89 protein-coding genes and 6 pseudogenes are annotated in these 83045 nt (G+C 71.2%); 55 read left to right on the top strand and 40 right to left on the bottom strand.

All coding sequences use genetic code 11. The features are described from left to right. Together ACNFOC_RS02720 and ACNFOC_RS02715 are read right to left on the bottom strand one after the other, a co-directional pair. Positions 1-279 (bottom strand): PEP/pyruvate-binding domain-containing protein (locus tag ACNFOC_RS02720; protein ID WP_416956181.1); only part of this gene is annotated, 279 nt, incomplete at its 3' end. Between the two features lie 15 nt (positions 280-294). Further along, positions 295-1227 carry a universal stress protein gene (locus ACNFOC_RS02715; protein WP_416956179.1) on the bottom strand — a complete coding sequence of 311 codons (933 nt, stop codon included), beginning with the start codon at positions 1225-1227 and terminating at the stop codon, positions 295-297. A 166-nt stretch (positions 1228-1393) separates the two neighbouring features. Here ACNFOC_RS02715 and ACNFOC_RS02710 point away from each other — a divergent pair, with 166 nt between their 5' ends. Together ACNFOC_RS02710 and ACNFOC_RS02705 are read left to right on the top strand one after the other, a co-directional pair. Next, a complete protein-coding gene (locus ACNFOC_RS02710; protein ID WP_416956177.1) occupies positions 1394-2224 on the top strand; it encodes a universal stress protein in 831 nt (276 codons plus the stop codon). A gap of 63 nt (positions 2225-2287) precedes the next feature. Continuing rightward, positions 2288-2446 carry a hypothetical protein gene (locus tag ACNFOC_RS02705; protein WP_416956175.1) on the top strand — a complete coding sequence of 53 codons (159 nt, stop codon included), beginning with the start codon at positions 2288-2290 and terminating at the stop codon, positions 2444-2446. Between the two features lie 247 nt (positions 2447-2693). Here ACNFOC_RS02705 and ACNFOC_RS02700 read toward each other — a convergent pair whose 3' ends face one another. The 9 genes from ACNFOC_RS02700 to ACNFOC_RS02660 form a co-directional block, all read right to left on the bottom strand. After that, positions 2694-3203, bottom strand: a complete 510-nt coding sequence (locus ACNFOC_RS02700) for a flavodoxin domain-containing protein (protein WP_416956173.1) — start codon at positions 3201-3203, stop codon at positions 2694-2696. A 21-nt stretch (positions 3204-3224) separates the two neighbouring features. Beyond that, positions 3225-3956, bottom strand: a complete 732-nt coding sequence (locus ACNFOC_RS02695; protein ID WP_416956171.1) for a CBS domain-containing protein — start codon at positions 3954-3956, stop codon at positions 3225-3227. Between the two features lie 12 nt (positions 3957-3968). Further along, positions 3969-6659 (bottom strand): bifunctional acetate--CoA ligase family protein/GNAT family N-acetyltransferase, encoded by a 2691-nt coding sequence (locus ACNFOC_RS02690; RefSeq protein WP_416956169.1) that lies wholly within the window; start codon positions 6657-6659, stop codon positions 3969-3971. A gap of 150 nt (positions 6660-6809) precedes the next feature. Then, entirely contained in the window at positions 6810-7823 is a 1014-nt protein-coding gene (gene gap, locus ACNFOC_RS02685) for a type I glyceraldehyde-3-phosphate dehydrogenase (RefSeq protein ID WP_416956167.1), read from the bottom strand. 43 nt (positions 7824-7866) lie between these two features. After that, the gene (locus ACNFOC_RS02680) at positions 7867-10275 is read right to left on the bottom strand and encodes a phosphoketolase family protein (protein WP_416956165.1); all 2409 of its coding nucleotides are present in this window, start codon (positions 10273-10275) and stop codon (positions 7867-7869) included. Between the two features lie 87 nt (positions 10276-10362). Then, positions 10363-11235: a universal stress protein gene (locus ACNFOC_RS02675; RefSeq protein WP_416956163.1), complete on the bottom strand. Its 873-nt coding sequence runs from the start codon at positions 11233-11235 to the stop codon at positions 10363-10365. Positions 11236-11240: 5 nt separating this feature from the next. Continuing rightward, a complete protein-coding gene (gene adhP, locus ACNFOC_RS02670; RefSeq protein ID WP_416956161.1) occupies positions 11241-12263 on the bottom strand; it encodes an alcohol dehydrogenase AdhP in 1023 nt (340 codons plus the stop codon). Between the two features lie 31 nt (positions 12264-12294). After that, positions 12295-13200 (bottom strand): universal stress protein, encoded by a 906-nt coding sequence (locus tag ACNFOC_RS02665; RefSeq protein WP_416956159.1) that lies wholly within the window; start codon positions 13198-13200, stop codon positions 12295-12297. Positions 13201-13349: 149 nt separating this feature from the next. Beyond that, on the bottom strand, positions 13350-13970 hold the full coding sequence (locus ACNFOC_RS02660; RefSeq protein WP_416956157.1) for a DoxX family protein: 621 nt from the start codon (positions 13968-13970) through the stop codon (positions 13350-13352). Positions 13971-14147: 177 nt separating this feature from the next. Here ACNFOC_RS02660 and ACNFOC_RS02655 point away from each other — a divergent pair, with 177 nt between their 5' ends. Together ACNFOC_RS02655 and ACNFOC_RS02650 are read left to right on the top strand one after the other, a co-directional pair. Then, positions 14148-14321 (top strand): hypothetical protein, encoded by a 174-nt coding sequence (locus ACNFOC_RS02655; protein ID WP_416956156.1) that lies wholly within the window; start codon positions 14148-14150, stop codon positions 14319-14321. Then, positions 14318-15073, top strand: a complete 756-nt coding sequence (locus ACNFOC_RS02650; RefSeq protein ID WP_416956154.1) for a hypothetical protein — start codon at positions 14318-14320, stop codon at positions 15071-15073. The genes ACNFOC_RS02655 and ACNFOC_RS02650 overlap by 4 nt, the downstream gene beginning before the upstream one ends. Positions 15074-15106: 33 nt before the next feature. On the opposite strand, the gene ACNFOC_RS02645 is transcribed toward ACNFOC_RS02650, so the two are convergent. Continuing rightward, positions 15107-15610, bottom strand: a complete 504-nt coding sequence (locus ACNFOC_RS02645; RefSeq protein WP_416956152.1) for a hypothetical protein — start codon at positions 15608-15610, stop codon at positions 15107-15109. A gap of 123 nt (positions 15611-15733) precedes the next feature. Further along, positions 15734-15925 carry a hypothetical protein gene (locus ACNFOC_RS02640; RefSeq protein WP_416956150.1) on the bottom strand — a complete coding sequence of 64 codons (192 nt, stop codon included), beginning with the start codon at positions 15923-15925 and terminating at the stop codon, positions 15734-15736. A gap of 203 nt (positions 15926-16128) precedes the next feature. Between ACNFOC_RS02640 and ACNFOC_RS02635 the strand changes: the two genes are divergently transcribed. Both ACNFOC_RS02635 and ACNFOC_RS02630 read left to right on the top strand, forming a co-directional pair. Next, complete coding sequence (locus ACNFOC_RS02635; protein ID WP_416956148.1) at positions 16129-16593, top strand: cyclic nucleotide-binding domain-containing protein; 465 nt, start codon at positions 16129-16131, stop codon at positions 16591-16593. 35 nt (positions 16594-16628) lie between these two features. Then, a complete protein-coding gene (locus ACNFOC_RS02630; protein WP_416956146.1) occupies positions 16629-17288 on the top strand; it encodes a CBS domain-containing protein in 660 nt (219 codons plus the stop codon). Between the two features lie 68 nt (positions 17289-17356). Here ACNFOC_RS02630 and ACNFOC_RS02625 read toward each other — a convergent pair whose 3' ends face one another. After that, complete coding sequence (locus ACNFOC_RS02625; RefSeq protein ID WP_416956144.1) at positions 17357-17935, bottom strand: Rv1733c family protein; 579 nt, start codon at positions 17933-17935, stop codon at positions 17357-17359. 225 nt (positions 17936-18160) lie between these two features. On the opposite strand from ACNFOC_RS02625, the gene ACNFOC_RS02620 reads away from it, so the two are divergent. Continuing rightward, positions 18161-18862, top strand: a complete 702-nt coding sequence (locus ACNFOC_RS02620) for a response regulator (RefSeq protein WP_416956141.1) — start codon at positions 18161-18163, stop codon at positions 18860-18862. Between the two features lie 133 nt (positions 18863-18995). After that, a complete protein-coding gene (locus tag ACNFOC_RS02615) occupies positions 18996-20018 on the top strand; it encodes an Acg family FMN-binding oxidoreductase (RefSeq protein ID WP_416956139.1) in 1023 nt (340 codons plus the stop codon). Positions 20019-20117: 99 nt separating this feature from the next. Here ACNFOC_RS02615 and ACNFOC_RS02610 read toward each other — a convergent pair whose 3' ends face one another. Further along, complete coding sequence (locus ACNFOC_RS02610) at positions 20118-20966, bottom strand: universal stress protein (protein WP_416956137.1); 849 nt, start codon at positions 20964-20966, stop codon at positions 20118-20120. Positions 20967-21193: 227 nt separating this feature from the next. Here ACNFOC_RS02610 and ACNFOC_RS02605 point away from each other — a divergent pair, with 227 nt between their 5' ends. Beyond that, positions 21194-21706: a universal stress protein gene (locus tag ACNFOC_RS02605; RefSeq protein WP_416956135.1), complete on the top strand. Its 513-nt coding sequence runs from the start codon at positions 21194-21196 to the stop codon at positions 21704-21706. 268 nt (positions 21707-21974) lie between these two features. Here the strand turns inward: ACNFOC_RS02605 and ACNFOC_RS02600 are convergent, their stop codons facing one another. Then, positions 21975-23702 carry a GAF domain-containing sensor histidine kinase gene (locus ACNFOC_RS02600; protein WP_416956133.1) on the bottom strand — a complete coding sequence of 576 codons (1728 nt, stop codon included), beginning with the start codon at positions 23700-23702 and terminating at the stop codon, positions 21975-21977. 294 nt (positions 23703-23996) lie between these two features. Between ACNFOC_RS02600 and ACNFOC_RS02595 the strand changes: the two genes are divergently transcribed. The 3 genes from ACNFOC_RS02595 (at position 23997) to ACNFOC_RS02585 (ending at position 25829) form a co-directional block, all read left to right on the top strand. Then, positions 23997-24398 (top strand): hypothetical protein, encoded by a 402-nt coding sequence (locus tag ACNFOC_RS02595; RefSeq protein WP_416956131.1) that lies wholly within the window; start codon positions 23997-23999, stop codon positions 24396-24398. 109 nt (positions 24399-24507) lie between these two features. Then, positions 24508-25146: a CBS domain-containing protein gene (locus ACNFOC_RS02590; RefSeq protein ID WP_416956129.1), complete on the top strand. Its 639-nt coding sequence runs from the start codon at positions 24508-24510 to the stop codon at positions 25144-25146. 185 nt (positions 25147-25331) lie between these two features. After that, entirely contained in the window at positions 25332-25829 is a 498-nt protein-coding gene (locus ACNFOC_RS02585; RefSeq protein ID WP_416956126.1) for a pyridoxamine 5'-phosphate oxidase family protein, read from the top strand. A gap of 272 nt (positions 25830-26101) precedes the next feature. On the opposite strand, the gene ACNFOC_RS02580 is transcribed toward ACNFOC_RS02585, so the two are convergent. Together ACNFOC_RS02580 and ACNFOC_RS02575 are read right to left on the bottom strand one after the other, a co-directional pair. Next, on the bottom strand, positions 26102-26722 hold the full coding sequence (locus tag ACNFOC_RS02580; RefSeq protein WP_416956123.1) for a DoxX family protein: 621 nt from the start codon (positions 26720-26722) through the stop codon (positions 26102-26104). A gap of 136 nt (positions 26723-26858) precedes the next feature. Then, on the bottom strand, positions 26859-27692 hold the full coding sequence (locus tag ACNFOC_RS02575; protein WP_416956121.1) for a universal stress protein: 834 nt from the start codon (positions 27690-27692) through the stop codon (positions 26859-26861). Positions 27693-27935: 243 nt separating this feature from the next. Here ACNFOC_RS02575 and ACNFOC_RS02570 point away from each other — a divergent pair, with 243 nt between their 5' ends. The 3 genes and pseudogenes from ACNFOC_RS02570 (at position 27936) to ACNFOC_RS02560 (ending at position 29483) form a co-directional block, all read left to right on the top strand. Beyond that, entirely contained in the window at positions 27936-28517 is a 582-nt protein-coding gene (locus ACNFOC_RS02570) for an Rv1733c family protein (RefSeq protein WP_416956119.1), read from the top strand. A 181-nt stretch (positions 28518-28698) separates the two neighbouring features. Then, a pseudogene (locus tag ACNFOC_RS02565) lies at positions 28699-29214 on the top strand (amino acid permease); the annotation flags it as partial. 2 nt (positions 29215-29216) lie between these two features. Then, a complete protein-coding gene (locus tag ACNFOC_RS02560; protein ID WP_416956117.1) occupies positions 29217-29483 on the top strand; it encodes a hypothetical protein in 267 nt (88 codons plus the stop codon). A gap of 93 nt (positions 29484-29576) precedes the next feature. Here ACNFOC_RS02560 and ACNFOC_RS02555 read toward each other — a convergent pair whose 3' ends face one another. Beyond that, positions 29577-30257 carry a DUF2202 domain-containing protein gene (locus tag ACNFOC_RS02555; protein WP_416956115.1) on the bottom strand — a complete coding sequence of 227 codons (681 nt, stop codon included), beginning with the start codon at positions 30255-30257 and terminating at the stop codon, positions 29577-29579. 173 nt (positions 30258-30430) lie between these two features. On the opposite strand from ACNFOC_RS02555, the gene ACNFOC_RS02550 reads away from it, so the two are divergent. The 10 genes from ACNFOC_RS02550 (at position 30431) to ACNFOC_RS02505 (ending at position 38928) form a co-directional block, all read left to right on the top strand. Further along, positions 30431-31126, top strand: a complete 696-nt coding sequence (locus ACNFOC_RS02550) for a response regulator transcription factor (RefSeq protein ID WP_416956113.1) — start codon at positions 30431-30433, stop codon at positions 31124-31126. Beyond that, entirely contained in the window at positions 31116-32603 is a 1488-nt protein-coding gene (locus ACNFOC_RS02545) for a HAMP domain-containing sensor histidine kinase (RefSeq protein ID WP_416956111.1), read from the top strand. Before ACNFOC_RS02550 ends, ACNFOC_RS02545 begins: the two co-directional genes overlap by 11 nt. Before the next feature lie 68 nt (positions 32604-32671). After that, on the top strand, positions 32672-32998 hold the full coding sequence (locus ACNFOC_RS02540) for a rhodanese-like domain-containing protein (RefSeq protein ID WP_416956108.1): 327 nt from the start codon (positions 32672-32674) through the stop codon (positions 32996-32998). 55 nt (positions 32999-33053) lie between these two features. Continuing rightward, positions 33054-34283, top strand: coding sequence for an NAD(P)/FAD-dependent oxidoreductase (locus ACNFOC_RS02535; RefSeq protein ID WP_416956106.1), 1230 nt, complete (start codon positions 33054-33056; stop codon positions 34281-34283). A gap of 126 nt (positions 34284-34409) precedes the next feature. Continuing rightward, positions 34410-35795 (top strand): rhodanese-like domain-containing protein, encoded by a 1386-nt coding sequence (locus ACNFOC_RS02530; RefSeq protein ID WP_416956104.1) that lies wholly within the window; start codon positions 34410-34412, stop codon positions 35793-35795. Between the two features lie 94 nt (positions 35796-35889). Continuing rightward, entirely contained in the window at positions 35890-36471 is a 582-nt protein-coding gene (locus tag ACNFOC_RS02525; protein WP_416956102.1) for a rhodanese-like domain-containing protein, read from the top strand. Then, positions 36468-37463, top strand: a complete 996-nt coding sequence (locus tag ACNFOC_RS02520) for a sulfite exporter TauE/SafE family protein (protein ID WP_416956100.1) — start codon at positions 36468-36470, stop codon at positions 37461-37463. The genes ACNFOC_RS02525 and ACNFOC_RS02520 overlap by 4 nt, the downstream gene beginning before the upstream one ends. Before the next feature lie 67 nt (positions 37464-37530). Next, complete coding sequence (locus ACNFOC_RS02515; RefSeq protein WP_361904703.1) at positions 37531-37800, top strand: metal-sensitive transcriptional regulator; 270 nt, start codon at positions 37531-37533, stop codon at positions 37798-37800. Between the two features lie 27 nt (positions 37801-37827). Further along, complete coding sequence (locus ACNFOC_RS02510; RefSeq protein ID WP_416956098.1) at positions 37828-38139, top strand: three-helix bundle dimerization domain-containing protein; 312 nt, start codon at positions 37828-37830, stop codon at positions 38137-38139. Positions 38140-38322: 183 nt separating this feature from the next. Continuing rightward, positions 38323-38928 (top strand): class I SAM-dependent methyltransferase, encoded by a 606-nt coding sequence (locus ACNFOC_RS02505; protein ID WP_416956096.1) that lies wholly within the window; start codon positions 38323-38325, stop codon positions 38926-38928. Between the two features lie 22 nt (positions 38929-38950). Here the strand turns inward: ACNFOC_RS02505 and ACNFOC_RS02500 are convergent, their stop codons facing one another. Next, positions 38951-39628 carry a peroxiredoxin gene (locus tag ACNFOC_RS02500; RefSeq protein WP_416956095.1) on the bottom strand — a complete coding sequence of 226 codons (678 nt, stop codon included), beginning with the start codon at positions 39626-39628 and terminating at the stop codon, positions 38951-38953. Between the two features lie 330 nt (positions 39629-39958). On the opposite strand from ACNFOC_RS02500, the gene ACNFOC_RS02495 reads away from it, so the two are divergent. After that, entirely contained in the window at positions 39959-40198 is a 240-nt protein-coding gene (locus ACNFOC_RS02495; protein WP_416956093.1) for a hypothetical protein, read from the top strand. A gap of 17 nt (positions 40199-40215) precedes the next feature. On the opposite strand, the gene ACNFOC_RS02490 is transcribed toward ACNFOC_RS02495, so the two are convergent. From ACNFOC_RS02490 to sqr, 4 genes are all read right to left on the bottom strand, one after another. After that, positions 40216-40893, bottom strand: a complete 678-nt coding sequence (locus tag ACNFOC_RS02490) for a PIG-L deacetylase family protein (protein WP_416956091.1) — start codon at positions 40891-40893, stop codon at positions 40216-40218. A 1-nt stretch (position 40894) separates the two neighbouring features. Continuing rightward, entirely contained in the window at positions 40895-41368 is a 474-nt protein-coding gene (locus ACNFOC_RS02485) for a DsrE/DsrF/DrsH-like family protein (RefSeq protein WP_416956089.1), read from the bottom strand. A 64-nt stretch (positions 41369-41432) separates the two neighbouring features. Then, positions 41433-41750 carry a TusE/DsrC/DsvC family sulfur relay protein gene (locus ACNFOC_RS02480; RefSeq protein WP_416956087.1) on the bottom strand — a complete coding sequence of 106 codons (318 nt, stop codon included), beginning with the start codon at positions 41748-41750 and terminating at the stop codon, positions 41433-41435. A gap of 35 nt (positions 41751-41785) precedes the next feature. Beyond that, entirely contained in the window at positions 41786-43027 is a 1242-nt protein-coding gene (gene sqr / locus ACNFOC_RS02475) for a type III sulfide quinone reductase, selenoprotein subtype (protein ID WP_416956085.1), read from the bottom strand. Positions 43028-43302: 275 nt separating this feature from the next. Between sqr and ACNFOC_RS02470 the strand changes: the two genes are divergently transcribed. The 3 genes from ACNFOC_RS02470 to ACNFOC_RS02460 are packed head-to-tail and all read left to right on the top strand — an operon-like array spanning position 43303 to position 45869. After that, on the top strand, positions 43303-43755 hold the full coding sequence (locus ACNFOC_RS02470) for an OsmC family protein (RefSeq protein WP_416956083.1): 453 nt from the start codon (positions 43303-43305) through the stop codon (positions 43753-43755). Continuing rightward, positions 43752-45446 (top strand): aminotransferase class V-fold PLP-dependent enzyme, encoded by a 1695-nt coding sequence (locus ACNFOC_RS02465; protein WP_416956081.1) that lies wholly within the window; start codon positions 43752-43754, stop codon positions 45444-45446. Before ACNFOC_RS02470 ends, ACNFOC_RS02465 begins: the two co-directional genes overlap by 4 nt. Before the next feature lie 51 nt (positions 45447-45497). Beyond that, complete coding sequence (locus tag ACNFOC_RS02460; protein ID WP_416956079.1) at positions 45498-45869, top strand: thioredoxin family protein; 372 nt, start codon at positions 45498-45500, stop codon at positions 45867-45869. A 47-nt stretch (positions 45870-45916) separates the two neighbouring features. Here the strand turns inward: ACNFOC_RS02460 and ACNFOC_RS02455 are convergent, their stop codons facing one another. Next, a complete protein-coding gene (locus tag ACNFOC_RS02455) occupies positions 45917-46504 on the bottom strand; it encodes a rhodanese-like domain-containing protein (RefSeq protein WP_416956077.1) in 588 nt (195 codons plus the stop codon). Positions 46505-46587: 83 nt separating this feature from the next. On the opposite strand from ACNFOC_RS02455, the gene ACNFOC_RS02450 reads away from it, so the two are divergent. Further along, positions 46588-46875, top strand: coding sequence for a metal-sensitive transcriptional regulator (locus tag ACNFOC_RS02450; protein WP_101403955.1), 288 nt, complete (start codon positions 46588-46590; stop codon positions 46873-46875). 21 nt (positions 46876-46896) lie between these two features. Here the strand turns inward: ACNFOC_RS02450 and ACNFOC_RS02445 are convergent, their stop codons facing one another. The 3 genes from ACNFOC_RS02445 to ACNFOC_RS02435 form a co-directional block, all read right to left on the bottom strand. Next, positions 46897-47643 (bottom strand): sulfite exporter TauE/SafE family protein, encoded by a 747-nt coding sequence (locus tag ACNFOC_RS02445; RefSeq protein WP_416956075.1) that lies wholly within the window; start codon positions 47641-47643, stop codon positions 46897-46899. Beyond that, positions 47640-48035: a rhodanese-like domain-containing protein gene (locus ACNFOC_RS02440; RefSeq protein WP_416956073.1), complete on the bottom strand. Its 396-nt coding sequence runs from the start codon at positions 48033-48035 to the stop codon at positions 47640-47642. The genes ACNFOC_RS02445 and ACNFOC_RS02440 overlap by 4 nt, the downstream gene beginning before the upstream one ends. A 69-nt stretch (positions 48036-48104) precedes the next feature. After that, a complete protein-coding gene (locus ACNFOC_RS02435) occupies positions 48105-49472 on the bottom strand; it encodes a rhodanese-like domain-containing protein (RefSeq protein WP_416956071.1) in 1368 nt (455 codons plus the stop codon). A gap of 175 nt (positions 49473-49647) precedes the next feature. On the opposite strand from ACNFOC_RS02435, the gene ACNFOC_RS02430 reads away from it, so the two are divergent. After that, positions 49648-50043 carry a DUF302 domain-containing protein gene (locus ACNFOC_RS02430; RefSeq protein ID WP_416956069.1) on the top strand — a complete coding sequence of 132 codons (396 nt, stop codon included), beginning with the start codon at positions 49648-49650 and terminating at the stop codon, positions 50041-50043. A 176-nt stretch (positions 50044-50219) separates the two neighbouring features. Here ACNFOC_RS02430 and ACNFOC_RS02425 read toward each other — a convergent pair whose 3' ends face one another. Then, a complete protein-coding gene (locus tag ACNFOC_RS02425) occupies positions 50220-50726 on the bottom strand; it encodes a hypothetical protein (protein ID WP_416956068.1) in 507 nt (168 codons plus the stop codon). A 189-nt stretch (positions 50727-50915) separates the two neighbouring features. On the opposite strand from ACNFOC_RS02425, the pseudogene ACNFOC_RS02420 reads away from it, so the two are divergent. Further along, positions 50916-51158 (top strand): annotated as a pseudogene (locus tag ACNFOC_RS02420) (Na+/H+ antiporter NhaA); the annotation flags it as partial. Positions 51159-51272: 114 nt separating this feature from the next. Here the strand turns inward: ACNFOC_RS02420 and ACNFOC_RS02415 are convergent. Genes ACNFOC_RS02415 through ACNFOC_RS02400 form a run of 4 tightly spaced genes read right to left on the bottom strand, consistent with a single transcriptional unit; the run spans position 51273 to position 56040 of the window. After that, positions 51273-51983 (bottom strand): LmeA family phospholipid-binding protein, encoded by a 711-nt coding sequence (locus ACNFOC_RS02415; RefSeq protein WP_416956066.1) that lies wholly within the window; start codon positions 51981-51983, stop codon positions 51273-51275. Beyond that, positions 51980-54247 (bottom strand): MMPL family transporter, encoded by a 2268-nt coding sequence (locus ACNFOC_RS02410; RefSeq protein ID WP_416956064.1) that lies wholly within the window; start codon positions 54245-54247, stop codon positions 51980-51982. The genes ACNFOC_RS02415 and ACNFOC_RS02410 overlap by 4 nt, the downstream gene beginning before the upstream one ends. Before the next feature lie 42 nt (positions 54248-54289). Beyond that, the gene (locus tag ACNFOC_RS02405; RefSeq protein WP_416956062.1) at positions 54290-55507 is read right to left on the bottom strand and encodes a S8 family serine peptidase; all 1218 of its coding nucleotides are present in this window, start codon (positions 55505-55507) and stop codon (positions 54290-54292) included. Positions 55508-55509: 2 nt separating this feature from the next. Continuing rightward, positions 55510-56040: a hypothetical protein gene (locus tag ACNFOC_RS02400; protein WP_416956060.1), complete on the bottom strand. Its 531-nt coding sequence runs from the start codon at positions 56038-56040 to the stop codon at positions 55510-55512. A 195-nt stretch (positions 56041-56235) separates the two neighbouring features. Between ACNFOC_RS02400 and ACNFOC_RS02395 the strand changes: the two genes are divergently transcribed. The 4 genes and pseudogenes from ACNFOC_RS02395 to ACNFOC_RS02380 form a co-directional block, all read left to right on the top strand. Next, complete coding sequence (locus ACNFOC_RS02395; RefSeq protein ID WP_416956058.1) at positions 56236-56922, top strand: response regulator transcription factor; 687 nt, start codon at positions 56236-56238, stop codon at positions 56920-56922. Then, complete coding sequence (locus tag ACNFOC_RS02390) at positions 56919-58340, top strand: sensor histidine kinase (protein ID WP_416956056.1); 1422 nt, start codon at positions 56919-56921, stop codon at positions 58338-58340. Before ACNFOC_RS02395 ends, ACNFOC_RS02390 begins: the two co-directional genes overlap by 4 nt. Positions 58341-58403: 63 nt before the next feature. After that, positions 58404-58640 (top strand): hypothetical protein, encoded by a 237-nt coding sequence (locus ACNFOC_RS02385; RefSeq protein WP_416956054.1) that lies wholly within the window; start codon positions 58404-58406, stop codon positions 58638-58640. A 476-nt stretch (positions 58641-59116) separates the two neighbouring features. Beyond that, a pseudogene (locus ACNFOC_RS02380) lies at positions 59117-59515 on the top strand (transposase); the annotation flags it as partial. Between the two features lie 386 nt (positions 59516-59901). Here ACNFOC_RS02380 and ACNFOC_RS02375 read toward each other — a convergent pair. Together ACNFOC_RS02375 and ACNFOC_RS02370 are read right to left on the bottom strand one after the other, a co-directional pair. Beyond that, a complete protein-coding gene (locus tag ACNFOC_RS02375; protein WP_416956052.1) occupies positions 59902-60807 on the bottom strand; it encodes a ClpX C4-type zinc finger protein in 906 nt (301 codons plus the stop codon). A 46-nt stretch (positions 60808-60853) separates the two neighbouring features. Further along, complete coding sequence (locus ACNFOC_RS02370; protein WP_416956050.1) at positions 60854-61261, bottom strand: heavy metal-responsive transcriptional regulator; 408 nt, start codon at positions 61259-61261, stop codon at positions 60854-60856. A gap of 84 nt (positions 61262-61345) precedes the next feature. On the opposite strand from ACNFOC_RS02370, the gene ACNFOC_RS02365 reads away from it, so the two are divergent. Genes ACNFOC_RS02365 through ACNFOC_RS02355 form a run of 3 tightly spaced genes read left to right on the top strand, consistent with a single transcriptional unit; the run spans position 61346 to position 63075 of the window. Continuing rightward, positions 61346-61744, top strand: a complete 399-nt coding sequence (locus ACNFOC_RS02365) for an alkylmercury lyase (protein ID WP_416956048.1) — start codon at positions 61346-61348, stop codon at positions 61742-61744. A gap of 60 nt (positions 61745-61804) precedes the next feature. After that, positions 61805-62416, top strand: coding sequence for an alkylmercury lyase family protein (locus ACNFOC_RS02360; RefSeq protein ID WP_416956047.1), 612 nt, complete (start codon positions 61805-61807; stop codon positions 62414-62416). Between the two features lie 41 nt (positions 62417-62457). Beyond that, complete coding sequence (locus ACNFOC_RS02355; RefSeq protein ID WP_416956045.1) at positions 62458-63075, top strand: uracil-DNA glycosylase family protein; 618 nt, start codon at positions 62458-62460, stop codon at positions 63073-63075. 313 nt (positions 63076-63388) lie between these two features. Here ACNFOC_RS02355 and ACNFOC_RS02350 read toward each other — a convergent pair whose 3' ends face one another. Both ACNFOC_RS02350 and ACNFOC_RS02345 read right to left on the bottom strand, forming a co-directional pair. After that, positions 63389-64066 (bottom strand): DUF429 domain-containing protein, encoded by a 678-nt coding sequence (locus ACNFOC_RS02350; RefSeq protein WP_416956043.1) that lies wholly within the window; start codon positions 64064-64066, stop codon positions 63389-63391. Between the two features lie 158 nt (positions 64067-64224). Further along, positions 64225-64920: a hypothetical protein gene (locus ACNFOC_RS02345; RefSeq protein WP_416956041.1), complete on the bottom strand. Its 696-nt coding sequence runs from the start codon at positions 64918-64920 to the stop codon at positions 64225-64227. Positions 64921-64966: 46 nt separating this feature from the next. Here ACNFOC_RS02345 and ACNFOC_RS02340 point away from each other — a divergent pair, with 46 nt between their 5' ends. The 9 genes and pseudogenes from ACNFOC_RS02340 to ACNFOC_RS02300 all read left to right on the top strand — a co-directional run bounded on the left by ACNFOC_RS02340 (position 64967) and on the right by ACNFOC_RS02300 (position 72607). After that, positions 64967-65329, top strand: coding sequence for a hypothetical protein (locus tag ACNFOC_RS02340; RefSeq protein WP_416956039.1), 363 nt, complete (start codon positions 64967-64969; stop codon positions 65327-65329). A 113-nt stretch (positions 65330-65442) separates the two neighbouring features. After that, on the top strand, positions 65443-67236 hold the full coding sequence (locus ACNFOC_RS02335) for a copper resistance CopC/CopD family protein (RefSeq protein ID WP_416956037.1): 1794 nt from the start codon (positions 65443-65445) through the stop codon (positions 67234-67236). Positions 67237-67352: 116 nt separating this feature from the next. After that, entirely contained in the window at positions 67353-68135 is a 783-nt protein-coding gene (locus ACNFOC_RS02330) for a hypothetical protein (RefSeq protein ID WP_416956035.1), read from the top strand. A gap of 161 nt (positions 68136-68296) precedes the next feature. Then, positions 68297-68911: a superoxide dismutase family protein gene (locus ACNFOC_RS02325; protein ID WP_416956033.1), complete on the top strand. Its 615-nt coding sequence runs from the start codon at positions 68297-68299 to the stop codon at positions 68909-68911. Continuing rightward, entirely contained in the window at positions 68890-69492 is a 603-nt protein-coding gene (locus ACNFOC_RS02320; protein WP_416956032.1) for a copper resistance protein CopC, read from the top strand. The genes ACNFOC_RS02325 and ACNFOC_RS02320 overlap by 22 nt, the downstream gene beginning before the upstream one ends. A gap of 106 nt (positions 69493-69598) precedes the next feature. Beyond that, complete coding sequence (locus tag ACNFOC_RS02315) at positions 69599-70402, top strand: hypothetical protein (RefSeq protein WP_416956030.1); 804 nt, start codon at positions 69599-69601, stop codon at positions 70400-70402. Positions 70403-70669: 267 nt separating this feature from the next. Beyond that, positions 70670-70927: pseudogene (locus ACNFOC_RS02310) on the top strand (iron uptake transporter deferrochelatase/peroxidase subunit); the annotation flags it as partial. Between the two features lie 10 nt (positions 70928-70937). Beyond that, positions 70938-71904, top strand: a pseudogene (locus ACNFOC_RS02305) (cytochrome c oxidase assembly protein). Between the two features lie 70 nt (positions 71905-71974). Next, the gene (locus ACNFOC_RS02300) at positions 71975-72607 is read left to right on the top strand and encodes a hypothetical protein (protein WP_416956028.1); all 633 of its coding nucleotides are present in this window, start codon (positions 71975-71977) and stop codon (positions 72605-72607) included. A gap of 25 nt (positions 72608-72632) precedes the next feature. Here the strand turns inward: ACNFOC_RS02300 and ACNFOC_RS02295 are convergent, their stop codons facing one another. Beyond that, positions 72633-73103 (bottom strand): nuclear transport factor 2-like protein, encoded by a 471-nt coding sequence (locus tag ACNFOC_RS02295; RefSeq protein WP_416956026.1) that lies wholly within the window; start codon positions 73101-73103, stop codon positions 72633-72635. A 30-nt stretch (positions 73104-73133) separates the two neighbouring features. Further along, positions 73134-74321, bottom strand: a complete 1188-nt coding sequence (locus ACNFOC_RS02290; RefSeq protein ID WP_416956024.1) for an FAD-dependent monooxygenase — start codon at positions 74319-74321, stop codon at positions 73134-73136. A gap of 224 nt (positions 74322-74545) precedes the next feature. Here ACNFOC_RS02290 and ACNFOC_RS02285 point away from each other — a divergent pair, with 224 nt between their 5' ends. Beyond that, positions 74546-75946, top strand: coding sequence for an APC family permease (locus tag ACNFOC_RS02285; protein WP_416956022.1), 1401 nt, complete (start codon positions 74546-74548; stop codon positions 75944-75946). A 41-nt stretch (positions 75947-75987) separates the two neighbouring features. Here ACNFOC_RS02285 and ACNFOC_RS02280 read toward each other — a convergent pair. Next, positions 75988-76344: pseudogene (locus ACNFOC_RS02280) on the bottom strand (hypothetical protein); the annotation flags it as partial. A gap of 134 nt (positions 76345-76478) precedes the next feature. Between ACNFOC_RS02280 and ACNFOC_RS02275 the strand changes: the two are divergent. The 6 genes from ACNFOC_RS02275 to ACNFOC_RS02250 form a co-directional block, all read left to right on the top strand. Continuing rightward, positions 76479-78158, top strand: coding sequence for a chloride channel protein (locus tag ACNFOC_RS02275; protein ID WP_416956183.1), 1680 nt, complete (start codon positions 76479-76481; stop codon positions 78156-78158). 104 nt (positions 78159-78262) lie between these two features. After that, positions 78263-78508 carry a hypothetical protein gene (locus ACNFOC_RS02270; RefSeq protein ID WP_416956020.1) on the top strand — a complete coding sequence of 82 codons (246 nt, stop codon included), beginning with the start codon at positions 78263-78265 and terminating at the stop codon, positions 78506-78508. Next, positions 78505-79215 carry a DUF4396 domain-containing protein gene (locus ACNFOC_RS02265; protein WP_416956018.1) on the top strand — a complete coding sequence of 237 codons (711 nt, stop codon included), beginning with the start codon at positions 78505-78507 and terminating at the stop codon, positions 79213-79215. Before ACNFOC_RS02270 ends, ACNFOC_RS02265 begins: the two co-directional genes overlap by 4 nt. A gap of 163 nt (positions 79216-79378) precedes the next feature. Then, positions 79379-81313 carry a radical copper oxidase GlxA gene (glxA, locus tag ACNFOC_RS02260; protein ID WP_416956016.1) on the top strand — a complete coding sequence of 645 codons (1935 nt, stop codon included), beginning with the start codon at positions 79379-79381 and terminating at the stop codon, positions 81311-81313. A 118-nt stretch (positions 81314-81431) separates the two neighbouring features. Further along, complete coding sequence (locus tag ACNFOC_RS02255) at positions 81432-82205, top strand: DUF4142 domain-containing protein (protein WP_416956014.1); 774 nt, start codon at positions 81432-81434, stop codon at positions 82203-82205. A 117-nt stretch (positions 82206-82322) separates the two neighbouring features. Then, the coding region (locus tag ACNFOC_RS02250) for a DUF4142 domain-containing protein (protein WP_416956013.1) at positions 82323-83045 on the top strand (723 nt) is incomplete at its 3' end.

Here is an 83045-nt window from a genome sequence, read left to right as displayed (position 1 = left end):
CACGGACACCAGCAGCGGATCGTCGGGCGCGCCGAGGGTGCGGCCCATGGCCCGCTCCAGCGCGGCCAGTGCGCGGGCCGCCTCGACGGCCAGCTCAGGCGGTTCCTCGCCCGTCTTCAGGTAGGCCGTGCAGGCCTCGGTGGTGACGGTGAATCCGGGCGGCACGGGCAGCCCGAGCCGGGTCATCTCGGCCAGGCCCGCTCCCTTGCCGCCCAGCAGGGCCGCCATCTCGCGGCTGCCTTCGGCGAACTCGTACACGTACTTGGTCGGTGCGGTCATCAGGACTCGGGCCTCTCACTCGTGGGGTACGACGGCCACGGGACAGCCGACGTGATGGATGGCGGCGTGGGTGACAGGGCCGATGCGCGGACCCGTCGGACGGTCGGTGAGGTGCCGGCCGACCACGAGGAGGCCCGCCCCGGAGGCGGCCCGGAGCAGCGCGGACTGCGCCCGGCCCTCCGAGACGGTCTCGGTGACCTCGACGCCTGGGTACTTGTCGCGCCAGATCCGGAGTACGGCGGACAGGAAGCCGAGCCATTCCTCGGCCCGCTGCGCTCCGCTCACCAGGCCGATCTCGCCAGGGCCAAGCCCCAGGGGCGGAGACTGCCAGGCGTGGACCACGCGGAGCCGGGCACCGCGCAGCCAGGCCGCCTCGAAGGCGAACTCGATCACCGCGTCGCAGGGCTCGCCCAGGTCGACGCCCAGGACCACGTCCCGGTAGCCGGTCAGGACGGAGGGGCGGCCGCCGCGCGCCGGAAGGTGTTCGCCGGCGGCTTCCTCGTCCACCCGGACGAGGACCACGGGACGGGTGGCGCGGGCCAGCACACCCTGGGCGACCGAGCCCACCAGGAACCCGGTGAACCCGCTCAGCCCACGTGAACCCAGCACCAGCAGCTCGGACTCCTCGGCCGCCTTCAGCAGGGCGGCGGTCGCGGGACCCTCCACCTGCTCGTCGTACGGGAGGACGTTCGGGGCGACGGCACGGACCCTCGCCCTGGCCTGCCGCAGGACACGGCGCGCCTGATGCCTCCCCCACTGCCTTAAGGGCGTGGGAGGTACCCCCATGGCGGCCGTGACGGGCTCGCCGTCCTCCTGGCGCGGGTGCCAGTTCCAGACGTGCACGAGCCGCAACGGCAGGTCGCGGCGTGCCGCCTCGCGGGCGGCCCAGTCGGCGGCGGCGAGGCTCTCGGCGGAACCGTCGACTCCGGCGATGACGGGCGGCAGCATGATCCGCACCTCCTGCGCTCGGTCTGCTCCTCCCCTCCAGCGTCGTCCCGCGGCCTACGGGCAGGTAGGGGCCGCCAGGTCTCCGACCGGGGTCCGTTCGGCCCCTGCCCGGGCCCGCCCCGCACGGTCAGGGTGGAAGGGCCACGGACCTGGAGGGCGGCACACCATGGAACGAGTGATCATCGCCGGAGTCGACCGGTCGGCACGCAGCCGTGTCGCCGCGGACTGGGCGGCGCGCGAGGCGCTGCGGCGCGGGCTGCCCCTGCGGGTGGTGCATGTGGCACCGCCGGAGAACCTGGACCCGGTGGAGCGGTGGCCCTACCGCCCGGACACCGTGGCGGACCACGTGGTCGCCGAACTCACCGCCCGCCACCCGTCGTTGACGGTCCGGGCGGTGAGCCTCACCGGGCCGCCGGTCCCCGAGCTGCGGGCGGCGGGCGCGCACGCGGAACTGGTCGTGCTCGGCCTGCGCGGCGAGGGCCGGCACGCCGGGGTCGCCCTGGGGTCGACCGCGGCGGCTCTGGCCACCGGGTGCGCCGGCCCTCTGGTGCTGGTGCCCGGAACCCTCGCGGGGACGGACGCCCCGGACCACACCGACGCCGTGACCGTGGGTGTCGATGCCCGTGACCCGGCGGGCGGCGCGCTCGGCTTCGCCTTCGAGGCCGCCCGGCTGCACCGCGTCCGGTTGCACGCGGTGCACGCGTGGGCGCTCCCGGCGGGCGCCGCCGCGTCGCCCGTACCGGTGTCGGAGACGGATCGTGCCACCTGGGAGGACCACGAGGAGGACCTGCTGTCGGACGCGCTGCGTCCGTGGCGCGGGAAGTACCCGGACGTCGGCGTCCGGGAGGACGTGCTGCTGTTCCCGCCGTCCGGGGCACTGGCCCACGCCTCCGAGACGTCCGGGCTGGTGGTGGTCGGACGGCACACCGCCCCGGGCTCCACCGCCCTGGCCCTCCTGGAGCACGCGCGCTGCCCTGTCGCCGTCGTGCCGTCGTAGGCGGGAGCGGGGAGGTTCGGCCCCGGCCCATGGGTCCTTCGGCATCTGTGGGACGGGGCCGTCGTGGCGCACGGTGCAGGTACGAGGTCACGTACGCGCAACACCGCCATAGGCACGACCACCGAGGCGGACCCGCTCGCCGAAGAGGAGTTCCATGGCATCGAGGACGGGCCGGGCGAAGGTGACTCCCCGCTCAACTCCCGCGCATCCGCAGACCGTTGACGCAGGAACTCGCCACCCGGTCCTGTGACCCCACCGCGGACCGACGCGTGCCCACTCGGCGTCCCACTGGTCCAGGCGCCACTGTTCCCGCCGCCAGGACATCCCCCGGCGCATGGGCCTTCCGTCCCCGTGTCAGGCCTGGGTGGCCCTCTCCGGAACGCCGTGCTGGCCTCGACCGGCCGTGGGACGGCCCCGGCGATGCGCCGGGGCCGTTCCTCATCGCATGTCGCTGGGGAGGTTCAACAGGTCAGTCCTCCTCTCGCGCCGTCAGCAGCTCGTCCGCGATCCGTGCCGCCCAGTCCTCGATCGCGCCGAAGTCGCGGAAGTCTCCGCCCTTCCCGTTGCGCACGATCGACTGGGCGATGTACCCCTTGGCCCCTTCCTCCAGGCAACCGCCGAAGGTGACGTGGCCCCTGACGTCGAGCCGGATCATGGCCCGCCGTACGCCGTGCACGGGCGGGATGTCCCGCTCGGAGGCGGAGGCGTCGAGCGGTCCGCTGCTGAAGAACCACAGCGGGCGCTTGGCCAGTTGGCGGCCGTGCCGGCTCAGGAACCGGCGGGCGTCGCGGTGCCAGCGGCCGGCGTACAGCCCGCTGCCGAGCACCACGGCGCCGTACGGCCGCACGTCCACGACGGACCTGGCGGGCAGCAGGTCGGCGGTGAGTCCCGCCTTGCGCAATACCTCGGCGACGGCCTCGGCGATCTGCGCGGTCGATCCGTTCGTCGTCCCGTAGGCGACCAGCACGCTGGTGGGCATGGCGGTTCGCCTCCTCTCAGTTCACAGGTGGCGCACCCAGGTCTCGGTGACACCGCGGTAGGTCTGCTCTTCGGGCTGGATGTGCGAGTCGTCCGTCCGGTAGGAGAGCTGGTCGACGACCGCGACGACACCGTCGATCTGCCGGACCATGGAGACGGCGATCTCCGTCTCGCTCTTGCGTTCCATGTGGCCGGCGAGCGTGACGACGCCCTCCACCACGGAGACGTCGACGCTGCTGGGCGCCAGCCACAGAGCGCGCACCAGGATCTCGGCGACGACCTCGTCGCGGATCTCCGCGTCGGGACGCAGGAAGACCTGGAGCACGTCGCGGCGGGTGACGATGCCGACGAGCCGGTTCTCCTCGTCGAGGACGGGCAGCCGCTCCACGCGGTGCTGGGCCATGGTCCGGGCGGCCTCGACGATGGTGTCGTCGGCGTGCACGGTGACGGGCGGCGCGGTCATCAGCCGGCCGGCGGTGCGGGCCGTGGACTTCGCGGCCCGCTGTTTGCCGCCGCGCGTCAGGTCCGTGAACCGGAACCGCTTCTTCGGCTCGTACGGGTCGGGCGCTTCGGCCTGGTGGGCCATCAGGTCCGTCTCGGAGACGACTCCGATGACCTGGTCGTCCTCGTCGACCACGGGCAGGCCGCTGATGCGGTGTTCGCCGAGCAGGCGTGCCACCTCTTTGAACGGCGTGCCGTACGTGGCGCGAACGACCTCCGCGGTCATCACGGAGCCGACCTTGTTGTGCTTCATGGTGTTCCCTCCTCAGCGAAGTCGGCGCAGATACGGGTCCTGCGGCCTGGTGGGCAGCAGGCGCACGCGGGCATCGAGGACGGAGACTCCGCCCGGTGCCGCGAGTACGGGGTTGAAGTCGGCCTCGGCCAGCTGCGGCAGGTCGCTCGCCATCCGGGAGAGCCGCAGCAGGAGTTGTTCGAGGCCTTCGAGGTCGACGGGCGGGCTGCCGTGCGCGCCGAACAGGAGCGGGGCGCAGCGCGGGGCCGTGATCAGGTCGTGCACGTCGTGGTCGGTGAGCGGGGCGAGCCGGGCGGTGTGATCGGCGAGAAGCTCGGTCGCGGTGCCGCCGAGGCCGAACAGGACGAGCGGTCCGAAGACCTGGTCCTGGACGACGCCGGCGAACAGCTCGGTGCCGCGCTCGGCGAGCGGCTGCACGACCACGCCGGTCAGCAGTCCGGCGAACCGCGTCTCCAAGTCCCGGAAGGCTGCGCGTACTTGGGAGTCGCCGCGCAGGTCGAGGTGGACGGCGTGCTGTTCGCTCTTGTGCAGCAGGCCCGGCCAGTGGCCCTTCATGACCACCCGGCCGTCGGCGCCGCGCAGCCGGTCGGCGGCGAGGACGGCGTCGTCCTCGGTCTCCGCCCAGGCCCAGGCGAGTTGGGGAATGCCGTAGCAGCCGAGGAGTTCGGCGCACTCGCGCGGGCCGAGCCAGCCGCCGTCCGGGTTCGCGTCGAGGTAGGTCTCGACGACGGTGTGGGCGCGCGCGGTCTCGACTCCGTCGAGGTCGGGGATGGTTCCGGCGGGCCGGGCGAGCCAGGCCGAGCGGTGGGCGGCGTGGGCCAACGCCCGTGCCGCCGCCTGGGGTTCGGCGTAGGCGGGGAGGGTACGCAGGTCGGTGGTGGGCAACAGCTGGACGGGCAGGGCCTGTTCGAGCCGCACCACGGCAACCGGCTTGGGCCTGCGGCCCGTTGCCCGGGTCAGAGCCCGGACGAGGTCGTCGCCGGTCGCCTCGGCCACCGCGGTGGGGACCAGGGCCACGAGGACGGCGTCGACGCCGGGGTGCCGCATGACGCGGTCCACGCAGTCCTTGAGCTGCTCCTCCGAGACGGCGGCGGTGGCGTCCACGGGGTTGCCCACGGCGGCGCCTTCGGGGAGTACGGCGAGCAGGTCGTCGACGAGTTCGGGGGTGGGCGTCGGCAGGCTGAGCCCGGCCTCGGCGCAGGCGTCGGCCGCGAGGACCCCGGCTCCCCCGGCGTTGGTGACGATCAGGACGCGGGATCCGGCCGGCAGCGGCTGGGAGTGCAACAGGGCGGCGGCTTCCAGGAGTTCGCCGACGGACCGGGTGGCGGTGATGCCGGCCTGGGTGAACAGCGCCCCGCGCGTCATGGTGCGGGTGGCGGCTGCCGCGCTGTGCGAGGCGGCGGCGCGGCGGCCCGCGTCGGTGCGGCCCGCGTCGACGGTCAGGACGGGCATCCGGCGGGTCACGCGGCGCGCGGTGCGGGAGAACGCCCGCGGGTTGCCGAAGGACTCCAGGTGCAGCAGGGCGAGGTCGGTGGTGCCGTCGCTCTCCCACCACTGGAGCATGTCGTTGCCGCTGACGTCGAACTTGTCGCCCAGGGAGGCGAAGGTGGAGACGCCGATGCCGAGCCGGGACAGCCCGTCGAGCAGGGCGATGCCGACGCCGCCGGACTGCACGGCGATGCCCGCGGTGCCGGGGCGGGGGTGGCCGGCGGCGAAGGTCGCGTCGAGGTTCAGTTCCGGGTCGGTGTTGGAGACACCGAGGCAGTTGGGACCGACGAGCCGCATGCCGTACGTCCGGCAGGTCGCCGTGAGCGCCTCGGCCTGGGCCGGGTCGAGTCCCGTGGTGACGACGAGGAGGGCGCGTGCGCCCGCCTTGCCGCACTCCTCGGCGGTGGCCGGGACGGCGGCCGCGGGTACGGCGACGACCACGAGGTCGGGCGTCCTGGGCAGGGCGCTCACGGACGGGTGGCTCGGCACGCCGAGGATCGAGGTCGCGGCGGGGTTCACCGCGAAGAGGCGGCGGGTGAAGCCGCCTGCCTTCAGATGGTGCAGGATCGCCCGGCCCACGGAGCCGGCGGTGCGGCCCGCGCCGACGACGGCGACCGCGTCCGGGCGCAGCAGCGGGACGAGACTGGCGACGTCGGCGGAACGGCCGCGCGCGTCGGTGGCCGACAAGTAGTGCTCGTCCTCGACGAGTTCGATGGTGCAGCGCATCTCGGGGCCCTCGAAGCGGCGGGCGGTGCGCAGGCCGAGGTCGGCGAAGAGCCGCAGGATCTCGTGGTTCTCGCTGAGCGCGTCGGCCGTGAACGCGGTGATGCCCTCGGCGCGGGCGGCGGAGACCAGGTGCTCGACGAGGAGGGTGCCGACGCCCCGGTGGTGCAGTCCGTCGGCGACCGCGATGGAGATGTCGGCCGCTGTCCCGGTGCCGCCGTTGTCGTACTCGGCGAGCCCGATCACCTGGCCCTTGGCCTCGGCGAGCAGGGCACGGTATCCGGGGTGCGGCCGGCAGGCCCGGTCGGCCGCCCTCTCGGCGGACCGGCGGCTCACTCCGAAGAACCGCAGCCGCAGGTTCTCCGGGGACATCTCCTCGTAGAGTCCCCGCAGTTGGTCATGGTCGCCCGCCACGACGGGACGGACGCACACGGTGGTGCCGTCCGCGAGCAGGGCATGGACGGTGGGTCGGCTGAGCACGTCGTCCGTCATCACGGGTCTCCTTCGGACTTCTTCGACACTTCGAGCGTCCCGCGGAACGGAGAGAGGCCCCATGGGCTGCCTGGGGGCGGACCATGGGGCCTTTCGGCCCTCAGGAACCCGCCGCACAGGCCCACCGCACGGGGCCTCTCCCGGTCGTGCTCAGTCGTCGGCGACCAGCGCCGTCAGGTCGAGGAGTCGGTTGGTGTAGCCCCACTCGTTGTCGTACCAGCCGAAGACCTTGGCCAGGGTGCCGTGCGCCTGGGTCAGGGCCGGGTCGAAGACGCACGAGGAGGGGTCGCCGATGACGTCACGGGAGACGATCGGGGCCTTCGAGACGCGGAGGATGCCGTTGAGCGGGCCCTCGGCTGCCTCGTCGAAGACCGCGTTGATCTCCTCGGACGTCACCTCGCGGCGCAGCACGACCGCGAGGTCGGTCAGCGAGCCGTCCTCGACGGGCACGCGCACCGCGATGCCGTCCAGGGCACCCGCCAGCTCCGGCAGCACCAGGCCCACGGCGCGGGCGGCGCCGGTGCTGGTGGGGATGATGCTCAGGGCCGCCGACCGGGCCCGGCGCAGGTCCTTGTGCGGGCCGTCGAGGAGGGACTGGTCGTTGGTGTAGCCGTGGATGGTGGTCATCATGCCGCGCTCGATGCCGAAGGCGTCGTGCAGCACCTTGACCATCGGGGCGACGCAGTTGGTGGTGCAGGAGGCGGCCGAGACGATCCGGTCCTGCCTGCGGTCGTACGTCGCGTCGTTGACGCCCATCACGATGGTGGCGTCCGCGTTCTTGCCGGGCGCGGACAGCAGGACGGTGTGGGCGCCGGCCTTCAGGTGCAGGGCCGCGGAGTCGCGGTCGCGGAAGCGGCCGGTGGACTCCACGACGACGCTCGCGCCGTAGTCGGACCAGTGCAGGGCGGCCGGGTCGCGTTCGGCGCTGACGTCGATCCGCCGGCCGTCGACGGTGATCGAGCTGTCGTCGTGGCTCACCTCGCGTCCGATGCGCCCGAACGTCGAGTCGTACTCCAGGAGATGGGCGAGGGTGGCGGGCGAGGTGATGTCGTTGATCGCGACCACCTCGACGTCCTGGGTGCCCGCCTCGGCGCGGTCGAGTGCCGCGCGCAGATAGGTGCGGCCTATCCGGCCGAAGCCGTTGATGCCGACACGTACGGTCATGGCGGTGAACTCCTTTGCGGCGCGGGGGATTTACGGGAGCGGGTCAGGCGTTCCAGGTCCAGTCGGCGACCTCCGGCAGGTCGGTGCCGTGCTCGCGGATCCAGGCGTGGTGGCGGGTGCGGGCGTCGGCCATGGTCTGGCGTACGGCTGCGGCGCGTACGGCGAGGCCGGGGACGCGGTCGATGACGTCCATGACGAGGCGGTAGCGGTCGAGGTCGTTGCGGACGACCATGTCGAAGGGTGTGGTCGTGGTGCCGGACTCCTTGTAGCCGCGTACGTGCAGGTTGGCGTGGCCGGTGCGGCGGTAGGCGAGGCGGTGGATGAGCCACGGGTAGCCGTGGTAGGCGAAGATGACCGGCTTGTCGGTGGTGAACAGGCCGTCGTACTCGAAGTCGCTCATCCCGTGCGGGTGTTCGTCGCGGGGCATGAGCCTCGTCATGTCGACGACGTTGACGACGCGGACGGCGAGGTCGGGCAGGTGCCGGCGCAGCAACTGCGCGGCGGCCAGCACTTCCAGGGTCGGAACGTCACCGGCGCAGCCGAGGACGACGTCGGGTTCGCCGCCGTTCTCGGTGCCCGCCCACTCCCAGATCCCGGCGCCGCGCGCGCAGTGGGCGCGGGCCTGGTCCATGGAGAGCCAGTCGAAGCAGGGCTGCTTGCCGGCGACGATCACGTTGACGTAGTCGCGGCTGCGCAGGACGTGATCGGCCACGGAGAGAAGGGTGTTGGCGTCCGGCGGGAGGTAGACGCGGACGACCTCGGGGCTCTTGTTGAGGACGTGGTCGACGAAACCGGGGTCCTGGTGCGAGAAGCCGTTGTGGTCCTGGCGCCAGACATGCGACGTCAACAGGTAGTTGAGGGAGGCGATCGGCGCCCGCCATGCCAACTCCCTCGACGTCTTCAGCCACTTGATGTGCTGGTTGACCATCGAGTCGACGATGTGCACGAACGCCTCGTAGCAGGAGAACAGTCCGTGCCGGCCGGTCAGCAGATAGCCCTCCAGCCAGCCCTGGCAGGTGTGTTCGGAGAGGATCTCCATCACGCGGCCGTGCCGGTCCAGGTGTTCGTCGACCGGTAGGAACCCGGCCTGCCAGGCCTTGCCGCTGGCGTTGAAGACGGCCTGGAGGCGGTTGGAGGCGGTCTCGTCCGGGCCTACGACGCGGAAGTCGCGGCTCGCCGAGGTGTCGTGCATGACCTGTTCGAGGAGGTCGCCGAGGACGCGGGTGGGCTCGTGCAGGGTGGTGCCCGGCTTCTCGACCGGTACCGCGAACCGGTCCAGGGACGGGACCGGCAGATCCCGCACGAGGAGACCGCCGTTGGCGTACGGGCTGGAGCCGAGGCGCTTGGTGCCCTCGGGTACGCAGGAGAGGACGTCCGCGACGGGCCGGCCCTCCGCGCCGAACAGCTTCTCCGGGTGGTAGGAGCGCAGCCAGGCCTCCAACTGCCGTAGGTGCTCAGGGTTTTCGCGCACTTCGGACAGCGGGACCTGGTGTGCGCGCCAGGTGCCCTCGACCGGGACGCCGTCCACCTCGGCGGGACCGGTCCAGCCCTTCGGGGTGCGCAGCACGATCATGGGCCAGTGCACCCGCTCGGTGACGCCGTCCTCGCGGGCGGTCCGCTGCATCACGGCGATACGGTCCAGCGCGTCGTCGAACGCGGCGGCCATGGCGCGGTGCACCGTGAGCGGGTCGTCTCCGGTGACGTGGATCGGCTCGTGGCCGTAGCCGCGCAGCAGTTCGTCGAGTTCGGACTCGGGCAGGCGGGACAGCACGGTCGGGTTGGCGATCTTGTAGCCGTTGAGGTGCAGGATCGGCAGGACGGCGCCGTCGTGGACCGGGTCGAGGAACTTGTTGGAGTGCCAGGCGGCGGCCAGGGGGCCGGTCTCCGCCTCGCCGTCGCCGATCACACAGGCGACCAGCAGGTCCGGGTTGTCGAAGGCGGCGCCGTAGGCGTGGGCGAGCGAGTAGCCGAGCTCACCGCCCTCGTGGATCGAGCCGGGCGTCTCGGGTGCCACATGGCTGGGCACGCCGCCGGGGAAGGAGAACTGCTTGAACAGCCGCTCCATGCCGGTCCCGTCGCGGCTCACGTCCGGGTAGGTGTCGCTGTAGCTGCCCTCCAGCCAGGAGTTGGCGAGTACGGACGGCCCGCCGTGTCCCGGTCCCCACACGCACAGCGCGTCCAGGTCGCGTTCCTTGATCACCCGGTTGAGGTGGGTGTAGACGAGGTTGAGCCCGGGCGAGGTGCCCCAGTGCCCGAGCAGCCGCGGCTTGATGTGCTCCGGCTTCAGGGGCTCGGTGAGCAGCGCGTTCGCCATCAGGTAGATCTGGCCTGCGGCAAGGTAGTTGGCGGCCCGCCAGTGAGCGTCCAGCGTGCGCAGTTCGTCGTCGGAGAGTGCGGAGGGTGCGGAGGGTGCGGACAGAGCGGTGGCGTCCTGGCGTTCGGCCTTGGGCATCGGAGGCTCCGGAAGTCATCGGCATCGGTCAACGGGCGGTGGAGGCGGAACTGCCGCGTCAGCGGGTGGAGTCGGGGACGATCGCGCTCATGCCTGTTCGGGCACGATGACGACCGGGCAGGCGGAGTGGTGCAGCACTCCGTGGGCCACGCGGCCCAGTTGGAGTCCGTAGTGCCCGGGGCGGCGCCTGGCTCCGACGATCAGGAGGTCGGCGTCGCGCGAGGCGTCCACGAGCACGGTCCGGGTGTGGCCCTCGACGACACGGCGGTGCGATTCGACGTCGGCTGGTACGTCCTGGAGCGCCGATTCCAGCGCCTCGACCGCCTGTTGCTCGTGCAGCCGGGCCGGTTCTCCGGACATCAACGGATGGTCGGTGGTCTCGTGCGCGGGGCAGCGCCAGGCCCGTACGACATCCACCGGCACTCCGCGCCGCCGCGCCTCGTCGAAGGCGAAGCGCACCGCCGCCGAGCCCGCCGGCTTCTCTCCGACGCCCACGACGACGCGGCCGTGCGTGCCGGTGCGGACCTGGTTGTCGTGGCTGCCGCGGACGACGATCATCGGACACTGCGCGTGCCCGGCCACGATCAGGCTCACGGAACCCAGCAGCGCCTCGGCGAGACCGCTGCGGCCACGGGTGCCCGTCACCAGCACCGAGGCGCTGCGGCTCTCCCGCACCAGCGCGTACTCGGGCTCCTCCGCCAACACCTCGACGCTCACGTCAAGGTCCGGATGGCGACGACGTGCCCGGCGGGCCGCGTTGTCGACGACGTCCTCGGCCATCACCTGCTCGTCGGGCTTGGCGAGATCCTCGGCGATCGAGGTGCCTTCGTAGCGTTCCCACAGCGAGGCGTACACCAGCCGCAGCGGTGCCCCGCGCAGGGTGGCCTCGTCGGCCGCCCAGTCGACGGCCCGCAGGCTGGGCTCGGAGCCGTCGACGCCGACGACGATCGGGAGGTCCATCGCCCTCACCGTCCGGTACCGAGGTCGAAGACGATCCGGGCCTTGATCTCGCCGCGCAGCACGTCGGCGATGGACTCGTTGACGGTGTCCAGCGACCGGGTCTCGTAGATGACCTTCGTCCGGCCCGCCGCGTGGAGCTGGAAGACCTCGGTGAGGTCCTGCCGGGTGCCGACGATCGAGCCGATCACCGAGGTGCCGTTCAGCACGGTGTCGAAGATCGGGACCTGGATCGTGCCGTGCGCGGGCAGCGCGACCATGACGAGCTTCCCGCCGCGCCGCAGACCGGAGTTGACGGCGGCGAACGCGGCCTCGTTCACGGCGAGCGCGATCGCGGCGTGGGCACCTCCGTGCCGCTTGAGGACCTGACCGACGTCGTCCTTACGGGCGTCGATCACGAGGTCCGCGCCGAGTTCGGCGGCCAGTTCGAGCTTCTCGTCGGTGACGTCGATCGCGGCGACGGTGGCGCCGGCGATCTTCGCGTACTGCACCGCGAGGTGGCCGAGCCCGCCGACGCCGGAGATGGCGACGAGCTGGGAGGGCCGCACGCCGGCGACCTTGAGCGCCTTGTACGTGGTGACGCCCGCGCAGGTCAGCGGGGCGGCCTCGACGGCGCTGACGCCCTCGGGCACCGGCTGGGCGAAGTCGGCCCAGGCCAGCATCTTCTCGGCGTACCCGCCGTCACAGCCGTAGCCGGTGTTGATCTGCTGCTCGCACAGCGTCTCCCAGCCGGACAGGCAGTGCTCGCACCGCCCGCAGGCCCTGCCGAGCCACGGCACCGCGACCCGCTGTCCGACAGACAGGTGGGTGACGCCGTCGCCGAGCTTCTCGACGAGGCCGACGCCCTCGTGACCGGGGACGAAGGGCGGGCTCGGCTTGACCGGCCAGTCGCCGTGCGCGGCGTGGATGTCGGTGTGGCACAGCCCGGACGCCTCGACGCGGACACGGACCTGGCCGGGGCCGGGCTCGGGATCGGGACGCTCCTCCATGACGAGGGGCTCGCCGAACGCTCGTACAACTGCTGCCTTCATGACTGCTGCTCCTCAGGCGGACGGGGGTGGGTCAGTCGTGTGCGACGACGGCGACGGGGGCGGTGGCGTGGTGCAGGACGCCGTGGGCGACCGGGCCGATGTGGGCGCCGAGCGCGTTGTGGCGGATCCGGCGGCCGATGACGACGAGGGAGGCCTCGCGGGAGGCGTCCACCAGGTGGTCGGCGGCGCTGCCGACGCGGGGCTCCAGGGCGACCTCGATGTCGGGGTGCTTCTGGCGCCAGGGGCGCAGGGCGTCGGTGAGGGAATCGGTCTCCTCGCGGGAGAGTTCCTCGCTCAGGCCGGCGTCCATCGCGAGGCCGTAGGCGTAGTACGGCGGGAGGCTCCAGCCGTAGACGACCCGCAGGCCGGTGTCGCGCCGGGCGGCCTCGGCGAACGCGAACTCGATCACCGCGTCGGCGGGGGCGCCGGCGTCGATGCCGAGGACCACGGGCCGGTACGCGGTGGCGGCCGACGGGCTGCCCGCCGGGTCCAACTGGTGCTCGGCGGCGGCCTCTTCGCCGGCCCGGACCAGGACCACGGGCAGTTCGGCGTGCGCGACGACGGAGAGGCCGACGGATCCGACGAGGAACCCGCCGACACCGCTCAGCCCACGCGAGCCGAGGACCAGCAGTTCGGCGTCCTTCGCCGCGTCCACCAGCGCGTCCGAGGGCGTGCCGGTCACCTGCTCCACGGTCACGTCCACGCCGGGGTGGCGCTGACGCAGGCCCTCGCCCGCCTCGCGCGGAATCCGCTCGCTCCAGTGCTGCTGCGTCTCCGCGCCCATCAGCGGGGCCTGGGCCAACGGGTCCGGGACGGGCTCCCAGACGTGGACGACCTTCAGCGGCAGGCCGCGCAGCTCCGCCTCGTGGGCCGCCCATTCCGCGGCGGCACGGCTTTCGGGCGAACCATCGAGACCTGCGACAACAGTGCGGACCATGACTCTTCCTCCTGAACGGATGTCTGATTCCAGCTTCGTGGCGTAGGGGTTCCCGCAGCAGGGGCCGCAGGTCCCCGACAGGGGCCGATCGGCCCAATGGGCAGCCGGAGGGTGGGCCCCTCGCGAGGGGCCCAGCGTTTCTCCTGCGGTCAGCGCAGCCAGGTGTGGTCGCGGACGATGGGGAGCGTGGCCCAGACCTTGCCAAGACCCCACGTGGCACCGGCACCCGCCACCGCGAGAGCGATGATCACGACGGCGTAGATCAGGTGGTAGTCCACGAACGGGTTCGACGACATGCTCAGCGAACCGTCCGACACATGCTTCGCCGGCGGCCACTCCGCGATCCACATCAACGCCATCATCGCCGTACCGGCGACAGCCGCCAGCCGCAGCGCGACACCGGCGATCAGCGCGACGCCGATACCGAGCAGACCGAGCATGAACAGCCAGTTCGCCCAGCCGGCCCCGGCCCAGTCATGGAACGTCGACTCCATCGGACCCGCCGCCACCGAACTCAAGAAGCCCTTCGTGGGCGAACCACCATCGATCCAGCCCTTGCCGGACGGAGTCGCGTAACCGAACCCGAACGTCTTGTCCAGGAACGCCCACAGGAAGGCGAACCCGGTCAGCAGACGCAGCGACGCGAACGCACGCGTCGCAGTGGCCGCAGTGGCGGCTGCCGTCGCGGCGCCGTCCGGCGCCGAGCCGTTCCTGCGGAACGTGGGCAGGTGGAAGCCGGAGCTGCGGTGCGGGTGCTCGTGCACGGCCATGATCGTGATCCCTTCGCGGTGTCAGGTCGTTCGTTGCACCGCTCACTCTTGTGCGCCGGGCCGTCCGTCACCTGATGCCGTTGGTCCGTCGGCGCCGGGCTGAACGACCCCTTCCGCAGGGCCTGTTGGCCCGCCGGCCCGAATGCGCCAAGGCCGACCGAATGTCGTACTCGACATATGGTCGACGCGGGGTGGGCGACCCGGTATGAGGAATCGGGCGAGCACCCGGGACGGCCGAAGCGCTACTACTACGAACTCACCGCCGTCGGTCAACAAGCGGCCCACCAGGCCAAGGAGCGGAAGCCTCGACTCTTCGGGCTGCGCTCGGCAGCGGAAGGGGGAGCGCTGTGAGGGCGGACGAGGAGGTCGGGGAGGCCATCTCCCGTGACGGATGGCTGGCTGTTGTCGCGGTGCTGACGCCGGTACTGACCGGCACGGCCGCACTGATCTTCCTTCTCGTCGGCTACGCCCTGAAGTTGCTCGACCCCGAACCGGCTTTCGCGGAGACCATGCTGACCGTCGGATGGTTGTCCGGTTCCGTGACGGCGGTCGCGCTCCTCGGCAGCGCGATCACAGTGTTGCTCACCGCACTGCGCAACAGGCCGCCGGAGCAGGACCTGGACCTGGACCCTGAGGCCACCGCGAGCACACCTGCCCAGAACGCCCGGGCAGGCCTTCGGACCCTGGACTTCGCATCCTTCGTCGCCGGAGAGCGCCGGTCCCACCTCCGGGAGGAATGGGCCGCGGTCCTGGCCGGTGATCCCGGCAACGGCATCGTCCTCTCCCGACGCCGCAGGCTGCGCTACGCCCTCGGGTTCCTCTGGGCGGCGCTCCGTATGCGGCTGCATGACCTCACCGCTCCCCTGTGGCTGCCCGTGGACTGGCTGCTGTCGGTGGAGTCGCGTACGCACGGGTTCATCACGCTGGCCGTCGGTGCGCAGGTCGTGTACGTCGCGTACGAGGATGGTCTGCATGCCCTCGTCACCGAGGGCTGGGGCTGGTGTGCCGGCTGCGGCATCGCCCTTCGGCTGCTCGTCGGCCGGCTCCGCAGAATCCGCGGCATCGAACTCGCCTCGGCGCACGGCGACTCCGGCGGCCGTTAGCGCGCCACCGACCGGGGTACGGGTGGCCCCCTCCTACGCCGCGGCCCCCGCGAGCGATCGGCTGGAGTTCCTCCGGCCGCGGTAGACGGCCACCGGCGCCTTGGCGAACAAGCCGGCGAAGGCGAGCGGGATCAGCGGGGAGAGAGCGCGGCCGAGCCGGTTCCAGCCGCCCTGGTCCACCGGCACCCAGGATCCCCACGGCTCCTCGGCCACCTTCACCGGCGCGCCGAAGACGGGCTCGGAGGAGAAGCCGGTCGCCGTGATCCGGCGTGTCCCGCTGCCGGAGGCCCGCACCGGATCCACGAACCCCTTGCAGTCGAGGTCGGGATGACCGCCGCCCCGGGATGTCGTGGCCGGCGCGGACGCCTCGCAGTCCGTGACCCGTATGGTCAGCTCGTTCCCCACCAGCCCCAGGCGCCCGACGGCCGAGACGGCCATGTAGACGGCGACACCGAAGAGGGAAAGGGCGATCACACCGCAGACGACAGCCCCGACGACCGGCTTCCGCCCGGTGCGCACCGCACTCTGCTTGATCACTGTCCCATCGTACGAACCCACCACTGGGCCGCCGACAGCACCCTGACGTTGTGAGAAGCGACGAACCAACAGGTCACCGAACTCCGTCGGCGACGCTGGGCGCCACCCTTCACGAACGGTGTGTCAGTGGTGGACGGGTGTCCGCCGGTCCGTGCGGACCATCGGCGGGACCGGCGGCCGCTGCGGTGTCCGGCGGGCGCGCGTCCGCAGCACCAGCGCGTCGAGTGCGGCGCCGAGTACGGCGGTGGCCACGGTCGCGATCACCAGCAGGACGGCGAACTGCCTCCAGAATTCCGGTGTCAGGGTCGTACCCACGGTGTCCACCCCCTCATGTCGGTCGAGTGCCTCTCTCGGCTCTCGGTTTCATCGAACCGCCGGCAGCCCGGTGGCACAGGGTGCCGCAGGGCTCTCGCGGGGCGCCGGTCGGCCCGGTCCGCGGGCCGACCGGCCCATGGTCCGCCGGGACACACGGGCGGACGCTGGAGGTGGCAGAGACGCACGCTTTCCGGAGGTAGGCCATGAACGCTTCCCCGACCATGAGCATGCCGCGGGCCCTGACCCCGGACCATCGCGAACAGCTGATGAGGCTCGCCCGCGAGGTGTCGATCCCGCAGGGCGCCCGGCTCTTCGAGGAGGGCGCCCGCGCCGACCGGTTCTGGATCATCCGTACCGGCACGATCGCCCTCGACATGCGCGTGCCCGGCCGCCAGGCCGCCGTCATCGAGTCGCTGGGACACAACGAACTCGTCGGCTGGTCCTGGCTGTTCGCCCCGCACGCCTGGCACCTGGGCGCCGAGGCGACGACACCGGTACGCGCCTGGGAGTTCGACGCCACGGCCGTACGCACGCTGTGCAAGGACGATCCCGCGTTCGGCGTGAACGTCTTCCAGTGGGTGGGCGACATCGTGGCCCACCGGCTCCGCTCGGCCCGCACCCGGCTGCTGGACCTGTACGCCCCGTACGGCAGCGGCGGCATGCGGTGACCGCGCCGGCGGACCGTGACGAGCGAGGAGTGGCCATGCATGGAACACCGCACATCGTGAGCGACGTGATGACCCGCACCGTCGCCACGGTCGTTCGAGGGGCCGCGTTCAAGGACATCGTGCGCACGATGCAGGAGCGGAAGGTCAGCGCCCTGCCCGTGCTCGACGCGGCGGAGCGGGTGATCGGGATCGTCTCGGAGGCGGATCTGCTGCCCAAGGAGGAGTTCCGCGACAACGACCCCGACCGGTACACCCAGTTGCGCCGGCTGTCCGACCTCGCGAAGGCCGGTTCGGTGACGGCGGGCGAGCTGATGACCGCCCCAGCCCTGACCGTGGAGCCGGACGCGACCCTCGCGCAGGCCGCCCGGACCATGGCCCGGGCCAAGGTCAAGCGCCTGCCCGTCGTGGACCACGCGGGCCGGTTGGAAGGCGTCGTCAGCCGGGCCGACCTGCTGAAGGTGTTCCTCCGGGACGACGAGGAGATCGCGGAGGAGGTACGGCGCGAGGTGGTCGCGTACCTGTTCCCCGGTCCGGCGTCGAACGTGCGGGTCGAGGTCCGGGACGGTGTCGTACGGCTCGGCGGCCGGGTGCGGGACAGGTCCCTGGTCCCCGTGGCCGCGCGGCTGGCGCGGGCCGTCGAGGGGGTCGTGGACGTGGAGTTCGCACTCGACGGGCCCGAGGAGCGCTCCGCGTAGCGCGAAGTGCCGCGAGTCCGTGAGCCGTTGCCCCGCCGGCCACCGACTGCCGACGAGGCAACGGCGTCTCAGCCGGCCTTGCGCCCCCAGCGCTCCCCGGTCAGTTCCCACTCCTCGCCCCAGCGGTCGGTGGCCCGCCGCTCCACCCGCAGCCGGATCAGCCGACCGCCCGCGAGCACGAACAGTCCGCCGGCCAGCCCGGCCCCCGTACCGGCCAGCACCACGCGTGCCGTCGCCACGGCCGGGCTCGCGGGCTCGTCCACCAGACGGCCGTGCCCGTCCGTCCACACCGTCACCGCGCCGCCGACGGTGGTTCCGGCCTTCACCTCCGTCGTGGCGGTACGGACGGTGCCCTGCGCGTCGGTCCAGCGCACCTCCGCCCGCACACGGTTGTAGTCGACCGCGGCGCGCGCACCGTGCGGCACGGTGCGGAGCAGCACGGCGGTGGCCGGCCGATGCTCCGCACCGTCCCTGGCCTGCGCGTTCGCGACGGCCTGGGCGCCCGCCACTCCGGCGACGGCACCGCCGGCCGTCGCGAACGCCCAGGCGGCCAGGACGATCCACGCCTCGACGGCATCGCTGTGCCGGCGCAGTTCGTTGCGCCGCCAGCGCCACCCCAGGACCTTCAGGCGCTTGGTCCTCCGCATCGGTCACACCCCCTCACGGGCTTCATGGAGACGAGAACAACAGGAAGGTCTCACCGGGTGATCGCCGCCGGGAGGGGCCGACGGACCGTCGCGCGGGGGCCGGTCGGGACACGTCGCACGGGCCGGTTGGGCCGGTCGGCCCTAGTGCTTCGGTGCCGGGCGCGTGATGATCGAGGTCACGAACGGCCCGCAGTCCGTTCACACTCCGGGGAACGAGGGGTCGAGATGACCGAGGCACGCACCTTCACCGCGCAGGACCCGATCCGCGTCTTCCTGCTGGACGACCACGAGGTCGTGCGACGCGGTCTGTCCGACCTCCTGGACGCCGAGGAGGACATCTCGGTGGTCGGCGACGCCGAGAACGTCGCGCACGCCCTGGTGCGGGCCCCCGCGGTGCGCCCGCACGTCGCCGTCCTCGACGTACGCCTCCCCGACGGCGACGGCATCACCGTCTGCCGCGAACTGCGCGACCAGCTCCCGGATTTGGCCGTACTGATGCTCACCTCGTTCGACGACGAGGACGCCCTGCTCGACGCCATCATGGCCGGAGCCTCGGGCTATGTGCTCAAGCAGATCAAGGGCACCGACCTGGTCTCGGCGGTACGCACCGTCGCCTCCGGCCAGTCGATGCTCGACCCCGCGACGACGGCCCGCCTGATGCGCTCGCTGCGGGCCGAACCCGCCCAGGCCCCGGAGATCGCACCCGAGTTGGCGAGCCTGTCGCCGCGCGAGCGGGAGATCCTCGCGCTGATCGGGGACGGACTGACCAACCGCGAGATCGGCAAGAGGCTCTACCTGTCTGAGAAGACCGTCAAGAACCACATCTCCCGGCTGCTCGCCAAGCTGGGCGTCCAGCGCCGGGTGCAGGCCGCGGTACTCGCCTCGCACCTGGAGCAGTCCGAGTCCGGCGACCGTTCCGGCGCCTGAACCGCGCGCCGGGGCCGTCCGGCGCGACCCCAGGCCGTACGGCCCCTCCCCCGGCCCTCCCGGCGGCACCACGCTGGGCAGGAACAGCCGACGGCCCGGCCGCCTCTCGGGCGCGGGGCGGGGAGGAGACCCCATGTCCAGCACGGTTCTCGACGTCCCGACCCTGGAAACGCTGATCGCGGCGTCCGTCGCCGCACCCTCGATCCACAACACCCAGCCCTGGCGCTTCCGGCTCGACCCGGACACGGTCACGCTGGAGATCCGGGCGGTCGCGGAACGCGGTCTGCGGCACACCGACCCGACGGGACGCGCCCTGCACGTCTCGGTCGGCTGCGCGCTGTTCAACCTGCGCGTCGCGATCGCCCACTGCGGCTGGGAGCCCGTGACCCGGCGCCTCCCCCGGCCCGACGAACCGGACCTCCTGGCCACCGTACGACTCGCCGGAACCGCCCGGCCGCCCACGGCCCCGCGTCTCTACGACGCCCTGTGGCGCCGGCACAGCAGCCGCTTCCCGTTCTCCGACCGGCCGGTGCCTGCCTCCGTACTGACCGAACTGACCGAGGCCGCCCACGCGGAGGGCGCCGTGCTGGACCTCCCCGGCCCCACGGAGACCGACCGGCTGCTGCGGCTGACGCGGGAGGCGGAGCAGCGCAACATCGCCGACGCGGGCCGGGCGGCGGAGAGCCGCCGCTGGGTCCACCCGCCCGACGGCGAATCCCTCGGCATGCCACCGGAGGCGATCGGTCCGCAGGACTTCCGGGAGCGGATACCCGTCCGGGACTTCGGCGCCCACCGGCACCCGGCGACGCTCGCCACCCGTCCTTTCGAGAAGCGGCCCTCCATCGCCGTACTGTCCACCCTCCACGACCGCCGCACGGACTGGCTGCGCGCCGGTGAGGCACTCGAACGCCTGCTGCTGGTGGCCACCGCCCACGGCGTGCGGGCCTCCCTCCTGCACCAGGCACTGGAGTGGCCCGACCTGCGCGAGCACCTCACGGACGGCCGACGCGAGCACGCGCAGATGGTGCTCCGCCTGGGCTACGGCAGGCAGGGTCCCGCCTCACCGCGCCGGTCGGCGGGTCAGGCGCTGGAGCGGGGCGCGGCGCCGGCCGCCGGGTCCGGTGCGGCCGCCGGGTCCGGTGCGGCCGCCCGTTGAAGGGATCGCCGACCCGATCGTCCACGGCACAGGAGAGTGGCCGGTGGAACACCGTCTGGTGTTCCACCGGCCACTCTCCGCCGCGGTCATCGGCCGGGGCTAGCAGCGGACGAGGGCGACGGGGCAGTCGGCCTGGCGCAGGGCGGTCCGGCCGACCGGGTCCAGCAGGCCGCCTCCGAACCGGGACCGGCCGCGTACCCCCACCACCAGGAGCTGGCTGTCGCCACTGGCCTCGACGAGGGCCCGGCGCGATCGGCCCTGGGGGCGACGGCAGCGCAGGGTGACGTCCGGGTACCGCTTGCGCAGCTCGGACAGGGTCTCGGCGAGCGCGAAGTCCTCGTCGTCCGCCGCGGCGGCGGCACCGGACTCGCCGTACGGCCGTGTCGCGACGGCGGGCCGCAGATGCACGGCCACCAGGTCGGCTCCCCGCAACGAGGCCTCGGCGAAGGCGAATTCAGCGGCTTCACGGAGTGTCGACGTGCCGTGGACGGCGAGCAGCACGGGGCCGGCCGGGTTCGGCCTGCCGCGCACCACCAGCAGCGGACCGGTCGCGCGTGCGGACAGGCGCCCGGCGAGGGAGTCGTCGCGCAAGGTGCCGTGCCCTCGGGTGCCGTTGCTTCCGACGACGGTCAGGGACGCGCGGTACGACTCCGCCGACAGCACGTTCCCGGGTTCACCGACCAGGACCTCGCGCGAGATCCGCACGCCCGGTGCGGCGCTGTGCGCACACCGCTCGGCCGCTGCCAGCGCGCCACTCGACGATGCGCGTCCACCGGTCCTGCCCGCGTCCCACGAGGGGACTGCGGACGGTGTGCCGCCGGACGGCCAGCCGATGACCTGCATCAGTTCCAGGCCGACTCCGAGGCGCTCGGCCTGCCGCGCGGCGGCTTCCACCACCGTCAGATTCGACCGCGAACCATCCACGCCCACGACCACGGGTCCACTCATCACAGTCCACCCCTCTCCAGGCACCCTCCCCGGGCGGAAGAGGCGCTTCACCGGATTCCAGACTCGTGCGGCCCCCGGCACTCCCACAGGGGCCGGACGGACCCATCGACACACCGACCGGTCCCCGCCCGCAGACCAGTCGGGCCCCGACGCGGCCCCGTCGGCCCACGCCACGGCCGCCGTGTCCGGGCCACCGTGGTGACAAGAGACCGACCAGGGAGGCTCCCATGACCGGACAGACCGACGGCAACAGCATCGTGGTGGGTGTCGACGGATCCGAGCCGTCGAGGGCGGCCCTGCGCTGGGCGGCCGAGCAGGCGGCGGTCCTGCACACGGACCTCGTCGCCGTGCACGCCTGGGAACCGGCCGCGAACGGACACGCGCCCTACGCTCCGGCGCCCGCCGGCCCGACCGTCGCCCAGCAGCACGAGCAGGCCGCGCGGGTCCTCACCGCCACCGTGCGCGAGGCCCTGGGACCCCGGACCTGCGATGCCGTTCTCCGCGTCGTGGTGGAGGGGCCGCCCGCCCGCGTACTGCTCCAACAGGCCCGCGGCGCCCTGCTGTTGGCACTGGGACGCAAGGCGCACGGGAACTTCGGACTGCCCTCGGTCGGCCCGGTGGGCCGTGAGTGCCTGCGATCCGCGACGGTCCCCGTGGTGACCGTGCCGGTCGCGCGCCGGTCACAGGAGTCAGTGGAAGCCGTCAACTCGCCTTCACTGGCCGGGAGTCGTACCTCCTAGCGCCGCGGGCGGCCGGAGGACCGACCGGAAGGCGGCCGCCTCAGACCCCGTTCGTCTTCTGTCCCTCAGGGCAGCCGGTCAGAGGCATGGAGCACGTCGAACACCATCCGGTCCGTGACCGTATCGCCCCGGGACCGGAGTTCTCCGGCGATCTCGCGCGCCAAGGTAGGGGCATCGGACTCGCCCGGCTCCCGCTTCCCGCCCGGAAAACAAAAAACGTCCACACCGCGGTTGCGCGTCACCAGCACCCGCCCGTCACGCAGCGCGCCTATTTCTCCGTCACCGGTACCTTCCACACGAGCGCGGTGCCGCCGCCCCGCGGAGTGGTCCACGCCAGTTCTCCGCCCAGTTGCCGGGCCCGCTCCTCCATGTTCCGCAGTCCGCTGCGGCGGCCCTCGGCCGGGATGCCCACGCCGTTGTCGGTGACCGACAGACGCACCTCGCGGCCGTCGGTCACCAGGGCGACGTCGGCGCGGCCGGCCTGAGCGTGCCGGGCGATGTTGGTCAGCGCCTCGGACAGCACGGCGATCACATGGTCGGCGGTCTCCCGCGGCACGTCGGTGTCGACCAGGCCCTCCATCCGGACACTGGGTGCGAAGCCGAGCACGGGAGCGGCTTCGCCGACCGCGCGCACGACACGAGCCCGCAACCCCGTCCCGGCGCCACCGTCACGCGCCCGCAGACCGAAGATCGTAGACCTGATGATCTTGATGGTCTCGTCGAGGTCGTCCACCGCCCGCGCCACGCGTTCGGCGGCCTCCTCGTGCTCGATGAAGCGGCCGGCGCTCTGCAACGTCATGCCCGTCGCGAACAGCCGCTGGATGGCGAGGTCGTGCAGGTCGCGGGCGATGCGGTCACGGTCCTGGAGAACCGCGATCTCCTGCGCGTCCCGACGGTGGTCGGCCAGTTCCATGGCGACGGCCGCCTGGGCGGCGAAATCCTGGAGGGTCTCGGTCTCCGTCGCCGAGAAGGGCTGTCGCCCGGCCTCCCGCGCCAGCAGGACGACGCCGCGCACGCCTGCCTCACCCGTGCCGATGGGTACGGCCACGGCGGGGCCGAGTCCCCCGAAACGCGGTGGATCCAACGAGATGCGGCCGTCGTTGCCCACGTCCGCGCTGGTGACGGGGGCGGCGCTGGAGAAGGCCAGCCCCATCAGGCTGCGGTCCATGGACAGGATGAGCCCCTGATGCGCCTCGGAGTCCAGCCCCACGGCGAGCTCCACGGCGAGCGACCCGGTGTCCTCCATCGGCAGCGCCACCGCCGCGAGGGCCGACCCCGTGATCTCGCCGGCCCGCTCGGCGATCAGGGCGAGGACGTCGGTACGCGCACCACTGGACATCAGGCTGTGGGTGATCTCCGCGGTGGCCTGGAGCCAGCGCTCACGCAGCCGGGACTCCTCGTACAGACGGGCGTTGTCGATCGCGACACCGGCTGCCACGGCCAGCGTCGACAGGACCGACTCGTCCTCCTCGTCGAACTGTGCACCACCGCGCTTCTCGGTCAGGTACAGGTTGCCGAAGACGTGCTCGCGCACCCGGATGGGGACCCCGAGGAAGGTGTTCATCGGCGGGTGGTTGGGCGGGAAGCCGTACGACGCGGAGTGCTGGGAGATCTTCGCGAGCCGCAGCGGCTCGGGGTGCCGGATCAGCTCGCCCAGGATCCCGTGACCCTCCGGGTAGGGACCGATCTCGGCGATCTGCTCCTCGGTGACGCCGATCGTGTGGAACGCCGACAACGCCTTGCCGTCCGGTGTGATCACACCGAGCGCGGCGTACTCCGCGTCGACCAGGACCGCCGCCGCCTCCACGATGCTGTGCAGGGCCTGCTCCAGCTCCAGCTCCCGGCCGACCGAGAGCACCGCCTCCAGCAGGCTGTGCACCCGGTCACGGGTGCCGCGGGCCGCGTCGAGTCGTGCCTGGAGCTCCTCCAGCAGCTCGTCCAGCTTCAGCTGCGGAAGTCGTATACGAGCACCGCCGGACTCCTCAGCGCCTGCCACCGGTGATCCTCCAGAACCCCTCGCCGCACTGCGGGTCGACCACTCCGGTCATGTGCCACGTTAGCCGCCCAGAGCCAGTGAGCATATGGGATCTCGCCTACGGGAGAAGCGTCACCGGCCCGAGAACTCGATCAGTTGCCCTCTCCTCGTGGCAGTCCCCGGCCCGAGTGGCGGCGAACGTCTGAGAACAACGGGACCCAAAGGGCCCCGACACAGGGCCGGGCGGCCCTGTGTGCGCCCTCGGCACCAGGGCCAGTCTGGAACCGCTGACGAACGATCAAAGGAGTGGAGCAGATGACGCTCAAGAACACCGCCGGCCAGACCCCTTCGCCCGCGGCCGTACAGGTACGGACCGAGGGGGACGTGGACGAGGAAGCACTCACCTACCTGCGGGCCAAGCTGAGCGCGGTCCTCGACCGCCCGGGGCTCGCCCCCGTCGGCGGCGAGGTGCGGATCGCCAGGGCCGCGGCGCATCACGCAGAGCAGCCGTGGTCGGGCGCGGCCGAGATACGGGTGGGGAGCGATCTTGTCGTCGTCCATGCGCGGGAGGCGAGCGCGCACGAGCTCGCGGACCGGTTGCAGGACCGGCTGCGTACCCGCCTGGACCGTGTGGTGCACCGCGAGGACGCGGCCCGCAGGTCGGCCACCCCGCCCCCGTGGCGCGGCGGCCCGGCGGACGGTCGGCAGGATCCGTGACGCATGGTCCGGGCGCCGGCACCCGTCGCCCGGCACGAGGGGAACGGCCGCTCCCGGCACGGCGGTTGGACGGCCGTTCCCCTTCGGCGCAGGTGAAGGGGAACGTGCCGTGAGAATCCACACCGTCGGTGAAGTGATGACCGGTGATGTCGTCCGGGCGTATCCCACGACACCGTTCAGGGAAGTGGTCCGGCTGCTGGAGCGGCACCGGATCAGCGGGGTGCCCGTCGTCGACCACGACGACAAGGTGCTGGGGGTGATCTCCGGGACCGATCTGGTGCGCGAGCAGGCACGCCGGGCCCGCGCCGAGGAGGGGCGCATCGCCACGGCGGAGCAGCTGATGTCGACCCCCGCGGTCACCGTGCACCCGGAGCAGCCCGTCCCGGACGCCGCGCGGGTGATGGAACGCCGTGGCATCGAGCGGCTGCCCGTGGTGAACGAGGAGGACCGCCTGATCGGCATCGCCACCCGCCGCGACCTGCTCCGGGTCTTCCTCCGCACGGACGGGGACATCCGCCGCGAGGTGATCGACGACGTCCTGGTCGGCGCGCTCGGCCTGGCCCCCGACACCGTCACCGTGCTCGTCCGCGACGGTCTGGTCACCCTGACCGGGCCGGTGGAGCGCCGTAGCGACGTCCCGAGGGCGATCAGGACGGTGTGGCGGCTGGAGGGCGTGGCCGGCATGGTCAACGGCCTCAGCTACCGCGTCGACGACGGCACACCGCCCGCACGGCGGGCTCCGGGGTAATCCGAGGTAACACGGCGGGCTCCGGGGTGATCCCGGCTAAAGGGCCGACCGGACACGGCCCAGGGCCGAACGGCCCTAGCCCGACGGACACCGGGGCGGTCGAATGGCCTGGTCAACCCCGCACGCCCCACTCATCGACCGCCACCCGGGTGTTCCGGTGGGCCGCAGGCCGGAGACATCGAGCAGTGAGCGAAGAACCTGTCGCGGGGCCTTTCGAGGCCCCGGACCGAGAGCAGCCGGTCGCTGTGGAGCCGCCGCGCCGGGTCGTCGAGATCGACGGCGCGGAGGCACTGCGGCTGCTGGGCAGTGTGCCCATGGGCAGGATCGCCTTCACCCGGCAGGCGCTGCCGACCATCCGCCCGGTGAACCACATCGTGGACGACGGGAACATCGTCATCCGCACGCACGAAGGTGCGGCCCTGACCTCGCGCACGCTCCAAGCCGACGGCCCGGGAGTCGTCGTGGCCTACGAAGCCGACGCCATCGACCCCGACACGCACCTCGGCTGGAGCGTCGTGGTCACGGGATACGCCCATCTGGTCAGCGACGCCCGCGAACTGACCCGGTATCAGGCGCTGTTGCGCCCCTGGGTGCGGCAGCCGATGGGCTACGCGGTCCGCATCCACCCGGACCTGGTCACCGGTCTCCTGCTCGTCCCCGTCGACCGGCCGGCCGGAGCCTGACATCCGGACTCCGGTGCCCGCTCGTCCGAGGCGCGGACGGGGGGCATGGTCGTGTGCGCCGGCCGCTTGCGCCTGCCGCCCCGGCGGAGTGCGCGTCAGTCGTGCGGAACCACCGCTACGGGCGTCGCGGCGCCGCGCAGTACCGCATGGGTCACCGGGCCGACGAGCACGCCGAGCGGGCCGACCCGGTGGTGTCGAGCCGCCGCACACGAACGACCGGGGCGCCGCCGCCAGTTGGCGGTGGCGCCCCGGTCGCGACAGGCATCCGGCAGTTACTTCAGCCAGTTGTGGTCGCGGACGACGGGGAGCGTGGCCCAGACCTTGCCAAGACCCCACGTGGCACCGGCACCCGCCACCGCGAGGGCGATGATCACGACGGCGTAGATCAGGTGGTAGTCCACGAACGGGTTCGACGACATGCTCAGCGAACCGTCCGACACATGCTTCGCCGGCGGCCACTCGGCGATCCACATCAACGCCATCATCGCCGTACCGGCGACAGCGGCCAGCCGCAGCGCGACACCGGCGATCAGCGCGACGCCGATACCGAGCAGACCGAGCATGAACAGCCAGTTCGCCCAGCCGGCCCCGGCCCAGTCATGGAACGTCGACTCCATCGGACCCGCCGCCACCGAGCTCAGGAAGCCCTTGGTCGGCGAACCGCCGTCGATCCAGCCCTTGCCGGACGGCGTGGCGTAACCGAACCCGAACGTCTTGTCCAAGAACGCCCACAAGAAGACGAACCCGGTGACCAGACGCAGCGACGCGAACGTGTAGGCACGCGTCGCAGTGGTCGTCGCCGTCGTGTCGGTGGCGGCCTGTGCCGTTCCGGTCCGGTGGAGGGACGGGAAGCGGAATCGCGGGTGGTGTTGGGGGTGGTTGTGGACTGCCATGATGCTCATCCCTTTCGAGGGAACGATGCGTTGGGTTCTACGACTCTCGTTGCGCCCTCAATGTCTCGCGAGGGGCGGTGGCGGCGGAGGGGCTACAGGTCCCCGGTCGAGGGCCCGAACGGCCCTGTCCGCCGGGTCACTTGGCGGTGGGCACCACAACCACGGGGCAGTGGGAGCGGTGCAGCAGGGTGTGCGCCACCGGGCCCAGCCGCGGGCCGAACCGGTGGGTGCGGTGGTGCGCGCCGACGACCACGACGGCGCAGTCGCGTGTGGCCTCCAGCAGGGCGTGTGCCGGCCCGGTGCGGACCGTGCGGCTCTCGACCTGGATGCCGGGGTGCCGCTCGCTCAGCCGGGCCAGGCTGAAGCGCGGAACGGAGTCCTCCGCCCTTTCCTGCCGGGCGAGTTGCTGCTGGCCGGGGCTCAATCCCGGGACCAGCGAGGGCAGTTCGGGGGTGATGTGCGGGTGGGTCCAGGAGTGCAGGACGCTCAGCGGGACACCGCGGCGCTCGGCCTCCTGGAAGGCGTAGAGCGCCGTGTCCTCGTCGCTGTCGCCCTCCAGGCCGAGCAGCACGGGCCGGCCGTCGTCGCACGGGTGGTCGCCGCGGACGACGAGCAACGGGCTGTGCACCCGCGCGGCCAGCCGCAGGCTCACCGAGCCGAACAGCAGGCCGGCGATGCCGCCCATGCCCCGGGTTCCCACGACGGTGAGAGCCGCGCCCTCGCTCTCCCGCACGAGCGTGCGCACCGGACCGCCGACGGCGTCCTTGGTCACCACCGGCAGCGCGGGGTGCCGTTCGTGGACGCGCGTGACCGCGGACGCCAGGACCGGTCCCGCCTCATCGCTGTCGGGCACGGCGTACACGACGCCCAATGCGAGGCCGCGACGCGCGGCTTCGTCCGCGGCCCGGTCCAGTGCCCGGACCGAGACCAGCGAACCGTCCACTCCGACAATCACCTGATGGAGAGTCATGTCCCGTCTCCCTTCTGACTGTTGCGTGCTCGCCGTGTTCGGCGGGAAGGGGCCACGGCTGCCGAACGCCCTGGCCGCCGGGCCGGAGTCCGGCGACATCTCCGCCGCAGCGGGCTGAACGGCCCATCCGAGTGTCGGATGCAGTGCCGATGGGGCACCCCGCGGCCCCTGTTCGGCCCAAGCGGCACCACCTTCCCGACTGACACCTTCGAAAGGACGACCACGACGAGGAGGTGCGGACTCATGGGCAGGAACAGGCATCCGAGGAAGCGGCTGTGGCGCTCGCGGAGCAACCCGTTGCGCCGGCACGACGACATCATCGAGGCCTGGATCGTCCTCGTCGTGTGGGCGGTGGTTCTGATGGGCGGCGCACTCGCTGGCCTGGTGACGTTCCACGCCGCCGACGAGGTGTTCGCCGCGCAGCGCACCGAGCGGCACTCCGTGCAGGCCGTACTCCTCACGGATACCCCACCCCCGAACTCGACGGCTGGCGGAGCGCGTGACCTGATCAAGGCGAAGGTCCGCTGGACGACCGCCGACGGCACCCGCCGCACGGGCAGCGCGCTGGTGGACACGGGGCAGAAGGCCGGATCCGAGGTCGTGCTCTGGGTGGACTCCGCGGGCGACTTCACCACCGAGCCGCCGAGTTCGACGGAGGCGGCTCTCGAATCCGCCGTCCTGGGCCTGACCGCCGCACTCGCCTTCGCCGGCATGGCGTTCGGCACCGGGGCCGTCGCACGGTACCGGCTGGACCGGCGCCGTATCGAATCCTGGGGTACGGAGTGGAAGCTCGTAGCGCCGAGTTGGGGCCGCAAGACCAGCTGACGCCCGTTACGCGGCGCGGCACTGCCTGGCCTGGCCTGGCCTGGCCTGGCCTCCAAGTGCGCGTCACACGCGAGCGGATCGGCCAGCACCGGGGGCACCGACAGCCGCTCCAGCACCAACTCTCCGGCAATGGGCCCCTCCTCCTCCGATACCGTGCGCCGAGTACGAGGAGGAGCAGGCGATGAACGCAGAGAGAGCCTTGACTGGCACGGGTGAGTTGAAGCGGCGTCTGGACCTGTCCGACGCCGTGGTGATCGGCCTGGGGTCGATGATCGGAGCCGGGATCTTCGCGGCTCTCGGCCCGGCGGCCGACGCCGCCGGTTCCGGCCTGCTGCTCGCTCTGGCCCTGGCCGCCGTCGTGGCCTACTGCAACGCGACGTCCTCGGCACGGCTGGCCGCTCTCTATCCCGAGTCCGGCGGCACCTACGTCTACGGCCGCGAACGCCTGGGCGACTTCTGGGGCTACCTGGCCGGCTGGGCGTTCGTCCTCGGCAAGACGGCCTCCTGCGCGGCCATGGCCCTCACCGCCGGCGCCTACCTCTGGCCCGACCAGACCCACGCGGTGGCCGTGGCCGCCGTAGTGGCGCTGACCGCGGTGAACTACACCGGGGTGCGGAAGTCCGCCCTCCTCACCCGCGTCGTCGTCGCGGTCGTCCTGGCCGTGCTCGCCGCCGTGACCGTCACCCCAACAACAAGCAGGTGCTGCTGAACACGGACGGCTCCGTCAAGTCCGTGAAGCCGATCCCGCACCACTACGCCCAGACGGCGTCGTCCGCCTCCACGCACGCCCCGTACCCGGCGTACGTGCAGGACCTCAAGGCGCAGAACGTCGCCGACCGCAGCTCCACCTCCCCGGCCCTGCCGATCGCCCTCGGCGCCGGCCTGCTGACCGCCGGCACGATGACCACCGTGTTCGCGCTGCGCCGCCGCAGGGCGCGTGCGGGGACCCCGACGGCGGCCGTGTAGGCCCCTCGGTCTCTCTCCGACGAACCCAGACGGTCCCGGCCAGGTACAGGCCGGGACCGTCTCCCTTTGCTCGTCCTACTCGTGTTGCTCGTTCTACTCGTCGGCAATCCAGTGCTCGAATGCCGTCAGGTGCCTCTCGGAGGCGGCGAGCAGGTTGGTGTACACCTGGCGCGTGTCCGGGGCGGTGAGTCCGGACAGCGCCTTGTTCAGTGCGGCGATGTCGTCGGTCTCGACCGTACGGCCCGCCTTCAGGGCTCCGGTCAGGCTGTCCTCGCCCTGCTTCAGGAGCCGGTCGTAGGTGGCCTGCACGCCGGGGTCGGTGAACTCACCGGCCGGCTTGCCGGCGGTCGGGTCGGTCACGTCGTAGCGGTCCAGCAGGGTGCGCACGGCGGTCAGGTGCTGGGTCTCGGCCGACGCGATCCGCTCGAAGACCCGCACGTCGTAGCGTTGGGCGAACGCCGTGTAGAGGTCGTGCGCGAGCTTCTCCTCCTCTGCCATGCTCGCCAGCGTGGCCTTCTGAGCGGCCGTCAGGGTGCCCTGCTCGGCCAGCGCGGTTCCGTTGCAGGTTACGTCGTGCTGCCGGATGCCGTCCGTGGCGCCGCCATAGTGACGCGCCTGATGCTGAGCGTCCGCCATCATGCTCTGGGACGTGGTCTGCACGGCCACCGGCCCGCCGCTACCGGGGTCCGCGATCACCGGGCCCACCGCCAGCACGCCGCCGATGGCGAGAGCGCCTGCGGTGACCGCTGTCGCGATCTTGATGTTGCGCCTCATGGCGAACCTCCTCGGTTCCGTGGGAGCGTCTCCCGTTCCCACACCGTCACCGTCGCGCCGGGCCCTGCAGTCGCCGTGCGGTGCGTGTGGAGACGGGATGGAGACATCGGCCGGGCGGGTTGGGGCTGTTCGGCCCCTCCCGGGGGCGTGCGCGTGGCGCGTAGGTGTGGGACATGACCACCACCGTGCTCGTCGTCGAGGACGAGAAGGAGATCCGCGAGCTGCTGCGCCGCTACCTGGAGCGCGCCGGGTACGGCGTGCTGACGACCGGCTCGGGCGCCGAGGCCGTGCGGCTGCTCGGCGAGCGTGGGATCGACCTGACGCTCCTGGATCTCGGGCTGCCGGACGTGGACGGTGACGAGGTGCTGCGGGAGGCCCGCGAGCGCGGACGGGTGCCGGTGGTGGTGCTGACCGCGCGCAGCACCGTCGAGGACCGCATCCACGGGCTGCGGCTGGGCGCCGACGACTACGTGACCAAGCCGTTCAGTCCCACCGAGGTGGTGCTGCGGGTGGGTGCGGTGCTGCAGCGCGCCCGAGGTACGGCGACGGGGGCGGCGCCCGTTGCGTCGTACGGCGAAGGACGGCTGCGGATCGACGAGGCCCGGCACGAGGTGGCCCTCGACGGAGTGCCGCTGGAGCTGACGCCCACCGAGTGGGGTCTGCTGACCACGCTGGCATCAGTGCCGGGCCGGGTGTACTCGCGCTATGAGCTGGTCAACCGGGTACGCGGCTACGAGTTCGCCGGGTACGAGCGGACGATCGACTCGCACGTGAAGAACCTGCGCCACAAGCTCGGGAGCGCCGGCCCCGACCTCGTGGAGACGGTGCTGGGCGTGGGCTACCGGCTGGGGTGGGCCCATGACACGTGAGCCACGTTCGCCGCGCTCCGGCATTGGGCCGTCCGGTGGGCTCGGCCCGCTTGGCCGACGGCTGTTCGCCGCGTTCGCCGTGGTGGCACTGGCGTCCGTGGCCCTGCTGACGGTCGCCGCGCTCGTCGGAACCGATCGCGGACTCAGCAGTGCCCACCAGGCGGACCGTCAGCGCACCGCCTCCCGGGTGGCCGCGGCCGCCGCCGACGCCTACCGGACCGCGGGCGGCTGGGCATCGGCCGACCTGTCGGCCGCGCGCTCCATCGCAACCGGCGCCGGTGCAGTGCTCACCGTGCGCGACGCGGACGACGAGATGATGTCCGGTGGCTCCGGCGCCGGGTCGCAGGACGAGCACGGCATGTCCGGCTCGGGCCCCGGGCATCACGGGCAGGGCACCGGCTCGGGACCCGGCGCGAGCGCGACCGTGGTGGTCAATGGCAGCACCGTCGGCTCCGTACACCTCGTCTTCTCGGCCGACTCCGGGTCGGCGGGCCTGTCCGTCGCCTGGGGCTGGGTGGTCGGGGCCGCTGTCGGCGCGCTTGCCCTGGCACTTGCCGTGAGCTGGTTCGTCACCCGCCGCCTGACAGCCCCCGTGGTCCGGGTCGCGTCAACCGCCCGTGCGCTGGCCGCCGGGGACCGCACTGCGCGGACCCACATCGACGCGCCCGGCGAACTCGGCGATCTCGCCCGCGCCTTCGACGCCATGGCCGACAACGTCAACCACGTCGAGCAGGCCCGCCACCAGCTCGCCGCAGACGTCGCCCACGAACTGCGGACGCCCCTGGCCTCGTTGCAGGCGGGGCTCGAGGAACTGCGCGACGGCTACGCCGACCCGTCGGCCGAGCGCCTGGCTTCCCTGCACGACCAGGCCCTGCGGCTGGGCCGTGTCGTCGGTGACCTCGGAGAACTGGCGGAGGCGGAGGCGGCCCGGCTGTCCCTGCGTCTGACCGAGGTGGATGTGACCGCCCTGGCCGGCGCTGCCGCGGCCGAGCGCGAGGCGGAGCTGCGCACGGCAGGGATGACGGTTCACATCGCCCCGGGCCCCGCTCCCCTGCTGGTCCGCGCCGACGCCGACCGGCTGCACCAGGCCCTCGGCAACCTGCTGAGCAACGCCGCCCGCCACTGCCGTCCCGGCGACACCGTCACGGTCACCACCTCCGCCACGCCCTTCGAGGCGCTCGTGGAGGTGGCGGACACCGGTCCGGGCATCCCCGCCGACGAGTTGCCGCACGTCTTCGACCGTCTGTGGCGCGGGGCCCGCGCTCGTTCCTCGGGCGGCAGCGGCATCGGTCTGGCCGTGGTCAAAGAGCTGGTCACCGCCCACGGCGGCACGGTCACGGCGGACTCCGGACCGGGCGGCGGGACACGGATGACGCTGCGGCTGCCCAGGTCCGCGCCACACGGCTCACGGCTCGTTCCCGGCCCCGGCGCCGAGCCGCTTCTCACCTCCCAGGCAAATACCCCCAGGGGTATTTGACGCTCCCCTCCGGGTCGCCGTACTCTCGCCAGAGAGATACCCCCGGGGGTAATTTAGGAGGCAACGAAGTGGCTCGTGAAGTGACACAGGAAGCGTTCAAGGCGGCCTGGGCCGACGGCGCGCTCGTGGTCGACGTCCGGGAAGCGGACGAGTACGCGGCCGGGCACGTACCGGGCGCGCGACTGATGGCGCTGCGCACCGTGTCCGCGAGGTGCGGTGAACTGCCGACCGACCGGCCGGTGTTCGTGATCTGCGCCAGCGGCAACCGCAGCAGGACCGCCACCGACCAGATGAACTCCCGCGGCATCGACGCCTACTCCGTGGCCGGCGGCACCTCCGCCTGGGCCCGCGCCGGACGCCCGGTCGCGGCCGGTTCACACGAGCACGCCGCCTGACCCCGGCCGACACCCGCACAACGGCCAGTTGGACCAGTTGGAAAGGAGCACCGCCTTGGCCGCCACACCCTCCCCCACCGACGCACCGATCTCCGGTCGCCATCGCGTCGCCGTCATCGGCGGCGGCAGCGCCGGCATCAGCGTCGCCGCCCGCATGCGCCGCGCCGGCGTCAGTGACATCACCCTGATCGAACCGTCCGACACGCACTGGTACCAACCGCTGTGGACTCTGGTCGGCGGCGGCCAGGCCCCGTTGCGTGCCACCCGCCGCCCCGAAGCGTCCGTGATACCCGACGGGGTTCGCTGGATCCGCCGTCGCGCCCAGTCCGTCGACCCCGAAGCCCGCACGGTGACCCTCTCCGGCGGCGACGAACTCACCTACGAGCACCTGGTGTTGGCGCCCGGCCTCCAGCTCGACTGGGGCGGCGTGCCGGGCCTGGCCGAGGCGATCGGCCACGACCGGGTGAGCAGCAACTACGCACCCGAGTACGCCCCGCGCACCTGGGACCTGATCAAGAACATGCGCTCGGGCACGGCCGTCTTCACCCACCCGGCCACACCCCTGAAGTGCGGCGGCGCCCCGCAGAAGATCGCCTACCTGGCCGCCGACCACTGGCGCAAGCAGAAGGTCCTGGACGACATCCGCGTCATCCTCGTCATCCCGGACGCGGCGATGTTCAAGGTGCCCGCCTGGTCACAGGTCCTGGAGAAGGTGGCCGCCCGCTACGGCATCGAGGTGCGGCTGCGCTCCGAGATGACCGCAGTCGACGGCGACGCCCGCGAGCTCACCGTCACCGACCATGCGAACGGCACGAAGGAGACCATCGGCTACGACCTCCTGCACGCCGTCCCACCGCAGAGCGCACCCGACTGGATCAAGACGGGCCCGCTCGCCGACCCGGCAAGCCCGCAGGGGTTCGTTACCGCGGACAAGCACACGCTCCAACACCCGTCCTACGACAACGTCTTCGCGCTCGGTGACGTGGCGAACCTGCCCACCTCGAAGACCGGTGCCGCGGTGCGCAAGCAGGCCCCGGTCGTTGCCGGCAATCTGCTCGACGTGATGAACGGCCGGGCTCCGTCACACCGTTACGACGGCTACACGTCCTGTCCGCTGGTGACCGCCCGGGACCGGATGCTGCTCGCCGAGTTCGACTACGACCTCAACCCCACCCCGTCGTTCCCGCTGCTCGACCCGTTCAAGGAGCGGCGCACGATGTGGGTGTTCAAGCGGTACGGCCTGCCGCCGATCTACTGGCACGGCATGCTCACCGGCCGCCTCTGACCGGTCGGCCCGGGCATCCCCCGACCCGGGCCGACCACCATCCACGCCCTCCGACAAGGGCGGACCAGACCCTTCTATATACCCCCCGGGGTAACCAAATCCTTCTGACACGGAGGTCACCCGACCATGTTCTTCGCCCAGTACTACCTCGACTGCCTCTCCCAGGCGTCGTACCTGATCGCCGACGAGACCACCGGCAAGGCCGTCGTCGTCGACCCTCGCCGAGACGTCTCCGAATACCTCACGGACGCCGCCGAGCACGGTTTCACCATCGAAGCCGTCGTCAACACCCACTTCCACGCGGACTTCCTCGCCGGTCACCTGGAGCTGGCCGACCGCACCGGCGCCTGGATCGGCTACGGACAGCGCGCCGAGGCCGAGTACGCCATCCGCAAACTGACCGACGGCGAGCGGATCAGCCTCGGCGACGTCCAGCTGCAGATCCTCGAAACCCCGGGCCACACACCGGAGTCGATCAGCGTCCTGGTGTACGAGCACGTCGGCGACACCGTCCCTTACGGCGTGCTGACAGGCGACGCGCTGTTCATCGGCGACGTGGGCCGGCCCGACCTGCTCGCCTCGATCGGCGTGACCGCCGACGAACTCGGCAAGATGCTCTACGACACCATCCAGCACAAACTGATGGCCCTCCCGGACGCGGTGCGCGTCTTCCCCGCACATGGCGCCGGCTCTGCCTGCGGCAAGAACCTCTCCACCCAGCGCCAGTCCACCATCGGCGAACAGCGCGCCACCAACTACGCCTGCCGGCCCATGAGCGAGGAGAAGTTCGTCTCGCTGGTGACCGAGGGCCAGCCGTCCGCTCCCGCCTACTTCGTCTACGACGCCATCCTCAACCGCAAGGAGCACGGACTGTTCGACGCGGCCTCCGCGCCCCGGCCGCTGTCCGTCGAGGAGTTCATGCAGCGGCGCGCGGCGGGGGCGGTCGTCCTCGACGCCCGCTCGCCGCAGGACTTCGCGCCCGGGTATCTGCGCGGCTCGGTCAACGTGCCCGCGGACGGACGATTCGCCGAGCAGGCCGGCATGGTCGTCGCCCCCGAGCAGGACGTCGTCGTCATAGCGCCCCAGGACCGCGAGGAGGAGGTCGTCACCCGGCTCGCCCGGATCGGCTTCGACAAGGTCGGCGGCTACCTGCGCGAGCCCGAGGGCGCCTTCCCCGAGCTGGCCGACGAGATGGAACAGGCCAGCCGCCTGACCGCCGACGAACTGCGCCGCCTGCTCAACGGCGACGAACCCACGCTGGTCCTGGACGTGCGCAACACCGCCGAACGCGAAGAGGGCTTCATCGAGGGCTCCCTGCACATCCCGCTGGCCGAACTGCCCCGCCGTATCGACGAGATCCCGGCCGGCCGGCCCCTGGTCGTCCACTGCGCGGGCGGCCACCGCTCCTCCATCGCGGCCAGCCTGCTGCGCCATGAGGACCGCACCGACGTCTCCGACCTGCTCGGCGGCTACGGAGCCTGGCTCGCCCTGCCCGCATCGGCCGACGTCTGATCCACCCTGCTCCCGGGCGGCGGCCGAAACCGTCGGCCGCCGCCCGGCCCCCTCCCTCACAAGAAGAACTCTTCACGGACAGCAAGGACCCCCGATGACCACCAGCGCCGACAAACCCCGACTTGATCCCGCGACCCTGCGCGACCTGACACAGGACGGCGAAGGCCCGCGCCTGCTGGACGTGCGTACGCCCGGCGAGTTCCGCACCGCCCACATCCCCGGCTCCTACAACGTCCCCCTCGACACCCTGCGCGAGCACCGCTCCGAACTGCTGCACCACCTCGACGAGGACGTCATACTCATCTGCCGCTCCGGCGCCCGCGCCGCACAGGCCGAACAGGCCCTCGCCGAAGCCGGACTGCCCAACCTGCGCGTCCTCGACGGCGGCGTCACGGCGTGGGAGACCACTGGCGGCCCGCTCACCCGCGGCCCCGAACGCTGGGACCTGGAACGCCAGGTGCGCCTGGTCGCCGGATCCATCGTGGTGGTCACCGGTATCGCGGGCCTGTTCCTGCCCGGACTGCACCTGATCGGCACGGCCGTCGGGGCCGGGCTGACCGTCGCCGCACTCACCAACACCTGCGCGCTGGGCATGCTGCTGGCGAAGCTGCCCTACAACCGTGGCCCGCGCGCCGACCTCGACACGATCGTCACCGCCCTGCGAGGCTCGTCATGATCGCCGTGATCATCGCAGCGTCGCTGCTCATCGGCGTCAGCCTCGGCATCCTGGGCGGCGGCGGATCCATCCTGACCGTGCCCATCCTGGTCTACCTGGCCGGCATGGAGACCAAGGAAGCCATCGCAACCTCCCTGTTCGTCGTCGGCACCACCAGCGCCGCCGCCGTCGTCTCGCACGCCCGCGCCGGACGCGTCCGCTGGCGCACCGGGCTGCTGTTCGGCCTGGCCGGCATGACCGGCGCCTACGCGGGCGGACGACTGGCCGAGTTCATCCCCGGCACCGTCCTGCTGCTCGCGTTCGCCCTCATGATGATCGCCACCGCCGTCGCCATGATCCGCGGCCGTCGCGGGGCGCCCAAGAAGGTCCATCACGAACTCCCCATCCTCCACGTCCTGCTGGACGGCATCGTGGTGGGACTGGTCACCGGACTGGTCGGCGCGGGCGGCGGCTTCCTGGTCGTCCCGGCCCTCGTGCTGCTCGGCGGGCTGCCGATGACCGTGGCCGTGGGGACCTCGCTGCTGGTCATCTCCATGAAGTCCTTCGCCGGGCTGGCCGGTTACCTCGCCAGCGTGCACATCGACTGGGGCTTTGCCGCCCTCGTCACCGCGACCGCCGTCGTCGGCAGCATCCTCGGCGGCCTCCTCGCCGGGCGCATCCCACAGGACGCGCTGCGCAAGTCCTTCGGCTGGTTCGTCGCCGTCATGGGCGTCTTCGTCCTCAGCCAGCAGACCAGTTCCGATCTGCGCCGCACCCTGCTGACCAGTCCGTGGACCTGGGCGTCCGTGGCCGCGGCGGCAGGCGTCGCGTTCAGCTGGTACATGCTGCGCAACGTCGAGGGAACGCGGAGCCCGACCAACGACGTATCAGCGCCGTCCATCGAGGAAGACGCGCAGACGGCCCCCCACCCCACAGGTGAGGACACCGTCCGCAGCGGCGGCGGCACCGTGCCGTCGCCGCACGACACTCAGCAGCGCCTCCCGAACCTCTGACGAACCCGGCCCCAGGAGGTGTCCGGTGACGGACGAGACAGAAGTCGCGAGAGAAGTCGTGAACCTCGTGACCGAGGAAACGGACTCGTGGACCGAGGTACTCAACCGGCTGCGGCGGGCCCAGGGACAACTGGCCGCGGTCATCACCATGATCGAGGCGGAGCGGGACCGCAAAGACGTCGTTACCCAACTGGCCGCGGTCTCCCACGCCCTGGACCGGGCCGGCTTCAAGATAGTGGCGGGCGGCATTCGCCAGTGCCTCACCGAGCGGCAACAGGGACACAACCCTGCGCTGAGCGAGGCCGAACTCGAGAAGCTGTTCCTGACCCTCGCCTGACCACCCGGACCCCATACCTCAGGGGGTATGAAGGTGAACTCCCTCCCCGTCCTCACCTCCAGGGCCGCCCCGCCGGGCAGTCACTGCCCCGACACCCGGCCGGCCGGCCCACCGACACCAGCGGCAGAGCGACGCGCCCGCCAGGACATCCAGACACGGCTCGAACGCCGGTTCCCGGATGTCCCGGCCGAGACGCTGGCAACCACGGCGGCAGAGGCGTTCGCGTACTTCGCCGACGCGCGCGTGCGCCACTACGTTCCCGTTCTGGCCTTCAAGCGCGCCTCACGGCAGCTGTCCGCCGGCTTCCGCACCCGGGCCGATGCAGGCGGTGCGGCATGAGACCGACACCGAAGTGCGTCATCGACCGGTCCCGCCCCTGCAACGCCTGCATCGCCCCGGATCCCAGCAGCTGCCCCTACCCATATCTGCTCGCCGGAGACGACGCGGAAGATCCGGACGACGGCCACAGTACGGACGAGGATTCCACTGACCCGGAACGACCGGGGGAATGAGGTACGCACGATGGACGCAGCAGGCTGGGACGAGCGGTATCGAGGCAGCGAGCTGGTGTGGAAGGCCGAGCCCAACCGGTTCGTCGAGGAGGTGTTGGCCGGTCTGAAGCCGTCCGGGCGGGCGGTGGACCTCGCCGCCGGCGAGGGACGCAACGCGGTCTGGCTCGCGGAACGGGGCTGGGAGGTGGACGCCGTCGACTTCTCCGCCGTAGCACTGGAGAAGGCCGAGCAGATGGCCGCCGGCCGCGGCGTGCGGCTGCACACCGTCCGCACCGATCTCACAGCCTGGGCTCCCCGCGAGGCGACGTACGATCTGGCGCTGATCGCCTATCTGCACCTGCCGTGGCCGGAGATGTCCCGGATACTGCCTTGGGCCGCCACCGCCGTACGCGAGGGCGGAACCCTGCTGCTCGTCGGCCACGACGCGGCCAATCCCGAGCACGGCCACGGCGGCCCGCAGGATCCCCGCGTGCTCTACAGCGCCGGGCAGGTCGCTGATCTGTGGCGGCCGTACGCCGACATCCTGCGGGCCGAGACGGTCACCCGGCCGGTGACCGACGCCGAGGGCGGAAGCCGTACGGCCCTCGACGCGCTCGTCCACGCCGTTCGGAAATGACCCCCACGGGGCTGTGCGCGGGTCAGCCCGGTGTTCCGGGCTTCATCGCCAGGTACCAGTCCGTGAGCTTGACGCTGTCGTCGGCCAGCCGGGCCTCCAGTTCCGCCTGGGTGCGCGGGGCGCCCAGGACGACGTCCTCACCGGGGTGCCAGTTGGCGGGGCAGGAGACGCCGTCGCGGTCGGAGGTCTGCAGGGCGTCGACGAGCCGCAGGATCTCGGGGATCATGCGTCCGGCGTTCAACGGGTAGTACAGCACCGCCCGTACGGTCTGCTCCGGGTCGATGACGAAGACGGCGCGTACGGCGGCGGTGCCGGACGTGTTCGGGTGGAGCATCCCGTAGGCGTGCGAGACGCGCATGTCCAGGTCGGCGATGATCGGGAACGGGATCCGCACTCCCAGCTTCTCCTCGATCGAGCGGGTCCAGGCGAGGTGACTGTGGACGGAGTCCACGGAGTTGCCGAGCAGGGCGGTGTTGCGGGCGGCGAACTCGTCGGCGAGTTCGGTGAAGGCGACGAACTCGGTGGTGCACACCGGGGTGAAGTCGGCCGGGTGGCTGAAGAGCACCAGCCAGTGCCCGGCGTAGTCGGTCAGGCTGACCGGGCCATGTGTGGACTCGGCCTCGAAGCCCGGCGCCCTGTCGCCGATGAGAGGCAGACGGGTGTACTCGGTGGGCTCGGCCAGTTGGTCGGATGCGGTCATCGGAGGATCCTTCCCGGACGATCACGGATTTGGATACTCCCCAGGGTATTTTCACGACCCTGATCGATGGAGGACCAGACGGCCTGACATTCACCCCCATCGGCCCTTGCGCCTGTTGCCCGATGAGACCTTCCCCGCATCGCACGGGAACACCCAGGCGGGGCGGGGGCGGAACAATTCAGCCTCGCACCGCGCTGTCGCTTATACCCCTCCGGGTATACGGGTCGCAGTCGGCGCCCGGGGATCGACCGGACCTGGCGAAGGAGCGTGAACCCGATGGCGACAGCAGGACATGACGGATCTGCCAAGACAACCGAGGACACTTCTCTTGTGACGACCTGCGGGCGCAGAATTGCCGTGCGGTGTCTGCGGCTCGCTCCCGTGCACCGGCCCATCACCCGGGTCACCTTGGACGTGGACCAGGACCAGGGCGGCGAGCCGGGAGTGTGGGCGGCGCTCACCGCTGACGAGGCCCGCGACCTGGCTCACCTGCTCCTCCTGCACGCCGGCCTGGCCGGGCGCGGCACCGATACCCTCGGGCCGCCACCGAAGAGCGCTCTTTCCTTCTGACTTCGGCGACGGGCACGTCACTCCAGGATGCGCAGGTATTCGCGGTCGCCGAGGAGTTCCAGACGGCGCCAGAGCACCGGATTGTCCGACGACTGGCTGGCATGACAGGCGATGGCGCGACGCTGCCGCTGCCGTGACACCGGTTCGACGACTCGGCACTCGGCCGCGCCGCGGCCCGTGAAGGACGTGCCGAACTCGGCGTTCAACCTGTCCGCCACCTCCTGGGGCAGCGTCCAGCCCAGCACCCCGACACCGGCCCGGCGGGCGGCGAGCAGTGCGACCTCGGTGGCTCGTCGGTGGTCCCGGTGTCCTGTGACTCCGCCCGTGTCGAACACGAGGAGGTGGCTGGGGCGCTCCTCGCCGATGAGGCGGGTGACGTGCGCGGTGAGCCGGTACGACGGGATGTCGCCCAGGCCGCCGTCCGGATGTCCGGCCAGTTCCACGCGCTGGACGCCCAGTTCCCGTGCGGCGCGGGCGAGTTCGCCTGCGCGGATGGTGTGCAGGTCGCCGGGCCTGCCGTGCAGGGTGGACGCCTCACCGTGGGTGAAGCAGAGGACCGTCGTGGGCACGCCGCCGTCGGACAGCAGGGCCAGCAGTGCGCCCAGCCCGAACGACTCGTCGTCGGGATGGGCGACCACCGCCAGTACGCGCCGCACTCCGTCCGGCAGGCCGTGCCCCGAGCCAGTACCGGTCATCTCAGGTGTAGATGATCTGGCCGCCGGCGGCGTGCTCGTAGAACTCGCCGACCGTGATGATGTCCTGGACCTGCTCGACGAGGTCGTCCTTGTCGAGTTCGAAGAGGTCGACGGACGCCTTGCAGGCGTAGATGCCCGCGCCGGTGTCGGCGATCATCTCGATGAACTCGGGGATCGGCGGGATGTCGAGCTTGTCCATCTTGCGTTCCATGTAGCGGGTGACGAGGTCGGGGACGCCCGGCATGCCGCCCAGGAGGGTGGGCAGGTGCAGGCCGGGGTTGCCGACGGTGGCCAGCTTGATGTGCTCCCAGTGCTTCTTCGTGATGGCGTCGAGGCCGAAGAAGGTGAAGAACAGGTCGGCCTCGATGCCTTCGGCGCGGGCGCCGTTGGCCATGATCAGGGCCGGGTAGATCCCTTCCAGGGATCCCTTGGAGATAATGATCGAGACCTTCTCGATCGTGGCGGTGTCGGCCATGACGGCATGCTCCTCGATGACAGAGACGGTGGCGGAGGTGATGGCGGAGGCGGTGACCGGGAGGTCAGATGCAGCCGCGCGGCTTGGGAATTCCGGCGATCTTCGCTGCGGTCTTGGCGGGCCCCTTGGGGAAGAGCTGGTACAGCTCCTTGACGCTCACGCCGGATGTCTTGCCGAGGACGCGGACCGTGGGTCCTGTGCCCTTGGCGGCGTATTCGGCGCGCATGAAGTGGATGACCGTCCAGTGCCGGTCGGTCAGCGCCTGGATGCCCGCCTCGTGGGCGATCTGCTCGGCCATGGGCTCGGTCCACTGGCCGGGGTCGGTGAAGAAGCCCTCGTCGTCGACGGGGACGGCTGTGGAGCCGTAGGTGGCGGTGGGCATGGCGGCGTTCTCCTTCGCTCAGACAGTTCAGGCGTTCAGGCGTGGACGTGGTGCTTGCCGTGCTCGGGCATTGCCGAGTCGATGCCGGGCAGTTCCCGGCCGGGCAGGAGGCTGTGCCAGTACAGCCACTCGAAGGCGAGCTTGCCGAGGTGGTTGGCGTGCGACTCCTTCAGCAGCGGCAGGCCGAGAGCGGCCGGGAAGTGGCCTGGCAGCGGCTCGGTGTCGTAGTTGAAGTCGATGAGCAGGGCCTTGTGGAAGCCGGTCTCCACGAAGCAGTTGGTGTGTCCGTCGAAGGTCGCGTCCAGCGGTTGTCCGGCCAGGAAGCGGCCGATGTTGTGGGTGAGCGTCTCGCCCGCGAAGTGGGCCACCGAGCCGGCCTTGGACGTCGGCAGCCCGGCCGCGTCGCCGATCGCGAACACCTCGGGATGCTGGGGGTGTTGGAGGGTGTGCTGGTCGACAGGGATGAAGCCCAGTTCGTCGCCGAGACCCGGGGAGCGTTCGACGTACTCGGCGCCGCCGTGCAGCGGCACGACCACCGCCAGGTCGAAGGGCACCTCGCGTTCGTCGTACGAGACCAGCCGGCCGCCCTCGCCGTCGACCTCGCCGAGGGTGAACTCGGTGACCAGCTCGATGCCCTTGGCAGCCAGCAGCCCGCCCAGCGCCTCGGCGGCGACGGGCTTGGTGAAGGCGCCGTCCAGCGGAGTGGCGTACGTCAGCTGGACCTTGTCGCGGATGCCGCGCCGCTGGAAGTACCAGTCGGCGAGGAAGGCGAACTCCAGTGGCGCGACCGGGCACTTGATGGGCAGGTCGGCCACGTTCACCACGACGCGCCCGCCCTCGAAGCGCTCCAGGGCGTGGTGCAGGCCGACGGCGCCGGGCAGGTCGTAGAAGGTGAAGACCTTCTCGCCCCAGCCGGGACCGGTCAGCCCTTCGGTCTCCTCCGGGAGGAGGGTGGCGCCGGTGGCGACGACGAGGACGTCGTAGGTCATCCGTATGCCGCCGCTGAGGTGCACCGTCCGTGCGTCCAGGTCGACGCGCTCGATGCGTGCCTGTTTGTAGTCGACGGCGGCGTGCAGCTGCTGCGGGCGGGAGCGGACGAGGTGGTGCGGCTGGGCCGCCCCGAAGGGGACGAACAGCAGGCCGGGCTGGTAGACGTGGTCGTCGTCCTGGTCGACCACGGTGATCCGGCATTCGTTCTCGTCGTACATGCGGCGCAGCCGGTTGGCCGTCAGCGTGCCTCCGGTGCCGCCTCCGAGTATCACGATGTGTGTGCCCATGCCCCCACTGTCGTGCGGGAGATGAGGCCCGGGCATGGGCCACAGGTCCCCATCCGGTACCCACCCGGGTATGTCTTCGCCCCGCCCCCGCAGGCCCGGCAGGCTGCCCGCCCTCCATGAACTCCCTGAAAAAATACCTACCAGGGTATGTCGCGACGGCTTCCGGCGCGAGGGCCGAACGGCCCCTGGCACACCCCGTCGGCCTCTCGATCAGCAGCGCGGTTCGCGGTCGACTGGAACCAGCAGCAGTCGACGCCGACGAGAGAGGCCCGGCCATGACCGGCACCGCACCGCAGACCCTCCCCACGAACCAGCCGCAGGACGCGGACGTGCACCGTTTCGAGGTGACCCACGCCGAAGGCGACATCTACACGGTGGACATCCGCGGCCACCGCCTGCATGTCGACCAGCCCGTCGAGGCGGGCGGCACCGACATCGCACCCACCCCCACCGAGTTGTTCGCCGCCTCCCTGGCCACCTGCGTCGCCTTCTACGCGGGCCGTTTCCTGCACCGCCACGGCCTGGACCAGGCCGGACTGCGCGTCCGTACGGAATTCACCATGGCCACCGACCGACCCGCCCGCGTGGCCTCCGTGCACGTCACGATCATCCCGCCGCCCGGACTGTCCGAGCAGCGCCGCGCGGCCCTGCTCGCCGTCGCCTCGCGCTGCACGGTCCACAACACACTGCAGCAGCCACCCGAGATCGGCATCGGGCTGGCACCATGAGCACGCACCTGGCGCCGCCCGCCTCCCCCCTTCTGGACCGCATCCGCCGCGGCCTCATCGGCGACGGCGAGGTGCTGGAGGGCCCTTACGGCCCCCGGCGCCTCGTCTACGCCGACTACACCGCCTCCGGCCGCTCCCTGGACTTCGTCGAGGACTTCGTGCGCGAGCAGGTGCTGCCCCTCTACGGCAACACCCATACGGAGAGCTCCAGCACCGGGCTGCAGACGACCCGGCTGCGCGAGGACGCCCGCCGGATCATCCGCGACGCGGTCGGCGGCACCGAAGACGACCTCGTCATCTTCTGCGGCTCGGGAGCGACCGCGGCGGTCAACATGCTGGTGGGCATCCTGGAGCTGCGCCGGCCCGACCCGCTGCCGCAGGCCGTACGCCCGGTCGTGTGCGTCGGCCCGTACGAGCACCACTCGAACGAACTGCCCTGGCGGGAGTCGGTCGCCGACGTCGTGGTCATCGGCGAGGACGCGGACGGTCACATCGATCTCGGCGATCTGGAGGCGCAGTTGGTCCGGTACGCCGACCGGCCGCTGCGCATCGGCAGCTTCTCCGCAGCCTCCAACGTCACCGGCATCCTCACCGACACCGACCGCGTCGCCCGGCTGCTGCACGCACACGGCGCGCTGTCCTTCTGGGACTACGCGGCCGCCGCCCCGTACGTCCCCGTCCGGGTAGCCGAGAGCGCCCCCGGCGCGGGCGACCACAAGGACGCGCTCTTCCTGTCCCCGCACAAGTTCGTCGGTGGTCCGCAGACCCCGGGAGTGCTCGTCGTCCGCCGCGAGCTGGTCCGCAACCGAGTGCCCACCGCGCCGGGCGGCGGCACGGTCGCCTTCGTCGACCCGATCGGCCACCGGTATCTCGACGACCCGGTCGCCCGCGAGGAGGGCGGCACCCCGGCGATCGTCGAGTCCATCCGCGCCGGGCTGGTCTTCGCCCTCAAGCAGGCCGTCGGCACCGACACCATCCAGGCCGCCGAGGAGCGGCACTGGAAACGTGCGCTCGCCCGGTGGGACCGCGACCCCGGCATCGAGATCCTCGGCAACCACCACGCCCGCCGCCTGTCCATCATCTCCTTCCGCATCCGGCACGGCGACCACGCCTACCTTCATCACAACTACGTCGTCGCCCTGCTCAACGACCTCTTCGGCATCCAGGCCCGCGGCGGCTGCTCCTGCGCCGGGCCCTACGGGCACCGCCTGCTCGCCATCGACCCCGCCACCTCCCACGCCCTGCTCGACGAGGTCGTCCACGGCTGCGACGGCATCAAACCCGGCTGGATCCGCCTGAACTTCAACTACTTCATCAGCGACACCGTCCGCGACTACCTCATCGACGCGGTCGAGCTGATCGCCGCGCACGGCCACCGACTCCTTCCCGACTACCGCTTCGACCCGCACACCGGCCTGTGGCGCCACCGCACCGGCCCGTCCTCTCCCCCGCTGCGGCTGACCGACGTGCGCTTCGCCGCCGACGGACGGATCACCGCGTCGACGGTCCGCCACCACCGGCTGGGCGAGGAAGCGCTGTCGGGCCAGCTCGACCGTGCGCGCGAGGTGTTGACCTGCCGTGCGGACTCCCTCGACGACGGCCCCACCGGGCTGCCGACCGACTTCGAGCGGATGCGCTGGTTCCCGCTGCCGCCCGTCTGCCTGGAACAAACCCGGACCGGCACCGGTTGAACCGAGGGGATCCAGATACCCCACCGGGTATACGAGAGGAGACCGGAAACCATGCCCACCGTGGAACTCACCAAGGACAACTTCGAGGAGACCGTCGACGGTTCGGAAATCGTGCTGATCGACTTCTGGGCCGCATGGTGCGGACCGTGCCGCCGTTTCGCCCCCGTGTACGACAAGGCGGCCGAGCGGCATCCGGACATCGTCTTCGGCAAGGTCGACACCGAGGCGCAGCCCGAACTCGCCGCGGGCTTCCGCATCTCCTCCATCCCCACCCTGATGGCCGTCCGCGACCGGACCGTCCTGTACGCCGAGCCGGGCGCCCTGCCGCCGCAGGCCCTGGAGGAGCTCATCGGAAAGATCAGGGCAGTCGACATGGACGACGTGCGCCGGAAGACCGCCCCGGGCTCGACGGGAGCGAACTGACGCCCAGGGCACCCATGGAGTCTCCACGGGCGCCCTGGAACGCGGGTTCAGCGGCTGCGCAGAGCGGCCAACGCGGCGTCGAGATCGGCCGCGCGCGGGCGGTTGTGGGGCAGCTTGCCGAGCAGGGCCGCCATGCCACAGGTGTTCGTGAGGGCGGAGAAGACCAGGCCGCCCGCGATACCGGCCGAGATCAGCAGGAGGGCCGGGTGCACGAGCAGGCCGAGGAGGAGGCCCAGGAGCACCACTGTGCCGGCGGTGAAGCGCACCTGGCGCTCCATGCTCCAGCCGGCCCGCGTGTCGCAGGCCGCCGGTGTGTGCAGGTCGTGCCCCTCGGCGGCCCAGGCACCGGTGCCACCGGAGAGGGTGGCGGTCGGTATGCCCTGCTCGGACAGCAGCTTGCAGGCGTTCTCCGAGCGCGCGCCGGAGGCGCACACGACGAGGACGTCACCCTGCCCGGAAGCGTGGCGTATCTCCGGCAGGGCACGGCGGACGTGGTCCAGCGGGATGTTCACGGCGCCTGGGAGATGGCCGGAGGCATACTCGGCGGGCGTGCGCACGTCGATGACGGTGAGCTCGTGCAGCCGGGTGCGGGCCTGCTCGGTGGCGAGGGTGACGGGAGCGGGAGAGCTGGTCATGTCAGATGTGATCCTTAATGGTCGACGCCGTCCCGAACCGGGACGTACAGTACCCCTAGGGGTATTTTCTTTGAGGAGTGGTCGTGGAGCTGGAGCTTGAGGGTGCGGACCTGAAGTCCGTGCTGAACCGCCTGCGCCGCGCGCAGGGTCAGATCTCCGGCGTGATCCGGATGATCGAGGAGGGACGCGACTGCGAGGACGTCGTCACACAGCTCGCCGCCGCCTCCCGCGCACTGGACCGCGCCGGCTTCGCGATCATCGCGACCGGCATGCAGCAGTGCATGACCGACATCGAATCCGGCCGCAAGAACGGCGAGGACGCCCAGCAGATGCGCGCCCGCCTGGAGAAGCTGTTCCTGTCCCTGGCGTGAGGGCTCCCGACGCGGTGGCCGTCACAGCACCGCGTCGATCAGCATGAAGACCGCCACCGCCAGCAGCACCAGCGCGAAGATCCGCTGAAGCGTATGTCCCGAGACCTTCACGGACAGCCGCTTGCCGTCCCATGCCCCGAGGATCGCGGCCCCTACGAACGGCCCGACGACCGCCCAGTCCAGCCCCTCGACCGTACCGGCGCGCATCGCCAACGCGGCCAGGGAGTTGACGGTGATGACCAGCAGGCTGGTGCCCACCGCGTTCCGCATCCGCAGGCCCAGCACACTCACCAGCGCCGGTACGGCGAGGAAGCCGCCGCCGACACCGAGGACACCGGTGACCGCACCGAGCCCGCCACCGGCTGCCGCCACCCGCACCGGCCGCACCGTCACGGTGCCCTCCGCGGCCGGCCGGGACCGCAGCATACGCAGAGCGGCCACTCCCGCGACCACGGCGAAGGCCGCTGTCAGCACGGCCGCCGGGATGCGTCCGGCGAGCGCGCCGCCCAGCATCGCCGGACCGATCCCGGCCGCCGCGAACAGCAGCCCCGTACGCCAGCGGACGTTCCCGTCGCGGGCGTGCGCGACCATCGCGGTGACCGAGGTGAGCGTGACGATGACCAGACTCGCGGTCGTCGCCCCGACCGGACTGAAGCCGAGCAGATAGATCAGGGCGGGGACGGCGAGCACACTGCCGCCGCCCCCGAGCGCGCCGAGCGCGAGACCGATGACCGCACCGGCGGCCAGGGCGAGTATGAGAGTGCTCACGCGACGGTGCCGTTCCCGCCCTGCGGATCCACCACCGGCAGCCCCGCCCCCGCCCAGTCGCGCATGCCGCCGATCACGTCCACGGCCTCCGCGCCGCGGGTGGCCAACAGTTCCGCGGCCTGCCGGGAGCGGTTGCCGGAGCGGCAGATCACAACCAGGGGCCGCGCCTGCGCGTGAGCCGGCAGCCCCGCCCCGGCGGCCAGCGCCGACAGCGGCAGATGCACAGCTCGGGGCGCGTGGCCCGCCTGCCACTCGTGCGCCTCGCGCACATCCAGCAGCACGGCGTCACCGCCGCTACCGCTACCGGCGGCGTTGCCGTGCCCGGTGCGTATGGCCGCCTCCTGCACGCTCACGCGGCCCGCGCCGCCCCGTTCTCGACGGAAGATGCTCATATCGGTTTCTCGCTCCTGTTTCCATGTCGGCAGTGAAGACCGGTGGGACGCCTACGGCATCCGATGCCGTCAGGGCGTCCGTACGGTGAGTCCTGCCTTCTCGGCCGCGTCGAAGGAGTCGTCCACGGCGACGACCTCGCGACCGGCCGCGTCCAGCAGAGAAGCGGCGATCGCGGCACGCATCCCACCCGCGCAGTGCACCCACACCTCACCGGCGGGAACCTCGCCGAGGCGGCGGTGCAGGGCGTGGACCGGGATGTGGACCGAGCCCTCGATGTACCCGGCCGCCCGCTCCGAGCCGCGTCGCACATCGAGGACGACGACACCCTCCACGGGACGCCGACCCGCGAGATCGGCGAACGTCGCCCGCCGGAAGGAGGCCGGTGCCGCACCCTCGGGCACCCACTCGGCCGGTGCCCCGGTGGCCGCCGCGGCAGGGCGGTCGATGCCCACCCGTACCAACTCGCGCTGAGCGGCGGCGAGCTGCGCGGGCGACTCGGCGAGCAGCGTCACGGGCTTGCCCCACGGAATCAGCCAGGCCAGATACGTGGCGAGTTGCCCCTCGGCCTCGAAGTTGAACGAGCCGGACACGTGCCCTTCGGCGAAGGCGACGCGGTTGCGCAGGTCCACCACCCACTCCCCCGCCGCCAGCCGGGCGGCTATCTCCCCGGCGTCGGCGACAGTGGGCGGGGTCAGGTCGACTGGCGCGGGTCCGGCGGCGTTGACCGGCCCCATGTGTGTGTAGTAGGCGGGGATGTCGTCCAGGCCGGCCAGCAGGTCGGCGACGAAGGTGTCCACGTCCCGGGTGAGGGCCTCGTTGGACGCCTTCTCCTTGCCGATGGTCGTGGCGCTGCCCTCAGCCTGCGAGGACGAACAGAAGCTGCCGAAGCCGTGCGTGGGCAGCACCTCGGTCTCGTCCGGCAGTTCGGCGGCGAGACGGTGTGCGGAGGCGTGCTGGGCGCGAGCGAGCTGCTCGGTCAGCCGAGGCTCCACGAGGTCCGGGCGGCCGACGGTGCCGATCAGCAGCGAGCCCCCGGTGAACACCGCGACCGCCACGCCGGCCCCCTCCAGCGCATAGGAGGTGTGGTGCGGAGTGTGACCGGGCGTCGCGACGGCGCGCAGGGTCAGCCCGGCATCGGCGTCGATCTCCGTACGGTCGCCGTCCTGTACCGGTATCCGCGCGAAGGAGACCCTGGCCCCGGCAGGGACGAGGTAGGCGGCGCCCGTGATCCGGGCCAGTTCCAGGCCGCCGGTCACGTAGTCGTTGTGGACGTGCGTCTCGACGACGTGCGAGATCCGCACGCCCCTCCGCGCCGCTGCCGCGATCACCTGGTCGATGTCGCGGGGCGGGTCGACCGCCACCGCCGTCCGTTCACCGCCCGCGAGATAGCTGCGGTTGCCGAGTCCTGACACCTCGATCGTGTCGACGAAGAACACGCGGTACTCCCTTCCAACGAAGAATTACCCCAGGGGGTATGCTTACGACCGTAACACTAGTACCCCGGGGGGTATTTCCAAGGACAGGGAAAGTCCGGGAAACGCTTCACGAGCACCTCGCACACGGCCGGACACCCGTCCCACGCCACGCGAACCGACGAGAAAGGTCATCGCCATGCGCTACGACCGCACCGTGCACCTCGACACCGACTTCGCCACCACCGTGAGCCGCGTCCGCGAGGCGCTCGCCGAGCAGGGCTTCGGCATCCTCACCGAGATCGACGTCACCGCCACCCTCAAGGCGAAGCTCGACCACGACATGGAGGACTACGTCATCCTCGGCGCCTGCAACCCGCCCCTCGCCCACCGCGCCCTGGAGACCGACCGCACCATCGGCCTGCTGCTGCCCTGCAACGTCGTCGTCCGCCGCGACGGCAACCGAACCGCCGTACAGGCCCTCGACCCGAACACCATGGTCACCCTCACCGGACTCGACACCCTGCGCCCCGTCGCCGAGGAGGCCGCCCACCGTCTCGACGCCGCCCTCGCCTCACTCACCAAGGACGCCTGACGACCTCGCCCCGGGACGCCTCCGACCGAACCGTCCGGCGTTGCCGCCTCCCAACCTCGGTATCCTCCCGAGGATCACGGCAGGGCCATACGTACTCGCTGCCGCCGGGAAGCCGTGGAAGGACCTCAGTGATCACGGTGCAATGGCGCGTTGGCATTGAGGTTCTTCGCGGCAAGTCACTGGTCATTCCAGGCTCTGCGCCGATGAGCGCACCTCTTTGATCGCTCTAAAGATCCAGGGCAGCGGCGAAGGCAGAGAAGGTGGGCGCCACGACTCGCCACTCGTACAACAGTGGATTCATCGAGACGTAACTGCCCACGACCCGCGGGTCGTGGGCGTCGGTGCGGTAAGTCGAGGGCGAGGCCGACGTCATCACCGGGGACCCGGTTCACCGCGATGAAGAACGCCTTCTCGACATCCAGCCAGGGCAGTTCGACCGGAGTCTCCTGACCGCCGCCTCGCGCCACGTGCAAAAAGGCCGCGTACCGGTCATCGTCGAAGGTGTCCAGCGAGCTGGACTCCCATTCCATCTGGCCCGCAGTCGCGAGGAAGTCGACCGGGCTCTCGAACCACGGGATCAGTCTCGCCATCTCGGCGTCGCCCGGATGACGCCACCGGCCTTGATCGAGCAAGGAGGTCAGCTGTGCCGGCAAGGCCAGTCCCCGGACCGTCGCGTACTCCATGGTGAACAGCGGGGCACAGCCCGTGCCGGCCTCTACCGCCTCCGGTTCCTACACCGGTCTCCTCTCCCACACGCTCACCGTCGGCACCGGTCCGGCGGGCATCACTGAGGTCTTCCAGCACTGGATCAACGACCCTGATGCGTGTGCTTCTCCTGATCGGCGTGGAGGTCGAGCAGGCCGTCTCCATCGGTGAGTTCAGCCACCCCAAGGCCGCAGTCCTGCCCAGCCGCCGCGCTCGGCGGGGCGGTCGTCCCGGCGCTGGTGTTCCTCGCGGTGACGGCCGGATCGGGGACCGAGCGCGGCTGGGGTACCCCGATGACCACCGACGCAGCTTTCGCCGTCGGTGTCCTGCCCCTGGTCGGACGCCCAGCAGGGAGGGGTGCGGCTGTTCTGCTCAGCCTGGCCGTCGTCGACGGCATCGCGGCCGTGATCGTGATCGCGCACCTGGCCCCGGCAGCACCGGCGTTCGAGGTTCCACAATCCATGAACCGTCTGTGGGACTACCGGGGACACGGGGCCGTGTCGGAAGCGTGGGCCCGGAGCTGGCTACGCCTGTGTCGTGCCGGGCAGCCGGGTGGGGCCTCCGTCGAGAGTGATCGTGAGGCCCGTGGAGGTGACGTCGACTGCTGTCGCTTTCAGGCCCAGGGGATAGTCGGCGTCGGTGTGGTCGGTGAGTCCGTGCTGGATCCGGTCGACGACCGCGGCGGGTGCGGGGCTGCCCAGGATCTCGGCGTCATCCAGACGTAGCGTCACGCGCCCGTCCTGGAGCCGGGGTTGCAGCGTCGCCCGGCCGAGCCCGCCCTGCAGGTCGAGGGTGATGGTGCCGGCCTGGTCGTCGAGGCGTACGTCCGTGACCGGGAGCCGGCCGTCCGTTTGGGTGGTCATGTTCTGCAGGGAGGCAGCGGGTACCTCGACGTCGGCGTGGGTCCGGGCGACGGTGCCCGAGTGGTCGCCGGTCAGGCGTACGTCGTCCAGGCGAGCCCGTACGGACACGCCTGGGATGTGGCCCAGCGTGGCGTGGCCGCTGGTGACGGTGATGGCGTCGAGGTGCCGTTCGAAGAGGTCGAGCAGGGCCGGACCGCCGTCGATGTCGACGTCGGTGTCCTGGCCGAGGGTCCGGCCCACTGCGGTGGAGAGGCGGCTGTGCAACAGCGTGCGGGCGGCGAGTTCGGCGACGGTCGTGGTGAGAACGAGAAGCGTGAGGGCCGCCACCGTCACGGAGACGGACCTGTGCCGCTTGAACACGGAGCGGATCACCGCTGCTCCCCCGCGACGACCGGAACGGCGGCCCGGGCGGCGTCCGGAGCGGTGTCGGAGCCCGGGCCTTCGGGGTCGAGGTGCGGCAGGAGCCGGTCGAGCCAGCGTGGCAGCCACCAGTTGGCCCGGCCGAGCAGGTACATGGTGGAGGGGACCAGGACGAGCCGGACGAGGGTGGCGTCGACGATGACGCTGACACCCAGGCCCAGCGCCAGCATCTTGATGACCACGTTGGTGGAGAGCAGGAAGGCGAGGAAGACGCTGGTCATGATGAGGGCGGCGCAGGTGATGACACGGGCGGTGCCGGCCAGGCCGGTCGCGACGCTGAGGCGGTTGTCCTTGGTGTGCAGCCACGCCTCGCGGATCCGGGAGAGCAGGAAGACCTCGTAGTCCATGGACAGGCCGAAGACGATGGCGAACATCATCATCGGCACGTACGACTCGACCGGGACGGGTTCGTCGACACCGAACAGGGAGCCGCCCCAGCCCCATTGGAAGACCGCGACGACGACTCCGTACGCGGCGCCGATCGACAACAGGTTGAGCAGGGCCGCTTTGAGAGCGACCAGGAGACTGCGGAAGACGGTGAGCAGCAGCAGAAAGGCCGCCGCGACGACCACCGCGACGATGACGGGCAGCCGGTCCACGACCACGTCGCGGAAGGTGAGTTGGGCCGCGGTGACCCCGGTGACGTAACCGTGGCCGCCCGAGTCCGCGAGAGCGTGGGGAAGGGTGTCGTTCTCCAGGCGGTGCATCAGGTCGGAGGTGGCCCTCTCCTGGGGCCCGGTGTCCGGGGTGACGGTGGAGACGAGCAGGGTGTGGTCGTCGTTGGCGACGGATGTGGTGACGTGGGCGACGCCGGGCGTCGCGGCCAGGGCGTCGTGCAGTGTCGCGGAGAGTCCTCCGGTGTCCGTGTGCGCGCCGTCGACATCGGCGACGATCGTGAACTGGCCGTTGGTGCCGGGCCCGAAGGCGTCGGCTATGAGGTCGTAGGCGCGGCGGTCGGTGTAGCCGGTCGGGTCGGCGCCGTTGTCGACGTGGCCCAGGCGCATGGAGGCGGCGGGGATCGCGAGTACACCGAGCACGAGCGTGCCGACGGTGAGGAAGAGCCACGGGCGGCGGCCCACCGTGGCGGCCCAGCGGTGCCAGGTGTCGGCCGTGTCGCCGGGTTCGTCGACCGGGGTGCGGACCCGCCAGCGGTCGATGCGGCGGCCCGCGATGCCGAGGAGGGCGGGGGTCAGGGTGAGCGCGGCGACGGCGGCGACCACGACGGTCAGGCCCGCGGCAACGCCGAGAGTGCCGATGAAGCTCACGCCCGACGCGTACAGGCCGCCCAGTGCGACGGCGACGGTGGCTGCGGCGACGATCACCGCCCGGCCGCTGGTGGCCACGGCCCGGCCCACCGCCTCGGCGGGGTCGGCGGGATCGTCCATGTCCCGCAGCAGTCGGCGGTGGCGGGTGACGAGGAACAGCGCATAGTCGATACCGACTCCCAGACCCATCATCGTGGCCAGGGTGGGTGCGGCGTTGCCGAAGGTGAAGGCCACGGCCAGCAGTCCCAGCAGTGAGATGCCCGACAGCAGTCCGACGACGGCGGTCAGCAGCGGGAACCCGGCCGCGGCCAGGCTGCCGAATCCGACCAGCAGTACGATCACCGCGGTGGCCAGCCCGATCATCTCCGACAGCCGGTCCGCTGCCTTCGGACGCGCCAACTGGCCCAGCGGGCCGCCGTATTCGACCTGGACGCCGTCGGCGCGCAGGCCCTGCACGGCGTCGACGACGCCGTGCAGGTAGGAGGTCTCGAAGCGGGCCGGGTTCTCCGTGAAGCGGACGGTCACGATGCCGGTGGCACCGTCGGCCGAGACCGCCCCCGGTGTGTCGAGCGGATCGGTCACCGAGATCACCTCGGGCAGCTGCTTCAGGCCGGCCACGGCGGTGTCGACGGCGCCCTGGTGGTCGGTGAGGGATCCGGTGCCGGTGTGCAGCACGATCTGGGCAGCGGTGCCACGGATGTTCGCGGATCCGTGCGCGTCCAACAGATCTGCCCCGGCCTGCACCGATGTGCCGGGCAGTGAGAAGTCGTCGTCGTAGGTGCCGCCCCAGGCCCGGTCGGCGCCGAGTGCGGCCAGCAGCACCAGCAGCCAGGTGCCGAGCACCCACCACGGCCGTCGTGCGCACCAGCGGCCGAGCCGGTGCAGTCGGCCGACGTCTGCGGACGCCTCGGGGCGGTCGGGTTCCTGGGTAGGTGCGGGAGCGTTGGTCATACCGTCGTTCCTTGTCGGGCCCTCGTCGGGCGGAGATCGCTTTCAGTGATGTCGGGGATGTCGGCTGAGGCGCGTACGGCGGAGGAACAGCGCTACGGCCGTGAGCAGGGCCGCGCCGCTGACGAGACTCAGGCCGAGCAGCGCCGCTCCTCCCGCGCCCGGGTCGGGAGTCCCGCTGCCCGCGGCGGGCGTGTAGGGCGAACCGGACTCACCAGGCAGGTCCGACGGGGCGGACAGGGCAGACGGGTTGGACGGGGCGGAGTGGTCGGACGGACTGCCCGAGCCGGATGCACTCGATGGAGCGGACGGGCTGGACGGTCCGAGCGCCCGCACCGCGGCAGCCGCATCGATGAGTCCCGCGCCGAGCCGCTGATCGCCCGTCGGATGCGCGGTGCCGGTGATCAGCTCTCGTGCGGTGGCCGGGTCGGCACCCCGGCCGATCAGCAGCGCCGCCTCGGCTGCCACATGCGGTGCCGCCATGGACGTACCGGACATACGACCGTAGCCGCCCGGCACGGTGGAGAGGATGTCGACTCCGGGTGCCGCCACCGATCGCGGATCGCCGACATTGGAGAACGCGGCGAGCTGCCCGTCGGGACCGACGGCCTCGACGACGACGGCCGGTACTCCGGCCCGGTAGGCACGCTCGGCCTGGCTGTCGTTGCCGGCCGCGGCCACCACCACCGCCCGGTCGGCGGCCTCGCGCAGCGCGAGGTCCAGTGGTCCGCCCTTGCGCAGCCGGTCGGCCGGCCCGGTGTCGCCCAGGGACAGGTTGATGACGTCGGCACCGTGGCCGACGGCCCAGCGCACGGCGTCGGCGATCACCGCGGGATCCCCGGTGCCGTCGGCGCCCAGCACACGGACCGGCATGATCCGCGCGCCGGGCGCGCCGCCGGCGATGCCGATGCCGTTGCCGGACACCGCGGCGATCACTCCGGCGACATGGGTGCCGTGGCCGTTCTCGTCGTCCGGGCGCGTGTCGCCGTCGACGAAGTCCCGGCCGGGGACGAGGACGCCGGCGAGGTCGGGGTGATCCAGGTCGACGCCTGTGTCGATCACCGCGACGACCACTCCGTCGGCACGGGCACCGGCCTCTGCCGCGTCGGCCAGGCCGCTCAGCTCCAGCCCGTACTGCCGCGCGCGCAGCGGATCGGTGCCGGAGGCCGCCGCGACGGACGGAAGCAGAAGCGTGAGCAGAAGGGCGACGAGTACGGCCGGGCCCCGCGGGCGGGCCCGACAAAGGCCCCGGAGGAAGGTCACCGTCAGCCCTGCTGCCAGAAGCCGCTGCGGCGCTCGGCCCAGCCCTGGACCTGCTCGCCGTACCCCCCGGCGAGCGCCTTGTCCCGGATCGCCGTCCTCTTCTCGCTCCGCTGGTCCCCGCTGAGCCCGCTCAACTCCTTGATGTCGTCCCTGAGTTCCTCGGGCAGGGCCTGGTAGCGGCGCCGGGCCTCCTCGGCCCGCACGCGTACGGCGGTGCCGTACTCACCGGCCAGCGCGTCCTGCCAGATCCTCGCCGCCGCCTCCTGTCGCTGCCCGGGCTTCATGGTGCGCAGCTTCCGCAGGTCGGCGCGGAGTTCCGGCGGCATCCAGGCGGGAAGAGGACGCTGGTCGGTGGCGGCGAGGCCGACGGTGTCGGCCAGTTCGGCCGTCGACGTGCTCACGGCGGCCGAGGTCGTGTCGGCCGGCCCGGCGGACGAGGCGCCTGCCCATACCAGTCCGGCCACAGCAGCAGCGGCGACGGTCAGTGCGGTGGTCCGGGTCCTGCGTGCTGCGGCGGTACCGATGCGGTTCACGATGTCCTCCCTTTGCTTTCGGTCTCGGCCCCAGCCTGGCCGGGGCGTACGAGTGGGAGGTTCGGCGAATGTTCGGGGTGTGTAAGGGCCGTTGGCCGGGGCGCTGGGGCGGGGATCCGCTGGATAGCATCGAAGGCCATGGCCACGGCCTGCACGGCGCCTGCACTGGCTGCTCGGCCGCGAGGAGAGAAGCGCATGCCGGAGAACAAGGGGCTCGTCCTGGTCGTCGAGGACGAGCGGAACATCGCCGATCTGCAACGGCGCTATCTCACCCGGGAGGGCTTCGGCGTCCACGTCGAGACCGCCGGTGACACGGCGCTGGCCGCGGTCCGCCGGATGCGCCCGGTCGCGGTCGTGCTGGACATCGCGCTGCCCGGCATGGACGGCATGGAGGTCTGCCGCCGGCTGCGTGAGGAGGGCGACTGGACGCCGGTGCTGTTCGTGACGGCACGGGACGAGGTCATGGACCGCATCCTCGGACTGGAACTCGGCGCCGACGACTATCTCACCAAGCCCTTCTCCCCCCAGGAGCTCGTCGCCCGCGTCAAGAGCCTGCTGCGGCGCGCCGCAGGACCGCAGAGCGACCCGGTGCGCCGGGTAGGCCGCCTCGAACTGGACACCGGCCGCCGCACCCTGCGGGTCGACGACCGCCCGGTGGAACTGACCACCACCGAGTTCAACCTGCTCGCCTTCCTCATGCACCACCCCGGCCAGGTCTTCACCCGCGAGCAACTCCTCGCGCAGGTCTGGGGCTACGCCGGCTACCGGGACACCCGGGTCATGGACGTCTACGTCTCCCAACTGCGCGCCAAACTCGGCGACGCCAGCCCGATCCGCACCGTCCGGGGCGTTGGCTACAGCGCCACCGACACCACCCGATGAACACCGCACGCCGCCGCGGCTCCCTGGCCGGAAGCATCGTCCTGCTCACGACCGCAGTAGCCGCCCTGGCCGTAGTGGTCACCGGGCTGTTCGCCTGGCGGATGATCCGTACGAACGCCGAGGCGCAGGAACGGGACCAGCTCTCCCGCCAGGCGGAGGTACTGGCCCGCACCCCGCAGCTGGCCTCGTGGATGCTCGACCGGCAGCAGCGCATCGCCGGACCCCAGAACATCCAGCTCGCCCTCGTCCGCGCCACCGGGGACGTGGCGGGACCGGCGGCAGCCGTCGTCGACACCGCCCGCCGCAAGGCGTTGCTCTCCGGCCGGGACGTGTCGGCGACCTCACGGCTGCACGGCCGCCGGGTCCTGGTGGAGGGAGTGCCTACGCCCACGAGCGGCGGGCTGGTCCTCACCGAGCCGATGAGCGCCGTGGACGAGGCCACCGACCGTATGCGCGGCGCCCTGGTGCTGCCCCTCGTCCTGGGCCTGACAGGCGCGGCGCTGGCCGGAGCGCTGCTGGGCCGGCGCCTGGCCCGCCCGCTCACGACAGCCGCGCGCACGGCCCACCGCCTCTCCGGGGGTGAACGCGGCCTGACCGTACCGACCGAGGGACCCGCCGAAGTGGCCGAACTCGCCACCGCGTTGAACACGCTGGACATCGCGCTGGCCCACAGCGAGAACCGGCAACGGGACTTCCTGCTCTCCGTCTCCCACGAGATCCGCACCCCGCTGACCACGGCACGCGGCTACGCCGAGGCACTCGCCGACGAGGTCGTCACCGGCGGCGAGGTACCCGAGACCGGCCGCATCCTCCGTTCGGAGATCGAACGTCTGGAGCGGTTCGTCGGCGACCTGCTCGCACTGGCCCGGCTGGAGGCCGACGACTTCCGCCTCGACATCGCCGAAGTCGACCTCGACGCACTGACCGCCGAGGCCGCTGCAGCATGGTCGGCCCGCTGCGCGACCCACGGCGTGCACTTCCGCGTCGAACGCCCCGAGCGGCCCCTGACCGTCACCACCGACGGCTTCCGGGTACGCCAGCTCATCGACGGCCTCGCCGAGAACGCCCTACGTGTCACCCCGGCCGGACAACCCCTCGTCCTGGCCCTGCGGGCGGACGGCACCGGCGCCCTCCTGGAGATCCGCGACGGCGGCCCCGGCCTCACCGAGGACGACATCAAGGTCGCCTTCGAACGCGGCGCCCTCTCCAACCGCTACCGCGGAGTCCGCCCCGTCGGCGGCGGCCTCGGCCTGGCCATCGCCCACCGCCTGACCACCCGCCTCGGCGCGACCATCAACGCCCAGGGAAAGGCGCCCGAGGGCGGCGCCTGCTTCACCGTCCACCTGCCACCCCGGCCCGACACCGCCACCCCGGACACCGGTTCCGGCGGTCCTGACACGCCCCGAACACTGCGCTGACACAATCGTCGCCTCGCGCAGTCACGCTCCTGCCCACGGGGACGCAGGGGAAGGAGCGACATCATGAAGGGACTGCCCCGATGGCGGCCATGGCGTCATACCGCGGCCGATCGGGAACGCGACCTGCCACAACGGCTACGGCAGGACCTGGACCGGGCCCTGGCTCTGACCGACGACGCTTCCCGGCGCACGGCCGTCGAACAGGTCGTCCAGGAGACCATCGCCGGAACCTACGGAAGGACCTTCCAGCAGTGGGCGGAAAACGTGGCGAGACGGAGTCACCCGGACGACTTCGCCTGAACCCCTTCCGGAACGGATGAGCCACGATCGGCGACCGCCCCTTGTTCGTCATTGCTCCACTGAGATATGCGGAACGTGAAGTTACAAGTCGCGGAGCCGGTGCGCTTTGACGGCACCTCCGATACATCCTGTTCGCCCTCTGCGCTCGCGACCTACCTGCTGGCCTCCCCCTGCTCGGCGCCTGACCAGAGGCACAGCACGCCTGACGCCCCATCAGAACGAGCGTCACGAGCGTCATTTCAGCGTCAAGATATCGCCCACACCGCACATAATGCGCACGCACAAAACCGCAGGTCAGGACACCTTTGCCACCGACTCAAGGATCGCGACACACTCCCCGTGGTGGGTCATCGGGAACACGTGCGGCAGAGAGCTTCCATCATGCTGCCAATGCAACGCCCCTGCGGGGAGCGGTAGCCAGTCTTATCGTGCTTCCGGCGCTGCCGCAGTTGGCGACAGCGGTTCTGGCTGCACATGCGCAGGTCCTGACGTCCATGCCCGGCATCGGCATCAGGACCGGCGCCCGCATCCTCATCGACGTCGGCGACGGCACCTCGTTTCCGTCCGCCGCCCATTTCGCCGCCAATGCCGGCCTCGCCCCGGCGACTCGAAGTTCCGGGTCGTCCATCCGTGGCGAACAACCTTCGCGGAGAGGAAACAAACAGCTCAAGCGAGCCTTCTTCCTCTCGGCGTTCGCCGCGCTGGCCGACCCGGCCTCCCGCACCTACTACGACAAGAAGATCACCCAGGGAAAGCACCACACCCAGGCCATCCTCTGCCTCGCCCGTCGCCGAGCCGACGTCCTCTTCACAATGCTCCGCGACGGCACCTTCCACCAACCACCAACCCCGATCACCCCTTGCCCAAAGTCATAGGGGCACCCCCACACACACCCCGGGACGGAACCGCCCCTCCACCACCAGCCGTCGCACAAGAAACCGCTGGTCAGCCCCGCAACCATCTGTGAATAGTCCCCCCGGGGGGCACCAGTCACATTCCGGATTTTCGCAGTTCAGGGCCGACATTGACCCTGCCTGTGGGACTACTTCTGGTGCACAGCAAGTCAGCTGCCGAGGAAGATCACCTCTCATCTTCGGCATGCTCGCACGTGGCATTGCCGCAGGTGAGGGGCCGTGCCGCAGCGGTATTGGGACCCGCTTGGCGGCGTGCACAGGTCCGAACCATACGGGGTAGCTGGCAGCAAGCACTTCCGTCACGCTCTGCCATACAAGCTGTTCAAATGGCCTGTTCATCGGGCGCGCTACGTGGATTGCGCAACCGCGGGCTGGACAAGGATCTCACCGCACATCACGATGCAGTCGGCACAGATCCACACGTCGGGACCGGCGACCAGACGGCGTTCGTCGCTTCCTGGGTGGCCGCAGAAGGAACAGCGGGCCGAGGTATCGTCGGGGCGGCGCTTGCGATGGGTACGGCGCCCGAAAGCGGTGCGGGGGATGTTGACGTAGCAGTGGAGTTGGCGCTTGATGTCCGCCACGTCGACGTCAAGGGCGTTGAGGACACGGCGGGCCCGGGAGCCGGGGTTTGTGGCGATGACCGCAAGCAGCTGCGGTGTGTTGACCACGACCGGGGCACAAGTGGGGGTGCGCTCGGTCGCCAGCTGCTCGGCGGCGGCCAGCGCGGCCTTCGCCTCGCCGGAGAACACGGGATCCCCGGCCCTCGCCGTATCGGCGGGGTAGGCGAAGAGCCGACGGCTCACCTCGCGGATCTTGTCGCGGGTGACGCCGAGTTCTTCCAGGGTGGCGGCGGCCACGCCGTCGGTGAGCAGTCCGAGGAGGAGGTGTTCGGTTCCTGCCTCGGCCAGTCCGTCCATCTCGGCCGCGGCCAGCGCTGCGGACAGTCCGCTCTCCAGGTCGCGGCCACGGATGAGGCCGACGGTCGGCGGGGCCTCGGTGAGGCGCTCGACGCGGTCGGCGTACCGCTGGCGGGCCGCCTGCCGTGAGACGCCCAGGTGTTCCCCGATCACCGTCCACGAGTGCCCGGCGGCGCGGACCTCGCGTACGACCTGGTCGACGGCTGCGTCGGCTTGGCCGGACAGGTCCTGGGTGACAGCGGTCACGGCATCCAGCAGGGCGAGTTCGTCATCGCTGCCGGCACGGTTGTGGGCGGCTGCGATGAGATGCCCCACGGTGGGCTCTTCACTCATGCTGACAACCGTAGATTGTCAGTGCGCAGGTGACAATCCCCTGTTGTCACGTCTCTGTGGGGCCGCCGATGATGCTGCAGATGTCCGCGTTCGTGCACGTGCTCGGGTCGGTGGTGGCGGCGCGCTCTGCCAGGCCGCGCAGGGCGGTTCGGGTCTTCCGCAGCTCGTCCATGCGCCGCTCGATGTCGTCGAGATACTGCTGGATCAGGTCGGTGACGTGGTCGCACGGCGCCTCGCCCGAGTCGCGCAGGGCGAGGATCGAGCGGATCTCGGCGAGCGTGAGACCGGCCGACTGGGCGTCGCGGACGAAGGCCAGCCGGGCGCCGGTCTGCGGCGGGTAGTCGCGGTAGCCGTTCGCCGTCCGGGGAGGCGCAGGCAGCAGTCCGGCCTGCTCGTAGAAACGGATCGTCTTGGGCGTCAGGTCGTTCGCGGCGGCCAGTTCTCCGATGCGCATACCGTCGAGGCTACGCCTTGACCTTCCAGTGCGCTGGAAGGTCTAGCGTCGGTCACATCCACATTGACCTGGGAGGACGAGGCGATGCGCATCACGGTTCTGACGGTGCCGGACTGCCCCAACGCACCGCTGGTGCGGGAGCGGATCGAGCAGGCGCTCGACGGGCGAGCCGCAAAGATGGCGTTCGTCGAGGTCGCCGACGAGGCGCGGGCCGCACGGCTCAGCATGACCGGCTCCCCGACGGTGCTCATTGACGGCACCGACCCCTTCACCACGTCGGAAACAGCCGTCTCCGTCTCTTGCCGCCTGTATCGCAGCCCGGGCGGGCGGACCGAGGGGGCGCCGAGCGTGGCCGACCTGCAGCGGGCCCTGGATGTCGCGGAGGCCGGCGAAGACTGCGACTGCCCACCCATGGACGCGACGGGACGCGGCGGCCGGGGCCGTATCGCACCTGCTACAGGAGGACTGCGGGACGTGCAATAGCCCGTCCTACGCTCCTTCGCCACCACCGGCCACGCACCCGATCCGGCCGACCTGGAGCAGGTGGCACGGTCAATCGGGCGTGACGCCCACGAGGTTCTGGCCGAACTGGCCGCCGAGGACTTCCTCACCCTCGGCGACCGGAGACGGATCCGGGCGGCATACCCCTTCTCCGCCGTCCCCACCGCCCACGGGATCCGCCTCCCCGATGGCACCGAGACGTGGGCGATGTGCGCAATCGACGCCCTCGGCATCCCGGACATGCTCGGCACCGACGCCGTGATCACCTCCGCCGACCCGGTCACCGGCTACCCCATCACCGTCACCTCCACCGGTGGACACCTGACCTGGCAACCCCCGACCGCCGTGGTCTACGTCGGCCAACGCTCCTGCACCGGTCCCGCCGACGACGTTGCTTGCGGCGCCCTGAACTTCTTCACCAGCCGCCGCACCGCACAGAGATGGGCCGAGCAGCACCCCGACTACACCGGCAAGGTCATCGACCAAGCCCGTGCCGAAGCACTGGGGCGGTCGGTCTTCGGCTCGCTCCTGACGGGGACGGAGCCTGCCCCAGCGCCCGGGAGTTCACCCGGGAAAGCGGCGCCGATGAGGAATCCGCGTCGCCGTACAACGCGGCGGCCGTCCGGCCAGTGTCAGTGGCCGCCGCTACTGTGAACCGCCACATCTAAAACCGGAGGATTCAAGTGGTCAGACGCATGGCGAACGACGCGTTCCGCGACGAGCAGGAGAGCGGCCGGTACGCGCCGCATGTCCGTGCCATCAACGAGATGGTCGATGAACTGCGCGACCAGGACGGCCGCGGCTGGATGCCGCACGTGGCTCCCTGGCACGGGGGCGTCGACGCACGCGTGTTGTCGATTCTGCGCGATCCGGGCCCCAAGACCCAGGACGGCAGCGGTTCGGGTTTCCTGTGCGTGGAAAACGACGACGCCACGGCCGAACGCCAGTGCACCGGCTTTGCCGAAGCGGGTATAGATGCCCACGAAACTACCCCCTGGAATGCCTACCCCTGGTACATCAACCGCGCTCCCAACGCCGAGGAACGCAGAGCCGGCGTCACTGTTCTGGCCCGCCTCCTCGGTCTGTTTCCCCGCCTTGAAGTCGTTCTTTTGCAAGGAGTCGACGCGCAGGACAGCTGGCGACGGCTGGAGAAGACCCACCCCCAGCTCGTGGGGGAGGCACGGTATGAGGTCGTCCACACATATCACCCCGGCCGGCAGGCCCTGTGGTCGCCGGACCCTGCCGTCCGGGCGGCCCGGGAACAACAGCGCCACGACTCTTACCAGCAGGTGGCGCAAGCGCTCCAGCGGTAGCAGGCACAGCGGCAACTCGACGGCGGCAGCACCGCACCGTCGCCGGCTTCCCGGATGAGGATCACTACTCACGTCGGCGGGCGGATGGCGTGGAGTACGTGTGACGTGTGCCGACACACGTCACCCGCGTGTGGGTCTTGTCCAGCTCCTGCGGATGAGACGAGCCTGCGAAGTGGCGGCGACGCATGCTCCCGGGCCTGACGCCTCCGGACCCGATCGGTCTGGGCGACCGCCATCGCAAGCGGACGAACGGGGCGCTCAACACCCACTGTCTTCCCAGGGACCTGCGAGAGGCGTCGGCATCCGACGCTGGTCAGAAACAAACCTCGACGGAGCGGCCTTCCGCGTCGAGTTGGGGCACCTCGGGAACCCGGCCGGAGGTGCCCCGTGCGATCCGGTACGCCGACCATGCCGCGCCGGCAGCGTCGAGAACGTCGTCCGCGGGAATACGATCCGCCTCACCGAGCACGTCCGGGAGGACGATCCCGGCCTCGGCCAACAGGGAGCGGCGCAGGTGCTGACCCCGCCAGGTCTTCTTCGCGTAAGTCGGCGGAACCCCGTCCGCCAAGGCGGAGAAGCACACCTCGGGGTGCACCTCGTGGACCCGTTCATCGGCCAGCCAGCATGCCCGCGCCTCAAGCAGTTTCGGGGCCAGCGCCCACGCCTGCTGGCTCAACCTGTTACCGGTGAGCTCCTGGCACCGGTCTGCTGCCGCAACGTATTCGCGTTCCTGCCACACCGGCCTCGGCGCGATGAGAAAGACGCTGTTGCGCCGTACACCGAGCAGGGCCTTGGCCGCCAGGTCCGCAGCACGCCAGCCCTTCTCGACGAGCCCGAGCGGCATGTCCACCGCGATCACCCGCGCGCCGACGGCACGCTCGATCAACGAGTCGAGCCGACCATCCACCAGGCTACCCGCGTACGCGCCGTCCGTGAGCCCGATCCCGACCCAGCCCTGCTTACCGCAGGCATCGACTCCCAGGACCTCCATACCACCCCACCCCTCGCGAGAAGCGGAGCCTACCGCGATCACGCCGGCCGCCCTTCCCGGTCAGACGTCCGCGCGGAGGGCGTCACCGAACGCGTTCGCATGGGCCTTCAGCGCCTCGCGCGCGAAGATGACGCCCAGGCCCACGACCTGCCCGATCGTCAGATCGGGTGCCGGGATGCTGCGGTAGACGAAGTCGGGGGCGAAGCCGTTGAAGGACAGCGGCTGGTGCGGGCGAAGCCGGGATGTTCGGTTCCGGTGTCGCCGAGCAGGTCCCGCGCATGGTCGAAGCGGAAGTAGTCGCCGAAGGCACGCGCCTGGCCCTCGCGGACCGCCCGCCGCTCCTCGCCCTTCCCGTGCCCGGGGCCCGCGCCTGTCAGATACACGAGACGGAACTGGCCCTCTTGGATCTGCCAGCCGAAACCGAACTCCGGGCAGGCGGTGAACATCTCGACGATGCCCTGGCCCTGGCTCATCGCGGTACGTACCAAGATTCCTTCCCGCTCGATCTCTCCCGCCAGCTCCGCTCGGATTCGGTTCGTGGCGTGCAAGCAGCGCATCTTCTGCACCGTTGCGTCCAGGCGAGCGGGCCGGAGAATCACGGCCACCTCCTCGGGAAGCAGCAACGGCTCCGAGTCGGCGGGCGTACCGACCTCGGCACTCAGGCGCACGAGCGTGCCGATCAGGCCGAGCCAGCGCTCGAACACGTCGGCGCCGAAGCGGTCCGCCCCGCGCAGCTCCGGAAGGACGGGACGCAGCGCGGCACACACCTCGTCGTAGCCGCGCCAGTGCCACGCCGTCCCGGCCGGTGTCGTCCACGTCCGTCCCGGCCGCCCGGGATCGAGCAGGCTCAGCACGGTTGGTACGTCAACGACGGGAGCCCGGGCAGTTCGGAGTTGACCAGTGCGCGAGATCGCCGACATCGCGGTCGGCTTCCCCACGGCCGTGCTCGTAGTGCTGGTGGGTTTGTGGCTGCTGGTGCTACTGGGTATGGCCGGACGCGACAGTTCGTACGACGCTCTGAGCCTCCCGGTGGTTGCGGCCTCATCCGCCGTCGTGGTCACGTCCTGGTTCCTCTGCGTTTCGGGCTCCCTCGTCCTGCGCGGCGTCGGGCTCCCTGGTCCCTGGCACACCCTGGCGGCGTCGGCCGTTCTCGTCGGCTCCCCGGCGCTCGCGTTCAAGGTCGCCAGGCGGATAACGCGAGCGTGGCGCGACCGACCCGCGCGCAGTCGGGAACCAGGCTCGCCGGACCGTCACCGCACATGAGCGCAGAATGCCCGCTGAGCGGGCATCGCCAAAGTGAGCGTGGCGCCATACACCTGCGTACGTATCCGTGACACAGCAACCGGCCCCGGAGACATGGCGTGGTGCGAGGACAAGTGACCAACCGACGGCGCACGTTCGGCTCGCTCCTGGTGGTGGTCGCCGTCCTTGTCTGTGCCCTCTTTCAAGGTGCGGCTCCCGCCTCCGCACACGCGGTGCTGACCGGAAGCGACCCTCGCGAGAACAGCGTGCTGAAGTCCGCGCCGAGGCAGATCACCGTGACCTTCGACGAGTCGGTCGCGCTCGTCGAGGACTCCCTGCGGGTGCTCGATCCCGACAACCGACCGGTGACGGACGGCGATCCCCGGCACGCGGGCGGGCGGGGCAACACGGACAGCGTGCCGCTGGTGAGCGGACTGGCGCAGGGCACGTACACGGTGTCCTGGCGTGTGGTGTCGTCGGACAGCCACGCGGTGTCCGGCGCTTTCACCTTCTCCGTCGGCAAGCCGTCGGTGACCCGCGCCGCCGCCATTCCCCCGCCGGCCGTAAATCCCACCGTCGGCGCGTTGTACGGCGTCGGCCGCTACGTCGCCTACGCCGGACTGGCGCTGCTGGTCGGTCTCGCCGGGTTCGTCGTGGCCTGCTGGCGTTCGGCCACGGCCGCGCGCGTGGTGCGCCGCCCGTTCCTGATCGGCTGGTGGGCGCTGTTCGTGTCCACGGTGCTGCTGGTGCTGTTGCGCGGGCCCTACGACAGCGGTGACGGGCTGAGCGGCGTGTTCGACCCGGGCGCGCTGCGGCAGACGGCAGCCAGCCGGCCCGGACTCGCGCTGCTGGCCCGGTTGATGCTGCTTGGGGTGGTGGCCGTGGTGGTGCGGAACCGGCGTGTGGAGCAGATACCCGGTCGGCGTGCTGTGGCGAGCGCCTGCTTGCTCGTCCTGAGCCTGGCCGCCACCTGGGCGGCGGCCGAGCACGCGTCCGTCGGGATCCAGGTACCCGTGGCCCTGGCCTCCGCCATACTGCACCTGCTGGCCATGGCGATATGGCTCGGCGGGCTGGCCGCACTCCTGCGCGCGCTGTACCGGGCACCGGACGACGATCCCCTCCCGCCCGCTGCCGTCGCCCGCTTCTCCCGCATCGCCCTGGTCTCGGTGGCCGTGCTGGCCGTCACTGGTGTCTACCAGTCCTGGCGCGGGCTGGGCTCCTGGGACGCGTTCTCCACGACCTACGGCAGGATCCTCGTCTTCAAGATCTGGGGCGTGTTGGCGATGCTGCTGGCGGCCTCGTACTCCCGGCGTTGGACCGCCCGCCTGCTTCGCGCACCGCAGGAGGAGCGGGTGCTGGTGGCCGTGGGACACGGCGAGAGCCCGCCCACCGCTCACGGGGGCGAGGACGGCACCGACGAATCCGGCGGACCGGAGATGCACCGGCGCGGTCTGCGCAGGTCCGTCCTGGCCGAGGTGGCGGTCGGTGTGCTGGTCCTCGTGCTGACGACGGCGCTGACTGGCACCGAGACGGGCCGTGCCACCGAGACCGCCTCTGCCGCTTCGGTGGCCGGGCAGCCCGAGGTGTCCCTGACCCTGATCCCGTACGACACCGGAAAGAACACCCTGTCCGGACGAGGCAAGGTGCAGGTCACGCTGGAACCGGGCCGGGTCGGCCGCAACGTGGTGGAGGCGATCGTCTACGGCGCCGACGACAGTCCCGTCGCCATCCCCGAACTACGGCTGACCTTCACTCTCGCCGACCAGCGCATTGGCCCGCTGGACGCCCATCTCGTCGACGAACGCGGCTACTGGGGCAGCGACTCCCTCAACCTCCCGATCGCCGGCACCTGGACCATGAAGGCCACGGTCCGCGTCTCCGACATCGACCAGGTCACCGTGTCGAAGACCGTGAAGGTCGCCCGGTGACCCACCGGCACCTCAGCACGCGGGGTGCCCTGGTAGCGCCGCGTGAACACGTCCGCCCGGCCGTCCGTACGTAACGGCGAGCCGGTACAAGGCCGTTGATGTCGAGGAGTGACCGGATGCACCAGGGGAGCCGCCGCGGCGGACCGAGCCCCGGGCCGGGTGCGTCCACGGCCGGCGGAGGTGCCGTCGACGTCCCGCGGCTGATGCGGGCCGCGATGTTCGCGGCCGTCTGCGTGACCACGACCTCGCTGGGCCACGTGCTCATGTCCGGGGACACGCTGCCCTGGTGGGCCATCGCCTACGCGTTCGCCGGAACGGTGTCGGGCGCCTGGTGGCTGACCGGGCGGGAGCGGGGCGCCGCAGCGGTGGTCGGCGCCACGGTCGTCGCCCAGGGGCTGCTGCACCTGCTGTTCGCCCTCGCCCACCAGTTGGCCCACGCAACCGACGCGGCATCCCTCCACATGGGCACGGCGGTGCACCACTCGGGGTCCATGGGCATGCCCTCCGCATCCATGACGATGCCCTCCGGCTCACCGCTCGCGTCCGGTCTGCTTCACCTGGGTTCCACCGGGATGGTTCTGGCGCACCTGCTGGCCGCCGTCGTCTGCGGGCTGTGGCTGTGGCGGGGTGAGACGGCGGCCCACCGGATCGGCGGTGCTCTCGCGGCGGTCGTGTTCGCGCCTCTGCGCCGGGTCTGCCGGGTCCTCTTCCGTACGGTGCCCGAGCCCGGGCCCTCGTCGTGCGGGCCCGCCTCCGGCGGTGAGGAGCGCTGTCGGCCGACGCCCGCCTCGTTGAGGTACGCGGTCGTGCGCCGGGGTCCGCCGCCGGGCCTGTTCGGCAGTCAGCCGCCCGTCTCCCTCCCGATCCCTGCTCGCCGTAGGACCGTGATCCCGGTCTGAATTCGGCGGGCCGCGGGGGCCTGGGGACAGGCGGATGGTCGACGTGCGCGTATGCCGTCGGCCCCCTTCTCTCCAACTCGGGCCCGGGCCGGGTCCTGATGTCGGCCGTTTCGGCGTGCCGATGCCGGCCACGGCCCCGCCCGCCATCGATCAGGAGTTCCATGTCCACGTACCCATACACGGGCCGCGTCTTCGCCCGTCTCGTCACCTGCTGCGTCACCGTGGCCTCGACGGCCGCCCTGCTCTCCGGCTGCGGAGGCGACTCCTCGGGTAGCACGTCACAGAAGGCCGCCGCCTCGTCCTCGATGTCCCCCTCCCAGAGCGTGTCCGACATGAACATGTCGTACGGGGACCCGAAGGCCACCCCCGCCTACAAGGTGTCCGGAGCCTCCGTGGTGAAGGGCGCCTTCAAGCTGCTGGACACCCGTCCGCCCGGCATGGACGACGTCAAGGGCACCGCCTGGCTGGCCCAGGGCTCCAAGGGCACCACGGTGACGGTGTCCCTGACCGGCCTGAAGCCCGGCCACCACTACATGGCCCATCTCCACGCCCAGCACTGCTCCGCCGCCGACGGAGGCGAGCACTTCCAGTTCACCAAGGGTGGGCCCGCCAAGCCGCCGAACGAGGTGTGGCTGACCTTCACCGCCGACAAGTCCGGTATGGGCATGACGACGGTGAACAACGCGAAGAAGACCGGCAAGGGCGCGGTCGCCCTCGTCGTCCACCCCATGGAAGCGATGGACAACCGGATCGCATGCGCGGACTTCGACTTCTGAGGGCGCCGGCCGCCCTGCTGGGGTGTCTGGGCGTGCTGCTGCTGTCCGGCGGCACGCCCGCCTACGCCCACACCGCGCTGAAGGACGCGACACCGGCACCCGGCTCCACGGTCGGCACCGGCACCCGCGTCGTCGAGCTGACCTTCGCCCAGCTGCAGCCGGGCACCACCCCGAAGGTCAGCCTGGTCGGCCCGACCGGCACCGTGGTGCCGGTCGGGCCGCCCGTGGTGGCCGACGGCTCCGTCACCTGCGCCGCCATCAGCCCCCTGCAGGCGGGGGTGAACACCCTCACCTACACCGTCACCGCCACCGACGGCGACACCCAGACGAACGCGTTCCAGTTCCAGGTCACCGACAGCGCCCGGGCGGCGACCACTCCCACCGCCTGCAAGGGCCTGACCCTGGCCGCGCCGGTCGCGGCGACGAGCACGGACCCGGACGACACGATCCTCGGGCTCGGCCGCACCACCGCGCTCGTCGTCCTGACGGCGGTCGCCGTCACGGTCGTGGGCGGGGGCCTCGTCGCCGTACGCAGGACGCGCCGGACACGTCCGACAGGAAGGAGACGAGCCACCGGGTGAACCACCGGGCCCAACGCGGCGGACAGCCGCGCCGGGCCACCGCCCGCCGACACAGAACACCCCGGCGTTCGCCGCCGCGCGGGCGGCTGGAATAGTGGCGTGCGCCATGAACGTCCCGGTACGGGCTGCCACCGATCTGAGACTGCTGAGGGCCGCGGTGTTCTCGGCGGTGTGCGTGGCGCTGTCCGCGAGCGGGCACGCGCTGGTCTCCGGCGCCGCGATCCCGATGTGGTCCCTGGCCGCCGGCTGGGCCGGCGTGATGTGCGTGGTGGGCCCGCTGGCCGGTCGGGAACGCTCGCTGCCCGGCATCGCGCTCAGCCTGCTCGCCGGGGAGACCGGTCTTCACCTGCTCTTCTCCCTGGGCCAGGGTTCCATGGCGGCGGCTCCCGCCGACCGGTCCGCTCAGGTGGTGGCTCTGGCCCAACGGTTGCTGTGCGGCGCCGGAGCGGTACAGCTCACGCCGGAGCGGGCGGCACGGATCCTGCGAGAGGCACGGATCGATCCGGCCCGCGCCGCACACGGTGCGCCGGCCATGGCGGGGATGACCGGTCACGGCGGGCACGCGATCACGCTGGGCTCGATGCTCACACCTCCGATGCTCGCCGCGCACGTGGCCGCGGTCGTCGTGACGGGGTGGGTGCTGCGCCGCAGTGAGATCGCCGTGTGGCAGACCGTCCGGCTCCCGGCGGTGACAGCGTGGCGGATGGCCTGCCGCGTCCTGCTGTGGACGCTGTGCGGCCTGCTCGTCACCGCCGCTTCGGTCCTGGTTCCGCTCGCCGCGCTGCTGAGGCGGATACGGCACGCGCTCGCCGCATCCGCCGCGCGGGACGACATCCGCCGGTTGCTCTCCTCACTCCTGTCGGCGTGCGTCGTCCGGCGTGGTCCGCCCACGCTGGTCCCGGCGGCCTGAACCTCCCTCGCGTCCAAGCCAGGCGGGGCGGGCGAGGCCGTCCCGGTGCCATCGGGTGAGATCCCCGCCCACGGTGGACAGTCCGGCTGTCGGTGACGGCCTCGGACTCCACCCCGTACGTATGCCGTCCGGCTGCTCGCAAAGCGTCTGCACGGCGAGGGCGTCTCACCTCTCCCACCCGTGTGTACGCCGCCCTGTCCTGTCCGGAGAGCGCCGTATGCCCGCCGCTTCACACGCAGGAGCCCCTCATGCACGTCTTTCCCGCGCGCCGCGTCGCCTGGGGCGGCAATGCTCCGCCGCGGCTTCTCCTACCACGATGGCTACAGCGCGGACGGACAGCCGGACGCGGGGCTGCTGTTCATCGCCTGGCAGGCCGACCCGGCCCCCTTCATCAAGGTCCAGACGAAGCTCGACGGCGCCGACCGCCTCACCTGTTTCATCCGCCACGAGAGCAGTGCCGTCTTCGCCGTGCCGGGCGGCGCCGCACCGGGCGAGTACGTCGGCCGGAGCCTGCTGGAGGGATGACATGACAGGCATGCAGCACATGAACATGACCGGTCCGATGTGGATGCCGACCGCTCCACCGACCCTGGGACGGCTGCTGGCCTGGCATCCCCAGCCGCTGCCGGTGGAGCCCCTCGCCTGTCTCCTCGCCCTGGCCGCCTACGGTCTGGGTGTATGGCGGCTGCGGCGGCGCGGCGACGGCTGGCCGCTCGCCCGCACCCTGTGGTGGACCGCGGGCGTGCTCACGGCCGGGGCGGTCACCTGCACCGGCGTGGGCGGCTACGGCATGGAGATGTTCAGTGTCCACATGGTGCAGCACATGGTGCTGTCCATGCTCTCCCCGATCCTGCTCCTGCTCGGAGCGCCCATCACGCTCGCCCTGCGGGCCCTGCCCACCGCCGCACGTGGCCGCACCGGCCCCCGGGAACTGCTCACCCGGTTCCTGCACAGCCGCGCGGCGCGGGTGTTCTCCTCGCCGCTGTTCACCCTGCCCCTGTTCATCGCCAGCCTCTACGGCCTGTACTTCACCCCGCTGTTCGATCTCCTGATGGGCAGCTGGCTCAGCCACGAGTGGATGCTGGCCCACTTCCTGATGACCGGCCTGCTGTTCTTCTGGCCCATCCTCGGCGTCGACCCGGCGCCCCGGCGCCCCTCCCACCTGCTGCGGATGCTGGAACTGTTCATCGGCATGCCCTTCCACGCCTTCTTCGGCATCGCCGTGATGATGTCGACCACCCTGGTCGCCGCGTTCTTCGCACACCCTCCGGCCGCCTGGCCTCAGCCCCCTCGCCGACCAGAGCACCGGCGGCGGCATCGCCTGGGCCTTCAGCGAGATCCCCACCCTGCTCGTGCTGATGGCCGTGCTCGTCCAGTGGGCCGGCAGCGACCGGCGCACCGCCGCCCGCACCGACCGCCAGGCCGACCGGGACCACGACGCCGAACTCGCCGCCTACAACGCCTACCTCGCCCGCCTCGCCGCCCGCGACCACCCCGCCTGAGACCTGGCGGTCCTCGCGCCCGTGCCGCACCCCGACCGACTCGTTGACTCACCCTGGAGGAACAACTCACGTGAACACATGCGAACTCAGCAGGCTCCACCCCGTGCACCGTCTGTCCCGTGCGCGCGGCCGACAGCAGAACCGCAACCGACCTTGGCGCAACGCAAGGATCAAGGGACCGGCCACGCGCCACCGCACCGCTCTGGCAGCCGCCCTCTCCGCGGCGCTCATCGCTCTGACCGCGGGCTGCGGCAGCGCCGGCCACCCCAGCAGCCCCGGGAGCGGCACGTCCCGTGCCGCAACGCCAGGCGTCACCTCGGCCCTGGGCCGACTCAGCGTGCACACCGCCGACATCGACCTGACGATCACGAGTGCCGTCGTGCACCTCGACCGTTCCGGCGACGGCACGCTCTCGATGTCGGTGCGCAACGGCGGTGCGGTGCCCGAGCACCTCGGTATGGTCGCGACTCCGGACGAGGGACGGGGTGTCCTGGTGGGCGGGCGGTCCGCCGAGGGCAACGGGTCGCTGTCCACCGCGGGCATCCTGCTGCTGTCCGGCACCACTGTCGCCTTCCACGGCGACGGGCCGCGCGTGGAACTGCATCACGTCCGCGGCATCACCGCCGGACACACGCTGCCGGTGTCCCTCCAGTTCGGAGTGGCCGGGCTGGTCCGCCTCCAGGTACGCGTGGCCTCGTCCTGACCTGACCGCCGCTTCCCGGGCGGGTCTAGTACCCCTTCCTCGCCGCCGTGGCGCCGGGGAAGGCCGCGTCCAGGGCCTGCGATCGGTCGGTATAGCCGGTGATGCGGGTGACGAGTCCGTCGGAGATGTCGAACACGTGGTATACGACGGTCTGCGGATCGGCCGGAGGTACGGTGCCGTGGATCCGCAGGCCGAGGACCACAGCCGCGGGGTAGGTGAAGGTCTCCTCTATCTGGGCCCACAGCCCGAGAGCGTGCAGGCGGGCGCACCGGCTCAGGACGTGGGAGCGGGTGTGACAGCCCCTGCCGTCTCCATCGGACGGGGTCCAGCGCACGTACGGGTGCAGGACGTCGGCCAGCGACCGGCAGTCGGCGGTGTCCAGGGCTTCGCGCAGCCGAGCGGTCAGGGCACCGGAACCAGGCCGGGAACGTGGTGACGTGCGGGTCTCCCAAGTGTGCGAAGTGCCGGCGAGTGGTTCCTCTGTCCGAGAGATCACGGCGCCCTGAGCGGTACCGCCCCGGTCCAACTAGACGGGCACTGCGGCGAGTTGCCGCAGCGCGGGCCGCTGCCTCCCCGCCAGCGAGGTGCCGGCGAGGCGGCTCACTCCCGGCATGCCGGCGAAGCGCAGGGCGGCTCGGCGGACACGCAGCCGCCGCTCCGAGCCGGGGACGAACCAGCCGGCCGTTCTCCGGGCGGCGCGCTGTCTGTCCCTGATGACCGGGCGCCACAGGCGTTCGTAGCCGTGCAGCGCGTCCTCGATGCGACGCGTACCGGCGAGTTGGTCGGCCAGGACATAGGCCCCCGCAACCGCCAGGGAGGCGCCCTGCCCGCCAAGCAGGGACACGGCCTGGCAGGCATCGCCCAGCAGCACGACCCGCCCGCGGCTCCACCGGGGCAGATCGGTCTGGGCGACCTGGTCGTAGTAGACCCGCGAGGAGGGCGGGCAGCCGGCCAGGGCACGGGGTACGAGCCAGCCGAGACAGCCGTACTCGCGGTAGAGGGCGGCCCTCGCGTCCTCTGGACGGCGGGGATCGGCACTGCGGTGGACGGCGAAGGCGGCGACGGTGCCGTCGCGCAGGGCATACAGGCCCATCTGCCGCTCGGCGGTGTCGGTGAGGCAGAACCGGTCGCCCAGTTCCGCGTGGACGTGGGGGTCGTCGAAGGTGAACGCGGCGGTGTGGTATCCGAGATAGCGCACGAACCGTTGTTCCTCGCCGAAGACCATGGCCCGCACGGTGGAATGCAGTCCGTCGGCACCGACGAGGAGGTCGGCGTCGAGGGAAGTGCCGTCGGTGAGGGTGACGTGGACGCCGTAGGGACTCGGGTCGATGCGTGCCGGGCCGACGCCGAAGCGCAGGCCGACGGCGAAGGACAGCCGTTCCCGCAGGGCGAGTTCGAGGTCCGGCCGCATGATGCTGAGCAGGCGCCCGTTCAGGGAGCGGGCGAACCGGCCGTAGTCGAGCCGCGCGCGACACCGGCCGTCGTCGTCGAGGAAGGCCGCCTCACAGACCGGATAGCCGAGTTCCTCCAGCCAGGGCAGCACACCCATGGCCTCGGCCGCGTCGTAGCCCGGCCCGAAGAAGTCGATCATGTATCCCTCGGTGCGGGGCTGCGGAGCCTTCTCCAGGACCACGACCTCCCAGCCGAGCACGTTGTGCAGGCGGCCGGCCAGCGACAGCCCGGCGATACCGGCTCCGCAGATCACTGCTCTCATCGGTGTGTTTCGCCTCTCCACTCCCCGGGCGTTCATCCCTTCCACCACTTTTGCATTATGCAAAGCTCAGGGCAAGAAGGACCTGTCGGGCTACCCGGAGGCAAGGAATCTTGATGCATCCCTAACGCCTCGCTGATGGTCTCCTGACGTAGGGTCATGACCGGTGTGCCGGGAAGACGGGTCGGCGAAGTGTCCTGAACGAACCATTCCAGGAAGGTCTTCGCGTGACCTCGTCAAAGCCGGCTGCCGCCGTCGCGACAGCCCCGTCCCTCGCCGTGCGTGGCCGCGGCCCGCGCCGCTCTGTTCTCTTCTTCGCGTTCGCCTTCGCGGTGATCGCCGATCCGGTCTCCTCGGTGGCGTACGCCATCGAGGCGGCACTGCGCGCCCTGCACGGCGACCTCGCGCTACTGCTGCCGACGATGAGCCTGGTCATCGGACTCGTCGTGATCGTCACCGCGAACTACTGGCAGCTGGTGCGGCGCTTCCCCAAGGGCGGAGGCGCGGCGGCCGCGGCCGGGCGCGCCTTCGGGCCACGCTGGACCTTCCTGCCCATCGGCGCACTCGTCGTCGACTTCGTGCTGACCATCGGTATCTCGATCTCGGCGGCGACCAGCGCGGTGATCGCCCTGTTCCCGGGGCTGGCCTCGTGGCGCATCCCGCTGGCGCTGGTCCTGCTGGTCGTGGTGGCCGGGCTGACCTGGTTCGGGCACGGCGGACGCCTGCTGTTCGCCGTCATGACCGTCGCCTTCGTCGTCATCTCCGTAGCCGTGCTGATCCTGGGCTTTGCCTCTCCCCACGCAACCGGTCACGCCGCTACGGCCACAGACCCGGGCCACTCGGCGATGCTCGCGGTGGTGTTGGCCTTCCCGGTCGCGATGGCGTTGGCCACCGGCATCGAGGCGCCGTCGACCGCCATCGCCCAGCTCGGCCAGCTCGACGACACCCACCGCCGCCGCTTCGGCCGCGGCACCCTCGCCCTGCTGGTCGTGATCGTCGGCGGCCTGACCCTGGCCCTGACCGCACTCGCCGTCCAACTGCACATCGGCATCCCCGGCGCCGACTCCACCCAGATCGCCGACATCGCGCACGCCGCCGCCGGACCGGGCTGGCTCTACGGCGCCTTCCAGCTGACCAGCTCACTGCTGCTGCTCGCCGCCGCCAGCTCCTCCTTCCAGGCCGGACCGGGACTGCTGAAGGCACTGTCGGGCACGGCCGAACAGCCCGGTGTACTGCCCCCGGTACTCGGCCGGACCAACCGGCACCACACCCCGTACTGGTCGGTCGTCGTCTACCTCGCCGCAGCAGCGCTGATCATCGTCGCGGCCGCGGGCCAGGAACAGGAGCTGGTCCTGTTCTACGCCGTCGCCGTGTTCGTCAGCTTCCTGGTGGGGCTGATGGCCATGGCCCGCTTCGCCACCCGCGAACAGAAGACCGTCCTGGCCTGGGTCAACGGCCTGGCCGCCGCGGCCGTCGCCTTCACCCTCGCGGTGAACCTCCTGCGCGGCTGGCCCATGCTCTCCCTGGCCGCCACCCTGCTCATCGCGGCCGGACTGTACGTCCGGTGGACAACGGCAGGGCGCCCCATCGGCATCGAAGACGTCGAGACGCATGCCGAAGCGAACTGAAACCCTCGGGAGAGCCAGGTACTGCCGGCCCGGATGGCGAGGACCGGGCAGGTGGCGTGATGCGCGCAGTGCTCGCTGACCGGTCCGAGGAGCATCCCGGTGAAGGGTCCACGCCGGGCATGCCGGAGGTCACCGCCAGCCGCCACGCCTGCACAGGGTACGGCCGCGCACCAGCCGGTCCGGCCTGACGGGCGGCCCAGCGCAGGGCCGCCCGGCTCGCCTCGAACCCGTCGCCCCCCACCACGATCAAGGGTGGAGAAACCGGACTGTTCACCGTCCGCCTCCTCGCTCTGTGCGTTCACCCACTCCCCCGCGAGCCGACCCGCGCGCCACAGGCTCCCTTCGGCCCCGATCGGCAGACGCCGGCCTGTGACGCACACCCTTGACTCGTTTTGCATAATGCAAAGGTGAGGAAGGGGAGGCGATGAGCGCCATACCGGCAGCGACTGACGGGAAGCACGTGTCCAGCACAACCAGTGGTTTCACCCCCGCACCGAGTCTCGCGGGACTGCGGAACGCCCCTTGGGGGTTGATGGCCCTGGCCGTCGTGGTCGGCGCCGGAGCCGGAGCGGGCTCGGTCGTCTTCCGCTGGTGCATCAAGACCTTCACGCACCTTCTTTCCGGTCACGCCGACTACGCGGCCTCCCCCGGCGCGGACAATCCGCACGTACCATGGCTGGGCCCGTACTTCGTGCTCTTCACCCCGGTGATCGGCGGCCTGCTGTACGGGCCGCTGGTGAACCGGTTCGCCAAGGAGGCACGCGGGCACGGGGTGCCCGAGGTGATGCTGGCCGTCGCCCAGCGCGGCGGGCGGATCAGCCCCAAGGTCGCCGTCGTCAAGACCCTCGCCTCCGCTCTGTGCATCGGCTCCGGCGGCTCGGTGGGCCGGGAGGGGCCGATCGTACAGATCGGCTCGGCGCTCGGCTCCACCCTCGGCCGGGTGACGAAGGTGGCCGAGGGCCGGATGAAACTGCTGGTCGCATGCGGTGCGGCGGGCGGCATCGCCGCCACCTTCAACGCACCGCTGGCCGGCGTGTTCTTCGCCATGGAGCTGATCCTGGGCACCTTCACCGCTGAAGCCTTCGGTGCCGCCGTCCTGGCCAGCGTGACCGCGAGCGTCATCGGGCGGGCCGCGTTCGGCAACGCCGCCTTCCTGAGCCTCCCCGACTTCCACGTCGACCACCTCACCCAGTACGGCCTGTTCGCCGCGCTCGGCGTCGGCGCCGCCGTGGTGGGGGTGGGCTTCTCGCGGTTCCTGTACCTGATCGAGGACGCCTGCGACTGGGTCTGGCGCGGCCCGGAGTGGCTGCGCCCGGCCGTCGGCGGCCTCGCGCTCGGGCTGCTGCTGCTGGCGCTGCCGGAGATGTACGGTGTCGGCTACCCCGTGCTGCAGAAGGCGACCGAAAGCCATTACGCCGTCGGCTTCCTCCTCCTGCTGCTGGTAGGGAAGATGCTGGCGACCAGCCTGACCATCGGCATCGGCGGCTCGGGCGGAGTGTTCGCCCCCAGCCTGTTCATCGGGGCGATGCTGGGCTCGGCGTACGGCATCGGTGTCCACCACCTGCTGCCCGCATCGGCCGGCGCCGTCGGCGCGTACGCACTGGTCGGCATGGGCGCCGTGTTCGCCGGCGCCGCCCGCGCACCGATCACCGCCGTGGTCATCCTCTTCGAACTCACCGGCGAGTACTCGATCATCCTGCCGCTGATGCTGGCGATCGTGCTGGCCACCGCCACCAGCCGCCTGCTGACCCGGGACACCATCTACACCCTGAAGCTGCGCCGGCGCGGCATCGATCTCGAAGGGCCGGCCCCCGGCGCCCGGATCGGCACCCAGCACGTCGGCGCCGTGATGGAGCCGTTGCCCTCTCCCCTGGCCGCCTCCACGGCGCTGGCGGACGCCGCCGATCTGCTGAGCCTGTCCGGGCATGGCGCCCTTCCGGTGATCGACGACTCAGGTGCCTACGCAGGAGTCGTCACCGCGCAGGCGGTGGCCGAGGCCCTCGCCGAACAGCCGGAGGACGCGCCGACCCAGGTCGGACAACTCGCCGAGCCTCCCGCCCCCGTCACCGCCGACCAGTCCTTGGCCCAGGCCCTGCACGCGCTGCTGTCGGCCGCGGGAACCGGCGTTCCGGTCCTCGACTCGGAGCACGGCAAGCCGGTCGGCTGGCTCAGCCACCAGAGCGCGCTGCGCGCGGTGCACACGGCCCCCTGACGACGCCCGACCCCGGCCTGACCGAACCCGGCACACACTTTTGCACTATGCAAAACTGGGTACACGGGGGCTGGACGCCCGGATCGTTCCCAAAGAGGTGGGCCATGCATACAGACCACGTCCAGCGCTCCTACTCGTTCGTGTGCCTCGACTGCGGCCACGGCTGGGAGGACACCTACGACATCGACGTGACCGTGGACGAGCAGGCGCGGATCACAGCCGTCTACCGCCTCGACGGCAGGCGGGTGCCGTCACCGCTGCAGTCGCCCTGTTGCCCCGCCTGCGAGAGCCGCAAGATTCGCATCATGCGGCCCGGGCGCGTGGCGACCGCCCGCCTCAACGAGACGTGACCACCGTGGAACCCCACCACCCTCCGGTCTGGCTGGAGGTGCTCGGCTGGGCCGGCCTGGCCGCGGCCGGGGCGAGCGCTGTGGCGATCGCAGCGGACATGGCGCTGCGCGGATACCGCCAGCGGATGTGGATCATGAATCTGGTGTACCCGGTCACGGCCCTGTACTGGGGTCCGGCCGCCCTGTGGTTCTACGTCCGTCACGGTCGGCGCACCTCCCGTCCGGTGATCGAGCGGGAGGGCGAGCCGGATGCGGAGACACTGCCTGAGTGGGTCACGTCCGCCAAGGCCGTCAGCCACTGCGGCGCGGGATGCGTCCTGGGCGACCTCGGCGGCGAGTGGCTGGTGCGGGCGACCGGCCTGACGATCGCGGGCAAAGCCCTGTACGCCGACTTCCTGCTGGACTTCACCTTCGCCTGGCTGCTGGGCATCGGGTTCCAGTACTTCACCATCGCCCCCATGCGTGACATCGGGCCCGCTCAGGGCCTGTGGGCGGCGGTGAAGGCCGACACGTTCTCCATCGTCGCCTTCCAGATCGGCCTGTTCGCGGGCATGTGGGGCTACCGGGAGATCCTCTTCACCCCAGGACTGGCGAAGACCACGGCCTCGTACTGGCTGCTGATGCAGCTCGCCATGATCGTCGGTTTCTTCACGGCATGGCCGGTCAACGGCTGGCTGGTCCGCGCCGGCTGGAAGGAGCGGATGTAACTCAACCCCTCTGGGCGATGCACCCCCTGTAAAAGCGGGCACATTGCTCACATCGGGCCATTTTGCACAGTGCAAACAAGTGTGTCGCCACCAGCCTCCGTGGTGGGTGAGGTAGTCGTCAGTACGTCCACGCCCGCCCCGTCCGCCACGGAGGCACGTCCCGATGACCAAGCGACCCTCACGTCTCACCACCCGCAAGACCCTGCTCGGTACCGCGGCCATCGTCGCCCTCGCCGTGCTCAACGCACCGGCCGTGGCGGGCTTCGCCCAGCACGCCTACCACCACTACGAGATCAACCAGCCCGCGTACAGGGCGAAGTACGGCCACTGGGCCCTCGCCAGCCTGCCGGACGGCTACGAGCCCAACTCCATCCACGCGATCCTGCTCCACACCGGCAAGGTCCTGCTCATCGCCGGCTCCGGCAACAACGTCGCGCACTTCAACGGCGGCGCCTTCAAAAGCACCCTGTGGGACCCGGCAGCGGACACCTTCAGGAAGATCGACACACCGGCTGACCTGTTCTGCGGCGGCCACACCCAGCTCCCCGACGGCAAGATCCTGATCGCCGGCGGCACCGCACGCTACGAGGTCCTCAAGGGCGACGTGAAGCGGGCGGGCGGCGCGATGCTGGTCAAGAACGAGAGCCCCGACCGCCCGCGCACCTTCCCCAAGGGCACCGTCTTCCGCTCCCCCGCGGGCGTGGAGTACCGCTCCCAGTTCCCCGTGCGCGTGCCCGCCGCGAAGAAAACACCCACCGGCCGCGGCGGCAACGTCACGGTCACCGCGAGCCAGGCCCGCGTCTTCGTCGAGGCGGTGGAAGAAGGCCCGCTGAGCATCACCAACACCACCGAGCAGTACGAGATCCAGGGCCTGAAGGGCAAGGACGCGAACAACCTCTACGGCATCGCCAACAAGCTCGGCCTCGACAAGAAGGACTTCCAAGGCATCAAGGACGCCTACGAGTTCGACCCGGCCACCGAGAAGTACACCAAGGTCGGCTCGATGACGGAGGCCCGCTGGTACCCGACCCTGACCACGACCTCCGACGGCCGCGTCCTGGCCGTCTCCGGTCTCGACGACATCGGGCAGGTCGTGCCCGGCAAGAACGAGATCTACGCCCCCAAGACCCGAACCTGGTCGAAGGCGCCGACCCGCTACTTCCCCACCTACCCCTCCCTCTTCCTCACCGGGAGGGGGAAGGTGTTCTACTCCGGCTCCAACGCCGGTTACGGACCGGCCGACAAGGGCCGCGAGCCCGGCCTGTGGGACCTGGGGACCAACACCTTCACCCCCGTCGGGGGTCTCAGGGACGCGGACACCCTGGAAACCTCGTCCTCGGTGCTGCTGCCGCCCGCGCAGGACAGGAAGGTCATGGTCCTGGGCGGCGGAGGCGTCGGCGAGTCGCGTGCGGCGACCTCCCGCACCGCGATCGCCGACCTCGACGCGGCACGGCCCGCCTTCACTCCGGGTCCCCGTCTGCCGGCGAACACCCGCTACCTGAACAGCGTGATCATGCCGGACGACACCGTGTTCACCACCGGCGGCAGCAGCGGCTACCGCGGCAAGGGCGCCAGCGACCTCCTCACGGCCCAGTTCTACAACCCGGCCACCAACACCTTCTCCCCGGCCGCCGACCCCGCCGTCGGCCGCAATTACCACACCGAGGCCCTGCTCCTGCCCGACGGCCGCGTCGCCGTCTTCGGCTCCGACCCCCTCTTCGCCGACAAGGCCGACTCCCGCCCCGGCCACTTCGAACAGCGCGTCGAGGTCTACACACCGCCCTCCCTCTTCCACGGCGCACGGCCCGCCCTCGCCCGCACCGGCAGGCCCGAGGCCGAGCGGGGCGAGGAGGTCACGTTCGACTCCGCGGATGCCGCCCGTATCACCCGCGTCCGGCTCATGCACCCCGGATCGGCCACCCACGCCACCGACTTCGACCAGCGTTCCGTCGCCCTCGACGTGATCCGCCGCACCGGCAGGTCGCTGACCGTCCGGATCCCCGACGACCCGGCGCTCGTGCCATCGGGCTGGTACATGGCGGTCGCCACGGACGGCGGTGGCACTCCGTCGAAGGCCGTGTGGCTGCGCGTCCGCTAGGTGACACCAACACCAGGACACGGAATGGCATAGTGCAATCTTTACCTGGAGCAAGGGTTCTCTTTCCGTTGCGGGCCCGTACCTGCCGACGTACCCGCTGTCCGCTCCAGGAGGCACGATGCCCATCTCGCGCAGCACGCTCGGAACCGTCTTCGTGGGCGGGGCCCTGAGCGTCACGCTCGCCGCCCTGGCCTACCCGAGCATGCTCGGGGTGCAGAACGCGTCCAGCAATCCGTCGCGCATCATCGCCAGCACCCAGTGGGGTCCGCTCACCGAGGCCGACCGCAACTTCGTGGTGTTCGTGCGCTCCGCCGGACTGTGGGAGGGCCCCTCCGGTGACCTGGCCATGCAGAAAGGGACGACCGCGGCCGTGCGCGAGGCCGGCCGGCACCTGGTCATCGGGCACGCCGCGCTCGACGCCTCCTGCCGCAAGATCGCCCCCGAGCTGAACATCACCATCCCCAACCAGCCCACCCCCCAGCAGCAGGGCTTCCTGGACAAGTTCAAGTCGGACACGGGCAAGCAGTTCGACACCGACTTCGCCAACACCCTGCGCATCACCCACGGCTCGATCTTCAACACCATCGCCAAGATCCGCTCCACCACCGAGAACACCCTCGTGCGCGCACTGGCCGACCAGGCCAACGACGTGGTCCTGGACCACATCACCCAGATGGAGAAGACCGGGCTGGTCAACTTCGACCAGGTCAACTTCCAGGAGACGACCCCGCCGAAGCTGCCCGCCAGCCAGGTCACACCACCGGTGCCGCAACCGGGGGCACCCATGGTCACCCTCACCGTGCCTCCCGGACTGCCGACCGCCGGAGTACCGACCGGCCCGGCGGACCCTGCCGCGGCACCCTCACCATCCGCCTCCCCCACCACCGGATGACCCCACGCATGTGACGCACGCCATACGACGGCATGCAAAATTTACCCAGAGCAATGATCGGATGCTCCGGCCTGTCCGTACCCCCTGGCATACGAGCCGCTCACACCTGGAGGCCGCATGCCCCTCTCCCGCAACACGGCAGGAACCGTCGTCGTGGTCGGCGCCCTGGGCGTGACCCTCAGTGCCCTCGCCTACCCCGCGATGCTCGGCGTGCAGAACACCTCCGGCAACCCCTCACGCATCATCGCCAACACCCGCTACGGCCCGCTGACCGAGGCCGACCGCGACTTCGTCGTCAAGGTCCGCTCCGCCGGACTGTGGGAGTACCCGCTGGGCGAACTGGCGCTGAAGAAGGGCTCCACGGAGGAGATGCGGGAAGCGGGCCGGCACCTGATCGTCGGGCACGCCGGCCTCGACGAGCTGTGCCGCAAGATCGCGCCCGAGCTGAACATCACCCTGCCCAACCAGGCCAGCCCTCAGCAGCAGCAGTTCGTGGCGACCTCGGCGGCCCAGTCGGGCACACAGTTCGATACCACCGCCGCCAACATCATGCGTGTCACCCACGGCCAGATCTTCCCGGCCATCGCCAAGATCCGCGCCACCACCACGAACACCATGGTCCGCGCGCTCGCCGACCTCGCCAACGACACCGTCCTGGACCACATCACCGTGCTGGAGAAGACCGGCGTGGTCAACTTCGACCAGGACTCGCCGCATTCGGCATCCCGAGCGCCTGATCGAGCAGGTGCGGTCCGCGCCCGTGCACACGGTGGGCGGCACGGCCGCGGCAGCAACCGCGCCGGGCGGCAGGGAGCGGAGCGTCGCGTACAAGGCGCTGAT

Source organism: Streptomyces colwelliae, from assembly GCF_048158785.1.
Classification (GTDB): domain Bacteria; phylum Actinomycetota; class Actinomycetes; order Streptomycetales; family Streptomycetaceae; genus Streptomyces.
This window is presented reverse-complemented; position numbering and strand designations above follow the sequence as displayed.

Bases quoted from the DNA above. Each gene is read 5' to 3' on its own strand.
- ACNFOC_RS02530 (WP_416956104.1), top strand. From the start codon at position 34,410: ATGTTCTTCGCCCAGTACTACCTCGACTGCCTCTCCCAGGCGTCGTAC.
- ACNFOC_RS02510 (WP_416956098.1), top strand. From the start codon at position 37,828: ATGAAGGTGAACTCCCTCCCCGTCCTCACCTCCAGGGCCGCCCCGCCG.
- ACNFOC_RS02410 (WP_416956064.1), bottom strand. From the start codon at position 54,247: ATGACCAACGCTCCCGCACCTACCCAGGAACCCGACCGCCCCGAGGCG.
- ACNFOC_RS02275 (WP_416956183.1), top strand. From the start codon at position 76,479: ATGGCCCTGGCCGTCGTGGTCGGCGCCGGAGCCGGAGCGGGCTCGGTC.
- ACNFOC_RS02580 (WP_416956123.1), bottom strand. From the start codon at position 26,722: ATGGCAGTCCACAACCACCCCCAACACCACCCGCGATTCCGCTTCCCG.
- ACNFOC_RS02425 (WP_416956068.1), bottom strand. From the start codon at position 50,726: ATGGAGTACGCGACGGTCCGGGGACTGGCCTTGCCGGCACAGCTGACC.
- ACNFOC_RS02715 (WP_416956179.1), bottom strand. From the start codon at position 1,227: ATGCTGCCGCCCGTCATCGCCGGAGTCGACGGTTCCGCCGAGAGCCTC.
- ACNFOC_RS02505 (WP_416956096.1), top strand. From the start codon at position 38,323: ATGGACGCAGCAGGCTGGGACGAGCGGTATCGAGGCAGCGAGCTGGTG.
- ACNFOC_RS02700 (WP_416956173.1), bottom strand. From the start codon at position 3,203: ATGCCCACCAGCGTGCTGGTCGCCTACGGGACGACGAACGGATCGACC.
- ACNFOC_RS02555 (WP_416956115.1), bottom strand. From the start codon at position 30,257: ATGAGGCGCAACATCAAGATCGCGACAGCGGTCACCGCAGGCGCTCTC.
- sqr (WP_416956085.1), bottom strand. From the start codon at position 43,027: ATGGGCACACACATCGTGATACTCGGAGGCGGCACCGGAGGCACGCTG.
- gap (WP_416956167.1), bottom strand. From the start codon at position 7,823: ATGACCGTACGTGTCGGCATCAACGGCTTCGGCCGGATAGGCCGCACC.
- ACNFOC_RS02520 (WP_416956100.1), top strand. From the start codon at position 36,468: ATGATCGCCGTGATCATCGCAGCGTCGCTGCTCATCGGCGTCAGCCTC.
- ACNFOC_RS02710 (WP_416956177.1), top strand. From the start codon at position 1,394: ATGGAACGAGTGATCATCGCCGGAGTCGACCGGTCGGCACGCAGCCGT.
- ACNFOC_RS02550 (WP_416956113.1), top strand. From the start codon at position 30,431: ATGACCACCACCGTGCTCGTCGTCGAGGACGAGAAGGAGATCCGCGAG.
- ACNFOC_RS02270 (WP_416956020.1), top strand. From the start codon at position 78,263: ATGCATACAGACCACGTCCAGCGCTCCTACTCGTTCGTGTGCCTCGAC.
- ACNFOC_RS02665 (WP_416956159.1), bottom strand. From the start codon at position 13,200: ATGGTCCGCACTGTTGTCGCAGGTCTCGATGGTTCGCCCGAAAGCCGT.
- ACNFOC_RS02320 (WP_416956032.1), top strand. From the start codon at position 68,890: ATGCGCGGACTTCGACTTCTGAGGGCGCCGGCCGCCCTGCTGGGGTGT.
- ACNFOC_RS02375 (WP_416956052.1), bottom strand. From the start codon at position 60,807: ATGAGTGAAGAGCCCACCGTGGGGCATCTCATCGCAGCCGCCCACAAC.
- ACNFOC_RS02370 (WP_416956050.1), bottom strand. From the start codon at position 61,261: ATGCGCATCGGAGAACTGGCCGCCGCGAACGACCTGACGCCCAAGACG.
- ACNFOC_RS02575 (WP_416956121.1), bottom strand. From the start codon at position 27,692: ATGACTCTCCATCAGGTGATTGTCGGAGTGGACGGTTCGCTGGTCTCG.
- ACNFOC_RS02455 (WP_416956077.1), bottom strand. From the start codon at position 46,504: ATGACCAGCTCTCCCGCTCCCGTCACCCTCGCCACCGAGCAGGCCCGC.
- ACNFOC_RS02675 (WP_416956163.1), bottom strand. From the start codon at position 11,235: ATGGACCTCCCGATCGTCGTCGGCGTCGACGGCTCCGAGCCCAGCCTG.
- ACNFOC_RS02290 (WP_416956024.1), bottom strand. From the start codon at position 74,321: ATGAGAGCAGTGATCTGCGGAGCCGGTATCGCCGGGCTGTCGCTGGCC.
- adhP (WP_416956161.1), bottom strand. From the start codon at position 12,263: ATGAAGGCAGCAGTTGTACGAGCGTTCGGCGAGCCCCTCGTCATGGAG.
- ACNFOC_RS02610 (WP_416956137.1), bottom strand. From the start codon at position 20,966: ATGAGTGGACCCGTGGTCGTGGGCGTGGATGGTTCGCGGTCGAATCTG.
- ACNFOC_RS02500 (WP_416956095.1), bottom strand. From the start codon at position 39,628: ATGACCGCATCCGACCAACTGGCCGAGCCCACCGAGTACACCCGTCTG.
- ACNFOC_RS02525 (WP_416956102.1), top strand. From the start codon at position 35,890: ATGACCACCAGCGCCGACAAACCCCGACTTGATCCCGCGACCCTGCGC.
- ACNFOC_RS02315 (WP_416956030.1), top strand. From the start codon at position 69,599: ATGAACGTCCCGGTACGGGCTGCCACCGATCTGAGACTGCTGAGGGCC.
- ACNFOC_RS02460 (WP_416956079.1), top strand. From the start codon at position 45,498: ATGCCCACCGTGGAACTCACCAAGGACAACTTCGAGGAGACCGTCGAC.
- ACNFOC_RS02395 (WP_416956058.1), top strand. From the start codon at position 56,236: ATGCCGGAGAACAAGGGGCTCGTCCTGGTCGTCGAGGACGAGCGGAAC.
- ACNFOC_RS02385 (WP_416956054.1), top strand. From the start codon at position 58,404: ATGAAGGGACTGCCCCGATGGCGGCCATGGCGTCATACCGCGGCCGAT.
- ACNFOC_RS02570 (WP_416956119.1), top strand. From the start codon at position 27,936: ATGGGCAGGAACAGGCATCCGAGGAAGCGGCTGTGGCGCTCGCGGAGC.
- ACNFOC_RS02630 (WP_416956146.1), top strand. From the start codon at position 16,629: ATGCATGGAACACCGCACATCGTGAGCGACGTGATGACCCGCACCGTC.
- ACNFOC_RS02330 (WP_416956035.1), top strand. From the start codon at position 67,353: ATGCACCAGGGGAGCCGCCGCGGCGGACCGAGCCCCGGGCCGGGTGCG.
- ACNFOC_RS02440 (WP_416956073.1), bottom strand. From the start codon at position 48,035: ATGAGCATCTTCCGTCGAGAACGGGGCGGCGCGGGCCGCGTGAGCGTG.
- ACNFOC_RS02615 (WP_416956139.1), top strand. From the start codon at position 18,996: ATGTCCAGCACGGTTCTCGACGTCCCGACCCTGGAAACGCTGATCGCG.
- ACNFOC_RS02465 (WP_416956081.1), top strand. From the start codon at position 43,752: ATGAGCACGCACCTGGCGCCGCCCGCCTCCCCCCTTCTGGACCGCATC.
- ACNFOC_RS02470 (WP_416956083.1), top strand. From the start codon at position 43,303: ATGACCGGCACCGCACCGCAGACCCTCCCCACGAACCAGCCGCAGGAC.
- ACNFOC_RS02620 (WP_416956141.1), top strand. From the start codon at position 18,161: ATGACCGAGGCACGCACCTTCACCGCGCAGGACCCGATCCGCGTCTTC.
- glxA (WP_416956016.1), top strand. From the start codon at position 79,379: ATGACCAAGCGACCCTCACGTCTCACCACCCGCAAGACCCTGCTCGGT.
- ACNFOC_RS02355 (WP_416956045.1), top strand. From the start codon at position 62,458: ATGGCGAACGACGCGTTCCGCGACGAGCAGGAGAGCGGCCGGTACGCG.
- ACNFOC_RS02430 (WP_416956069.1), top strand. From the start codon at position 49,648: ATGCGCTACGACCGCACCGTGCACCTCGACACCGACTTCGCCACCACC.
- ACNFOC_RS02680 (WP_416956165.1), bottom strand. From the start codon at position 10,275: ATGCCCAAGGCCGAACGCCAGGACGCCACCGCTCTGTCCGCACCCTCC.
- ACNFOC_RS02490 (WP_416956091.1), bottom strand. From the start codon at position 40,893: ATGACCGGTACTGGCTCGGGGCACGGCCTGCCGGACGGAGTGCGGCGC.
- ACNFOC_RS02595 (WP_416956131.1), top strand. From the start codon at position 23,997: ATGACGCTCAAGAACACCGCCGGCCAGACCCCTTCGCCCGCGGCCGTA.
- ACNFOC_RS02325 (WP_416956033.1), top strand. From the start codon at position 68,297: ATGTCCACGTACCCATACACGGGCCGCGTCTTCGCCCGTCTCGTCACC.
- ACNFOC_RS02545 (WP_416956111.1), top strand. From the start codon at position 31,116: ATGACACGTGAGCCACGTTCGCCGCGCTCCGGCATTGGGCCGTCCGGT.
- ACNFOC_RS02255 (WP_416956014.1), top strand. From the start codon at position 81,432: ATGCCCATCTCGCGCAGCACGCTCGGAACCGTCTTCGTGGGCGGGGCC.
- ACNFOC_RS02485 (WP_416956089.1), bottom strand. From the start codon at position 41,368: ATGGCCGACACCGCCACGATCGAGAAGGTCTCGATCATTATCTCCAAG.
- ACNFOC_RS02365 (WP_416956048.1), top strand. From the start codon at position 61,346: ATGCGCATCACGGTTCTGACGGTGCCGGACTGCCCCAACGCACCGCTG.
- ACNFOC_RS02635 (WP_416956148.1), top strand. From the start codon at position 16,129: ATGAACGCTTCCCCGACCATGAGCATGCCGCGGGCCCTGACCCCGGAC.
- ACNFOC_RS02350 (WP_416956043.1), bottom strand. From the start codon at position 64,066: ATGGAGGTCCTGGGAGTCGATGCCTGCGGTAAGCAGGGCTGGGTCGGG.
- ACNFOC_RS02695 (WP_416956171.1), bottom strand. From the start codon at position 3,956: ATGAAGCACAACAAGGTCGGCTCCGTGATGACCGCGGAGGTCGTTCGC.
- ACNFOC_RS02625 (WP_416956144.1), bottom strand. From the start codon at position 17,935: ATGCGGAGGACCAAGCGCCTGAAGGTCCTGGGGTGGCGCTGGCGGCGC.
- ACNFOC_RS02390 (WP_416956056.1), top strand. From the start codon at position 56,919: ATGAACACCGCACGCCGCCGCGGCTCCCTGGCCGGAAGCATCGTCCTG.
- ACNFOC_RS02480 (WP_416956087.1), bottom strand. From the start codon at position 41,750: ATGCCCACCGCCACCTACGGCTCCACAGCCGTCCCCGTCGACGACGAG.
- ACNFOC_RS02605 (WP_416956135.1), top strand. From the start codon at position 21,194: ATGACCGGACAGACCGACGGCAACAGCATCGTGGTGGGTGTCGACGGA.
- ACNFOC_RS02655 (WP_416956156.1), top strand. From the start codon at position 14,148: ATGGTCGACGCGGGGTGGGCGACCCGGTATGAGGAATCGGGCGAGCAC.
- ACNFOC_RS02690 (WP_416956169.1), bottom strand. From the start codon at position 6,659: ATGACGGACGACGTGCTCAGCCGACCCACCGTCCATGCCCTGCTCGCG.
- ACNFOC_RS02660 (WP_416956157.1), bottom strand. From the start codon at position 13,970: ATGGCCGTGCACGAGCACCCGCACCGCAGCTCCGGCTTCCACCTGCCC.